Annotated in this window: 103 protein-coding genes (1 of these 103 only partly in view); 57 read left to right on the top strand and 46 right to left on the bottom strand. The window is 69.9% G+C overall.

The window, feature by feature from the left end; genetic code table 11:
* Window positions 1–575: the start of a prolyl aminopeptidase gene (gene pip / locus ACFWIW_RS04815; RefSeq protein ID WP_378367156.1), read on the bottom strand. The gene continues 835 nt to the left of window position 1, outside the view; 575 of the gene's 1,410 nt are visible here — the first part of the coding sequence; it begins with the start codon at window positions 573–575; its stop codon lies beyond the left edge, outside the window.
* A 38-nt stretch (window positions 576–613) separates the two neighbouring features.
* On the opposite strand from pip, the gene ACFWIW_RS04810 reads away from it, so the two are divergent.
* The 5 genes from ACFWIW_RS04810 (at window position 614) to ACFWIW_RS04790 (ending at window position 6,013) form a co-directional block, all read left to right on the top strand.
* On the top strand, window positions 614–1,654 hold the full coding sequence (locus ACFWIW_RS04810; protein WP_378367155.1) for a LacI family DNA-binding transcriptional regulator: 1,041 nt from the start codon (window positions 614–616) through the stop codon (window positions 1,652–1,654).
* 78 nt (window positions 1,655–1,732) lie between these two features.
* The gene (locus tag ACFWIW_RS04805; protein WP_378367154.1) at window positions 1,733–2,884 is read left to right on the top strand and encodes a dihydrodipicolinate synthase family protein; all 1,152 of its coding nucleotides are present in this window, start codon (window positions 1,733–1,735) and stop codon (window positions 2,882–2,884) included.
* A complete protein-coding gene (locus ACFWIW_RS04800; RefSeq protein ID WP_378367153.1) occupies window positions 2,884–3,690 on the top strand; it encodes a sugar phosphate isomerase/epimerase family protein in 807 nt (268 codons plus the stop codon). Before ACFWIW_RS04805 ends, ACFWIW_RS04800 begins: the two co-directional genes overlap by 1 nt.
* A gap of 69 nt (window positions 3,691–3,759) precedes the next feature.
* On the top strand, window positions 3,760–5,232 hold the full coding sequence (locus tag ACFWIW_RS04795; protein ID WP_378367152.1) for an apolipoprotein N-acyltransferase: 1,473 nt from the start codon (window positions 3,760–3,762) through the stop codon (window positions 5,230–5,232).
* A gap of 76 nt (window positions 5,233–5,308) precedes the next feature.
* Window positions 5,309–6,013 carry a response regulator transcription factor gene (locus ACFWIW_RS04790; RefSeq protein WP_240594751.1) on the top strand — a complete coding sequence of 235 codons (705 nt, stop codon included), beginning with the start codon at window positions 5,309–5,311 and terminating at the stop codon, window positions 6,011–6,013.
* On the opposite strand, the gene ACFWIW_RS04785 is transcribed toward ACFWIW_RS04790, so the two are convergent.
* Genes ACFWIW_RS04785 through ACFWIW_RS04775 form a run of 3 tightly spaced genes read right to left on the bottom strand, consistent with a single transcriptional unit; the run spans window position 6,007 to window position 8,290 of the window.
* Entirely contained in the window at window positions 6,007–7,110 is a 1,104-nt protein-coding gene (locus ACFWIW_RS04785) for an FtsX-like permease family protein (RefSeq protein WP_378367151.1), read from the bottom strand. The two genes, ACFWIW_RS04790 and ACFWIW_RS04785, sit on opposite strands and share 7 nt — an antisense overlap.
* An 8-nt stretch (window positions 7,111–7,118) precedes the next feature.
* Window positions 7,119–7,778, bottom strand: coding sequence for an ATP-binding cassette domain-containing protein (locus ACFWIW_RS04780; protein WP_378367150.1), 660 nt, complete (start codon window positions 7,776–7,778; stop codon window positions 7,119–7,121).
* Window positions 7,775–8,290 carry a lipoprotein ABC transporter ATP-binding protein gene (locus ACFWIW_RS04775; protein ID WP_378367149.1) on the bottom strand — a complete coding sequence of 172 codons (516 nt, stop codon included), beginning with the start codon at window positions 8,288–8,290 and terminating at the stop codon, window positions 7,775–7,777. The genes ACFWIW_RS04780 and ACFWIW_RS04775 overlap by 4 nt, the downstream gene beginning before the upstream one ends.
* Window positions 8,291–8,367: 77 nt before the next feature.
* On the opposite strand from ACFWIW_RS04775, the gene ACFWIW_RS04770 reads away from it, so the two are divergent.
* Both ACFWIW_RS04770 and ACFWIW_RS04765 read left to right on the top strand, forming a co-directional pair.
* Window positions 8,368–9,732 carry a sensor histidine kinase gene (locus tag ACFWIW_RS04770; RefSeq protein ID WP_378367148.1) on the top strand — a complete coding sequence of 455 codons (1,365 nt, stop codon included), beginning with the start codon at window positions 8,368–8,370 and terminating at the stop codon, window positions 9,730–9,732.
* A 201-nt stretch (window positions 9,733–9,933) separates the two neighbouring features.
* Window positions 9,934–10,554 (top strand): TetR/AcrR family transcriptional regulator, encoded by a 621-nt coding sequence (locus ACFWIW_RS04765; protein ID WP_378367147.1) that lies wholly within the window; start codon window positions 9,934–9,936, stop codon window positions 10,552–10,554.
* A gap of 100 nt (window positions 10,555–10,654) precedes the next feature.
* Here the strand turns inward: ACFWIW_RS04765 and ACFWIW_RS04760 are convergent, their stop codons facing one another.
* Window positions 10,655–11,392: a TetR/AcrR family transcriptional regulator gene (locus ACFWIW_RS04760; RefSeq protein WP_378367146.1), complete on the bottom strand. Its 738-nt coding sequence runs from the start codon at window positions 11,390–11,392 to the stop codon at window positions 10,655–10,657.
* A 61-nt stretch (window positions 11,393–11,453) separates the two neighbouring features.
* Between ACFWIW_RS04760 and ACFWIW_RS04755 the strand changes: the two genes are divergently transcribed.
* Together ACFWIW_RS04755 and ACFWIW_RS04750 are read left to right on the top strand one after the other, a co-directional pair.
* Entirely contained in the window at window positions 11,454–12,323 is an 870-nt protein-coding gene (locus tag ACFWIW_RS04755; protein ID WP_378367200.1) for an alpha/beta fold hydrolase, read from the top strand.
* 91 nt (window positions 12,324–12,414) lie between these two features.
* Entirely contained in the window at window positions 12,415–12,888 is a 474-nt protein-coding gene (locus ACFWIW_RS04750; protein WP_378367145.1) for a hypothetical protein, read from the top strand.
* On the opposite strand, the gene ACFWIW_RS04745 is transcribed toward ACFWIW_RS04750, so the two are convergent.
* A complete protein-coding gene (locus tag ACFWIW_RS04745) occupies window positions 12,837–14,312 on the bottom strand; it encodes a carotenoid oxygenase family protein (RefSeq protein WP_378367144.1) in 1,476 nt (491 codons plus the stop codon). The two genes, ACFWIW_RS04750 and ACFWIW_RS04745, sit on opposite strands and share 52 nt — an antisense overlap.
* 129 nt (window positions 14,313–14,441) lie before the next feature.
* Here ACFWIW_RS04745 and ACFWIW_RS04740 point away from each other — a divergent pair, with 129 nt between their 5' ends.
* Complete coding sequence (locus ACFWIW_RS04740) at window positions 14,442–15,407, top strand: winged helix-turn-helix transcriptional regulator (RefSeq protein WP_378367143.1); 966 nt, start codon at window positions 14,442–14,444, stop codon at window positions 15,405–15,407.
* A gap of 74 nt (window positions 15,408–15,481) precedes the next feature.
* Window positions 15,482–15,670: a DUF5302 domain-containing protein gene (locus tag ACFWIW_RS04735; protein WP_016332157.1), complete on the top strand. Its 189-nt coding sequence runs from the start codon at window positions 15,482–15,484 to the stop codon at window positions 15,668–15,670.
* 238 nt (window positions 15,671–15,908) lie between these two features.
* Here ACFWIW_RS04735 and ACFWIW_RS04730 read toward each other — a convergent pair whose 3' ends face one another.
* From ACFWIW_RS04730 to ACFWIW_RS04715, 4 genes are all read right to left on the bottom strand, one after another.
* Window positions 15,909–16,979 (bottom strand): Glu/Leu/Phe/Val dehydrogenase, encoded by a 1,071-nt coding sequence (locus ACFWIW_RS04730; protein ID WP_378367142.1) that lies wholly within the window; start codon window positions 16,977–16,979, stop codon window positions 15,909–15,911.
* Between the two features lie 159 nt (window positions 16,980–17,138).
* Window positions 17,139–18,332, bottom strand: a complete 1,194-nt coding sequence (locus ACFWIW_RS04725; protein ID WP_378367141.1) for a kynureninase — start codon at window positions 18,330–18,332, stop codon at window positions 17,139–17,141.
* Entirely contained in the window at window positions 18,329–19,111 is a 783-nt protein-coding gene (locus tag ACFWIW_RS04720; RefSeq protein ID WP_240594763.1) for a tryptophan 2,3-dioxygenase, read from the bottom strand. Before ACFWIW_RS04720 ends, ACFWIW_RS04725 begins: the two co-directional genes overlap by 4 nt.
* A gap of 169 nt (window positions 19,112–19,280) precedes the next feature.
* Entirely contained in the window at window positions 19,281–20,102 is an 822-nt protein-coding gene (locus tag ACFWIW_RS04715) for a PaaX family transcriptional regulator C-terminal domain-containing protein (protein WP_378367140.1), read from the bottom strand.
* 48 nt (window positions 20,103–20,150) lie between these two features.
* On the opposite strand from ACFWIW_RS04715, the gene ACFWIW_RS04710 reads away from it, so the two are divergent.
* The 4 genes from ACFWIW_RS04710 to ACFWIW_RS04695 are packed head-to-tail and all read left to right on the top strand — an operon-like array spanning window position 20,151 to window position 23,888.
* On the top strand, window positions 20,151–20,876 hold the full coding sequence (locus ACFWIW_RS04710) for a creatininase family protein (protein WP_378367139.1): 726 nt from the start codon (window positions 20,151–20,153) through the stop codon (window positions 20,874–20,876).
* Window positions 20,873–22,375, top strand: a complete 1,503-nt coding sequence (locus ACFWIW_RS04705; protein WP_378367138.1) for a benzoate-CoA ligase family protein — start codon at window positions 20,873–20,875, stop codon at window positions 22,373–22,375. The genes ACFWIW_RS04710 and ACFWIW_RS04705 overlap by 4 nt, the downstream gene beginning before the upstream one ends.
* Complete coding sequence (locus ACFWIW_RS04700; protein WP_378367137.1) at window positions 22,372–23,064, top strand: SDR family NAD(P)-dependent oxidoreductase; 693 nt, start codon at window positions 22,372–22,374, stop codon at window positions 23,062–23,064. The genes ACFWIW_RS04705 and ACFWIW_RS04700 overlap by 4 nt, the downstream gene beginning before the upstream one ends.
* Complete coding sequence (locus ACFWIW_RS04695; protein WP_378367136.1) at window positions 23,061–23,888, top strand: enoyl-CoA hydratase family protein; 828 nt, start codon at window positions 23,061–23,063, stop codon at window positions 23,886–23,888. The genes ACFWIW_RS04700 and ACFWIW_RS04695 overlap by 4 nt, the downstream gene beginning before the upstream one ends.
* A 48-nt stretch (window positions 23,889–23,936) precedes the next feature.
* Here ACFWIW_RS04695 and ACFWIW_RS04690 read toward each other — a convergent pair whose 3' ends face one another.
* Window positions 23,937–24,881 (bottom strand): helix-turn-helix transcriptional regulator, encoded by a 945-nt coding sequence (locus tag ACFWIW_RS04690; RefSeq protein ID WP_378367135.1) that lies wholly within the window; start codon window positions 24,879–24,881, stop codon window positions 23,937–23,939.
* Window positions 24,882–24,943: 62 nt separating this feature from the next.
* Here ACFWIW_RS04690 and ACFWIW_RS04685 point away from each other — a divergent pair, with 62 nt between their 5' ends.
* Window positions 24,944–25,414 (top strand): VOC family protein, encoded by a 471-nt coding sequence (locus ACFWIW_RS04685; RefSeq protein WP_378367134.1) that lies wholly within the window; start codon window positions 24,944–24,946, stop codon window positions 25,412–25,414.
* Here ACFWIW_RS04685 and ACFWIW_RS04680 read toward each other — a convergent pair.
* The 5 genes from ACFWIW_RS04680 to ACFWIW_RS04660 all read right to left on the bottom strand — a co-directional run bounded on the left by ACFWIW_RS04680 (window position 25,406) and on the right by ACFWIW_RS04660 (window position 30,156).
* Entirely contained in the window at window positions 25,406–26,323 is a 918-nt protein-coding gene (locus ACFWIW_RS04680; protein ID WP_378367133.1) for an SMP-30/gluconolactonase/LRE family protein, read from the bottom strand. The genes ACFWIW_RS04685 and ACFWIW_RS04680 overlap by 9 nt on opposite strands.
* 10 nt (window positions 26,324–26,333) lie before the next feature.
* Complete coding sequence (locus tag ACFWIW_RS04675) at window positions 26,334–26,990, bottom strand: histidine phosphatase family protein (protein WP_378367132.1); 657 nt, start codon at window positions 26,988–26,990, stop codon at window positions 26,334–26,336.
* Window positions 26,991–28,055, bottom strand: a complete 1,065-nt coding sequence (locus tag ACFWIW_RS04670; protein ID WP_378367131.1) for a phosphotransferase family protein — start codon at window positions 28,053–28,055, stop codon at window positions 26,991–26,993.
* Complete coding sequence (locus ACFWIW_RS04665; protein ID WP_378367130.1) at window positions 28,052–28,804, bottom strand: SDR family oxidoreductase; 753 nt, start codon at window positions 28,802–28,804, stop codon at window positions 28,052–28,054. The genes ACFWIW_RS04670 and ACFWIW_RS04665 overlap by 4 nt, the downstream gene beginning before the upstream one ends.
* A 101-nt stretch (window positions 28,805–28,905) precedes the next feature.
* On the bottom strand, window positions 28,906–30,156 hold the full coding sequence (locus ACFWIW_RS04660; protein ID WP_125690034.1) for a S8 family peptidase: 1,251 nt from the start codon (window positions 30,154–30,156) through the stop codon (window positions 28,906–28,908).
* 261 nt (window positions 30,157–30,417) lie between these two features.
* Between ACFWIW_RS04660 and ACFWIW_RS04655 the strand changes: the two genes are divergently transcribed.
* A complete protein-coding gene (locus tag ACFWIW_RS04655) occupies window positions 30,418–31,368 on the top strand; it encodes a hypothetical protein (RefSeq protein ID WP_240594775.1) in 951 nt (316 codons plus the stop codon).
* Here ACFWIW_RS04655 and ACFWIW_RS04650 read toward each other — a convergent pair.
* Window positions 31,365–32,999, bottom strand: a complete 1,635-nt coding sequence (locus tag ACFWIW_RS04650; RefSeq protein ID WP_378367129.1) for an acyl-CoA synthetase — start codon at window positions 32,997–32,999, stop codon at window positions 31,365–31,367. The two genes, ACFWIW_RS04655 and ACFWIW_RS04650, sit on opposite strands and share 4 nt — an antisense overlap.
* Window positions 33,000–33,149: 150 nt before the next feature.
* On the opposite strand from ACFWIW_RS04650, the gene ACFWIW_RS04645 reads away from it, so the two are divergent.
* Window positions 33,150–34,856, top strand: a complete 1,707-nt coding sequence (locus ACFWIW_RS04645; protein WP_378367128.1) for a bifunctional 3'-5' exonuclease/DNA polymerase — start codon at window positions 33,150–33,152, stop codon at window positions 34,854–34,856.
* Between the two features lie 221 nt (window positions 34,857–35,077).
* Here the strand turns inward: ACFWIW_RS04645 and hrpA are convergent, their stop codons facing one another.
* From hrpA to ACFWIW_RS04620, 5 genes are all read right to left on the bottom strand, one after another.
* Window positions 35,078–38,905, bottom strand: a complete 3,828-nt coding sequence (hrpA, locus tag ACFWIW_RS04640) for an ATP-dependent RNA helicase HrpA (RefSeq protein WP_378367199.1) — start codon at window positions 38,903–38,905, stop codon at window positions 35,078–35,080.
* 123 nt (window positions 38,906–39,028) lie between these two features.
* Complete coding sequence (locus tag ACFWIW_RS04635; protein ID WP_378367127.1) at window positions 39,029–40,192, bottom strand: lactate 2-monooxygenase; 1,164 nt, start codon at window positions 40,190–40,192, stop codon at window positions 39,029–39,031.
* A 13-nt stretch (window positions 40,193–40,205) separates the two neighbouring features.
* Window positions 40,206–41,417 carry a cation:proton antiporter gene (locus tag ACFWIW_RS04630; protein ID WP_240594778.1) on the bottom strand — a complete coding sequence of 404 codons (1,212 nt, stop codon included), beginning with the start codon at window positions 41,415–41,417 and terminating at the stop codon, window positions 40,206–40,208.
* A gap of 42 nt (window positions 41,418–41,459) precedes the next feature.
* Window positions 41,460–41,771: a hypothetical protein gene (locus tag ACFWIW_RS04625; protein WP_378367126.1), complete on the bottom strand. Its 312-nt coding sequence runs from the start codon at window positions 41,769–41,771 to the stop codon at window positions 41,460–41,462.
* A gap of 92 nt (window positions 41,772–41,863) precedes the next feature.
* Window positions 41,864–43,336 (bottom strand): APC family permease, encoded by a 1,473-nt coding sequence (locus tag ACFWIW_RS04620; RefSeq protein WP_378367125.1) that lies wholly within the window; start codon window positions 43,334–43,336, stop codon window positions 41,864–41,866.
* 187 nt (window positions 43,337–43,523) lie between these two features.
* Between ACFWIW_RS04620 and ACFWIW_RS04615 the strand changes: the two genes are divergently transcribed.
* Both ACFWIW_RS04615 and ACFWIW_RS04610 read left to right on the top strand, forming a co-directional pair.
* Window positions 43,524–44,165, top strand: coding sequence for a GPP34 family phosphoprotein (locus ACFWIW_RS04615; protein ID WP_378367124.1), 642 nt, complete (start codon window positions 43,524–43,526; stop codon window positions 44,163–44,165).
* A gap of 19 nt (window positions 44,166–44,184) precedes the next feature.
* On the top strand, window positions 44,185–45,366 hold the full coding sequence (locus ACFWIW_RS04610) for a saccharopine dehydrogenase family protein (protein WP_378367123.1): 1,182 nt from the start codon (window positions 44,185–44,187) through the stop codon (window positions 45,364–45,366).
* Between the two features lie 3 nt (window positions 45,367–45,369).
* Here ACFWIW_RS04610 and ACFWIW_RS04605 read toward each other — a convergent pair whose 3' ends face one another.
* Window positions 45,370–45,750, bottom strand: coding sequence for a hypothetical protein (locus ACFWIW_RS04605; RefSeq protein WP_378367122.1), 381 nt, complete (start codon window positions 45,748–45,750; stop codon window positions 45,370–45,372).
* Between the two features lie 144 nt (window positions 45,751–45,894).
* Here ACFWIW_RS04605 and ACFWIW_RS04600 point away from each other — a divergent pair, with 144 nt between their 5' ends.
* Entirely contained in the window at window positions 45,895–46,851 is a 957-nt protein-coding gene (locus ACFWIW_RS04600) for an ArsR/SmtB family transcription factor (RefSeq protein ID WP_378367121.1), read from the top strand.
* A 107-nt stretch (window positions 46,852–46,958) separates the two neighbouring features.
* Window positions 46,959–47,810, top strand: coding sequence for a chitosanase (locus ACFWIW_RS04595; RefSeq protein WP_378367120.1), 852 nt, complete (start codon window positions 46,959–46,961; stop codon window positions 47,808–47,810).
* Between the two features lie 58 nt (window positions 47,811–47,868).
* Here ACFWIW_RS04595 and ACFWIW_RS04590 read toward each other — a convergent pair whose 3' ends face one another.
* Genes ACFWIW_RS04590 through ACFWIW_RS04580 form a run of 3 tightly spaced genes read right to left on the bottom strand, consistent with a single transcriptional unit; the run spans window position 47,869 to window position 50,042 of the window.
* Window positions 47,869–48,861 carry a PHP domain-containing protein gene (locus ACFWIW_RS04590; RefSeq protein WP_378367119.1) on the bottom strand — a complete coding sequence of 331 codons (993 nt, stop codon included), beginning with the start codon at window positions 48,859–48,861 and terminating at the stop codon, window positions 47,869–47,871.
* Window positions 48,862–48,879: 18 nt separating this feature from the next.
* Complete coding sequence (locus ACFWIW_RS04585; RefSeq protein ID WP_378367118.1) at window positions 48,880–49,383, bottom strand: metallophosphoesterase family protein; 504 nt, start codon at window positions 49,381–49,383, stop codon at window positions 48,880–48,882.
* Window positions 49,383–50,042 (bottom strand): GntR family transcriptional regulator, encoded by a 660-nt coding sequence (locus ACFWIW_RS04580; protein ID WP_378367117.1) that lies wholly within the window; start codon window positions 50,040–50,042, stop codon window positions 49,383–49,385. Before ACFWIW_RS04580 ends, ACFWIW_RS04585 begins: the two co-directional genes overlap by 1 nt.
* 35 nt (window positions 50,043–50,077) lie before the next feature.
* Here ACFWIW_RS04580 and araD point away from each other — a divergent pair, with 35 nt between their 5' ends.
* The 4 genes from araD (at window position 50,078) to ACFWIW_RS04560 (ending at window position 56,451) form a co-directional block, all read left to right on the top strand.
* Window positions 50,078–51,796, top strand: coding sequence for an L-arabinonate dehydratase (gene araD / locus ACFWIW_RS04575; RefSeq protein WP_378367116.1), 1,719 nt, complete (start codon window positions 50,078–50,080; stop codon window positions 51,794–51,796).
* A gap of 150 nt (window positions 51,797–51,946) precedes the next feature.
* Complete coding sequence (locus ACFWIW_RS04570) at window positions 51,947–53,749, top strand: VanW family protein (protein WP_378367115.1); 1,803 nt, start codon at window positions 51,947–51,949, stop codon at window positions 53,747–53,749.
* Between the two features lie 135 nt (window positions 53,750–53,884).
* Entirely contained in the window at window positions 53,885–55,096 is a 1,212-nt protein-coding gene (locus tag ACFWIW_RS04565) for an MFS transporter (RefSeq protein ID WP_378367114.1), read from the top strand.
* A gap of 140 nt (window positions 55,097–55,236) precedes the next feature.
* Window positions 55,237–56,451, top strand: a complete 1,215-nt coding sequence (locus ACFWIW_RS04560) for a GGDEF domain-containing protein (RefSeq protein ID WP_378367113.1) — start codon at window positions 55,237–55,239, stop codon at window positions 56,449–56,451.
* A 69-nt stretch (window positions 56,452–56,520) separates the two neighbouring features.
* Here the strand turns inward: ACFWIW_RS04560 and ACFWIW_RS04555 are convergent, their stop codons facing one another.
* The gene (locus tag ACFWIW_RS04555) at window positions 56,521–57,873 is read right to left on the bottom strand and encodes a TrpB-like pyridoxal phosphate-dependent enzyme (RefSeq protein ID WP_378367112.1); all 1,353 of its coding nucleotides are present in this window, start codon (window positions 57,871–57,873) and stop codon (window positions 56,521–56,523) included.
* Window positions 57,874–57,949: 76 nt separating this feature from the next.
* Here ACFWIW_RS04555 and ACFWIW_RS04550 point away from each other — a divergent pair, with 76 nt between their 5' ends.
* The 3 genes from ACFWIW_RS04550 to ACFWIW_RS04540 are packed head-to-tail and all read left to right on the top strand — an operon-like array spanning window position 57,950 to window position 60,364.
* Window positions 57,950–58,834, top strand: coding sequence for an arginase family protein (locus ACFWIW_RS04550; RefSeq protein ID WP_378367111.1), 885 nt, complete (start codon window positions 57,950–57,952; stop codon window positions 58,832–58,834).
* Window positions 58,831–59,520 carry a dienelactone hydrolase family protein gene (locus ACFWIW_RS04545; RefSeq protein ID WP_378367110.1) on the top strand — a complete coding sequence of 230 codons (690 nt, stop codon included), beginning with the start codon at window positions 58,831–58,833 and terminating at the stop codon, window positions 59,518–59,520. Before ACFWIW_RS04550 ends, ACFWIW_RS04545 begins: the two co-directional genes overlap by 4 nt.
* Before the next feature lie 49 nt (window positions 59,521–59,569).
* Window positions 59,570–60,364 carry a PIG-L family deacetylase gene (locus ACFWIW_RS04540; RefSeq protein ID WP_378367109.1) on the top strand — a complete coding sequence of 265 codons (795 nt, stop codon included), beginning with the start codon at window positions 59,570–59,572 and terminating at the stop codon, window positions 60,362–60,364.
* A 79-nt stretch (window positions 60,365–60,443) separates the two neighbouring features.
* Here the strand turns inward: ACFWIW_RS04540 and ACFWIW_RS04535 are convergent, their stop codons facing one another.
* Window positions 60,444–60,851 carry a RidA family protein gene (locus tag ACFWIW_RS04535; protein WP_378367108.1) on the bottom strand — a complete coding sequence of 136 codons (408 nt, stop codon included), beginning with the start codon at window positions 60,849–60,851 and terminating at the stop codon, window positions 60,444–60,446.
* 48 nt (window positions 60,852–60,899) lie between these two features.
* Between ACFWIW_RS04535 and mtnA the strand changes: the two genes are divergently transcribed.
* Entirely contained in the window at window positions 60,900–61,865 is a 966-nt protein-coding gene (gene mtnA / locus ACFWIW_RS04530) for an S-methyl-5-thioribose-1-phosphate isomerase (protein WP_378367107.1), read from the top strand.
* Here mtnA and ACFWIW_RS04525 read toward each other — a convergent pair.
* The 3 genes from ACFWIW_RS04525 to ACFWIW_RS04515 are packed head-to-tail and all read right to left on the bottom strand — an operon-like array spanning window position 61,862 to window position 64,545.
* Window positions 61,862–63,082: a GNAT family N-acetyltransferase gene (locus ACFWIW_RS04525; RefSeq protein WP_378367106.1), complete on the bottom strand. Its 1,221-nt coding sequence runs from the start codon at window positions 63,080–63,082 to the stop codon at window positions 61,862–61,864. The two genes, mtnA and ACFWIW_RS04525, sit on opposite strands and share 4 nt — an antisense overlap.
* A gap of 54 nt (window positions 63,083–63,136) precedes the next feature.
* Window positions 63,137–63,352, bottom strand: coding sequence for a ferredoxin (locus tag ACFWIW_RS04520; protein WP_378367105.1), 216 nt, complete (start codon window positions 63,350–63,352; stop codon window positions 63,137–63,139).
* Between the two features lie 2 nt (window positions 63,353–63,354).
* Window positions 63,355–64,545 carry a cytochrome P450 gene (locus ACFWIW_RS04515; RefSeq protein ID WP_016332111.1) on the bottom strand — a complete coding sequence of 397 codons (1,191 nt, stop codon included), beginning with the start codon at window positions 64,543–64,545 and terminating at the stop codon, window positions 63,355–63,357.
* 112 nt (window positions 64,546–64,657) lie between these two features.
* Here ACFWIW_RS04515 and ACFWIW_RS04510 point away from each other — a divergent pair, with 112 nt between their 5' ends.
* Both ACFWIW_RS04510 and ACFWIW_RS04505 read left to right on the top strand, forming a co-directional pair.
* Window positions 64,658–65,224, top strand: a complete 567-nt coding sequence (locus tag ACFWIW_RS04510) for a TetR family transcriptional regulator (protein WP_378367104.1) — start codon at window positions 64,658–64,660, stop codon at window positions 65,222–65,224.
* A 40-nt stretch (window positions 65,225–65,264) separates the two neighbouring features.
* A complete protein-coding gene (locus tag ACFWIW_RS04505) occupies window positions 65,265–66,167 on the top strand; it encodes a phosphotransferase (RefSeq protein ID WP_378367103.1) in 903 nt (300 codons plus the stop codon).
* Here ACFWIW_RS04505 and ACFWIW_RS04500 read toward each other — a convergent pair.
* Together ACFWIW_RS04500 and ACFWIW_RS04495 are read right to left on the bottom strand one after the other, a co-directional pair.
* On the bottom strand, window positions 66,148–67,350 hold the full coding sequence (locus tag ACFWIW_RS04500) for a cytochrome P450 (RefSeq protein ID WP_378367102.1): 1,203 nt from the start codon (window positions 67,348–67,350) through the stop codon (window positions 66,148–66,150). The two genes, ACFWIW_RS04505 and ACFWIW_RS04500, sit on opposite strands and share 20 nt — an antisense overlap.
* Before the next feature lie 78 nt (window positions 67,351–67,428).
* On the bottom strand, window positions 67,429–67,983 hold the full coding sequence (locus ACFWIW_RS04495) for a TetR/AcrR family transcriptional regulator (protein WP_378367101.1): 555 nt from the start codon (window positions 67,981–67,983) through the stop codon (window positions 67,429–67,431).
* Between the two features lie 52 nt (window positions 67,984–68,035).
* On the opposite strand from ACFWIW_RS04495, the gene ACFWIW_RS04490 reads away from it, so the two are divergent.
* Complete coding sequence (locus ACFWIW_RS04490; RefSeq protein WP_378367100.1) at window positions 68,036–68,581, top strand: hypothetical protein; 546 nt, start codon at window positions 68,036–68,038, stop codon at window positions 68,579–68,581.
* 42 nt (window positions 68,582–68,623) lie between these two features.
* On the opposite strand, the gene ACFWIW_RS04485 is transcribed toward ACFWIW_RS04490, so the two are convergent.
* The gene (locus tag ACFWIW_RS04485) at window positions 68,624–71,398 is read right to left on the bottom strand and encodes an FAD-binding and (Fe-S)-binding domain-containing protein (protein ID WP_378367099.1); all 2,775 of its coding nucleotides are present in this window, start codon (window positions 71,396–71,398) and stop codon (window positions 68,624–68,626) included.
* Window positions 71,399–71,484: 86 nt separating this feature from the next.
* Here ACFWIW_RS04485 and ACFWIW_RS04480 point away from each other — a divergent pair, with 86 nt between their 5' ends.
* From ACFWIW_RS04480 to ACFWIW_RS04450, 7 genes are all read left to right on the top strand, one after another.
* Window positions 71,485–72,663 (top strand): GAF domain-containing protein, encoded by a 1,179-nt coding sequence (locus ACFWIW_RS04480; RefSeq protein WP_378367098.1) that lies wholly within the window; start codon window positions 71,485–71,487, stop codon window positions 72,661–72,663.
* A complete protein-coding gene (locus tag ACFWIW_RS04475; RefSeq protein ID WP_378367097.1) occupies window positions 72,648–73,274 on the top strand; it encodes a response regulator in 627 nt (208 codons plus the stop codon). Before ACFWIW_RS04480 ends, ACFWIW_RS04475 begins: the two co-directional genes overlap by 16 nt.
* A 179-nt stretch (window positions 73,275–73,453) precedes the next feature.
* On the top strand, window positions 73,454–74,263 hold the full coding sequence (locus ACFWIW_RS04470; protein ID WP_043848629.1) for an ABC transporter ATP-binding protein: 810 nt from the start codon (window positions 73,454–73,456) through the stop codon (window positions 74,261–74,263).
* Window positions 74,260–75,036 (top strand): ABC transporter ATP-binding protein, encoded by a 777-nt coding sequence (locus tag ACFWIW_RS04465; protein WP_378367096.1) that lies wholly within the window; start codon window positions 74,260–74,262, stop codon window positions 75,034–75,036. The genes ACFWIW_RS04470 and ACFWIW_RS04465 overlap by 4 nt, the downstream gene beginning before the upstream one ends.
* On the top strand, window positions 75,033–75,911 hold the full coding sequence (locus ACFWIW_RS04460) for a branched-chain amino acid ABC transporter permease (protein ID WP_240594813.1): 879 nt from the start codon (window positions 75,033–75,035) through the stop codon (window positions 75,909–75,911). The genes ACFWIW_RS04465 and ACFWIW_RS04460 overlap by 4 nt, the downstream gene beginning before the upstream one ends.
* A complete protein-coding gene (locus ACFWIW_RS04455; protein ID WP_378367095.1) occupies window positions 75,904–77,061 on the top strand; it encodes a branched-chain amino acid ABC transporter permease in 1,158 nt (385 codons plus the stop codon). Before ACFWIW_RS04460 ends, ACFWIW_RS04455 begins: the two co-directional genes overlap by 8 nt.
* Window positions 77,058–78,308 (top strand): ABC transporter substrate-binding protein, encoded by a 1,251-nt coding sequence (locus ACFWIW_RS04450; RefSeq protein ID WP_240594815.1) that lies wholly within the window; start codon window positions 77,058–77,060, stop codon window positions 78,306–78,308. Before ACFWIW_RS04455 ends, ACFWIW_RS04450 begins: the two co-directional genes overlap by 4 nt.
* Here ACFWIW_RS04450 and ACFWIW_RS04445 read toward each other — a convergent pair.
* On the bottom strand, window positions 78,250–79,308 hold the full coding sequence (locus ACFWIW_RS04445; protein ID WP_378367094.1) for a Glu/Leu/Phe/Val dehydrogenase dimerization domain-containing protein: 1,059 nt from the start codon (window positions 79,306–79,308) through the stop codon (window positions 78,250–78,252). The genes ACFWIW_RS04450 and ACFWIW_RS04445 overlap by 59 nt on opposite strands.
* Window positions 79,309–79,419: 111 nt before the next feature.
* On the opposite strand from ACFWIW_RS04445, the gene ACFWIW_RS04440 reads away from it, so the two are divergent.
* From ACFWIW_RS04440 to ACFWIW_RS04430, 3 genes are all read left to right on the top strand, one after another.
* Window positions 79,420–79,899 carry an Lrp/AsnC family transcriptional regulator gene (locus ACFWIW_RS04440; protein WP_016332097.1) on the top strand — a complete coding sequence of 160 codons (480 nt, stop codon included), beginning with the start codon at window positions 79,420–79,422 and terminating at the stop codon, window positions 79,897–79,899.
* Between the two features lie 132 nt (window positions 79,900–80,031).
* Window positions 80,032–80,301: a hypothetical protein gene (locus ACFWIW_RS04435; RefSeq protein ID WP_378367093.1), complete on the top strand. Its 270-nt coding sequence runs from the start codon at window positions 80,032–80,034 to the stop codon at window positions 80,299–80,301.
* A 40-nt stretch (window positions 80,302–80,341) separates the two neighbouring features.
* Entirely contained in the window at window positions 80,342–80,926 is a 585-nt protein-coding gene (locus ACFWIW_RS04430) for a GNAT family N-acetyltransferase (RefSeq protein WP_378367092.1), read from the top strand.
* Window positions 80,927–80,941: 15 nt separating this feature from the next.
* Here the strand turns inward: ACFWIW_RS04430 and ACFWIW_RS04425 are convergent, their stop codons facing one another.
* On the bottom strand, window positions 80,942–81,571 hold the full coding sequence (locus ACFWIW_RS04425) for a YigZ family protein (protein ID WP_378367091.1): 630 nt from the start codon (window positions 81,569–81,571) through the stop codon (window positions 80,942–80,944).
* 551 nt (window positions 81,572–82,122) lie between these two features.
* On the opposite strand from ACFWIW_RS04425, the gene gltB reads away from it, so the two are divergent.
* From gltB to ACFWIW_RS04405, 4 genes are all read left to right on the top strand, one after another.
* Complete coding sequence (gltB, locus tag ACFWIW_RS04420) at window positions 82,123–86,661, top strand: glutamate synthase large subunit (RefSeq protein ID WP_378367090.1); 4,539 nt, start codon at window positions 82,123–82,125, stop codon at window positions 86,659–86,661.
* On the top strand, window positions 86,654–88,105 hold the full coding sequence (locus ACFWIW_RS04415; protein WP_378367089.1) for a glutamate synthase subunit beta: 1,452 nt from the start codon (window positions 86,654–86,656) through the stop codon (window positions 88,103–88,105). Before gltB ends, ACFWIW_RS04415 begins: the two co-directional genes overlap by 8 nt.
* A 236-nt stretch (window positions 88,106–88,341) precedes the next feature.
* Complete coding sequence (locus tag ACFWIW_RS04410) at window positions 88,342–89,754, top strand: Dyp-type peroxidase (RefSeq protein ID WP_378367088.1); 1,413 nt, start codon at window positions 88,342–88,344, stop codon at window positions 89,752–89,754.
* A 262-nt stretch (window positions 89,755–90,016) separates the two neighbouring features.
* Window positions 90,017–90,802, top strand: coding sequence for a DeoR/GlpR family DNA-binding transcription regulator (locus tag ACFWIW_RS04405; RefSeq protein ID WP_240594826.1), 786 nt, complete (start codon window positions 90,017–90,019; stop codon window positions 90,800–90,802).
* 44 nt (window positions 90,803–90,846) lie between these two features.
* On the opposite strand, the gene ACFWIW_RS04400 is transcribed toward ACFWIW_RS04405, so the two are convergent.
* Window positions 90,847–91,740, bottom strand: a complete 894-nt coding sequence (locus ACFWIW_RS04400; protein WP_378367198.1) for an ROK family protein — start codon at window positions 91,738–91,740, stop codon at window positions 90,847–90,849.
* A gap of 245 nt (window positions 91,741–91,985) precedes the next feature.
* On the opposite strand from ACFWIW_RS04400, the gene ACFWIW_RS04395 reads away from it, so the two are divergent.
* Window positions 91,986–92,192, top strand: coding sequence for a CbtB-domain containing protein (locus tag ACFWIW_RS04395; RefSeq protein WP_034312940.1), 207 nt, complete (start codon window positions 91,986–91,988; stop codon window positions 92,190–92,192).
* A 14-nt stretch (window positions 92,193–92,206) separates the two neighbouring features.
* Window positions 92,207–92,962: a CbtA family protein gene (locus ACFWIW_RS04390; RefSeq protein WP_378367087.1), complete on the top strand. Its 756-nt coding sequence runs from the start codon at window positions 92,207–92,209 to the stop codon at window positions 92,960–92,962.
* A 32-nt stretch (window positions 92,963–92,994) separates the two neighbouring features.
* Here the strand turns inward: ACFWIW_RS04390 and ACFWIW_RS04385 are convergent, their stop codons facing one another.
* A complete protein-coding gene (locus ACFWIW_RS04385) occupies window positions 92,995–94,455 on the bottom strand; it encodes a cobyric acid synthase (protein WP_378367086.1) in 1,461 nt (486 codons plus the stop codon).
* Window positions 94,452–95,384 (bottom strand): cobalamin biosynthesis protein, encoded by a 933-nt coding sequence (locus ACFWIW_RS04380; RefSeq protein ID WP_378367085.1) that lies wholly within the window; start codon window positions 95,382–95,384, stop codon window positions 94,452–94,454. Before ACFWIW_RS04380 ends, ACFWIW_RS04385 begins: the two co-directional genes overlap by 4 nt.
* A gap of 36 nt (window positions 95,385–95,420) precedes the next feature.
* On the opposite strand from ACFWIW_RS04380, the gene ACFWIW_RS04375 reads away from it, so the two are divergent.
* Genes ACFWIW_RS04375 through ACFWIW_RS04365 form a run of 3 tightly spaced genes read left to right on the top strand, consistent with a single transcriptional unit; the run spans window position 95,421 to window position 97,800 of the window.
* Window positions 95,421–96,026, top strand: a complete 606-nt coding sequence (locus tag ACFWIW_RS04375; protein ID WP_378367084.1) for a bifunctional adenosylcobinamide kinase/adenosylcobinamide-phosphate guanylyltransferase — start codon at window positions 95,421–95,423, stop codon at window positions 96,024–96,026.
* Between the two features lie 11 nt (window positions 96,027–96,037).
* Window positions 96,038–97,057: a nicotinate-nucleotide--dimethylbenzimidazole phosphoribosyltransferase gene (gene cobT, locus ACFWIW_RS04370; RefSeq protein WP_378367083.1), complete on the top strand. Its 1,020-nt coding sequence runs from the start codon at window positions 96,038–96,040 to the stop codon at window positions 97,055–97,057.
* Window positions 97,054–97,800 (top strand): adenosylcobinamide-GDP ribazoletransferase, encoded by a 747-nt coding sequence (locus ACFWIW_RS04365; protein ID WP_378367082.1) that lies wholly within the window; start codon window positions 97,054–97,056, stop codon window positions 97,798–97,800. Before cobT ends, ACFWIW_RS04365 begins: the two co-directional genes overlap by 4 nt.
* Here the strand turns inward: ACFWIW_RS04365 and ACFWIW_RS04360 are convergent.
* The 6 genes from ACFWIW_RS04360 to ACFWIW_RS04335 all read right to left on the bottom strand — a co-directional run bounded on the left by ACFWIW_RS04360 (window position 97,713) and on the right by ACFWIW_RS04335 (window position 103,941).
* Window positions 97,713–98,408 carry a hypothetical protein gene (locus ACFWIW_RS04360; RefSeq protein WP_378367081.1) on the bottom strand — a complete coding sequence of 232 codons (696 nt, stop codon included), beginning with the start codon at window positions 98,406–98,408 and terminating at the stop codon, window positions 97,713–97,715. The genes ACFWIW_RS04365 and ACFWIW_RS04360 overlap by 88 nt on opposite strands.
* A gap of 116 nt (window positions 98,409–98,524) precedes the next feature.
* Entirely contained in the window at window positions 98,525–98,953 is a 429-nt protein-coding gene (locus ACFWIW_RS04355; RefSeq protein ID WP_378367080.1) for a hypothetical protein, read from the bottom strand.
* A gap of 42 nt (window positions 98,954–98,995) precedes the next feature.
* A complete protein-coding gene (gene cobC / locus ACFWIW_RS04350; RefSeq protein ID WP_378367079.1) occupies window positions 98,996–100,042 on the bottom strand; it encodes an Rv2231c family pyridoxal phosphate-dependent protein CobC in 1,047 nt (348 codons plus the stop codon).
* Window positions 100,035–101,369: a cobyrinate a,c-diamide synthase gene (locus ACFWIW_RS04345; RefSeq protein ID WP_378367078.1), complete on the bottom strand. Its 1,335-nt coding sequence runs from the start codon at window positions 101,367–101,369 to the stop codon at window positions 100,035–100,037. Before ACFWIW_RS04345 ends, cobC begins: the two co-directional genes overlap by 8 nt.
* Window positions 101,363–101,977 (bottom strand): cob(I)yrinic acid a,c-diamide adenosyltransferase, encoded by a 615-nt coding sequence (gene cobO / locus ACFWIW_RS04340; protein WP_378367077.1) that lies wholly within the window; start codon window positions 101,975–101,977, stop codon window positions 101,363–101,365. Before cobO ends, ACFWIW_RS04345 begins: the two co-directional genes overlap by 7 nt.
* Window positions 101,977–103,941, bottom strand: a complete 1,965-nt coding sequence (locus ACFWIW_RS04335) for a putative cobaltochelatase (protein ID WP_378367076.1) — start codon at window positions 103,939–103,941, stop codon at window positions 101,977–101,979. Before ACFWIW_RS04335 ends, cobO begins: the two co-directional genes overlap by 1 nt.
* Window positions 103,942–104,000: 59 nt before the next feature.
* Here ACFWIW_RS04335 and cbiE point away from each other — a divergent pair, with 59 nt between their 5' ends.
* Genes cbiE through ACFWIW_RS04310 form a run of 5 tightly spaced genes read left to right on the top strand, consistent with a single transcriptional unit; the run spans window position 104,001 to window position 110,768 of the window.
* Window positions 104,001–105,140: a precorrin-6y C5,15-methyltransferase (decarboxylating) subunit CbiE gene (gene cbiE, locus ACFWIW_RS04330; protein ID WP_378367075.1), complete on the top strand. Its 1,140-nt coding sequence runs from the start codon at window positions 104,001–104,003 to the stop codon at window positions 105,138–105,140.
* Window positions 105,137–105,898 (top strand): precorrin-4 C(11)-methyltransferase, encoded by a 762-nt coding sequence (gene cobM / locus ACFWIW_RS04325; RefSeq protein ID WP_378367074.1) that lies wholly within the window; start codon window positions 105,137–105,139, stop codon window positions 105,896–105,898. The genes cbiE and cobM overlap by 4 nt, the downstream gene beginning before the upstream one ends.
* Window positions 105,895–106,890: a Gfo/Idh/MocA family protein gene (locus ACFWIW_RS04320; protein ID WP_378367073.1), complete on the top strand. Its 996-nt coding sequence runs from the start codon at window positions 105,895–105,897 to the stop codon at window positions 106,888–106,890. The genes cobM and ACFWIW_RS04320 overlap by 4 nt, the downstream gene beginning before the upstream one ends.
* Complete coding sequence (locus tag ACFWIW_RS04315) at window positions 106,887–107,630, top strand: cobalt-precorrin-6A reductase (RefSeq protein ID WP_378367197.1); 744 nt, start codon at window positions 106,887–106,889, stop codon at window positions 107,628–107,630. Before ACFWIW_RS04320 ends, ACFWIW_RS04315 begins: the two co-directional genes overlap by 4 nt.
* 33 nt (window positions 107,631–107,663) lie before the next feature.
* A complete protein-coding gene (locus ACFWIW_RS04310; RefSeq protein ID WP_378367072.1) occupies window positions 107,664–110,768 on the top strand; it encodes an arabinosyltransferase domain-containing protein in 3,105 nt (1,034 codons plus the stop codon).
* 103 nt (window positions 110,769–110,871) lie between these two features.
* On the opposite strand, the gene helR is transcribed toward ACFWIW_RS04310, so the two are convergent.
* The gene (helR, locus tag ACFWIW_RS04305) at window positions 110,872–113,055 is read right to left on the bottom strand and encodes an RNA polymerase recycling motor ATPase HelR (protein WP_378367071.1); all 2,184 of its coding nucleotides are present in this window, start codon (window positions 113,053–113,055) and stop codon (window positions 110,872–110,874) included.
* Window positions 113,056–113,266: the final 211 nt, after the last annotated feature.

The raw sequence follows: 113,266 nt of genomic DNA, 5'->3' as shown, positions 1-113,266 counted from the left end.
TCCGGATGGCTCAGCAGTTCGTGATAGACCTCGATCAGGTTCTCCTGGCGGCGCGGAAACGGCACCGGGGCCAGGAACCGCGACCACGCCTCGGGGAAGAGGAAGGCCGCTCCCCCGCCGTAGAGCCATTGCAGTTCCTTCACCCGCAGGGTGGCCACGCCGCGGAGGACGAGTTCCGTGACCCGTTCCGGATGCGTTTCCGCGTAGGTCAGCCCGAGCACACTCCCCCACGAGCCGCCGAAGACCATCCAGTGTTCGATGTCCAGATGCTCGCGCAAGCGCTCGATGTCGGCGACCAGGTGCCACGTCGTGTTGACGGAAAGATCCGCCTCCGGGGTGGCGCAGTTCGGCGTGCTGCGCCCGCAGCCGCGCTGATCGAAAAGGACGATCCGGTACCGGTCCGGATCGAACAGTCTGCGATGTCTCGGACTCGACCCGCCCCCGGGGCCGCCGTGCAGGAAAATCACCGGCTTGCCCTCGGGATCGCCGCATTCCTCCCAATAGATCTCGTTGCCGTCACCGACGGGCAACATCCCTTGGACGTAAGGTTCGATTTCCGGATAAAGGCCGAGCATGTCCGCCACTATGCCCCAAACGCCAGCTTGGAGGATCGATGAAGGCCCGCCCCCACGTGACGCTGGAAGATGTGGCGCGCACCGCGGACGTGTCGCTCGCGACCGCGTCCCGCGTTCTCAACGGCACCGCCACCGTCCGGGGAGATCTCCGCGAACGAGTGATCGCCGCGGCGGCCGAGCTCTCGTATACCCCCAATGCTCACGCTCAGGCATTGGCCGGTGGCTCACAGCCGACCGTCGGGGTGATCTGCCACGACGTCGGCGACCCGTATTTCGCCGCGATCGCCGGCGGGATCATGCGCGCGGCGAGTGAAAACGATCTTCTGGTGATGCTCGCGAGCACGTTCCGCGATCCGGCCAAGGAGGTCGCCTACGTTTCGACGCTGCGTGCCCAGCGCGCCTCGGCCATTCTTCTGATCGGTTCCGCGTTCGAGGACAAGGCGTGGGAAAAGGCGATGGCCGCCGAACTCGAACCGTACCGGCGAGGCGGCGGGCATGTCGCCGCGGTCAGCAGGCATCGCGGGCTCAAAGTGGACACCGTCCAGCCCGACAACCGGGGTGGCGGCGCCGAACTGGCGAAGGCCTTGCTGGACTTGGGACACCGGCGTTTCGCCGTGCTCGCCGGGCCGAAGAGCCTGACCACCGTCGTCGACCGCCTCGACGGGTTCGCCGCGGAACTGCTGGAGCACGGTGTCGAGCTCGCCGAGGACGACGTCGTCGAGGCGGCGTTCACCCGCGACGGTGGTTACGAGGCGATGGAGAAAGTCCTCGCGCGGCCGCGGAAGCAGTGGCCGACGTGTGTGTTCGCGGTGACGGACGTGATGGCGATCGGCGCGATGTCCGCGCTCCGCGACGCCGGTGTCTCCGTGCCCGGCGAGATGTCGATCGCCGGTTTCGACGACATCCCGGTAGTGCGCGATCTCACGCCCGCCCTGACCACGGTCGCGCTGCCGCTGGAGAAGCTGGGCGAACGGGCCATGGACCTGGCGCTCAAGGCCTCGCCCGGCACCCGGCCGCGCGTGGTGAAGATGTCCGGCGAGGTCGTCCTGCGCCGCAGCACCGCCGCTCCCGCTCGCTGAACCCCTTGTGTGCGGCCCGCGGGTTGACTTAACGTGGTCCGAGAAAGCGCTTTCTCACACCCGCGCCACGGAGACCCGATGACCTTGATCGCCCTTCCCACCGCCGGCGGCGGCCTGGTGGAGTGGACGCCGCGAGGGGCGGCGACGCCCGCGAAACCGGCCTCGCCGCCGACCTCCCGGATCGCCTACGCGGCCGCGCACGTCGTCGCCGACCCGCTCGCCGCCGCCGACCCCGAGGAGGGCGCGGTGCTGGACTGGGACGCCACCCTCGCCTTCCGTGAGCACCTGTGGTCCTGCGGTCTCGGCGTCGCCGAAGCCATGGACACCGCGCAGCGCGGGATGGGCCTGGACTGGGCCACCACCAAGGACCTGATCCGCCGCACCGGCGCGCTCGCCGCCGGACGGCCGTGGGTGGCGGGTGTCGGCACCGATCAGCTCCCCGCCGGCGCGGCCACCGCCGAGTCCATTGTGGATGCTTGGCGCGAACAGCTGGACCTGGTCGGCGAGGCGGGCGCGATCCCGGTCGTGATGGCCAGCCGCGCGCTCGCCGCGTCGGCCTCCGGGCCCGCTGATTACCATGCCGCGTACGGAAAACTGCTCTCGGGCGCGGACCGTCCGGTCCTGCTGCACTGGCTGGGCGAGCAGTTCGACCCGGCGCTGGCGGGCTACTGGGGCCACGGCGACGTCCGTAAGGCGGCCGAGGAACTGGGCAGGCTCTGCGCCGAGCACGCCGGCGTGATCGCCGGGGTCAAGGTCTCCGTGCTCGACGCGTCGATCGAGACCGAATTCCGCCGCGCGCTGCCCGAAGGCGTCAAGTGCTACACCGGCGACGACTTCAACTACCCGGAACTCATCGCCGGGGACGACCAGGGCCACAGCGAAGCCCTTCTGGGCATTTTCGACGCCGTCGCGCAGGTCGCCGGTGCCGCGCTCGCCCGGCTCGACGAGGGCGACAAGGCCGGTTTCCACGGCCTGCTCGACCCGACGGTCGCGCTGAGCCGGGCCATTTTCCGGGCGCCGACCAGGAACTACAAGACCGGCGTCGTCTTCCTCGCCTATCTCAACGGGCATCAGGACCACTTCCGCATGGTCGCCGGCCGCGAATCGGCCCGGTCCATCACGCATCTGGCCGAACTGCTGCGCCTGGCCGACGCCGCGGGCGCGCTCGCCGACCCGGATCTCGCCGTCGCGCGGATGCGGCCGCTGCTGGCCGCGGCGGGGGTGGCCTGATGGACCGGTTGAGCCTCAACCAGATCACCACCAAGGCGTGGTCGCTACCGGAGGCCGTCGCGGGCTGCGCCGAGGCGGGCGTCCGCTGGATCGGGCTGTGGCGGGACAAGGTCGCCGAGACCGGCGTCGAGGAGACCGCGCGGCTGCTCAAGGAGTACGACGTCGGCGTGTCGTCGTTGTGCCGTGGCGGTTTCTTTACCGGGATCACCCCGGAAGGGTCCCCTGTGGACGGTGTCGCGCAGACAAGGGAGGCGATCGACGAAGCCGCCGCGCTCGGCGCGGACGTCCTCGTCCTGGTCGTCGGCGGGGTGAACGGCGACCTCGCCTCGTCGCGGCAGCGCGTCGCGGACGCGGTCGGCGAGCTGGCGCCCTATGCCGGTGAGCGCGGGGTCCGCCTCGGTCTGGAACCGTTGCACCCCATGCAGTGCGCCGAACGTTCGGTCCTGTCCACTGTGGACCAGGCGCTGGCGATCGCGCGGGACCATCCGGCCGATCAGGTCGGCGTGATCGTCGACGAGTTCCACGTGTGGTGGGACCCGAGGATCGAGGAGTCGATCGCCGCGGCGGCGGGCCGCGTCGCCGGATTCCACGTCTGCGACCAGAAAGTGCCCCTGACCGACACCCTGCTCGGCCGCGCGCTGCCCGGCGACGGCCCGATCGATCACCGGCGCCTGAAGGCCTGTGTCGAGGCCGCCGGGTACACCGGCCCGATCGAGGTCGAGGTGTTCGACGCCGATCTCTGGCGCCGCCCCGGCGGCGAGGTGCTCGCGGAAACCATCCAGGCCTACCGCGACCACGTTTCCTGACGAAAGTAAGGGTCGCCCGCTGCCCAAGGTCCGCTGTCCGGGTGGCCGTGGTTCCCTACCGTTCGCGGCATGAAACCACGGCTGCTCTGGTGGCTGGGCACAGCGTTGCTGCTGCTCGCCGTCCACACCGACTGGAACGTGCCGCTCGCGGCCTGGGTGTTCCCGGTCTTCCTGCTCCGCTACGCCCGGCTGGTACCCACGCGCCGCGCGATCCTGTTCGTGGGCCTGTCGCTGCTGATCGGGCAGCTGTTCTGGCTCGGTGTCACGAGCCTGCTGTTCGTGCTGTCCGCTCTGCTCGCCTTCACCTTGCTCGCGGTGCTGCAGACGACGGCCTTCCTGGCCGATCGCCTGTTCGCCGACCGCGCCGGCCCGTTGAGGACACTGGTGTTCCCGGTGACGCTCGTCGCCGGTGAATACCTCTTCACGGTGATCACCGGGTTCGGCGACTTCGGCGCGCTCGGCAGCACCCAGTCCACGAACCTGCCGCTGCTCCAAACGGCCTCCGTGACCGGCGTGTACGGCCTCACGTTCGTCCTGGCGTGGTTCGCCTCGGTGGCGAACACCGTTTGGGCGGAAGGGTGGCGGCCGGTCAGGCGCGCGGTCGTCGTGCACCTTTGCCTGCTCGGTGTGGTGTTCGCCGCCGGTGGCGCGCGGTTGCTGTTCGACGCTCCCACGACGAAGACGGTGCGGGTCGCGGGGATCAGCCCGTCGGCCGAGGCGGACCGGTCGAGTTCCGACGCGCTGGAGCGGATCGGCGTGAAGTACTGGCGCGCCGAAGAAGTCGTCACCGCCGACCCGGTCGCGGTCGGTGCGGCGTTCGCACCGGTCACCGACGATCTCGTGACGAGGACCCGGCAGCAGGCGTCGGCGGGGGCGAAGATCGTGCTCTGGCCGGAAACGCACGCCAGCGTGCTGGAACGCGACCAAGCGGCGCTGCTCGCCCGCGTCGGCGCCGAGGCGAAGCAGGCGGGGATCCATGTCGGACTCGCGTACGCGCTCTACACGTCGCACGCTCCCCATATCCGCAACGTGGTCGTGCTCGTCGGGCCGACCGGCGAGGTGCTGTGGACCTACGACAAGACGCATCCGACGCCGATGGAGCCGATGACGCCCGGCCCTGGCGTCGTCCCCACGACGGATTCGCCGTACGGCCGGATCGCGTCGGTCATCTGCTACGACGCGGATTTCCCCGGCCTGATGCGCCAGGCCGCGGACAAGGGGACCTCGCTGATGCTCGTCCCCGCCAACGACTGGCCGGGATTCGGCTCGCTGCACGCGGAAAAGGCCGTCTTCCGCGCGGTGGAGAACGGATACTCGCTCTTCCGGCACTCCACCCACGGGAATTCCACAGCTGTGGACGGTCAGGGCCGGGTGCTCGGGCACGCCGGCTACTACCGCACCGATCAGCAGACGCTCGTCGCCGATCTGCCGGTGCAGCCGAGAACACAGACCGTGTACGGCCGTGTCGGTGACGTGTTCGCCTGGCTGTGCCTCGCGGCGGCCGCGATCTGTCCTTTATGGACATACCGAAGGAAACGTTAGCGCCCCGTTACGTCAGGCGTGGTGTTCCTAACGTCTCAGCCGAAAAGAACAGTGTTCAACGGTTAAGCTGCCCCGCATGCCGAAACTGCTGGTGGTGGAAGACGACGACGCGATCGGCGGCGTCCTCGAATCGACCCTCCGTCTGCACGGCTACGAGGTTTCCTGGCAGCGCGACGGCCGCACCGCGCTCGCGGCCGCGGCGGACGGCGACATCGACTTCGTCCTGCTCGACCTCGGGCTGCCGGATCTGGACGGGGTCGAGGTCTGCCGACGGCTGCGGGCGGAGCTGCCCGGCGCCGTCCTGGTCATCCTCACCGCGCGGCAGGAGGAGATGGACGTCGTCGTGGGCCTGGAGGCCGGCGCCGACGACTACCTCACCAAACCCATCCGGCTCGGCGAACTGCTCGCCAGGGTGCGGGCGCATCTGCGGCGCGGGACGGCCCCGCCGGAGAGCAGGCCCGCGATCGCCATCGGCTATCTGCGGGTGGACACCGCCGGCCGCCGGGTCAGCGTCGGCGGCCGGGAGATCGCGTTGCGGGCCAAGGAGTTCGACCTGCTCGCCCGGCTGGCCGAGCAGCCGGGCGTCGCGGTCAGCCGGGACACGCTGATGTCCGAGGTGTGGGACGCGCACTGGTACGGCTCCACGAAGACGCTCGACGTCCACATCGCGGCGCTGCGCCGGAAGCTGACCGAATCGGCGCCCACCCCCGAGCAGGCGCCCAGGATCTCGACCCTGCGCGGCCACGGCTACCGCCTCGAACAGCCCTTCGAAAGTCAGTAGTCGCGCAGGTCGGAGACCTCGTCGCGGGCGGCGAGCTGCGCGATCCGGGCCGACGCCGCCACGCACGACACGATCACCACCACCGCCAGCAGCCCGATGTAGCCGTGCGGCGAAGGCACCTTTTCCACCTGCGAGACCAAGACGAACAGCACGCCGAGCAGATGCCCGGCGATCAGGCCGCCGCCGCCGACCACCAGCGCGTCGCCCGCGATGAACGCCGCCACCTGCCGCCGTTTCCCGCCGAGCGTGCTCACGATCAGCAGATCGCGGCGACGTTCGTTGAGCGCCGCCCCGAACGACGGCCCGGCCGCGGCGGCCGCGAGGATCAGGGAGGCGACCATGTCCACCTCGGCCTCGCCGCAGCCGTCCTTGGTGAGGGCGGTCGAAATGGCGAACGCCACCGCCAGCGCGACCAGCACCACCGACCGCGCCAGTAGCGCGCTCCGCCACGAAATGGACAGCGCGATCACGCCCGCGAGCCCGGAGACGAGCGGCCGGAGTATGCCGCCGATCACCCGCTTTCCCTTCCGCAGCCCCAGCTCCACCAGCCGCCACAGCAGCATCGTGCCGCCCGCCCAGCCGAACAGCGGCCAGACGAAGGCGAGCGCGAGCAGGATGAAGTCGAGGCCGTAGGGCGACCACCAGGGCGGCCCGCCGTCGGCCGGGACGAAGTACCACTCGCGCAGCACCGGGGGCAGGATGGCGAGTGCCGCGACGAGCAGTCCGGCGAGCAGCAAGAGAACGATTTCCCGGACGATCGCCAAACCCGTGCCGGTCGAGTAACCACAGGCCAGGGACAGGGTCACCCCGGCCACGCCGCCGGCGAGCCCGGCCGCCGCGGCCTCGGCGGCGGCCAGTCCGACCACCTGCCCGCCGGTGGCGCCGCGGGCGCGCAGCAGGTCCTGATCCGCCCGCAGCACCCTCGCCGAGGGGGTGGCCAGCAGCACCACGAGCACCATCGCGGGTATCCAGCGCGGTGCCGGGGCCCAGGTCCAGTCGTGCACCGCGAGCAGCGTGGTCACGATCGCGACCCCGGCCGCGGGCACGCCGAGCCGGGCGGGGCGCACCCGCGCGATCCCGCCGACCCACAGGGCCATCGCCGCGATCATCGGTCCAGCACCAGCTTCCCGTCGACCATGGACCACTGTTCGCCGAAGAGCCCGGCTGGGGCCGGTTCGGCCGTGGCCACCAGCAGTCCGGCGGCCAGCTGGTCCGCGGCACGCACGAGCCTGCCGAGGAGCCGCTCGCCTTCGCGCTGGTCGAGCCAGCCCGCCGGGTCGTCGGCGAGGATCAGTTTCGGCGCGGGTGCGAGCGCCCTGGCCAGGACGGCGAGCCGGATCTGCTCGCCGGTCAGGTCGCGGGGCGCCTTCTTGGCGAAACCGCCGAGGCCGACGAGCTCCAGAGCGCCGTCGACGGCGTCACGGACCGCCGTGCCGGTCCGCCCGGCGAGGACGAGCGGCAGCGCGACGTTGAGCCGGACGTCGAGGTCGCGCAGCAGCCCGCCGTCCTGCAGCACCAGCCCGATCAGGTCGGGGCCCGGCGGCGACGGCTCGAAGGCGGGCCAGTCGACGGTGCCCGCCGTCGGCTTCTTCATCCCGGCGAGCAGGTGCAGCAGCGTGGTCTTCCCGGCGCCCGCCCGTCCGGTGACCACCGCGCGGGTCTCCGCGGCGATCACGCAGGTGACGCCGTGCACGGCGACCACGGCGGTCAGCCCGGAACCGTAGGTGTGCGCCAGCTCGTCGGCGCGGACGAGCGGCGCCGTCACGCCACTCTCACGATCCGCTGCGCGGCAGCCGCGATCTCGGCGTCACGGGTCGCCACGACGACGGCCGTCCCGCGGGCCGCGACGGCGCACAGCAGATCCATGAGTTCGAGCGCGGCGAGCCCGTCGAGTTCACCGGTCGGTTCGTCGGCGAGGACCACCTCGGGCGCCCCGGCCAGCGCGACGGCGACTCCGGCCCGCGCGCCTTCCAGCGCCGACAGCGTGTCCGGATAGTCGCCGCCCCGTCCGGCCAGCCCGACCAGTTCGAGCAGGTCGTCGGCGGAGCGGAGGGAACGGCGACCGGCGAGTCTGCCGGCCAGCACGACGTTCCGGGCGACGGTGAGGTGATCGAAGAGGTTCCCGCGCCGGAGCAGCACGGCTGCCCCGGGAGCGCCGATGGGGGCCTCGCCACCTCCGGCGGGCAGCACGGCCACACACTCGCCCGGGACGGCGAACCGGACGAGGGGGACGGATCCGGGCCCCGGGCCTGCCATGACGGCGGCACGTCGGCGCATGGCCCCAAGGTAAGGCGAAAGGGGTCAACATCGCCTTGATCTCAGGTCAACGGACGGCAAAATATCGCGTCGAGTGGGTGATCCTTCCGCACTTCGGCCACACTCTGAGCGTGCGCCGCCGGATCGTCACCCTCACCGTGCTGGCCGCGGTGCTGGCGATCACCCTGTTCGGGGCGCCGCTGGCCGTCGCGGTCGCCCGGTTCCACGAGGGCAATTCGACCCACGACCTCGAACGGGTCGCCGACACCGTCGTCCTCGGCGTGACCGGCGACCTGGCCAACGGCCGGATCCCGGAACTGAGACCGGTCAAACCGGAGGAAGGCCGGATCCGCGGGATCAGGGTCGCCGTCTACACCCCGACCGGCAGGCTCCTGGCAGGCAACGGCCCGGCCAGCGAAGACCGGTTCGTCCGCGAAGCGCACCACACCGACATGGCGACCGGCACCCGCGAAGACGAGGTCGTCCTCGCCGTTCCCGTGCTCTCTGGACCATCGCTGGTCGGCGTGGTCCGCGCCGCCCATCCCCGCGCGGAACTGGACGCCAAGATCCGCCTGACCTGGCTGAAGATGATCGCGCTCGCCGGGGTCGCGATCGGTGCGAGCTGGCTGATCGGGCGCCGGATCGCCACCCGGCTCGCGCGGCCGCTGGAGGATCTGGCCGCCACCGCCGAACGGCTCGGCGAGGGCGATTTCACCGTCCGCGCCCGCCGGACCGGGGTCCGCGAGATCGATCAGGTCGCCGAAGCGCTCGACGTCACGTCCGAGCGGATCGGCGAGACGCTGGACCGCGAGCGGACCTTCTCCGCCGACGCTTCACACCAGCTGCGGACGCCCCTGACCGGGCTGCGCCTGCAACTGGAGGCGGCGCTGGAAAGCCCCGACCGCGATCCCTACGCGACGATCCGGGACGGCATCGCCTCGGCCGACCGGCTGGAACGCACCATCGACGATCTGCTGGCACTGGCCAAGCAGACGAGGGCCCCGCGCGCCCTGCTCGACCTGGGCAAACTGTTCGAAGAGATCCGCCAGACCTGGCACGGCCTGCTCGCCGGACGCGGCCGTGCGCTGCGGATCAGCGGCCGTGACGCGCTGCCGGCGCGGGCGGCGGACGCGGCCGTGCGGCAGGTGCTCGCCGTGCTGCTGGACAACGCGGCGACCCACGGACGCGGCACGGTGTCCGTCCTGGCGCGCGACGCCGGGGACGCGCTGGCCATCGACGTGAGCGACGAGGGAGCCATCGAGGACGGGCACGATCCGTTCGTCACCGGGGAGCGGTCCGAGGAGCACGCAGGCAACGGGATCGGGCTGCGGCTGGCGCGGAGCCTGGCCGAGGCGGAAGGCGGACGGCTGCGTCTGACCAGCCCGGCGCCGACGACATTCACGCTGCTGCTGCCCGCCGAACGGCCCTCGCCGAAAGAAGAAGGCCCGGGCCTGGCGAGCTAGGGGGGGTTACTCGCCAGGCCGGGCCGGTAGGAGGCAAACGCGCCCCGACAGCGCGCACGGCATGCCACCTGATTGAAGACGGTAAAGACCAGCGGGCCAACAGACGGTACACGCCGGATTAACTGACACTTTGCTTTTGAATGTCACGCGGATCCGGCCGCTGCCCGGCCGGGCTGAATCGATCGTGGGAAGATTGACCGCATGACCACCGAGCCGGCGCCGAGATGGCGGAGACTGGAACCGGACGAACGCAAGGAGCAGATCTTCGCCTGCGCGGCCCGCCTTTTCGCCGACCGCCCGTACTCGGAAGTGTCCACTTCGGACATCGCGGCGGAGGCCGGGGTCGCCAGGGGTCTGATCAACCATTACTTCGGCACCAAACGCGAGCTCTATCTGGAGATCATCCGGCGGGCGCTGACCGTGCCGCGGCTCGCCGTCGAAATCCTGCCGGAAGGACCGCTCGAACTGCGTGCCGACGTCGCCATCGACTGGTTCCTGGACATGGTCACCAGCCAGGAGAAGATGTGGCTGGCCGCGATCGCGCCGGAGGGCATCGGCCGGGACCTCGAGGTCGAACGGATCCTCGAAGAGGCCGATCGCGAATCGGCGGACCGGGTGCTCGAAGCCGTCGGCCTTTCCCGCGAAAGCGAGCACGGGCAGGAGCTGAACGCGCTGGTCCGCGCGTTCGGCGGGATGGTCAAGGCGGCGGGCCGGGAATGGCTCGTACGCGGTTCGCTCGATCGCGCGCAGGTGCACACGTTGCTCAGCAAATCGCTGGTCACACTGGTCGGCGACGTCTTCCCCGCGATTCAGCGAGGCTGAACGGGGAGAAGCCCCCGGCACCTCGAGGGGGAGGTTGGTGCCAGGGGCTTCGGGACCGGTGACGAGCACCGGTATTCCTCCACACTACGCCGATTCGCTGTCACGGCTCTGTCAAACGTCCGATTGCGTTCAGCTGGGTGAGCCGGAGTTCGAGTCCGTCGAGGCAGCGCTGCACGGCGTAATGGTAAAGCCGCTCGTAGTAACCGGCCGCGAGGTCGGGGTCCGCGACCAGCTCGGCGATCGACTCGCCCAGCGCCGCCATCCCGGGCAGGTCGTCGCGCGTGCGGTACGCCGCGTATCCCTCGCATCGGTCGAGCTGGAGCGCCATCGCGGTCTCGCGGTCGTCCTCCATCGCGACGAACTGACAGGCGGTGGCGAGCAGCAGGTTGTAGGCGAACGGCGCCTCGCCGCCGAAACCGGCCGCGAGCAGACGGCCGATGCCGGTGTTCATGGTCGGCACGGCGGCGGCGACCGACGGCCCGAACAGGGCCAGGCGGCGCGCCGAACCGGGATAGCGGCGCAGCACGGTCCGCACGGTGGGCAGGAAATCGTCGAACCAGTCCCGCCACGACAAGGACTCGTCGGGCAGCGTGAGTTCGCCGACCACCCGGTCCAGCACCGCGACGACGACGGTGTCCCGGTCGCCGACGTGGTGGTAGACCACCGCGGGGTAGGCGTCGACCGCGGCCGCGAGCTGCCGCAACGTCCAGTTCTCCAGACCCGACTCCGCCGACAGCTCGAGCGCGGCGTCGACGATCCGGTCCCTGGTGACGGCCGGCCGTCCGGAAGCCGCGCGGGACCTCGGCCGGGAACCCGCGTCTTCGGAGAAAGTCGGCATGCGGGCTACCGTATCCGCCTTCGGCTGGTCGGACGGCGGGGGCGTCCGGCAGGATCAGGCCATGCCCCGCGCGCGTGTGAACGGTCTCGAACTCGAGTACGACACCTTCGGCTCCCCCGCGGATCCGCCACTGGTGCTGGTGATGGGACTCGGTGCCCAGATGGTGACGTGGGAGGCGGGCTTCTGCGAACTGCTCGCCGATGGCGGATTCCACGTCGTCCGCTTCGACAACCGCGACATCGGCCTCTCGTCCTATCTGGACGATCTCCCCACGCCGGATCTGGCCGCGCTCGCCGCGGGCGACCTGACCACGGCGCCGTATCTGCTGTCCGATCTCGCCGCCGACATCACCGGGCTGTTCGACGCGCTCGGCTTCGGCCGCGCGCACGTCGTCGGCGCGTCGATGGGCGGGATGATCGCGCAGCAGCTCGCGATCGACTCGCCCGAGCGGCTGCTCAGCCTCACGTCGATCATGTCGACCACCGGGGATCCCTCGGTCGGGCAGCCGGAGCCGGCCGCGCTCGCCGGATTGACCCGCCCGCCAGCCGCCACCAGGGAGCAGGCGATCGAAGACGGAATCGAATGGTTCAGGCTCGTGGGTTCACCCGGTCACCCGTCCGACGAAGAGTTCCTGCGGATGAAGGCCACTCGCAATTACGACCGCGCGAATCACCCCGAGGGCGCGCTGCGGCAGGCCGCCGCGGTCGTCGCTTCGGGTGACCGCACGGCGAAGCTGCGCGAGGTCCGTGTCCCCACGCTCGTCATCCACGGCGAAAGCGACCCGCTGATCAACGTCAGCGGCGGGAAGGCGACCGCGGAAGCGATCCCGGACGCGGAACTGCTGCTGTTCCCCGGGATGGGGCACGAACTGCCGCGGCAGCTGTGGCCCGCGATCGCCGACGCGATCATCGCGCACGCCCGTAAGGCCTGAATGGTCAGGATTCCGTCAAAGTTCCCGGAGGAGACGTAGGGAACGCGTTCACGCGCGCGGCACGACCCGTGACGCGGAGTTGACTGGGCGGATGAGGAAAACCGAGTGTTTCGGCTTCCCGTTCGGTTGTGCCGCCGTCGTCGCCGCGGCGTCGGTGGCCGGTCTGCTCGGCTCGGCGCGACATCACGTCTTTTCCTTACTGGCCTTGGGTTTCGTAGTACTCGTCACCGGCATCGTGACGAGGTTGACCGCGACCGCCGGGACGGCGCTGATCGCCTGGAGTGTCCATTCGGGATTCACCGCCGGGACGCTGGGCGCGCTCCAGTTCACTGCCGAAACGGGCGTCGCCGCCCTCGTGTTCACCGCCGCGACCGCGTTCGGCGCGCTCGCCCGGCGGTTCGTCCGCGACGCCGGGTCCGAGTCGCCCCACCCCCTGGAAGGGGCGACTCGGACGCGGCTTTCCGGCCCTGACACATCTGCCCACACCCCTCCGGTGGGCGAATGCGACGGGGATCATCGATCACGGGAAGGTTCCAGCTGGTCCGCCCGGACCCAGGTCGCGTGAAAACCGAGCGGGACACGCTGGGGCAACAGGACCCTGGCCACGGGTCCGGCAGCGAGATCGGCGGCGTCGAAGACGTCCAGCTCCGAGCGCCCCTCACGCTCGTCCTGGACGAAGGTCACCAGATAGCCGTCGGCGGAACCGGCGGCCGCGCCGTCGCGGGGTGCGAACGGCGCCTCACTGCCCCACCGGCCCGGACCGAACCGGTGTTCGGTCTTGACGCCGGCAAGATTGTCGTAGCACACCAGGCCGTCGAATTTGAGCGTCGACTCCGGCGAGATGTGCACCGCGTAGGAGAAGCGATTCCGGCCGCCGACCACCCTCGAATCGACGGACGGAAATTCGGTGTTGTCGTCGTCGAGCTGGTTCTCCAGGCACTGCCCGGTCCGGAGGTTGAACCGGTACCGGTGCAGTGAGGCGTCCAGCCGCAGATACGACAGCATCTTGGCGAGCGGGGTGCGCGCGTCGGAACGTGGTTCCGGACGTTGGACGCGGCAGACGTCGAGGACGATTTCCTCGCCCTGCTCCCAGGAATTGACGACGTGGTAGATGTAGCACGGGCTGGCTCCGAACCAGCGGATCTGGCTACCGTTACCGTAGCGGGGAAGAACCCCGAAACGGCTCGGCAGCGACCGGTCGAACAACAGCCTGTGACGGCCGTTGCGCGCCGCCTCCATGTCCTGGACCAGCGGTAAGTCCATCAAGACGGCGTAGTTCTCGGTGATCGCCATGTCGTGCGGCAGGCGCGGGCCGGGCAGCTCGATGTCGGTCGTGCTCGCGACCCTGCCGTCCGCGCTGATCACGCCGTAGCGCAGGTACGGCGGCCGCGGCCCGTAGTCGAACCAGAACATCTCGCCGGTGCGCTCGTCGACCTTCGGATGGGCCATCATGTCGCCGACCAGTGTGCCGAGGAAGTCCTCGGCGCCCAGCGTCTCCAGGGAAAGCGGGTCGACCGCGTACGGCGTGCCGCACAGGTACCAGGTGGAGAGCACCTTGCCGCGATGGAAGATCAGGTCGGTGTTGGCGCTGTCCTTGATGTTCAGTCCGTGCGTGTTGCCGGACGGGTTGCCCTTGGGCGACTCCATGACGCCCTTCCAGAGCGCCTTGCCCGCTTCGGATTCGGCCTCGAACGCCTTGGTGCGGACCCAGCGGTTGCGGTAGCGGGCCTTGCCGTTCTCCAGGTGGACGGCGTGGATCATGCCGTCGCCGTCGAACCAGTGGTAACGCCCCTCCGGCTCGAACCGGGGGTTCGGCCCGTTGCGCAGGTACACACCGTTGAGGTCCGCGGGGATCTTGCCGACGACTTCGAGGTCGCTCGCGTCGATCTCTTCGCCGACCGGGGCGTAGACGCCCATCAGATACGGGTTGACCTCGGGTTCACCGGTGGCGGCCGCCACCAGGACCGGCTGCTCGGAGGTGCTCGTCATCGGTACTCCCCGGCTGGTTCGTGTTGACCGATGGCCGAGACACTACGATTGCTGTAGTCAGGTGTCAAGAGGCTTCTGCTGCTGTAGTCAGTAGTACGCTGACAGCGACCCCACCGCGGAAGGAACCACGTGACAGAGGCGACGGCGCACCGCGTCCGGCCGGCGGGCGATCCGCTGCGCCGCGCGCTCGAACTGCTCGGCGATCAGTGGACCTTGCTGATCCTGCAGAGCCTTTTCCTGCGCTTCCGCCGTTACGAGGAGCTCCGGCTGCGGCTCGGCATCTCCCCCACCGCGTTGTCCGGGCGGCTGCGCGACATGGTCGACGCGGGCGTCCTCGTCCGCACGCCGTACCGGGACGCGCGCCGCACCCGGCACGAGTACCGGCTCACCGAACGCGGCCTCGATCTGTGGCCGCTGCTGATCTCGATCTGGGCGTGGGAACGGGAATGGGTCGAGGGACGGCGTGCCGTACTGCCGACACTGATCCACCTCGACTGCGAACTGGCCACCTCGGCGCCGCTCGGCTGCGCGTCCTGCGAACGCCGGGTCGACGCCCGCGACGTCCGCGCGCGGCGGCTCGACGACACCGGCGTCGTCGAAGCGACGGCGTCGAAACGCTTCCGCCGCAAGGACGCCGAGTCCCTCGCGGGCGATCCGCTGATGTTCTTCCCGGACACCATGGAACTCCTCGGCGACCGGTGGTCGACCGGGGTCGTGGTGAGCGCGCTGCTCGGGGCACGGCATTTCTCGGAGTTCGAACGCGAACTGGGCATCGGGCCGAGCGTGCTCTCGGGGCGGCTGTCGAGACTCGTGGACGCCGGCGTGCTGCGGACCGGGGCCGCGAAGACCCGCACCGACGCGCACGACTACCGGCTGACGGCGAAAGGGCTCGCGTTCTTCCCCGCGCTGGCCTTCATCGCCGAATGGTCGCGGGGTTTCGAGGTACCCGGCCAGGAGCCGGACATCACGCTGGAGCACGTGGACTGCGGCAACCGGCTGAAGCCGATCCTGCTGTGCGATCACTGCTGGCGCCCGCTTCTGCGGGACCGGGTCCGGTTCGGCGGCCCGGTCCGGCTGCCGTCCCCGCCCAGGTGACGTAAATCGACTCGCCAAGCCGGTCGGTTCCTGACAGGGTGAGAACGTCACATGTCGTCACCTCGGAGGTAAGAATGACTGAACCCGCACCGTCCCCGGCGGATGGCGAAGAGGACGACACGAAGCGCAAGTTCCGCGAGGCCCTGGAGCGCAAGCAGGCTCAGGCCCGCTCCGGCTCGTCGCACGAGAACGGCGGCGGGAAGAACCTGCACGCGCACGGTCCGGCGGCGAACAAGCGCACCTTCCGTCGCAAGAGCGGCTGAGTCCCCGGCACTGCCCGCTTGTCCGTCCCGCTGGACGAACATGACGCGAAAGCCACTTTCGAGACATCTGGTGTCCCGGAAGTGGCTTTCGCGTCATGTGGGGCCCCGCGGTGCCGCTGCCCGCAGGGGAAGTGGTTTCTCAAGTCAGCGGTGTGCAGCCGGTGTTGCGAAAGCCACTTTCGCAACGTTCAAGGTTGCGAAAGCGGCTTTCGCAACCTTCGGCTTCGCGGGGCGTGAGCTACACCGTCAGGATCGACCGCAGCCCGCCGACCTCCGCCATCCGCCGCTCGGCCAGCCGGTCCGCCGCCGTCGCCGGCGGGACACCGTCGGCCTTCGCCAGCGCGAACACCGCCTTCGTGGTGTCGAAGATGGCCGTCGTCTTGCGCTTGGCGCGCGCGAAGTCGAAGCCGTGCCGCTCGTCGTCGACCTGGATCACGCCACCGGCGTTGACCAGGTAGTCCGGCGCGAAGAGGATGCCGCGGTCGTCGAGCTGCTTGCCGACGCCCGGATGCGCGAGCTGGTTGTTGGCCGCGCCGCAGACGATCTTGGACCGGAGCCGCCCGACGGTCTCGTCGGTGAGCACCCCGCCCAGCGCGCACGGCGCGAAGACGTCGAGTTCGGTGCCGATCAGCGCGTCGATGTCGTCGACGACCTCGACGCCGGGGTACGCCGCGCGGGTGCGTTCGATCGCCGCGGGCGAGACGTCGGTGACGACCACCTGCGCGCCCGCCTCGATCAGATGCCCGACCAGGATGTGCCCGACCTTGCCGACCCCGGCGACGCCGACCTTGCGGCCCGCGAGTTCCGGGACACCCCAGACGGCGTCCGCGGAGGCGCGCATGCCCTGGTAGGTGCCGAAAGCGGTGAGCACCGAGGAGTCGCCGGCGCCGCCGTTCTCCGGCGAGCGGCCCGTGACGTACTCCGATTCGCGGGCGACGATGTCCATGTCCTGCACGTAGGTGCCCACGTCGCAGGCGGTGATGTAGCGGCCGCCCAGCGTCTGGACGAACCGGCCGAAGGCGCGAAGCAGCGCTTCGGTCTTGTGCTTCTGGGGGTCGCCGATGATGACGGCCTTGCCGCCGCCGAGGTCGAGCCCGGCGAGCGCGTTCTTGTACGCCATCCCCTTCGACAGCGCGAGGACGTCCGCGAGCGCGGCGTCTTCGGATTCGTAGGGGTAGAACCGGGTCCCGCCCAGTGACGGCCCGAGCGCCGTCGAGTAGATCCCGATGATGGCCTTCAGGCCGGTGGCCTGGTCTTGACAGAAGACGACCTGTTCATGGCCGGTACCTTGGCCGAACACTTCGGTCACTGTGGTGACTCCTTGTCCTGGAGTGCACGCTGCTTGTGGCTCACGTGCGAAGTTCCTGCAACAAGGCACAGTCCCCGACGAAGGTCGTCCGGCGGCGACGGTGCCACATCGCAAACCTAGATCGCCCCGGTCCGTTCGCCAAGCCGGGGGCGAGGTGTCTCAGCCGTTGACGACCTCTTGAAGGACGCGGAGCGCGGAATCGAGCTGACGGTCGGACAGATACGGCGCCGGCCCGAATCTCAGGTACGCGCCGCGGCTGTCGGTCCGGACGCCGCGTTCGGCGAGGGCGGCCTGCAGCGCGCCGGCGTCGGCGCATTTCAGCGACAGGAAGCCGCCGACGCGGTCAAGCGGGGTCTCCCGGTCACGGGTGACGACGTCCTCGGGCAGCCCGAGCTTGTCGAAGCCCTCGGCGAGGAAGCCCACCTGGTGCCGCGACACCTCCCGCAGGAACTCGGGCGTGAGCCCGTGCTCGGCGAAGAACCGGAAGACGCGAGCGCCCCGGTAGTGGCTCGTCGGGTCGTAGGTCGCTCCGGCGAACCTGTCCGATCCGGCGGCGTAGGCGGTCTGGCCGGGACGGCGCTCGTCCGCGAGCGCGCCGAACTCGGCGTACCAGCCGGTGACGACCGGCCGCAGTTCCTGCGCGTGCGCGGGCATCCGCAGGAAGCAGTTGCCCTCGCCGAGCTGGAGGTACTTGTACCCGCCGCCGAGCACCCAGGCGTTGGTGAGCCCGAGGTCGTGCAGCGAGAACGGGACGACGCCGAGCGCGTGGTAGGCGTCGACGACGAGGTTCACCGACTTCGAAAGGCAGACGTCGGCGAGATGCGCGAGGCCCGGCACGAGCCGCGAGGTCTCGAACAGCACGGCCGAGACGAGCACGGCGGCGGTGTCTTCGGTGACCTCGGCCGCGACGCGTTCGGCCAGCGTGGCGACCGGCGCCGCGGGGACGCGGACCACCTCGACGCCTTCCTCCGCCAGCCTGCCCAGCTGACGGCGCAGCGTGTGGAACTCGCCGTCGGTGGTGACCAGGCGCGGACGGCGAGGCAGGTCCATCGCCGAAAGGAACCGGATCACCAGATCGTGGGTGCTGGCGCCGAGCGCGATGGCGCCGTGCGGATCACCGAGCAGGGCCCGGAACCCGGCCCGCATCTCGTCGGCCTTCGCGAAGGCACGGTCCCACTTCGTGTCGACCTCTTCGGCCGCGTCGGCGAAGGCTTCGAGAAGGCCTTCCCGCGCGACGTCCGGCCAGGCCTGATGCGAGTGGCCGGTCAGCAGGATCCGGTCCGCCACACCGAACGCCTGGTAGTGCTCCGCGAGCGCGTTGGGATCGCGGCGGAGTTCGCCGAGGTTCGTCAAAGCCTGCTCCGCACCGCCCAGAGATCCGGGAACATCGGGGAGAAAAGCGTCGTACGCAGATAGTGCGCGCCCGACGAACCCCCCGTCCCGGTCTTGTCTCCGATGGTGCGCTCGACCATCTTCACGTGCCGATACCGCCACTCCTGCATCCCTTCGTCCAGATCGACCAGGTGCTCCGCCACGACGGACGGCCCGGTGTCGTCGCGGTAGACCCGCAACAGAACCTCTTGGAGCGCCGGAGAGGGTTCGAGTGGCTTGGTGACATCGCGCCCGGTCGGGACGTCGTACTCCTTCACCGCGAGGTAGGTGACGAAGGAGTCGAAGAGCGACGGCCGTGACATCGCGTCCGCGATTTGGGCACGTTGTTCACCGCCTTCGGGGTAATGCGCGAACACCCGCTCGTCCCGGCGGCCGAGGACGGCCTCCAGGACACGGAACTGAGCAGACTGGAACCCGCTCGACGCGTCGAGTCGCGCACGGAAACTGGTGAACTGGCTCGGAGTCATCGTCTCGAGCACATCGATCTGCGCGACCACCACCTTGAAGATAGTCAGGATTCGCCGCAAAGTGCGGATGGCGTGAGCGGTGTTACCCGCCTCGAGTTGCTCCTGCAGGTAAAGCGCCTCGTGGAGAACTTGTTTGAACCAAAGTTCATACACTTGGTGGATCACGATGAAGAGCAATTCGTCGTGCTCGTCGGACCGCGGATGCTGCGCGTCCAGCAATTCGTCCAGCGAAAGGTAGGACGTGTAACTCAATGCGGCCTGAGTGTCGTTCATTTTTCTGTCACTCCATCGATATCGCGCCGACCGTGATCGCGCTGCCAGGGCGCACCCTTCCCGATCAGCGCACGTTGCCCGCGACGGCGCCCTGCCATCGCGATCACGGGGCCTGCCGGCCGAAAACGGCGCGACCCCGAAAAGATCAAGAGCCCCTCCCGGTCGCCAGTCATTTTTCTGTCACCTCGTCGAAATGGCGTTGCGCCGCCGGGGCCAGCGCCTGATAGAGATCGTGGAACAACTCGACCGCGGCCGCCCGGCTCGGCGGAGCGGGCACCAGCCCGACCGGGAGCTCCGGATCGAGTGACGGGAAGGCGCGGAACGTATGCGTCAGCCAGGTCCGGACCCGGAACGCCTCGGCGTCGGGCAGGTCGCCCGGGTATCCGCCGAAATCCCGGACGAAGGCGTCGTAACGCGCGGCGAGACCGTCGAGGTTCCAGGCCCGCGCGGCGAAGCGCCGGACGTCGAGGCCGGCCGAGGGTTTCCCGAGCATCAGCCCCGCGTGTTCGGCGACGTCCAGCTCGGCCAGCAGGGCGAGCACTTCGGCCTCGCGGTCGTGCGGGGCGATCCAGGTGCCGTCCTGGACCGGGCCGAAACCGAGGAAGCGCAGCCGCCGCACCAAGCGCTCCCTTGCCTGGCGACGGCTCTCCGGGATGCTCTGCCACAGCACGGTCCACTCCCCCACTTCGCGTTCGCGTCTGCCGAGGGAGAAGATCCGGCGGTCGCCGTCCTCCAGCAGCGCGATCGTGCGGCGGGTCAGCGAGTAGTGGACGAGCCTGCCCGCCTTGTGCCTCGCGAGCAGGTCGCGGCGGGCGAGCCTGGCCAGCGCGATCCGCGCGGCGCCGTCGGAGAAGCCGAGCCCGGCGAGCACGCCGACCAGGCCACCGGACCAGACACGGCGGGTCTCGCGCGGCGACACGTAGGTGCCGAGCAGGGTCATCACCAGCTCCTGGGGACCTGGGTCGCCGTGGGGCGTGGCCGATTCGGGCATGCGCGCAACTCTATACACCTCAGGCCGCTGCGGTGTAGCTTGATTCGAGTGACGTACTTCGCGGAGTTGAGCTCGCGTCAGGTGGCCGCGCTCGCGTCCGACGCGCGCGTTCCCGTGCTGCTGCTCCCGGTGGGCGCCGTCGAGCCGCACGGACCGCACGCGCCGCTGGGCACCGATCCCCTGATCTCCCGGGGGATGTGCGAGCGGGCCGCCGCACGGCTGGCAGGCGATCCCGGCTTGCGCGTGCTGATCCTGCCCGAGGTGCCGTACGGGGTGACGCGGTTCGCCGCCGGGTTCGCGGGCGGCGTCTCGATCGGCGAGGAGACCCTGTACGCGCTCCTGACCGAGATCTGCGGCGCGCTCGCCGAGCAGGGGCTCACCAGGATCCTGCTGGTCAACAACCATTTCGAACCGGCGCATCTGGCCGTGCTGCGGCGGGTGGCGGAGACGGCGGGCGTCGGCTTCGTCGACCTCGTCCGCCGCCGGTACGCCGCGCGCCTCACCGACGAGTTCCGCTCGGGCGAGTGCCATGCCGGGCAGTACGAGACGTCGCTGGTGCTCGCCGACCGGCCGGATCTCGTCGACGCCGCCGTCCAGCGCGGGCTACCCGCGGTCCACGTCGACCTGGCACGCGGCGGGGTCACGGACTTCGCCTCGGCCGGAATGACCGAGGCCTACTGCGGAACCCCCGCCCTAGCGACCGCCGAGGAAGGCGAGAAGACCTTCTCGGTGCTCACCGACATCCTGGTCGAAGCGATCCGGGAGCTCGTATGACCTTCAATCTGGCGACCCATTTCGTGGACCGTCTCCCCGGCGAGCGGACGGCGTTGCTGTGCGGCGACGAGGAAGTCACGTACGCGGAGCTCGCGGCGCTGGTGAACCGGGCCGGGAACGTGCTGCGCGAACTCGGTGTCCGAAGTGGACAGCGGGTCCTGCTGGCACTGAACGACGGCGTCGAGTTCGTGGCCGTGTGGTACGCGGCGCAGAAGATCGGCGCGGTCACCGCCGAGGTCTATTCCTTCCTGCAGCCCAAGGATTACGCGTACTACCTCGGCTACACCGAGGCCGCCGTCGTCATCGCGGACGCCTCGACGTTGCCGGCGCTGCGCGAAGCCGGCGCGCGGAACCTTCTGGTCGTCGGCGATGTGGAGTTGCTGCCCGGCGAGCACTCGTTCTCCACGCTGATCGCCTCGGCGTCGGCCGAGCTGGAGGCCGCGCCGACCACGCTGGACGACGTCGCGATCTGGAAGTTCACCACCGGCAGCACCGGTGCGCCCAAGGCGTGCGTACACCCGGCGCGCAGTGCCTTGGAGAGCTTCGACCGGTACGCGCTCGGCGTACTCGGACTCCGCGAGGACGACCGCGTACTGGCCGTGCCGAAGCTGTTCTTCGGCTACGCGCGCGATCTGACGGCGTTGTTCCCGTTCGGCGTGGGCGCGTCCGGGATCGTGTTCCCGCAGCGGAGCACCGCCGACCTGCTGTTCTCGCTGATCGAGCGCTACCGGCCGACGATCCTGGTCAACGTGCCGACCATGATGAGCGCGATGATCGCCCATCCGGCGGCGTCTACTGTGGACATGAGCTCGCTGCGGCTCGCGACGTCGGCCGGTGAGGCGTTGCCGTCGGAGCTGCATCGCAAGTGGGACAACCTGTTCGGGGTCCCGGTGATCGACGGGATCGGCTCGTCGGAGGCGTACCACATCTATCTGTCCAACGTGCCCGGCGCGCAGCGGGTCGGCAGCCTCGGCCGCGAGGTCCCCGGCTACACCGCTCGCGTGCTGGACGAGAGCGGGGATCCGTTGCCCGATGGGGAGATCGGCACCCTGGAGGTGACCGGACCGACCATCGCGCGCGAGTATCACGGCGACGCGGAGAAGACCGCGCGGACGTTCCACGGCGACACCCTGCGCACCGGCGACCTGTTCAGCCGCGACGCCGACGGGTACTTCCATCACCACGGCCGCGCCGACGACCTGTTGAAGGTGTCCGGCGTGTTCGTCGCGCCGAGCGAGATCGAAGACTGTCTCATCGGTCATCCCGCCGTCGTCGACTGCGCGGTGCTGGGGGTGACCGTCGACGGCCTGGTCGTCCCGCGGGCGTGCGTCGTACTGGCGGATGGCGCTTCCGTCACGGCCGAGGAGCTCAAGGACCACGCGCGGACCCAGCTGGCGAAGCACAAATACCCGCGCGAGGTGGTGTTCGTGACCGAACTCCCCCGCACCGCCAACGGAAAACTCGATCGGCGCGCGTTGCGCCGGGTGGAGGCAGAGTGAGCAGGATCGTCGTCGTCACCGGCGGGACGCGCGGGATCGGCGCGGCCATCGCCGCCCGGTTCCAGGCCGCCGGAGACAAGGTGCACGCCCCAGGCCGGGCCGACTGCGACGTCACCGACGAGGACGCCGTCGCCCGGTACTTCGAGGATCTCGGGCCGGTGGACGTGCTGGTGAACAACGCCGGGATCTCGGCGAGCGCCCCGCTGGCGAAGACGTCACTGGAGCAATGGCGGACCCAGATCGAGGTCAACGCGACCGGCGCTTTTCTTTGCACAAGGGCGGTTCTGCCCGGGATGCGGTCGCGAGACACCGGCCGGATCGTCACCGTCGCCTCGACGGCGTCGCATATCGGCTACCGCTACACGGCCGGCTATACCGCGTCGAAGCACGCCGCCGTCGGGCTGATGCGGGCGACCGCCGCGGAACTGGCGGGTACCGGCGTCACCGCGAACGCCGTTTGCCCGGCCTTCGTCCGCACGGACATGACGGCCGCGTCGGTGGCCCGGATCCAGGAGCGGACCGGCCGAGACGAAGCCGACGCGGAAGCCGCCCTCGCCGCCGCGTCGCCGCTGGGCCGCCTGCTCGAACCCGACGAGGTCGCCCACGCGGTGGCCTTCTTCGCGGCGCCCGAAGCCGCCGCGATCAACGGACAGACACTCGTTCTCGATGGAGGTGGGATCCAGTCATGAGCCCGTTCCGCGCCACGCCGCCGATCACGACGGACTGGGAGCACTTCGAGTTCACCGTGGACGACGGCGTCGCCACGGTCACCCTGAACCGCCCCGACAAACTGAACGCGCTCACCTTCGACAGCTACGCCGACCTGCGCGACCTGCTCGCCGAGCTGCCGCACCGCGGCGACGTCCGGGTGCTGGTCATCACCGGCGAGGGGCGGGGTTTCTGCTCCGGCGGCGACGTCGAAGAGATCATCGGCGAACTCCAGAAGATGGAGTCCGCGGAACTGCTGGAGTTCACGCGCATGACCGGCGCGGTGGTGAAGGCGCTGCGGGAATGCCCCATCCCGGTGATCGCCGCGGTGAACGGTGTCGCCGCGGGCGCGGGCTCGGTGATCGCGCTGGCGAGCGACTTCCGGCTGCTGGCGTCGTCGGCGAAGTTCGCCTTCCTGTTCACGAAGGTCGGCCTGGCCGGTGCGGACATGGGTTCGGCGTACCTGCTGCCGCGGCTGGTCGGACTCGGCCGGGCGACGGAACTGCTGATGCTGGGCGACAAGATCGACGCGACTCGCGCGGAGGCGATCGGCCTGGCTTCCCAGGTCGTTCCCGACTCCGACTTGCCTGCTGCCGCCTCTGCTTTGGCGCGACGTTTGGCCGATGGGCCGGCTTTGGCGTACAGCACGACGAAGGTGCTGCTGACGCGTGAGCTCGACATGGATTTGGGAAGTTCCATCGAGCTGGAGGCGATCACGCAGGCCCTGCTGATGACGGCGAAGGACCATGGGGAGTTCTATGCGGCTTGGACGGCTGGGCGTTCGCCTCAGTGGACTGGCCGGTGAGCCTCACGTCTCGTGAGTGGTAAGGACGGTTCTAACCGTCCTTACCACTCACGAGACGTGACCGGCCGCGCCAAGCAACCGCTCGGCCAGAACCCGGCACCGCTCCCCCAATTCCGCCGGCTCGATCACCTCGAACGCATGCCCCAGCACCACCACATGCATCAGCAGGAAGTCGAGATCCCCGGCCCCGCTCAGCACCTCACACCGCGAACGCCCGAGATCCCGCACCACCGCCGCCGAAGCCGGAATTTGCGCCCGCACAACGGAAGCGGGCGCGTGGACCAGGAAACGCGCCTGATGCCGGTAGACCCGGCTGGCGATGTTCTCCTGCACGTAAGCCGCCGCGTCGGGCGCCGGGCGCGGGCGGAACCGCCACGATCGCGCGGAAACCGCCGTCATCTTGTCGACGCGGAAGGTGCGCCAATCGTCGCGGTCGAGGTCGTAGGCGAGCAGGTACCAGCGCCGCCCCGAGGCCACTAAGCGATACGGCTCGACCCGCCGCGGCGCGGAGCCCGAAGACGGATACTCGAAGCCCGCCTCGACCTCATCGCGGCAGGCGCGGGCGAGGGTCATGAGCACGTCGGGGTCGATCGGCGCGCGGCTTCCGTCGAAGGCGACCACCGAGCCGGACAGCGCGCTCACCTCGTGCCGCAGCCTGGTCGGCAGCACCCGGTCGAGTTTCGTCAGTGCCCGGAGCGTGGCCTCACCGCTGCCCGCGCCGGCGAGCAGCGAGACCGCGGTGGCGATCGCCTCCTCGTCGTCCAGCAGCAGCGGCGGCATGTCGTGGCCGGGCCCGAGCTGGTAGCCGCCGCCGACACCATTGCTCGCCTGCACCGGATACCCGAGCGCGCGCAGGCGCTCGACGTCGCGCCGGATCGTGCGAGGAGTGACGCCGAGCCGTTCACCCAGCTCCGGGCCGGTCCACACCGCGCGCTGCTGCAACAGCCCGAGCAGGGTGAGCACCCGCTCGGTCGTCCCGCGCTCGTCCTCCATGTCACCCACTCTGCCAGAGATAGCGGACCGATCCTGTCCGCTAGGCATGTCAGAGTGATCCCATGAACCGCAAGAGCCGCGAATTCCAGGTCAGCTTCGACGCCCTCGACCCGAAGGCCCTGTCCACCTTCTGGCGTGACGCCCTGGGCTACGTCCACCCCGGCCCTCCCGGGGTCGAGGTGCCCGAAGGCACCGACCCGCTGGACGCGTGGGACGAGTTCCTCGAACGGGTCGGCGTGCCCGTGGATCAGCGCAACACCCGCTCGGCCCTCGAAGACCCGGACGGCGAAGGGCCCAGGATCTTCTTCCAGCAGGTCCCGGAGGACAAGATCGCGAAGAACCGCGTCCACCTCGACCTCCGCGCCGCTCCCGGGCTGCGGGGAGACGAGCGCATGGCGGCGCTCGAAGCCGAATGCGATCGGCTCGTCGCCCTGGGCGCGACGCGAGTGAAGCGCTTCGAGCCCGAGGAGCCGCTGAGCCTCGGCTTCATCGTGATGAACGACCCGGAGGGCAACGAATTCTGCCTAGACTGAGGTGACGGCGATCGCGTTGTCCTCCAGGGACCCGAAGTAGAGGGTCCCGGCCCGTTCCCGGACGCCGACGAGCACGTGGAACCCGTCGATCTCCCCGCGCAGTTCGTGGACCTGTTTCCCGTCCGGAGTCACGCCGCGCACCCCGCATTCCCGCGCGGGAGCGGGCTGCAGGGCGGTCGGCAGCGCCCGGACCCCGGCCCGCAGCGGCGCGGGGAGCTTCTGCACCAAGGAAAGCGCGGGCACCTTCGGGCTCGCCACGGTGATCCAGATCAGCCCGTCGCTGCCGGTCGAGATGTTGTCGGGATAGCCCCACAGATCGTCGACGAGATAGTCCCGCTCGCCCGCCTTGTCGCCGGTGAGCCAGACGCGCGCGACCCGGCAGGCACCGGTCTCGGCGACGGCCACAAAGGACTCGTCGGGCGGGAGCGCGACGCCGTTGGCGAACTGGAAACCGTCCGCGAGCTGCTCGATCTTCCCGTCCGGCGTGCGCCGCAGGAGCCGTCCGCCGCCGGTCTGCTCGATCAGGTCGTCACGCCATTTCTCGATGCCGAAGCGGCGCGAGGAGTCGGTGAAGTACACCGTGCCGTCGGAGGCGACGGCGGCGTTGTTGCAGAACACGAAGTCGAGCCCCACCGCCGAAGTCGCCAGCGTGGTCACGGGACCGCCCGCGAGGGGCATGGTGAGCAGACCGGCCTTGGCGTCGCAGATCAGGAGGTCTTCGCCGTAGAACTCCAGACCCAGCGGGCGGCCGCCGGTGTCGCCGAGGACGTCGATCCGCTTGCCGTCGGGCGTGACGCGCAGGATCCGCCCGTCGTCGACGCCGGTGTAGATCCGCCCCTGGTCGTCGACCACGACGTCCTCGGGACCATGCCCGTTGACCGGGATGACCGTGACCTCGCCGAACGCCATCGCGTAACTCCTAGCGGTAGGTGAGCAGTTCCGCGGCTTCCGCCTCGAAATGCGGATGTTCGTTGAACGACAACAAGGTCACCCCGCCGCGGCCGGACACCAGTTTGGTGATGCCCGCGTTCACGGTGACCCGGTTCAGTTTCAGCAGCCCCGCCTCCGGCGTGCCCATGAGCGCGCCGCAGACCGTCGCGATCACGCCGCCGGAGCTGAAGACGACGGCGTGCTCGCCCTTGCCCAGCGACGCGACGACATCGGCCAGCGCACCCTTGACCCGGTCCAGGAACTGGGGCCAGGTTTCGGCGCACGGACCCGACGCACCCGCCGAGACCCACGCGTTCAGGGCACCGTCCAAAGCGGCCTGATACGCCCGTGAATCGGTCTGCTGGACACCGGCGGCGTGGTACTTCGCGATGTCGACGTGGTCGTACTCGTTCCAGCGCTCGTCCTCGACGACGGCGATCCCGGAGCCGAGCACCTTCAACGCCGTCGCGGCCGTGTCCCGTTGGCGGGCAAGGGAACCCGCCCGCGCCTGGGTGAACTCGACGCCGCGCCGGAGCAGTTCCTCACCGACCACAGTGGACTGTTCGAAACCGCGCGGCGAGAGCTGGTCGTAGTTCTCCGCGCCGAACGAAGCCTGCCCGTGCCGGACCAGATAGATCGCGCCCATCTACGCGTTTCCTCCTCCGATGATCCGGCGGCAGCGGCCGTCGAGGTACCCGACGAACTGCCAGAGGTCCTTCAGCGCCGGATTGGTCGTCTGCCCCGCGTGGTAGCGGTAGTAGATCTGCTGGATCACCACCGCGAGCCGGAACAGGCCGTACACCTCGTAAAACGTCCAATCCCCGATTTCGAGACCGGACCGCTCCGCGTACCGCCGCACGAATTCCTCGCGCGTGTACATCCCCGGCAGGTGCGTCGGCTGACGGCGGCTGAGCTTCATGAGGTCGTCATCGTCGTCCTGCACCCAGTACGCCAGGGTGCTGCCCAGTTCCATCAGCGGATCGCCGAGGGTGGCCATCTCCCAATCGAGGACTCCGACGATCCGCAGCTCCTCGTCGAGCACCAGGTTGTCGAGCCGGTAGTCGTTGTGGATCAGGCAGATCTTGACCTCGGACGGCCGATTGTCCTTCAGCCACGCCATCACCTCGGCGCAGTCCGGGACGTTCTCCGTACGTGCCTTGAGGAATCGCTCCGACCAGCCGCGCACCTGGCGCTCGACGTAGCCGGCGCCCTTGCCGAGATCGGCCAGCCCGGCGGCCTCGACGTCGACGGCGTGCAGCTCGACCAGCCGGTCGACGACCTTGCCGCACAGTTCGCGCGCGCCCGCCGGTGACAGGTCGAAACCGGCGGGCAGATCTCCGCGCAGGATCAGGCCTTCGAGCCGCTCCATCACGTAGAAGTCGCCGCCGAGCACGGTTTCGTCGTCGCAGAAGGCGAGCACCTCGGGCACGTAAGGGAAGACCGGCCGCAACCCTTGCTGCACCCGGAACTCACGGCGCATGTCGTGCGCGGACGCGGCCTTGTGCCCCAGCGGCGGGCGCCGCAGGATCAGCTCGCGATCCGGATAGGTCAGCAGATACGTGAGATTCGAGGCGCCGCCGGGGAACTGACGGACTCCGGGTGGCGAGTCGCCGAGCCCGGGCACCCGCGCGGTCAGCCAGGCGTGCACCGCGGCGGGGTCGAACGAGTCCTCACCGCGTACCTCGACGGTCTTGTCCGCGGCGACCGTCATCCGAACTTCTTCAGCAACGGCGCCGGGACGAACGGGAAGAGCTTCGAAAGCACGCTCCACGGCCACGTCGGCACGAACGCCTTCGCCGTCTCGGATTCGATCGCCTTCACCAGCGCCTGCGCGCCGGGCTCCGCCCTGACCGCGCCCGGGAGCTTCGAGATGTCTTCGTTCATCTCCGATTCGATGAACCCGGGGTGCAGCGTGGTGACCTTGATCGGGGTCTTCAGCAGTTCGATCCGGGTGCCCTCGGCGAACGACGAGATACCCGCCTTCGAGGCGGCGTACGCGGTGGCGTTGCCGGGCACACCGCGAAGCGCGAGGAACGAGGACACGACCACGAGATGGCCGTCCTTCTGCTTGCGGAAGATGCCGACGGCGGCCTCGATCTGGGCGGCCGCGGCGAGGAAGTTCGTCTGGAGGGTCTCGCGGTTGGCGTCGAAGCGGCCGGTGCCGATCCGCTGGCCTTTGCCGAGCCCCGCGTTCACGATCACACGATCGAGGGAGCCGAGCTCTTCGCGGAACTCCTCGAAGACGGCGAAGACCTGGTCGTGGTCGTTCACGTCGAGCTTCCGGGTGACCACGGTGATGCCGGGGTACGCCTTCTTGAGCTCGGCGGCGAGGGCTTCGAGCCGGTCGACACGGCGGGCGGCCAACGCCAGGTTGCGGCCTCTCGCGGCGTACTGCCTGGCCATTCCTTCGCCGAGTCCGGAGCTCGCCCCGGTGATCAGGATGTTCTTCCGCAGGACCATGAGCAGGAGCTTACCCGTTGGTAACAAGTCTGGGATCCCCTTGGACACGGGGCTGCCCCCGGCGCCTGGAGTTCGCCGGGGGCAGCTTGTCCGCGAGGGTCTTACTTGACCTGGAGCAGCTTGTTCGCCGTTCCACCGGTCGGGTTGCTGATCTTGCCGTCCGCGGCGGCACCGACCAGGCCTTCGGCGACCTGGGCCGGGGTGGCGTCAGGGTGCGCCGAGAGGTACAGCGCGGCGGCACCGGCGACGTGCGGCGCGGCCATCGAGGTACCGCTGATGGTGTTGGTGGCGTCGTCACCGGTCGCCCACGACGAGGTGATGTCGACACCCGGCGCGTACAGGTCGACGACCGAACCGTAGTTCGAGAAGCTGGCCTGCTTGTCGGTCTTGTCGCTGGCGGCCACCGTGATGGCCTCCTTCACGCGGGCCGGGGAGGTGGTGCCGGCGTCGGAGGACTCGTTGCCCGCCGCGAGCGCGAAGGTCACGCCCTTGTCGATGGCGCCCTTGACCGCCGCGTCCAGCGCGTCGTCCGCGCCGCCGCCCAGGCTCATGTTGGCGACCGACGGGCCCTTGGCGTTCGCCGCGACCCAGTCGACACCGGCGACGACACCCTCGGTGGTGCCGCTGCCGTTGGCGTCCAGCACGCGGACGCCGACGATCTTCACGCCCTTGGCCAGGCCGTGGTCCGTGCCGCCGATGGTGCCGGCGACGTGCGTGCCGTGGCCGTGCTCGTCGTTGGGGGTGTCGTCGTTGTCGACGAAGTCCTTGCCGCCGGTCGCGCGGTCACCGAAGTCCTTGTGCGAGCCGCGGACACCGGTGTCGATGACGTAGGCGGTGACGTTGTCGGCCTTCGTCGGGTAGGTGTACTTGTTGTCGAGCGGAAGGTCCGCCTGGTCGACCCGGTCCAGGCCCCACGACGGCGGGTTGTCCTGGGTCTCGCTGATCTTGAACGTCTTGTTCTGGACGACGTACGCGACCTGCGGGTCGGCGGCGAGACGCTTCGCGGCGGCCTCGTCGGCCTTGATCGAGAAGCCGTTCAGCGCCGAGCCGAAGGTGCGGGACAGCGTGGTGCCGTACTGACCGGTGAGGCCCTGCGCCTTCGCGGCCACGTTCGCGGTGATCTCGCTCGCCGCGGCCACGCCCTGGCCGACCGCGGTGGGCTTGAGGACGACGATGTAGCTGCCGCCGACCGCGTTGGCCGCACCGGCGCCGCGGATCTCGCCCTGCTGCTCGGCGTTGGCCGCACCCGCGCCGAACGTGGCGACCGCCGCGGTCACCCCGGCGAGGGCGACACCCGCCACGAGGCCGCTACGGGTCTTTCGGGACTTCAGGTTCTTCCGGGACTTGCTCACTGGTTCCCTTCCTGCCGCGCCGTGCGGATCACCCGGGAGGATGATCGTTGTTAAGGGCCATGCAAGCCGGTGCGCAGGTGGGCGGGCAATGATTCACAGTTACCAGTACTAGGCCATCCGGCGTAACGACGCTCGTCCGGAAAGTCGTTTTCGCCTGGCAGAAGGCGCCCCTGAAGCGTTACCTCAGACTGTTAAAGTTATTCGTGTTGTTATCAACCGGGCGGTGTCAGGGAACGGCAGACGGGGGCGGTCGGGCAGCATATGGTGGCGGGGAGCGCGGCGGACCGAGTGACCACGGACGATGAAGATCAACCGCGTACCGCGTTCGCCACCGCGTTGCGATCGGCCATCGCCACGAGCGGCCTGAGTCTCGACCGTATCCAAGCCCGGCTGCTCGCGCGCGGCGCGTCGGTGAGCGTGACCGCGCTGAGTTACTGGCAATCGGGCAAACGTCAGCCGGAACGGCAGAGTTCGCTGTCCGCCGTCCGCGTCCTCGAAGAGGTACTGGCGATCCCCGCCGGTTCCCTGCTCGGCCTGCTGCCGCCGCCACGGCCGCGCGGGGCGTCGTCACGCCGCAGCCGGGCGACCACCGAGCAGCCGCTGACCTTCCCGCTCGAAGCGCTCCAGGCGCTGCTGGAGAAGGTCGGCGCGCCCAACGCGCTCGAACAACACCATCAGCTGAAGCTCGTCGGCCTGCACGACCTGTGCGAGATCGCCGAGGACGGCGGGCAACGCGCGGTGACCGCGCGGGCGGTGTTCCAGGCCGGCGCGGACGGGCAGGACCGGTGGCTGCTCGTCTACGCCCAGGGCGACCCGGAAGCTGGGCCGCCGGTGCTGAACACGCTGCGCAACTGCCACGTCGGGCGCGCCGAGGTCGACGACGAGCACGGGCTCACCGTGGCGGAACTGCTCTTCGACCGGCCCATCGACCGCGGCGAGACTCACCTGATCGAGTACTCGCTGACCAACCCCGGGCCGCCGTACCCGGAATGCCGGAACACGCATTACCGCGAGTTCCGGCGTCCCGTGCGCGAGTACCTGCTGGAGGTCCGGTTCGACCCGGAGTCCAGCCCGGCGAAGTGCTGGCAATATTCGCGCCAAGGCACCTCGCCGATGGACCGGAAGGAACTCAAACCGGACCAGGGCAACGGCGTCCACGCCGTCGCGCTCGACTTCGGCCCCGGCGTCTTCGGCATCGACTGGGAGTACTAGTGCAACTTGTTGCGCAGCACCTTCCCGGTCGCGTTGCGCGGTAGCTCGTCGAGGAACTCCACATCGCGCGGCACCTTGTACCGGGCGAGGTTCGCCTTGACGTACTCGCGCACGCCGTCGACGTCCAGGTCCGACTTCTCGGCCCGCACCACGAACGCCTTCAGCCGCTGCCCGAACTCGGGATCCTCGACGCCGACGACCGCGGCTTCGATCACGTCCTCGCGTTCGACCAGGAGGTTCTCCACCTCGATCGGGAAGACGTTCTCGCCGCCGGAGACGATCATCTCGTCGTCGCGGCCGTCGATGAACAGCAGACCGTCCTCGTCGAAATGGCCGACGTCGCCGCTGGAGAGCAGCCCGTCGATGATCTCCTTGTTGCGCCCGTCGGTGTAGCCCTGGAAGCTCAGCCCGCTGCCGACGAACACCCGGCCGGTGACATGCGGCTCGGTGATCTTGCCGCCCTTTTCGTCGTACAGCGCCACCTTGCAGCCCACCGGCGCGCGGCCGACGGTGCCCGGCGCCTTGCGCCAGTCCTCGGGCGTCGCGACTGTCGCGACCGCGACCTCGGTGGAGCCGTAGAGGTTGTGCACGACGTCGCCGAACGCGGCGGTCGCCCGGTTCCCCAGATCCGGTGACAGCGCGGAGCCGGCGACGAAGATGATCCGCAGGGACGAGGTGTCGTACTTGGCGCGGACCTCCTCGGGCAGGTCGACGATCCGCTGCAGCATCGTCGGCACGAGGACCAGCGTGGTGCAGCGGTTCTCGGCGACCCCGCGCAACGTCTCCTCCGGCACGAACTTGCGCCGCATGACGACCTTCGAACCGAGCGCGAAGGACAGGATGAACTGCGACAACCCGGTGCCGTGGAACAGCGGCGCGCCCATGTAGGTCGCCTCGCCGGTGCGCAGCGGGATCCGGTCGAGGAACTGCGCGGAGGCGAGCGCGGAGGTGTGCGGCCGCGGCGCGCCCTTCGGCGTCCCTGTGGTGCCGCTGGTCAGCAGGATGAACCCGCCGGGTTTGGCAGGCGCGGGCCACGGACGGTCGTCGGTGCTGGCGACCAGTTCGGCGACGACCGGGACGCCGTCCGGGCGAGCGGTGTCCGAATCGACCCACGCGAGATAGTGCTCGACGTCGCCTTCGACGGCATCCAGCAGCTCGGTGAACTCCTGGTCGTACACGAGCGCCGTGACGCCTTCACGTTTCGCGACGTCCGCGAGCTGGGGTTTGGCGAACCCGGTGTTCATCAGCAGCAGCTTGGCGCCGAGTTTGCCCGAGGCGAGCATCGTCAGCACGAGACCCCGGTGGTCGCGGCAGAGCGCGGCGATCACCGAACCCGGGCCGAGGCCGCGTTCGGACCACGCCCTGGCCAGCGCGTTCGACTGGGTGTCGAGCTGTTTGAAGGTCAGCGGCCCCAGCTCGTCGATGATGCCGGTCGCGGTCGGGTCCCGGCGGGCGGCGATCATGTTCGCGCCGGCGAACGGGCCCCACTTGCGCACCATGACCAGCGAACGCAGGCCCTCGTCCACCCGCGGGATGGGGAGCAGGCCCGCTTGGCGCATCACGTCGATGCTGCGCACGGTCTCGGTCACCTTGCCCGCCACCAGGGTGGCGAGGCCGGTGGGGTTTCTCATCCGGGCACCTCCGTTGCTGCTGCGGCGAGACACCATGCCACCGGCGATTCGCGTACCGGCGGTATGGGGTTGCTACTCGACAGTAGCCGACCGATAGCGCAGGCGCACTAGCCGTCTGGTGACAGAATTGTCAGGGGGAACCACCACAATGTGAGTGTGCAGGCGATCGCAGGTCAAGAGGAAGATGGCGACTTCGCGATCGCTCTTTCCGGACAGCCCCCGCTGCGGGGTCTCAAGCTCCCGGAGTTCGTCGGCGAAGTACGGCGCATGGAGGCGGAGCACTCACCCCGTTGGGTGTTCCCGTCGGTCGAAGGGACGTATCCGGCGCTGATCAAGGCGGGCGTCCGGGTGCGGCGCTGCCACGACCTGACACTGACCGAGGGATTGCTCCTCGCCCACGAAGGCCGCCCACAGGAGTCGCGGAGTCTGCGCGCGGCGTTGGCCAGGGCGAACGGCCAGGAGGCTCCCGCCGACGAGCCGCCGCTCTGGGCCGAGGACGACCAGCCGACGCTGTTCGAGACGCGTGGCCCTCGGCTGCCCGCCGGCGTCACGGTGATCGACGCGGCCCGCCGGGTGCTGGCCGAGCAGGAGAAACGGGTCGCGCTGACCGACCATCCGGAACGGCTGCGGCTGCTCTTCGCGGCGGAGTCGGCGAGCGCGCTGGCGGCCGCGGAGATGTCGGCCGACGGCCTGCCGTGGCGGGCGGACCTGCACCTCGAACTGCTGGCCGAACAGCTCGGGCCGCGTGTACCGGCCGGGCAGCGGCCGAAACGCCTGGTCGAGCTGGCGGCGAAGATCAGCGACGCGTTCGGCGGACGCCCGGTCAACCCGGACGCCCCGGCCAGCGTCGTCCGGGCGCTCGGCCGGGAGGGCATCGAGGTCTCGTCGGCCAGGAAGTACCTGCTGCGCGACATCGACCATCCCGCCGTCCCGCCGCTGCTGGAGTACAAGGAGCTCGCGCGGCTGCATTCGGCCAACGGCTGGACGTGGCTCGACGAATGGGTGCGCGACGGCCGGTTCCGCCCCCATTACGTCGTCGGCGGGGTCGTCTCGGGCCGGTGGGCGAGCCGGGGCGGGGGCGCGTTGCAGATCCCGAAGGTCCTGCGGACCTGCGTCCGGGCCGATCCGGGCTGGAAGCTGGTGGTCGCCGACGCCGCGCAGCTGGAGCCGCGGGTGCTGACGGCGTTGTCCGGGGACCGCAAGCTGGCCGACGTCGCCGCGGCCACGGATCTGTACGCGAGCCTCGCCGAGGCGATGTTCTCCGGAGTGCGCCGCGTGCCGGTGCCCGCGTGGGACGACAGGGACGACCGGGACCGCGCGAAGATCGCGATGCTGTCGGCGATGTACGGCGGCACGTCCGGCGAGGCGGGACCGCTGCTGGCGTTGCTGCGCACCAGGTTCCCGGACGCGGTGTCCTATGTGGAGCGCGCCGCGCAGGCCGGGGAACGCGGCGAGCGCGTCCGCTCCCGGCTGGGCCGGACGTCGCCCGCGCCGTCGGAGGCCTGGCGCGCGCTGACCGGCGGGGTCGCGGCGGACGAGGCCGGCGAGCTGAAGGCGCGGCAGGCGTCCCGCAACTGGGGCCGGTTCACCCGCAACTTCGTCGTGCAGGCGAGCGCGGCGGATATGACCGCGGTCCTGCTGGCGACCCTGCGCGGCAGGCTCCCCTCCCCCGCGCACCTGGTGTTCTTCCAGCACGACGAGGTCCTGGTGCACACCCCGGCCGAGTTCGCCGACGAGGTCTCGCAGTCCATTGTGGACAGCATGGCCGAGGCGGCACGCCTGCTGTTCGGGGCGGCTTGCCCGGTCCGGTTCCCGCTGCACATCGCCGCCGTGGACACCTACGCCGACGCGAAGTGAGCCCCGCCCCCAATCACGCGTGTCGTCCATCTGATCACGCGAGTTCGCCCTCCAATCACGCGAGTCACGTCTCCAATCACGCGAGTTCCGCGTTCCATCCCGCGGCTCACGCGTGCTCAGGCGGCGAACTCGCGTGACTGGACGGACGACACTCGTGATCAGGTGGACGACACACGTGATTGGGGGCGGGACTCGTGTGATTGGGGGCGGGACTCGCGTGATCAGGCGGAGGCGTCGTCCAGGGCCTTGATGACTCGCTTGAGCGAGACGGGGTGGGCGGTACCGAGGGTCTGGGCGAAGAAGCTCACCCGCAGCTCCTCGATCATCCACCGGATCTCCCGCAGCGCGGGGGACGAAGTGCCCGGCGGAAGCGCGTCCAGCGCGGCCTGGTACTCGTTGCGGAGCCAGGCGATGTCGCCGGTGCGCTGGATGTCGCGCGTCGGCTCGGTCGGGAGCTTCTCCAGCCGCCGTTCGATCCCCCGCAGGTACCGGACGACGTGCTTCAGCCGATCCTGCCCGGTTTCGGTGACGAAACCCTTGTGCACTAACCCGTCCAGCTGAGCACGGATGTCGGCGAGCGAGTCCTTCGGGCCGCGCGTGTCGGCCAGCCGGGTTTCGACGTCGTTGGCCGCGCGCAGGATCTTCTCGACGTTGGTCAGCACGTCGAGCACTCCCGCGTTCAGGCCCGCGCGCACCTTTTCCAGCAGGACGGCGAAGCCTGCCTCGTCCCAGCGCGGTCCGCCGTTGTCGGCCACGAGCTTGTCGACCGCGCAATCCACGCAGTCTTCGAGCAGCGCCGCCACCGAGCCGTGCGGATTCCGGTTCAGCACGAGTTTCGACGAGTTGCCGAGGCTGCGGGTGATGAACTTCATCGGCGACGGGATGTTCAGCCGCAGCATCCGCCGCGTGCCCGCCCACATCGACTGTTCCTGCTGGCCCGGCGTGTCCAGCAGCCGCACCGCCACGGAACCGCCTTCGTCGACCAGCGCCGGATACGCCTTGACGTCGTGCCCGCGTTGCTTGCTCGCGAACACCTTCGGCAGTTCGCCGAACGCGGGCGTCGTCAGGCCCTCGCGCTCGATGCTGTCGGCGGCCTTGGAGATCGTCGCGCGCACCTGGCCGCTCAGGTCCCGTTTGAGCGCCTCGATGTCCTTGCCTTCGGACACCTTCTTGCCGCGGACGTCGACCACGCGGAAGGTCATCTTCAGATGCTCGGGGACCGCCGACAGCTGCCAGGCGTCGTCGGGGATCACCACCCCGCGCAACGCTTCCAGCTCGTCGGCGACGGCGTGCAGCAGCGCCCCGTCGGCCGGGCCGACCCGCGAGAGCACCAGCTTCGCGTGATCGGGCGCCGGCACGAAGTTCCGCCGAAGAGCCTTCGGCAGCGACTTGATCAGCTGTGTCACCAGTTCTTCGCGCAGGCCGGGGACCTGCCAGTCGAAGCCGTCCGCGGTCACCTGGTTCAGCACGGGCAGCGGGATGTGCACGGTGACGCCGTCCGCGTCGGCGCCCGGCTCGAACTGGTACGTGAGCTTGAAGGTCTGCGTGCCCTGCGCCCAGAAGTCGGGGTAGTCGGCCTCGCGCACGCCGCCCGCGGTCTCGTTGATGAGCATCGTCTTCTCGAAGCTCAGCAGATCGGGCTGGGTGTGCCGCGCCTTCTTCCACCAGCTGTCGAAATGCCGAGCGGAGACGACGTCGGCCGGGACACGCTGGTCGTAGAACTCGAACAGGGTCTCGTCGTCGACCAGGATGTCGCGGCGGCGGGCCCGGTTCTCCAGGTCCTCGACCTCGTCGAGCAGCGCGCGGTTCTCGCGGAAGAAGTGGTGCCGGGTCTCCCAGTCACCCTCGACCAGCGCGTGCCGGATGAACAGCTCCCGGCTCACCTCCGGATCGATGCGGCCGTAGTTGACGCGGCGGTCGGCGACGAGCGGGACGCCGTACAGCGTCACCTTCTCCTTCGCCATCACCGCGCCCTGCTTGCGTTCCCAGTGCGGCTCGGAGTAGTTCCGCTTCACGACGTGCCCGGCGAGCGGCTCGACCCATTCCGGCTCGATCCGCGCGTTGACCCGGCCCCACAGGCGCGAGGTCTCGACGAGTTCGGCCGACATGACGAACCGCGGCTGCTTCTTGAACAACGCCGAACCCGGGAACACCGAGAACCGCGCCCCGCGCGCGCCGAGATAGTCGCCCTTGGCCGGATCCTTGAGGCCGACATGCGACAACAGCCCGGCGATCAGCGACGTGTGCACACGTTGCGGATCGGCCGGGCCGTCCGTGTTGAGGGTGATGCCGAGCGGTTTGGCCAGCTGACGCAACTGGCTGAAGATGTCCTGCCATTCGCGGATGCGCAGGTAGTTCAGGTACTCGTTGCGGCACATCCGGCGGAACTGGTTGCTGGACAACGCCTTCTGCTGCTCGGTGACGTACTCCCAGAGGTTCAGGTACGCCAGGAAGTCCGATGTCTTGTCCGCGAACCGCGCGTGCTGCTCGTCCGCCGCCTGCTGCTTCTCGGCCGGCCGCTCGCGCGGGTCCTGAATGGACAGTGCGGCGGCGATGATCATCACTTCGCGGACGCAGCCGTTACGGGAGGCTTCCAGCACCATCCGCGCCATCCGCGGGTCGACCGGGAGCTGCGCGAGTTTGCGGCCGGTCTCGGTGAGCTTCTTGCCGTCCGACATCTCGAACGCGCCGAGTTCCTGCAGCAGCTGGACACCGTCGGTGACCTGGCGGCGGTCCGGCGGCTCGACGAAGGGGAACGCCGCGATGTCGCCGAGGCCGAGCGAGGTCATCTGCAGGATGACCGAAGCGAGGTTGGTCCGCAGGATCTCCGGATCGGTGAACTCGGGCCGGGCGTCGAAGTCGTCCTCGGAGTACAGGCGGATGCAGATACCGTCCGACGTCCGGCCGCAGCGGCCCTTGCGCTGGTTCGCCGACGCCTGCGAGACCGGTTCGATCGGCAGCCGCTGCACCTTGGTGCGGTGGCTGTACCGCGAGATCCGCGCGGTGCCGGGATCGACGACGTACTTGATACCCGGCACGGTCAGCGACGTCTCGGCGACGTTGGTGGCGAGCACCACGCGGCGCCCGGTGTGGCGCTGGAACACCCGGTGCTGGTCCGACGACGAGAGCCGCGCGTACAGCGGCAGGATCTCGGTGTTCCTCAGGTCCTGTTTGGACAGCGCGTCGGCGGCGTCGCGGATCTCCCGCTCACCGGAGAGGAACACCAGGATGTCGCCGGGGCCCTCGTGCTGCAGTTCGTCGACGGCGTCGCAGATGGCCTGCGTCTGGTCACGATCCTGATCGGCGTCGGGATCGTCCGGGTCGATGATCGGCCGGTAGCGGACCTCCACCGGATAGGTGCGGCCCGAGACCTCGACGATCGGCGCGTCGTCGAAATGCTTGGAGAACCGCTCCGGGTCGATCGTCGCCGAGGTGATGATCACCTTGAGATCGGGGCGGCGCGGCAGCAGCTGCTTGACGTAGCCGAGGATGAAGTCGATGTTGAGGCTGCGCTCGTGTGCCTCGTCGATGATCAGCGTGTCGTACTGCCGCAGCATCCGGTCGGTCTGGATCTCGGCGAGCAGGATGCCGTCCGTCATCAGCTTGACCAGCGTGTCCTGCCCGGACTGGTCGGTGAACCGGACCTTGTAGCCGACGGTCTCGCCGAGTTCGGTGTTCAGCTCGGAGGCGATGCGATCGGCGACCGTGCGCGCGGCAAGCCGCCGCGGCTGCGTGTGCCCGATCTGACCGCGGATACCGCGGCCGAGTTCGAGGCAGATCTTCGGCAGCTGGGTCGTCTTCCCCGACCCGGTCTCCCCCGCGACGATCACCACCTGGTGGTCGCGGATGGCCTCGGCGATCTCGTCCTTGCGCTGGCTGACGGGCAGCTCTTCCGGGAACGAGATCTTCGGGACGCTGTCCCGCCTGCGGGTGACCCGCAGCTCGGCGGCCTCGATATCGGCCTCGATCTGGGCGGCGATCGACTCGGCGTTACGCGCTTTCCGGGCACCGTCGAGCCGGCGCCGGAGGCGGTGCTCGTCGCGCGACATCAACTCGGGCAGGCGAGCGCGCAGGGCGCCGAGCGGGGAAGGTTGAGAAGCCATGACCGGCACCAGGATAGCCGGGCGTGACGTTCCGGGCCTCCGAATATGCCGGAGGCGACACCGCGCTGGTCAGGAGCGGGTGAGCGACCCCGGCGTGAGGTCGGCGAGGGTGCGGTGCCCGGACAGGCCCATGGTCAGATCGAGGTCGGCGAGCAGGCTCCGCAGCACGTGCCGCACGCCCTCCTCCCCCGCGTGCGCCAGCCCGTACACCCACGGCCGCCCCACCAGCACGGCCTTCGCCCCGAGCGCGAGCGCCTTGGCGATGTCGGCGCCGGTACGGATGCCGGAGTCGAACAGGATCTCGAGCCGGTCGCCGACCGCGGCCACGATCTCCGGGAGCGCGTCGAGCGAGGCGATCGCGCCGTCGACCTGGCGGCCGCCGTGGTTGGACACGACGATCCCGTCCATCCCGGCCTCGACGGCACGGCGCGCGTCGTCCGGGTGCTGGATGCCCTTGAGCACGATCGGCCCGTCCCAATGCTCACGCAGGAACGGCAGCCGGTCCCAGGTGCTGTCGGTGCCGGTGATCATCGAGATCCAGCGCAGGATCGCCGTCGGCGCGTCCTCTTCGGGCGTCTTCTCCAGCAGGCCGCGGAACACCGGGTCGCTCAGCGGGACGCCGAGGCCCACGCCCTTGATGAACGGCAGATACGCGTGGTCGAGGTCGTTCGGGCGCCACGCGAGGGTCCAGGTGTCGAGCGTGACCACGAGCGTCGTGAAACCCGCGGCCTTCGCCCGCGCCAGGATGCTCGCGCTGACGTCGTTGTCGGTCGGCCAGTACAGCTGGAACCAGCGCGGCCCGTCACCGCTGGCCTCGGCGACGTCCTCGATGCTCGTGGACGACGCCGTCGACATGACGTAGGGCAGGCCGACCGACGCCGCGGCGCGCGCGGCCGCCGGTTCGGCGCCCTCGTGCACGATCGACTGGACGCCGACCGGCGCCAGCAACACCGGCGCCGGGACGGGCGTGCCGAGGACGGTCGTGGACAGGTCGCGCTCGGTGGCGCCGGTGAGCATCCGGGGCACCAGGCGCCAGCGGTCGAACGCCTCGCGGTTCGCCCGGGCGGTGGCACCGGAACCGGCCGAGCCGGCGACGTACCAGAACGGTCCGGGCTCCAGGATCTCCCGCGCCGACTCCTCCAGCTTCGTGGCGTCGGTGGAGCACGGCGGGAAGACACCGCCGAGTCCTTGCAGGTAGATCTCGTTCTGGTAGCCGCCGAACCGCTCCGTCACCCGGGCCTCCTAGTCACGTCGCCCTGGCCGGCTCGTCGCGGCGGGTCGAAGTCCCCCGGACAATACTCGCCGGTAGCAACCAGGTGAGTTTCTCGGAACGGATGACCGCGACTGGACCGATCACGGCCAGCAGGAGGACGTAGCCCGCGACGAAGGGCGCGACCCGCGAATCGAGCCCGGCCGCGGTCGCCATCGCCGCGAGCACCAGTGAGAACTCGCCCCTGGTGAGCACGGTCAGCCCGATGTTCACCCCGGCCTGGCGATCGAAGCCGTTCACCCGGGCGGCCAGCGCGCCCGCGCCGAGGTTCAGCACGATCGTCAGTGCCACCGCGATCAGCACCGGCACGACCACGGAACCGACCGCGTTCGGGTCGATGCTGAGCCCGAAGATGAAGAAGAACAGCGCGCCGAACGCGTCCCGCAGCGGGAGCACCAGCTTGTGGATCCGCGGCGCGACCTTCGAGCCGCCGAGCATCATGCCGACCATGAACGCGCCGATGGCGTCGGACACCCCGACCTCTTCGGCGACGGCGGCACCCATGACCGCGACACCGACGAAGCAGACGGTCAGCAGTTCGTCGTCGGCCGAGCCGAACAGCTTCGACACGACCCGGCCACCCCAGCGGGCGAGCGCGGCCATGACGATCAGGAACGCGAAGGCCTTGCCGAAATCGGCGAGCGCCGAGCCGAAGCTCCCGGCGCCGGACAGCACCGGCTGCAGCAACGCCAGGTACAGCGCGAGGAAGATGTCCTCGATCACGATGATGCCCATGATCAGCCGGGATTCGGGGTTGTCCATCCGGCGGGATTCGAGCAGGAGTTTGGTGACGATCGCCGACGACGAGATACCGATGGCACCGGCGATGACCAGCGCTTCCCTGGTCCCCCAGCCGAGCAGGAAGCCGAAGGCCAGCCCGCCGCCGATGTTCAGGATCAGGTAGATCAGGCCGGACCAGACGAGTTTGCGCCCGCCCTTGGCCAGGTCGTCGAGGGAGAATTCGAGGCCGAGATAGAACAGCAGGAAGACGAGGCCGAGCCCGGCGAGCACACCGAGTTCGGCGGGATCGTCCACAAGGGACAGTCCGGGCGTGTTGGGGCCGAAGACGAAACCGGCCAGCATGAACAGGGGGATGGTGGGCAGCCCGATACGGGCGCCGGCTCTGGCGATGACACCGGCGGCGAGGAACGCCCCGCCGACGGCCAGCAGGGCATGACCGGAACTCATGGAGACCTCCATGGATGGCTGATGCGGGGATGAAGACGCCGATCAGCGCGGAGGTGCCCGTGCGGGCGCCTGGGGCACCGCTCGGGTGATGACGACGGGTTCGCCCTGCTCAGGAACGTTTCCGGCGTCGGGGAGGTCGACGGTCTCCGTTTCGGCGGGAGCGTCGGCGAGTGGAACGGCCTGCCCGCCGTGGAAGGCGGGCAGCGGATGGGTCGCGAAGACGGCGACGGGATCTTCCTCCGCGGCCCGGCCGTGCCCGTGCGGGACGGTCGGCGTGACGAAGGCGAAGACGAGCAAGATCAGCAGGAAGAAGACGGAACGGTGCCGTGTGGCGGGGGCACGGGTAGTCGTCATCTGCCCGCCACTTTACCAGTCCTTTATAGAGTCACGGCTCGCGCCGCCGAAGTGGCATCCGGATCACACTGTCCTCTTCGGACGGATGGTGATCATCGTCCCGCCCGCAGCTTGACCGGTTCGTCGTCCTCTTCGAGCGGGCCGCCGATGGCGGCATACGTCTCGAGATCCTTCGTCCGCAACACTTCCGCGCGCAGAAAACCGGCAAGGGCGGCGACGAGCACGAGACCGGGCAGCCCCCAGCGCAACAGGAACGTCCCGGCCGGGCCGAGCAGCAGATCGAAGTTGAGCAGGATCAGCGCGAGCACGGCCGACAGCGCGAGGATCGCCAGCGAGGGCGCGATCCAGCGGCGCCAGGCGTTTTCGGCTTGGCGGCGCCGTTTGAAGAAGCCGATCACCGAAAGCGAGACCGCGATCATGATCACCACGACGCCGGTGGACGCCGTCGTGCCGAGCCAGGTGAACAGTTCGGTCACCGGGTCGCGGCCCGCGATCGCGAACAGCGACACGACCACCAGCGCGAGCGCGGTCTGCGTAAGCGAACCGGCCACCGGCGCGCCGGTGCGTTTGCTGGTCTTGGCCAGCGAGCGCGGCAGCAGTCCTTCCCTGCCGAGGGCGAAGAAATACCGCGCGACGGCGTTGTGGAAGCTCAGCAGCGCCGCGCATTGCCCGGTCACGAACAGCGTGTACGCCACGTTGGAGAACGTGTCGCCGAGATGTTCGCCCGCCAGGTTGAACAGCAGGTCCGGACCCTGGGCGGCCGCGGTCGTCACGATGACGTCCGGCCCGGCGCCCACGGCCAGCGCGAGCGACGAGACGACGTAGAGCACCGCGGTGAGCGCGATCGCGGCGAACGTCGCCCGGCCGACCGTGCGGCTGGGTTCCCTGGTCTCCTCGCCGTAGGTCGCCGCGCCCTCGAAACCGATGAACGCGGCCGCGGAGAACGCGAACACCGCGCCCACACCCGTGGTGAACAGGCTCGACGGCTCCAGCGGCACCCAGGAAACGTCGCCACCGGCCGGATTCGAGAACAACGCGATGTCGACGATCGCGACGACGGCCACTTCGAGGCACAACGCCACCCCGAGCACCTTGGCGTTGAGATCGACCCGCAGGACGCCGAGCGCGCCGACGACGAGCACCATCACCAGCGCGCACAACCACCACGGCGGCGGGGAGCCGGTGAGCGTGCCCAGCCAGGTCGACACCGACCAGCCGAACAGGCCATAGATGCTGATCTGGATGGCGTTGTAGGAGATCAGCGTGACGAACGCGATCCCGGCGCCGGTGGATTTGCCGACCCCGTTGGCGACGTACGGGTAGAAGGCGCCCGCGTTGGTGATGTAGCGGCTCATCGCCGCGTACCCGACCGCGAACAGGCCCAGTACCGGGGCGAGCAGGAGGAACGACAGCGGCACCCCGACACTGCCGGTGACCGCGTAGTTCGTCGGGACCCCGCCAGCGATGGCGAAGAGCGGGCCCGCCGCGGCCACCACGAAGAACACGATCTGGGCGGCCCCGAGCCGCCGATGACCGAGACCGCGCCGCGGTCTTTGCGTACCCATGAACCCGTCCCCCCGGACGTCGGTTTGACGCTGGACGTTCTTGATCTTGCGAAGCCATCCCACCCTAGGGCCGGGCACCCCGGGCAGGTACGTCCGTTCAGGCTAAAAACGGACCTCGGGTCGCAGTGGTCCGCGCACTACCGCTACTTTGGCGTCCCGCACTACAACGCCGGAGGGCGTGCCATTCATGCGTCGGCTGACCTTGGTCGATTCCCTGTTCTTTCTCGCCCACGACGAGTTCACCGGAAAACCCGCGATGCGCCGCACGGGACTCGGCATCGGAATGGCCGGTTCCGCACTCTGCGATCTCCTCCTCGCCGAGCGGATCACCGTGGAACGCAAGCGAATCCGCCCGCTGTCACGGCGGGACCTCGCCCATCCCCCGCTCGACGGGGTGTTCTCGGAAATCCTCCGCGAACGCGAGCGGCACACCGTCCGGGAATGGGTCACCCATCTGCGGCACGACCTCGGGGAAACGGTCGCGGGCAATCTGCTCGCCGCCGGGGTGATCGACCGCGAGACCGACCGGATGCTCATGCGGAAGAATCACCGGTACCCGCCGCGGGATCTGCTGATGTCGACGGCCGCGCGCAGCAAGGTGCGGGCGGCCGTACTCGGCACCGAACAGCCGGATCCGCATTCGGTCTGCCTCGCCCTGCTGGCCTGGACCATCGGGCTCGACGACTTCTGCGAACCGGAACTCGACCGGGCGGGCCTGCGAGCCTGGGCCGAATCCACCCATCGGGAACTTCCGAAGGCGCTCGCCGAGCTGATCTCGGGGGTCGACGCGGTATGCGCCGCCGTCGTCTACACCGGCGACAGGCGATGACCGGCGGTAGCCTGGCCCCATGCCCACCGACCGTGACCACGACGTCGTACTCTTCGGCGCCACCGGCTTCACCGGTGGCCTGACGGCGGAATATCTCGCCCGCACCGCGCCGCCCGGTCTGCGTCTCGCGCTGGCCGGACGGAACACGGGCAAGCTGGAAGCGTTGCGGGAAAAGCTTTCCTCGATCAACCCGGCGCTCTCCGGACTTCCGCTGTTGCGCGCGGACGTCTCCGATGTGGACTCACTGCGGAAGGTCGCGGAGTCCACGAAGGTCGTCGCCACCACGGTCGGTCCGTATGTCCATTACGGAGAACCGCTGGTCGCGGCGTGCGCCGAGGCCGGGACCGACTACGCCGACCTGTGCGGCGAACCCGAGTTCGTCGACAGGATGTACGTCGCCCACCACGCCCGCGCCGCCGAGACCGGCGCCCGCCTGGTGCACGCGTGCGGTTTCGATTCGATCCCGCACGACCTCGGCGCGCTCTTCACGGTTTCCCAGCTGCCCCAAGGAAAACCGATCACGATCGACGGCTACGTCCGGGTGGGCGCGGCCCCGTCGGGTGGCACTTTCCTTTCGGCGCTGACCGCGTTTTCCCGGCTGTCGTCCGGTTTCCGCGCCGCGCGGGACCGCGCCGCCGCCGAACCGCGCCCGGAGGGCCGTCGCGCGCGCGTTCGGCTCGGCACGCCGCATCGAAGCCCCGACGGCTTTTGGGCGGTGCCGCTGCCCACCATCGACCCGATGATCGTCGGACGTTCGGCCGCCGCTCTCCCCGCGTACGGCCCCGACTTCACGTACCGGCATTTCGCCGCCGTCAAACGGCTTCCGATGGTGGCCGCCGGCGCGGCCGGGATGGGTCTCGTCTTCGCCGCCGCCCAGCTCCCTCCCGCGCGCCGGGCACTGTCGAAAATGCTGAAACCCGGCGCCGGACCGGACGAGCGGCGACGGGCGCGGTCGTGGTTCTCCGTGCGCTTTCACGCCGAGAGCGGCGGCGAACGCGTGGTGACCGAGGTGTCCGGCGGCGACCCGGGTTACGGCGAGACGGCGAAGATGCTCGGCGAGTCCGCCCTGTGCCTGGCGCTGGACGACCTGCCCGCGACGGCCGGGCAGGTCACCACGGCGACCGCGATGGGGCAGGCGCTGATCGGCAGGCTGAGCGACGCCGGCCTGCGTTTCGCGACGCTGCCCCACCGTGGCGGCTGAGGACTAACCCGCCGGCACCGAGGACAGGTGCGCCCACGGGTTCGCGGCCTTGAGCCCGGTGAAGGTGAAACTCTGATTCGTGTTCTTGGGGCAGGCCTTGCGGCTGGTGTCCCAGCGCTTCTCGCTCGGCCAGTAGATCTTGAGCACGATGCAGCGGTTGTCGGCCGCGCTGTCGTAGACCTTGCCCTTGATCGTGACGGTGTTACCACTGCAGGACGCCCAGAACTCGGTCCACCCGCCTGAGACGATCTCGTTGAACTGGTACGGCCTGCACTTCACTTCCCAGCTGTTGGTCGTCGCCGCCTGGGCGGGTGCGGCCGCGAACAGCGTCCCGAACGCCATCGCCGCACCTGCGGCGGCGATACCGAGCTTCCTGATGTTCATCTTCATCCCCTCAGTAGTGGATCTGACCCCACGAACCGTGTCAGGCGCCTGTGGCCACCCGACGCCGTTTTAGTTCTGGCTGAAACATCGCCAAGACGGGCGTTTCGTGCGTTAATTCCTGCGGGGACCTGGGGAGGGGGAGCTGTGCTGCGCGTGCATTTTTCCGGGGAGGACCTTGGCCGCGTCAGGGTCGCGACGAGGCCGGATCCGTTGTGGGAGACGACGCTGAGCCTGCACCGGCTGCAGCGTGGGGACGGTGGCCTGCCGGTGCGGAAGTGGCGCGGCACTGTCCGTAGCCGCCTGCCGAAGGCGGCCGGGCCGTTGCTGACACTCGTCCCGCCCAGCGGGTACTTCCCGGACTTCCTCACCCCGTCCGGCGAAGACCTCGAAGAACAACTGGACCTGTTGTGCGGCACCAAGCGCTGCGCCCTGCGCCGGGATCTGGCGATACTGGCGCGCTCCCGGCGGCCGACGCCGTGGGCACGGGATCTGGGTGAAGCCAACCCGGCGGCGCTCGGCGCGCTGACACGAGCGGTCCGGTCCTACCACCGTGCGGCGATCGAGCCCGTCTGGAGCGACATCCTCGCGTGCTTCGACCGCCAGCGCGCGAGACACGCGCGGATTCTGCTCGCGGACGGTGCCGAAGGGCTGCTGCGCGGGCTTTCCCCCGCGATGCGGTGGACGGCGCCGGTGCTCGAGGTCGACTACCCGGTGCATCACGACCTCCACCTCGGCGGCCGGGGGCTGCTGCTCATCCCGTCGTACTTCTGCTGGCGGACCGGGGTGACGCTGGTCGAGAACGACCGGGTGCCGGTGCTCGTCTACCCCATCGAAGAGCTCGTTCCCGATACCGTGCGCCCCGACCACGCCACCGCCTTGTCCGCGTTGCTGGGACACACCCGTGCCGCCGTACTGGAGACGATCGAAGGCGGCGGCCGGACCAGCGATGTCGCTCGCCGCGCGGGGATCTCCATCTCGTCGGCGAGCCAGCACGCCACGGTGCTGCGTGAAGCGGGTCTCGTGCTCAGCACCCGTGAGGGCAACACCGTGCGACATCACCTCACGCAACTGGGGTCGGCCCTGCTGCGCAAGAATCTTTAACCGGCTCTCCCCCTTGCCGGAAACTGTCACCCGTGGTTATCGTATGCGCACGCCGCAGCAACACCCTGACAGAAAATGACAATTTCCTGTGGAAAGGGACACCTTTCATGAGTGACACCCTGCGGCCCGCGATGCGTCGTGCTCTCGGCGCGGTCTCCGTTCTCGCTCTCGCCGTTTCCGGCCCCGTCGCGATCTCCTCACTCGCGTCCGCGGCACCCGTCCCGGCGTCGGCGTCGATCTTCGCTTCCGGCGGCGATCTCGCCTCGCCGGAGAAGAAGGAGATCGCGATGCAGATCGTCTCCAGCGCGGAAAACTCTTCCCTGGACTGGAAAGCGCAGTACTCCTACATCGAGGACATCGGCGACGGGCGCGGGTACACCGCCGGCATCATCGGGTTCTGCTCCGGCACCGGGGACATGCTGGAACTCGTCGAGCGCTACACGAACTCGGTCCCGGACAACCCGCTCGCGAAATACCTTCCGGCGCTGCGCAAGGTCGACGGCACCGATTCGCACGAAGGCCTCGGCAGCGGTTTCGAAAACGCGTGGCGGGAGGCCGCCGGCCGTGAGGACTTCCAGGCCGCGCAGAACAGCGAACGCGATCGCGTCTATTTCGACCCGGCGGTGAATCAGGCGAAATCGGACGGTTTGGGCGCACTGGGACAATTCATCTATTACGACGCCATCGTGATGCACGGCCCGGGCACCAGCCAGGACAGCTTCGGCGGTATCCGGTCGGCCGCGCTCCAGCAGGCGAAGCCGCCCGCCCAGGGTGGTGACGAGACGGCGTACCTCAAGGCGTTCCTCGACGCGCGGCGTGTGGTCATGAAGCAGGAAGAGGCGCACGCGGACACCTCGCGGATCGACACCGCCCAGCTGGTGTGGCTCAACGACGGCAACCTCGACCTCCACACCCCGCTGAAGTGGGCGGTCTACGGGGACCCGTACGAGATCAACTAGCGCACCACCCGCTTCCGGCCTCGTGAGTGGCAAGGACGGTTAGAACCGTCCTTGCCACTCACGAGGCCAGCAGGTCCTCGGCGGTCCGCGTGTTGATCACCCGGTCCGGCCCGATCCCCAGCTCGTTGGCCCGCGCGCAGCCGAAGACCAGCCAGTCCAGCTGGCCGGGGGCGTGCGCGTCGCTGTCGATCGCGAAGTCGCAGCCCAGGTCCATGGCCAGGTTCAACAGGCGCGTCGGCGGATCCCGGCGCTCGGGGCGCGAGTTGATCTCGACGGCGACGCCGTTGTCCCGGCACGCGGTGAACACCGCTTCCGCGTCGAACTCCGACTCGGGCCGCTTCCCTCGGCCGCCCATCACCAGCCGTCCGGTGCAATGCCCCAGCACGCGGACCAGCGGATGCTGCACCGCCGCGATCATCCGCGGCGTCATCTCCTTCGCGGGCATCCGCAGTTTCGAGTGGACACTCGCGACGACGAAGTCCAGCCGCTCCAGCAGTTCTTCCTCTTGGTCGAGGGTGCCGTCCAGGTGGATGTCGACCTCGATGCCGTGCAGAATCCGGAACGGCGCCATGGTCTCGTTCAGTTCCGCGACGACGTCCATCTGACGGCGCAGCCGCTCGGGCGAGAGTCCGTTCGCGACGGTCAGCCGCGGCGAGTGGTCGGTCAGCACCATCCATTCGTGGCCGAGCGCGCGGGCGGCCTCGGCCATCTCCTCGATCGGGCTCCCGCCGTCGGACCAGTCCGAATGAGTGTGACAGTCGCCGCGCAGCGCCGCCCGCATCGCGCCGCCGTCGGGCAGCTTCGGTTCGCCGATCTTCTCGAAATACGCGGGGCGACGGCCGGCGAGGACGTCTTCGACGACGGCCGCGGTCGCCTTGCCGATATTCGGCAACTTGGTCAAGGTGCCCGCCGCGGCGCGTTTACGCAGGTCGTCCGGCTCGATCTTGGCGATCACCGAGGCCGCCTGCCGGAACGCCCGCACCCGGTAGGTCGGCTCGCCCGCGCGTTCCAGCCGGAACGCGATCTCCCTCAACGCCTGCGCCGGTTCCATGCCTACCTGTCTACCCCGTCAGCGGCGAAGAGGCAGCTCATGCAGCGTGACGTCGCGCAATTCGCCGTCGCGGATCTCGGCGGTCTGGTAGGTGCAGAACGGCTGCCGCCGCCGGTCGGTCGGCGAGCCGGGGTTCAGCAGCCGCAGCCCGTTCGGCGTGACGGTGTCCCAGGGGATGTGGCTGTGCCCGAACACGAGGACGTCGGTGTCCGGGAAGAGCTCGTCGCAGCGCCGTTCGCGGCCCTGTTTGCCGCCGGTTTCGTGGATGACCGCCAGGCGGACGCCACCGAGGTCCGCCCGCGCGATCTCGGGGAGCCGCGACCGCAGGTCCGCGCCGTCGTTGTTGCCGTACACGCCGATGAGCCGCTCGCTCCGGGCCTCGAGTTCGTCCAGCAGGGCCACCTCGACCCAGTCGCCGGCGTGGACGACGACGTCCGCCGCGTCGACCTCGCGCCAGACCTGATCCGGCAGCGCCTTCGCGCGCAGCGGCAGGTGTGTGTCGGCGATGAGCAGGAGCCGCATCAAGCGTCTCCGATGGTCTCGAGCGTCCGCTCCAGGAAATCGCCGATATGGGCGCGCAGCAACCCTGCCGCCCCCTCGGCGTCGCCCTTCTTCGCCGCCGCCAGCACCGCTTTGTGCTCGTTCCATTCCTTGCGCCAGCTGGGATTCGTCTCCCAGCCGACCACGCTGATCAGCGCGGCGCGGTCCCTGAGGTCGTCCAGTATCGACACCATCAGCGGATTGCCGCAGCCGCTGTACAGCGCGCGGTGGAACCGGCGGTTGAGCAGGCTGAGCGCGGCGTGATCCTTGTCCGAGAGCGCCGCCGACGCCTCCTTCAGCGCTTCCGCGGCGTCTTCGAGCAGGTCCGGGGAGCGGCGTTCGACCGACCGGCGCACGGCCTCCGGCTCCAGCACCATACGGACGTCGTACACGGACTTCGCCAGCTCCGCGTCCACCACGCACACCGAGGCACCCTTGTACGGGCTGAACGTCACGAGCCCCGTGTTCGACAGCACTTTGAGCGCCTCGCGGACCGGCGTCTTCGAGACGCCGAGCCTGGCCGCGAGTTCGGCTTCGACCAGCGGCTGGCCGGGCTTCAACTCCCGCGTGAGGATGCCGCGGCGGATCTCGTCGAGCACCACTTCGGTCCGTGAAGCGGGCAGGCTGAAGGTCGAAGACATGAGCCGATCATATATGAGATGCCATACTCACGGTCATGAGGAACCCCGAGGAACTCCGGAGCCACCGCTGGTTCGGCGGCGATGAACTGCGCGGCTTCAGCCACCGGGCCAGGAGCAGGCAACTCGGCTACAACCCGGAGGAGCACCTCGGGAAACCCGTCATCGCGATCCTCAACACCTGGAGCGACATCAACCCCTGTCACATGCATCTGCGCGAGCGGGCCGAACAGGTCAAACGCGGAGTGTGGCAGGCGGGCGGATTCCCGCTGGAGTTCCCGGTCGCGACGCTGTCCGAGACGTTCCAGAAGCCGACACCGATGCTCTACCGGAACCTGCTTTCGATGGAGGCCGAAGAGATCCTGCGGTCCTATCCGATCGACGGCGCGGTGCTCATGGGCGGCTGCGACAAGACGACACCGGCGTTGCTGATGGGCGCGGCGAGCGCGGGGCTGCCCGCCATCTTCGTGCCCGCCGGGCCGATGCTGCGCGGGCACTGGCGGAACGAGGTGCTCGGCAGTGGCACCGACATGTGGAAGTACTGGGACGACAAGCGGGCCGGGCTGATCGGCGACGAGGAACTGTCCGAATTGGAGCGTGGGCTGGCCCGTTCTCCCGGAACCTGTATGACGATGGGCACCGCGTCCACGATGATGTCGGTCGCCGAAGTGCTCGGGCTGACCTTGCCAGGCGCCGCGTCGATCCCCGCCGTCGACTCGGCGCACCACCGGATGGCCGCGGCGAGCGGCGCGCGGGCCGTCGAGATGGTGTGGGAGGACCTCACGATCACGAAGATCCTCGACGAGCGCGCGTACGCCGACGCGATCACCACCGTGCTGGCGCTTGGCGGCTCCACCAACGCCGTCATCCACCTGATCGCGATGGCCGGACGCGGACGGATCCCGTTGTCCGTCGACGATTTCGACGCGATCGCGCGCCGGGTCCCCGTACTGGCGAACATCCGGCCCGGCGGCGACTGGCTGATGGAGGACTTCTACTACGCCGGCGGGCTTCCCGGCCTGCTCTCGCGGCTGACGGACCTGCTGCACACCGATCGCGTCACGGTCACCGGCCGGACCCTCGGCGAGAACCTGGCTTCGGCGCGGGTGCACGACGACGACGTCATCCGCACGCGGGACAACCCGGTCGCCGCGGAAGGAGGAGTCGCGGTGCTGCGCGGCAATCTCGCGCCGTCGGGCGCGGTGATCAAGCACATCGCCGCCGAACCCCGGCTGCTCGTCCACACTGGACCCGCGGTGGTCTTCGACGACTACCAGGACCTGAAGAAACGCATCAACGACCCCGCGCTCGGCATCACCGAGGACTCCGTCCTGGTACTGCGCGGATCGGGCCCGCTCGGCGGCCCCGGCATGCCCGAGTACGGGATGCTGCCGCTGCCGGATCACCTGCTGGCCAAGGGCGTCCGCGACATGGTCCGCGTTTCCGACGCCCGGATGAGCGGCACCAGTTACGGCGCCTGCGTGCTGCACGTCGCGCCGGAGTCCCATGTGGGCGGTCCGCTCGCGCTCGTCCGCGACGGCGACCCGATCACCTTGGACGTCCCATCGCGACGGCTGAGCCTCGACGTCGATGATGCGGAATTGCAACGTCGCCGGGCACGCTGGATCCCGCCCGCGCCGCGGTACGAACGAGGTTACGGCGCGTTGTACACCGAACACATCACGCAAGCCGATGAAGGCTGTGACTTCGATTTTCTCGCGCGAGTGGGCGAAAACCCGGAACCTGACGCCCAGTGACCACCCGACGGAGTGACCCGCTCACCCAACCGGGCGAGTTGCAGGCCCACAAAACGCGCCCCGTATCTTGAACCTACGTCCGGAACGTGTGGAAGGCCCGGATGTTCGATCACGAAGCCCGGCTCTCGCCGGACCGTGGAGGGTGGAGAGTTGCCGCAGGAACCGCGCTGGCCCGAGTCCCACGCTGAGCAGACGGACATTCTCCCGGTCGTCACGCCCGGGTTCGCGGAGTCTGCCACGCCGCAGGAGCCCACGCCACCGAAGCGCCGTCGCAGCTACCGCAAGGCGGCCTTCATCGGCGGCGGTGTGTTCGGCCTCCTGGTCGTCGCGTACGCCCTCGACGTGCTGGTCTCCCAGGGCAGCGTCCCCCGCGGCGTCACCGTCGCCGGGGTCGACGTCGGCGGGATGGACCGCACCGCGGCCGAGAAGGAGCTCCGGGGCGGCATCGAACCGCGGCTGACCCGGCCGGTGAAGATCGTCGCGGGCGACGCCGAGGAGTCGCTGGCGCCGAACAACGCCGGCCTGCGCCTCGACTGGCCCGCCACCCTCGACCAGGCGGGCGACCAGCCGCTGAACCCGTTCACGCGGATCGCGTCGTTCTTCTCGACCACCGAGGTCGGCGTCGTCACCCAGACCGACGACGCCAAGCTCACCAGCGCGCTGGAGAACCTTCGCGACAAGGTCGACCGCGACCCCGTCGAAGGCACCGTGCGCTTCGAGGAGGCCAAGCCGGTCGCCGTCGAGCCGAAGACCGGGCAGAAGCTCGACCTCGAAGCCGCCAAGAAGACCATCCTGGAGCGCTGGGCCAGCGGCGAGCCGCTGACGCTCGCGGTCACCCAGACCCCGGTCAAGGTGTCGCCGGAGGCCGTCCACGCCGCTCTCGAGCAGATCGCGAAGCCCGCCGTCGCGGCGCCGATGGTCATCAAGGGCGAGGGCAAGGACGCCGTCGTCAAACCCGAGCAGATCGCGGCCGCGCTGACCTTCGAGCCCGTCGACGGCGGCGTGCTGAACCCGAAGGTGGACAACAACAAGATCATCGAGGCCGCCGGTCCGCAGCTGAAGTCCACCGAGAAGGAGGGCAAGGACGCGCAGATCGTCTTCGAAGGCGGCAAGCCGACCGTCCAGCCTTCCGAGGACGCCAACGTCGTCGACTGGGAGCCGAGCCTGAAGCCGGTGCTCGACGTGCTCAAACGTGCCGCGCCGCGCGAGCTGCCGGTGACCTACAAGAAGACCCCGGCCAAGGTGACCACCGAGCAGGCGAACCAGCTCGGTATCAAGGAGGTCGTCAGCGAGTTCAAGACCGGCGGGTTCGCCCCGGACTCGGGGACGAACATCCGGGTCGTGGCGCAGAAGGTCAACGGCGCCATCGTGAAGCCGAACGAGACGTTCAGCCTCAACGGGTTCACCGGGCCGCGCGGTACCGCGCAGGGTTACGTCGAGGCCGGTGTCATCAAGGACGGCGCTCCCGGCCGCGAGGTCGGCGGCGGGATCTCGCAGTTCGCGACCACGCTGTACAACGCCTCGTACTTCGCCGGTATGAAGGACACCGAGCACAAGGAACACAGCTACTACATCAGCCGCTACCCCGCCGCGCGCGAGGCGACCGTGTTCCAGAACCACAACGGCGGCAGCGTGATCGACCTGAAGTTCACCAACGACACGGACACCGGTGTCGCGATCCAGACCATCTGGACGCCGTCGGACATCACGATCCGGCTGTGGGGGACCAAGAAGTACACCGTCGAGTCGATCCCGGGCGGCCGCACCAACCCGTCCGACCCGCCGACGAAACCCGGTCCCGCCGAGAACTGCAAGCCCAGCAACGGCGCGCCCGGTTTCACCACGTCGGACACGCGGGTCATCAAGGACGCCGCGACCGGCCGCGAGATCCGGCGCCACACGCGGAACGTGCACTACAACCCGCAGCCGAAGATCACCTGCGGCACGGAGTAATTCCTAGCGCGTGAAGGCCCCCTTCCCTCGGCTGAGCCGCGGGAAGGGGGCCTTCACGCGCTTCGCCGTTTCACCACCCGCGCCCGGAGCGGTACGCTGAGTGACTCACTCGACTGGGCGGGGGGTGGTCACCTCGTGGAATCCAAGGCGACCTTCCGGCAGATCCTCGCGGTCGGTGAACTCCGGGCGATCTGGTTCGCGGAACTCCAGTCCATCCTCGGCGACCAGGTGGCCAGGGTCGCCCTGTCGGTGCTGGTGTTCCAGCGCACCGGCTCGGCGACGTGGCCCGCGCTGACGTACGCGCTCACCTACCTCCCCGATCTGATCGGCGGGCCGTTGCTCGGCGGTCTGGCCGACCGGTACCCGCGCCGCACGGTGATGGTCTGCTCGGACGTCGTCCGCGCGCTCCTGGTCGCGGTGCTCGCCGTGCCCGGTATCCCGTTGCCCGTGCTCGCCGCCGTACTGGTGGTGGTGCAGCTGGCCAACGCGCCGTTCACCGCCGCGCAGGCCGCGGTCCTCCCGTCCGTGCTCAGCGGGGATCGATACGTGCTCGGCCAGTCCCTGCTGAAGATCACCAACCAGATCGGCCAGCTCGCCGGGTTCGCGCTGGGCGGCGCGGTGATCGCCGCGATCGGGCCGGGCCGCGGGCTGGCGCTGGACGCGGTGACGTTCGCCGTCTCGGCGATCGTCCTGCGGCTGGGTGTCCGCGCGAGGCCCGCGACGGGGGCGGAAGGCCCCGCGACGTCGACCCTGCGGCGGCTTTCGGCCGGCGCCAGGACGATCTGGCGTGACCGCCGGCTCCGCGCGCTCGTCGGCCTGGCGTGGCTGGCGGGTTTCGTGATCGTGCCGGAAGGGCTCGCCGTGCCGTACGCCGCGGAGATCGGCGGCGGGCCGGTGACCGCGGGGCTGCTGCTCGCGGCGCATCCCGCGGGGATCGTGCTCGGGGTGTTCGCGCTGGGCCGCCTGGTGCGGCCCGAAGTCCGGTTGCGCCTGGTCGGCGCGCTGGCGCTCGGCGCGATCGTGCCGCTCGCGGCGTTCTGGTTCCGGCCATCGCTCCCCTACGCCGCCGGACTGCTCGTGCTGTCCGGGATGTGCGCGGCCTACCAGGTCACCGCGAGCACCACGTTCATGCGGCTGGTCCCCGACACCGAACGAGGCCAGGCCTTCGGCCTCGCCGGGTCGGGACTCATCGCCGTGCAGGGAATCGGGCTGATCGCCGGCGGCCTGCTCGTCGGCGTGCTCGGTTCACCGGCGACGACGGTCTCGGTCATCGCACTCGCCGGTCTCGTAGTGGCTGTTCCGGCCACCCGGGCTTGGCGCCACGTGGCCCCACCGCACCCCCTTTAGACCGGAACCCGGTACTCACCAGTTCTGCCCGCGCATAGGGCTCACCCCCTCCGCTTCCCGATCCCGGTCACGCGTGGTGCACCCACGCCTACCCATACAGGGTAGTGACACCTAGTATCCAACCGATTACGTTCGTCTCCGTGGCGCTAACGAATTGGGCGCTGTGGCGGCTACCCAACCGTGGTTTGATCGGCTTCGTCCTTCTGGTGGACGTCGCGGCGATCGCCGGATCCGCCTGGTCATTTCTCCGGGTCCCGTTCACCGGGGACGACGCCCTCCCCTTCGCGATCCTGATCCTCAGCTCCGTGTTGTACACGGAATTGTCGCGTCCGGTGGAGCGAGTCCGGGAACGGTTCGCCGGTACGCCGCACATCTCGCTCGACAGCGTGTGGACCTTCGCCGCCGTGCTGCTGGTGCATCCGGCGCTCGCCGCGCTGGTCATCGCCGTGTCGTTCTTCTACCGCTGGTTCCGCGGGCAGCCGAACCCGTTGTTCCGGCGGATGTTCTCCACCTCGGCGACCGTGCTCTCGGGGTTCGCGGCGGCCGCCTGCCTTTCCCATTACGCGGTCCCGTTCGACGTGCTTCCCCGCGACGTGTCGTCGTTCGGTTCGGTGGTCGCGGCGGGCGGGGTGTTCCTGCTGGTCAACACCGCGCTGATGACCGTCGCGGTGTACTACGGCACCCCGCACGAACGCCTGCGGGACGCGCTGGCGAAGCCGTTCGAGTACGCGCTCGAAGCGGCGACGATCGCGCTCGGCGTCATCGTCGCGTGGGCGCTGCGGGACTGGCCGGTGGTACTGCTGCTGGTCGTCGGGATCACGCTGGTGCTGCATCGCGGTGTCCTGCTGCGGCAGCTGAAACGGCAGGCGCGCAGCGACGCCAAGACCGGGCTGCTCAACGCCAAGGCGTGGCGTGAGGCCGCGGCCGACGAACTCGACCGGGCGCGGCGCGCGGGACGGCACACGAGCCTGCTGATGGTCGACGTCGACCGGTTCAAACTGATCAACGACCGGCACGGGCATCTGGTCGGCGACCGGTACCTGGCGGCGATCGCGGAAACGCTGCGCACCGAGGTGCGCGGCACGGATCTGGTCGGGCGCTTCGGCGGCGAGGAGTTCGTCGTCCTGCTGCCCGGCACGTCGGCCGTGCACGCGCACGCGATCGCGGAACGGATCCGGTCGAGTGTGGCTTCGCGCGCCGGTGACCTGCCCGAGCACGTCACCGTGTCGATCGGCCTCGCCGACCGGCCGGGCGTCGCCGATCTGGACGCGGTGCTCGCCGTCGCGGACCGGGCGCTCTACGAGGCCAAGAACACCGGGCGGAACCGGACTTCGGGCTACCAGGTGACCGGCTGACCCCCGCGTTTCGTCCTCTGAATGCGGTCCTTGCGCGTGCAACTACCGCATTCAGAGGACGAAATGCGCTCAGGGGAGGCCGGCGAGGGATTTCTCGAGGGCTTCGTCCGGCAGCGCGTGATCGGAGATGTCGCCCGCCAGGTACGCCCCGTACGCCGGGAGGTCGAGGTGCGCATGCCCGCACAGCGCGGTCAGGATCACCTTCTCCTCCCCGGTTTCCTTGCACCGCAACGCTTCCTGGATGCACGCGGCGAGGGCGTGGGTCGGCTCGGGCGCGGGGATGATGCCCTCCGCCCTGGCGAACCGCACGCCCGCGGCGAAGCAGTCCTCCTGCCCGATGGCGACCGCGTCGATCAGCCCGAGTTCGTAGATATGCGAGATCAGCGGTGACATCCCGTGATAGCGCAGGCCACCGGCGTGGATGGGGTCGGGGATGAAGTCGTGACCGAGCGTGTGCATCTTCAGCAGCGGTGTCAGCCCGGCGGTGTCCCCGAAGTCGTACGCGTACTTCCCCCGGGTGAGGGTGGGGCAGGCGGCCGGTTCGACCGCGCGGATCACCGGGTCCATCCTTCCGGCGAGTTTCTCGCGCAGGAACGGGAAGGCGAGCCCGCCGAAGTTGGACCCGCCGCCGGTGCAGCCGACGAGGAGGTCCGGGGTGTCCCCGGCCAGCTCGAACTGCTTGAGCGCCTCTTCGCCGATGATCGTCTGGTGCAGCAGCACATGGTTGAGCACGCTGCCGAGCGCGTAACGGGTGTTCTCCGCCTGCGCCGCCTGCTCGACCGCCTCGCTGATCGCGATGCCGAGGCTGCCGGTCGATCCCGGGTCGGCGGCCAGGATCGCGCGGCCGGATTCGGTCAGCTCGGACGGGCTCGGGTGCACCGTCGCGCCGAAGGTCTCCATCATCAGCTTGCGATACGGCTTCTGGTCGTAGGAAGCGCGGACCTGCCACACCTCGCATTCGAGGCCGAAGGTGGCGGAGGCGAACGCGAGCGCGCTCCCCCACTGCCCGGCGCCGGTCTCGGTGGTCAGCCTGGTGACGCCCTCGGCCGCGTTGTAGTACGCCTGCGGTACGGCGGTGTTGGGTTTGTGCGAGCCGACCGGGCTGACGCCCTCGTACTTGTAGTAGATACGGGCGGGGGTGCCGAGCGCCTTCTCCAGCCGCCTCGCCCGGAACAGCGGCGACGGACGCCAGAGCCGGTAGACGTCCAGTACCTCTTCCGGGATGTCGATGTACCGCTCGGTGCTGACCTCTTGGGCGATGAGCGCCTGCGGGAACAGCGGCGCGAGATCGTCCGGGCCGACCGGCTCGCGGGTGCCGGGATGCAACGGCGGTGGCGGCGGCTCCGGCAGATCCGGGACGACGTTGTACCACCTGGTCGGCATATCCGCTTCGTCGAGGATGTACTTGGTCCGCTCCGCCATTGAGCCTCCTCTGTCCGTCCCTTCAACCTAAAGGGACGGACGGCGTCGCACCAGGCGTCACTACTACGGTGAGGGCATGGGGAATTTCGTACTGCTCGACGCGCCGTCCAATCTCGGACTGCGCCCGCCGGCCGAAGGTGTGGTCCCCGGCTGCTACAAGGCACCGGGCGCGCTGCGTGACCACGGCCTGCTCACCCGGTTGGGGGCCACCGACGGCGGCGTCGTCACCCCGCCGCGGTATCTGCCCGCCTGGTCACCCGGGAGCGGCGTGCGGAACGCGGCCGGGATCGCGGCCTACACCGCGGCCCTCGCCGGACGACTCGCGAAGATCCGCGCGGACGGCGGCTTCCCGGTGGTACTCGGCGGCGACTGCTCGATCGCGCTCGCCGCGATGCTGACGCTGCGTCGCGAAGGCCGCTACGGCATCGTCTACTTCGACGGGCACGACGACTTCCGTCATCTCGGCAATTCCGAACACGTCGCCAACGTGGGCGGCGAGGCCCTCGCCGTCGTCACCGGCCGCGGCCAGCCGGAACTGGCCGATGTGGACGGTCTGCGTCCTTACGTCCGCGACGAAGACGTCCTCGTGCTCGGCGTTCGCGCGGAGGAATCCGCCGAGGCGCGGGAAGCCGGGCTTCGGGTCGTGACCAGCCAGGAGATCATGGCGTCCGGCACGGGCGGCGCGCTCGCCGCCGCCCGGGAGATTTTCGCGCCACTGGACGGTTTCTGGATCCACGTCGACATCGACACCCTCGACCCGGAATTCGTGTCCGCTGTGGACAGTCCCGATCCCGGCGGGCTCAGCCCGGACAAGCTCGTCGAACTGCTCCGAGGCCTGCTCGCGATCCCCGGCGCCGCGGGGCTGGAGCTGACCATCTTCGATCCCGACCTCGACCCCGACGGCACGCAGGCCGCCCTCGTGACGGACTGCCTCGTGCGCGCACTGGAAGGAACCCGATGACCAAGGTGACCGTCGCCGACGGCTCGTTCGACGCCCCGCTGTGGCTGCCCGAATCCGGCTCCGGCCCGGGTCTGGTGCTGATCCAGGAGATCTTCGGTCTCGACGACTACCTCAAGTCGGTCGCCGCCGACCTGGCCGCTCTCGGCTACGTCGTCGCGGTGCCCGAACTGTTCTGGCGGATCTCCCCTGGCTGGTCGGCCACGCACGACGAAGCAGGCGTCTCGGCTTCGATGGCCGTCGCCGGCCGGCTGGATCCGGCGAGCGCGGTCACCGACGTGCTCGCGACCCTGGCGGCATTGCGCGCGCTGCCCGAAACCGGCGGCCGCGCGGGCGTCTTCGGCTTCTGCCTCGGCGGCTCGATGGCCTACGCGGCCGCCGCCGAGGGCGACCCGGACGTCGCGGTTTCGTACTACGGCTCGCGCGTTCCCGAACAACTTTCGTTGCTGGACAAGATCACCTGCCCGATCCAGTTCCAGTTCGGCGGCGCGGATCCCTACATCCCGGTCGAGGGGGTGCGTCGCCTCGCCGACGCGGTCGCCTCCCACGAAGGAGCGGAGATCCACATCCACGAGGGCGCGGGGCACGCCTTCCACAACCACGTGGCGCCGATGTTCCACCAGCCGGAGCCCGCCGCGGCGGCCTGGGCGCTGACGCTGGAGTTCCTGGGGCGGACCTTCCCGGCTTGAGGTGGCCGAACGCCGGAATATGTCGGTGCCCCCCGGTAGTTTCCCCACCATGGCCACATTGGTGAGTTTTCACGCCCACCCCGACGACGAGTGCATCGTCGCGGGTGGGGTCATGCGCAAGGCCTTCGAGGAAGGTCACCGTGTCGTGCTCGTCGTCGCGACCAGGGGGGAGGTCGGCGAGGTGCCGGACGGTTTCCTCGACGACGGAGAGGAGTTGTGGCAGCGCCGCGTGCAGGAGACGCACGCATCCGCCGAGGTCCTGGGGGCCAAGCGCGTGGAGTTCCTGGGGTACACCGATTCCGGCATGATGGGCGAGCCGCGCAACGACGTGCCCGGCACGTTCTGGCAGGCCGACGTCGAGGAGGCCGCGCAGCGGCTGGCCGCGATCCTGCGCGAGGAGGAGGCCGACGTCCTCACCGTCTACGACGACAACGGCGGCTACGGGCATCCGGACCACATCCAGGTGCACCGCGTCGGGATGCGCGCGGCCGAGCTGGCGGGCACGCCGCGGGTCTACGAGGCGACGAGCAACAGCGACGAGATGCGCCGCGGCATGGAGGAGGCGGTGCGGACCGGGCAGATGAAGGCCGAGGACCTTCCCGATTTCGAAGACGGGTCCGAGTTCGGCAAGCCGGAAGCGATCCTGACGGCGAGGGTGGATGTCACCGCGTACCTGCCGTACAAGCGGGCCGCGATGCGTGCGCACGCCAGTCAGATCAGCGAGGACTCGTTCTTCCTGGCGATGCCCGACGAGGCCTTCGCGCAGGCGTTCGGCGTCGAGTGGTTCATCCGTGCCGGGCAGGGTCCGGGTATCACGGAGACCGACCTCATGGCGGGTCTCTGACCGAGTCGCGGTTCCTCGTGAGTGGCTAGGACGGTTCTAACCGTCCTAGCCACTCACGAGGCATAAGGCGGCCGCGGGGTCAGGCCGTGGCGGCGGTGACGTCGAGTTCGACGAGCTGCCCGGGGTAGCCGAGCTGCGCGACGCCGAGCAGGGTGCTCGCGGTGGTGAAGGCCTCCCCGATCGCCGACTCGACGAACCGGTCCCACACCGCCGAAAGCACGTCCGCGTCCGGCGTCACCACGTAGATCACCGTGCGCACCACGTCGGCCGGGGTCGCCTTGGCGAAGGCGAGCGCGGCGGCGGTGTTCGCGACGACCTGATCGACCTGGGCGAGCACGCCGCCTTCGACGACCTTGCCGTCCTCGGTGAGCGGGCACTGGCCGGCGAGGTGGACGTCCCTCCGGCCTTCGACGATGGTCACGTGGTGGTAGGTGGGCGTGGGGTGCAGACCGGGCGGATGGTGGCGTTCAATGGTCACGGGCCGCATCCTCACCGAGGCGGTCGCGACGGGACAACCGGATTTCACGGGGGAGCCATGCGCAGGACGATCGACTGGACCGGGGACGCGGTCACGATCATCGACCAGACCGTCCTTCCCGCCGAGTACCGCGTGCTCGAACTGCGCACGGTCGGCGAACTCGTCGCCGCCATCCAGCGGCTCGCGGTACGCGGGGCACCGGCGCTCGGCGCGGCGGGGGCGCTCGGCGTCGTGCTCGCCACCCGCGCGCAAGGCGATGTCGAGGCCGAGGCGCGCCGCGTCGCCCAGGCCCGGCCGACGGCGGTCAACCTGAGCTGGGGCGTCTCCCGTGCCCTCGCGAAGCTCCCGGAGGGGCCGGAAGCCGTCCTCGCCGAAGCCCTCGCGATCCTCGACGAGGACGAACGGATCAACCACGAGGCCTCCCGGCTGGCGGCCGAAGTGGTGATCGAGCACTGCGGGCGGCGGCCGTTGCGGCTGCTGAGCCACTGCAACGCCGGCCATCTCGCGACGGTCGCGTGGGGCAGCGCGCTCGGGGTCGTCTGGCATCTGCAGGCCCGCGGCCTGGTGGAGTCCGTGCTGGTCGACGAGACCCGGCCGCTGCTGCAGGGTGCCCGCCTGACCGCTTGGGAACTGGCCGAAGCCGGTGTCCCGTACCGCATCCAGCCCGACGGCGCGGCCGCCGCGGCGATGAGCCGCGGCCTGGTCGACTGCGTGCTCGTCGGTGCCGACCGGATCGCCGCCAACGGCGACGTCGCCAACAAGATCGGCACCTACGGCCTGGCGATCGCCGCGAAACATCACTCAATCCCGTTCGTGGTCGTCGCCCCTTCGTCCACTGTGGACACCGCGATGCCGGACGGCGCCGGGATCGAAATCGAGGAACGCGATCCCGGCGAGGTCCTGGCCTTCGGCGGCACGAAGGTCGCGCCCGAAGGCGCGGAGGTGTTCAACCCGGCCTTCGACGTGACGCCGCACGAGCTGATCACCGCGGTGGTGACCGAGCACGGAATCCTGCGTTCCTAGAAGGATTCCAGGCAGGACGGCTCGCGATCGCCGGCGAACGCCGCCGTCGCCCGCGAAACCGCGCCGGCGGTCCGCTCCTTGATCCGGCCCGCCGCGGCCAGGGTGCTCGGCCTTGTCCCGCCGAGGAAGATCGCGCCGAGGTCGGTGACGTCCAGTTCGAGATCCGGCGCGTCCTCCACCCGCGTCACCTCCGCGTGGCCGTCCGCGCCGGCGACGAGCCGCCAGTTCCCGGTGTTCCACGGGCAGAAGGCGTCGCGGACGCCGAACACCAGATCCACCGGAGCGTTGTAGTGCCGGGTGACCAGGGCTCGATCGACGTCGACCAGCCGGACCCACAGGGAGTCGCCACCGGACCGGGTCATGGCGCGCGGGTCGGCGAGCAGATGGACGAGCGGCTCGTCGAGGGCGGCGGACACCTCCACCGTGACGACGAGGTCGTAGTCGAGCAGGAAGCGGTACAGCGTCGCGTACGCCTTCGGCGTGGTCGCGACGAGCTCCTGCACGCTCAGGATCCCCCGCGGTCCTTCCTCGTTCCAGTCGTTCTTCACCCGGTAGATCACGTAACCGTCGGGCAGGACGGCGAATCTCAGCGCGGTCGCGCCGTTCCTCCGCCGCTCCGGGTCGTCGAGGTTGAACTCCCACGTCGCCCCGGGCCGGTCCAGCGCGCCGACCCGTTGGGGCGCTTCCTTTTCGTAGATCGCCTTGATCAGCGGGATCGCCTGCTCGCGGCCGATTTCGCGTACTCGCTCGGCTTCGAGTTCGACACCGGGCCGGAACGCGGACTTCGCACGGATCTTCGCGCGGTAGAACTGCGCCGCGAGCCCGTAGCCGAAGCGGGGGTAGATCACGGCTTCCGACGCCCACAACGCGGCGATCGGTTCGGCGCCGTCGTCGTGCAGGCCGTGCAGCTGCGCCCGCATGACGCGGGTGAGCGCGCCCCGCCGCCGATGTCCCGGGGCGACGCCGACCGACGTGATCCCCGCGAACGGTGTCGGCCCCGCACCGGGAACGGTGATCTTCCTGGTGAGGATCTCCCCCATCCCGATCAGCTCGTCGCCGTCGAAGACGCCGTGTGAACGCTCGGGTTCGAACACCAGCCCTTCGCGGTATCGGAACCCTTCCGAGGGATCGGCGAGGAAAGCACGCGCCAGCATGTCCGAAAGTGCGGGCAGGTCGTCGGTGGTCAGGGTGCGGAGGGTCAAGCCGTCGTCGCTCACCCTGTTCGTCCTACGCCCCTTCACCGGCGACCGCCACGCATTAAAGAGCGGTCATCAGGGCCGCGGCCCGATCACCTCACCCTGTTCGGTCACCTCGATGGCCATCGCGGGACAGGAATCCGCCGCGTCGAGCACTGTCTCGTCCGGATCCACCTCTCCCTTGACCACCGTCGCCACGGCACCTTCGAGTTCGAAGACCTCCGGCATCAGCGCCGCACACATCCCCGAGCCGATGCACGTGTTGCCATCGACCTCGACTTTCCAGCTCATGCTCACCATCCGATCGGCATGGAGCGGGGGCCCCGCACCAGCATCTGGGTCTTCCACACGATATCGCCGTCGAGGTGCAGCCCGGGGAGATCTCGCAGCAGCGCCTTCAGTGCTTCCTGCAGTTCGAGCCTGGCCAGCGGGGCGCCGAGGCAGTGGTGCACGCCGTGCCCGAAACCGAGATGGGGATTGGCCTCCCGGCCGAATTCGAGGGTTTCCGCCGAGGTGAACTGGAGCCCGTCCCGGTTGGCGGCGCCGATCGCGACCATCACCGGCTCGCCCTCCTTCACCAGCACGTCACCCACTTGGATGTCCTCGGTGGCGTAGCGGGCGAACCCGGCTCCCGCACCCAGGGGGACGAACCGCAGCAGTTCCTCCACCGCGGCCGGGATCAGGTCCAGGTCCGCGCGCAGGCGGGCGAGCTGCTCCGGCTGTTCGAGCAGGGCGTAGACGAAGTTGGGGATCTGGCTGGCGGTGGTCTCGTGCCCGGCGATCAGGATGCCGATGCACATGTCGACCAGTTCCAGCTCGCTCAGCCGGTCGCGGACGTCGCGCGCCTCGATCAGCGCGGTCATCAGGTCGTCCTGCGGCTCGGCTCGGTGCTGCTCGACGAGCACGTGCATGTACGCCCGCAGCTCGTCCTGGTTGGCCATCATCTCTTCGGTGGTCAGCGGGCTGGTCGACAGCGCGGCGTCGCTCCACACGCGGAATTTCGGCCGGTCCTCGACGGGGACGCCGAGCAGTTCGCAGATCACCGCGACCGGGATCGGCAGCGCGTAGTCCTCGACCAGGTCCGCGGGCTGCCCCTTGGCCTTCATGTCCTCGATCAGTCCCGCCGCCAGCTCGGCGACACGCGGGCGCAGCAGTTCGACGCGGCGCATGGTGAACGCCTTCGCGACCAGCGTGCGCAGCCGGGTGTGATCCGGCGGGTCCATGCTCAGGATCCCGCCGGGCCGCCTGCCGGGTGCCATCCGCGGCTCGTCCTTCTCCGCGGCCATCGCACGGGAGAACCGCCGGTCGCCCAGGACGAAGCGCGCGTCGGCGTACCGGGTGGCGAGCCACGCCGGCTCACCGTGCGGGAGCCGGACGCGGAGCATGCCCTTGGTGGCGCGGGCAGCGGCGTACGCCTCGTTGAGTTCGAGGCCGGCGTCCTCGTTGAAGGGATAGGCGACGAATTCGGTGTCTGTGGTGGTCATTTGTCCGGAAACCCCCCGGCTCGGCGGTTTGTAAGCAACTGCTTACAACGCTAACCATGATCACGGTGAGCGTCAATGCGCCTACCGTGCGACGCCCGGCTAGCCTTTGCCGATGACGGAAGAACCGCAGGTCCGCAAGCGCGACGCGGCCGGGACCAGGGCTGCCCTGCTCGACGCGGCGGCGGCTCTCTTCGCCGAACGCGGCTTCGACCGGACGACCGTGCGCGACATCGCGAAACTCGCGGGAGCCAACCAGGCCTTGCTGTTCCGCTACTTCGGGTCGAAGGATGCGCTGTTCGAGGAGGTACTGGCGCGCGGTGGACGCGAGCAGATCGCCACCACCCCACCGGACGAACTGCTCGGCACGGCCTTGCGCAGCATGCTGGAATCCGACACCGGCCGCGACCGCACCCTCGACGCGTATCTGCGCTCGACGGGCCACGACAGCGCCGCGGCCGCGGTCCGGCGGCAGCTCGGCGAGGAGTACGCCAAGGTGCTCGCCACGCTGACCGACGCCGAAGACGCGGACCTGCGGGCCGACCTGATCCTCGCCTGGCTGCTCGGGATCGGCCTGGTCCGCGACATCACCGGCAAGGAACCGCTGGCCAGCGCGGATCCCGACGACGTCTGCCGCCTGGTGCTCGGCGCGGCGCGGACGCTGCTGGAGCGCAGCGGGTAATCGCGTCGCCCGCCACGACGCGCTGTTCTACTGTCGTGCCGTGATCTCGTTCCCGCCCGCCGGCACCGAAGCCGAATTCGCCGCGCTGACCAGGCAAGACCTGCTCCCGGCCGTGATGTCGCTCGGCTTCGGCGAAGCCGTCCCGTTCACCGAGGGCTCCTTGCCGGTCTACGCCGTCGGCGACGATCTGGTCCTCAAGCTCTTCCCGCCGGTGCATCTCGACGAACTCCCCACCGAGCGGACGATGCTCGAGGCCCTGCACGGGAAGCTGCCGATTCCGACCCCCGCCGTGCGCGACGTCGGCGAGCGGGACGGCTGGGGTTACCTGCTCATGGAACGCCTGCGCGGCGAAACACTGAAAGACGCCTGGCCGAAACTGTCCACAGAGGACAAACACCGGCTCGCGCCCGAACTCGGCGAGGCGCTCGCCGCCCTGCATTCGCTGCACGACCCCCGGCTCGACGCCCTCGATCCGCCGGACTGGGCCGCGTTCGTCGCCGAGCAGCGCGCGAACGTCGTCGAGCATCACCGGCGGACCGGGCTCGGTGAAAGCTGGATCGCCCAGCTGCCCGCCTTCCTCGATTCCGTCGAGCTGGGCAGCCCGCCGGTCGTCCCGCTGCACACCGAATTCATGCGCGACCACCTCATGGTCACCGTCGACGACGGCCGTCCGCGATTGACCGGGCTCTTCGATTTCGAACCCGCCATGCGGGGCGCGGCAGAGTACGACTTCGTCGCCGTGGGGCTGTTCGTTTCCGGCGGGGACAAGGATTTCCTGCGACGGTTGCTGGCCGGATACGGCGTCGAGCCGGACGAGGAATTCTCCCGGCGTTGCCTCGCGTACGCGCTCTTGCACGTCTACAGCAACTTCACCTGGTACCTCCGGGTCCTCCCCGCGCCGGAGGAACCGACGCTGGAGAGCCTCAGCCGCGCTTGGTGGTAGCCCAGGTCACGGGCACCGCTTCCGGGCCGCGGATCGAAAGCGGCGGACGCCAGGCGATGGCCGAGGCGGGAACCGCGAGATCCAGTCCCGGAAGCCCGTCGAGCAGGGTCCGGAACGCGATCTCCCCTTCGAGCCGGGCGAGTGCCGCGCCGAGGCAGAAATGCAGTCCGTGCCCGAAACCGAGTTGTGGCGCGTTGCGGCGCCGGATGTCGAACCGTGACGCGCCAGGGAAGGCGGCTTCGTCGCGGTTCGCCGCGCCGGTGTGCGCCAGCACCGCCTCACCGCGCCGGACCCGGCCGGCGCTCAGCTCGACGTCGTCCAGCGCGACCCGGAGCAGCGACGCGTCGGCCGGTCCGTCGAACCGCATGATCTCCTCGACGGCCCCCTCGGTCAGGCTCGGATCCGAGCGCAGCGCGGCGAGCTGATCCGGATGTCCCGCCAGCAGCACGATCCCGGTCGCGATCAGGCTGACCGTGGTCTCGTGCCCGGCGAGCAGGAGCTGGGTGGCGAGATCGATCAGCTCAGCCTCGGTGAGCCGGTCGCCGTCCTCGTCGCGAGCGTGCACGAGGACGCTCAGCAGGTCCTCGCCCGGCGCCGCCCGCTTGATCGCGACGAGCGCCGCCATGTCGTCCGCCCCGTCACGCCGGGCCTGCGCCACTTCCGCCGGGCCGTACGCCATCGGCGTGACGATCACGCGCGACCATTGGCGGAACCGTTCCCTGCCCTCGTAAGGGACGCCGAGGATCTCGCACATGACCGCGGTGGGCAGCGGGAAGGCGAACGTCTCCACGAGATCCACCGGCGGACCGTGTCCGGCCATCGCCCGCAGCAGGGTGTCGGCGATCTCCTGGATCCGCGGCCGGAGCCCGGCGATCCGGCGGACGGTGAAAGCCTGCGCCGTCAGCTTCCGCAGGCGAGTGTGATCCGGCGGGTCCATGTTCAGGATGCTGTGCTCCCCGGTGGAGAAGTCGCCCGGTTCGATGAGGCACGGCGCGCCAGGGGCGAGCAGGTTCCGGGAGAACCGCGTGTCCGAGAAGATCAGGCGGACGTCTTCGTACCGGGTCACCAGCCAGCCTTCGCAGCCGCTGGGGAAGACGACCCGGGACATCGGCGGATATTCGGCGTAGATCGCGCCCATCGGGGTCGCGGGGTCGTCCTTCGCCGCGGGATAGGTGGCTGTCATGGAGCATGATGATGAGCGGCGCGGCGCGCGGCCGGAAGGCTCCGGCCACTCACCCGCCCGAAGAGCCGAAGATCCTTCTCACGGGGTGATAATCCCGCGCAGGAACTCCAGGTAGCCCGGTCGTTCCGTGGCGGACAGGAGGGTCCCGCCGCTCGCCCGCCGCGCCTGGATCAACCCGATGAAGGCCGTGTAGGCCAGCAGACCCCGATGCCGGGCTTCGGTTTCCGGGCGGCCCATTTCCCGGAAGCACCGGACGATGAAGTCGACGCGCCGCGCGGTGACGTCCGCGAGCAGCGGGCCGATCACCGGATCGCCGGCATGGGCGAGCAGCGCCAGCTCGGCCCGCTCGTCGTCCTTGCCGCCGAAGACGAGTTCGAACAGCTCGCGCAGCCTTCGTTCCGGATCCGAGATCCCGTCCAACAGGGTGATCAGCGCCTCGGTGTCGTTTTCGGCCCACCTGCGCACGGCGGCCTCGACCAGCGCGTCCCGGTTCGCGAAATGCCAGTAGAAACTGCCTTTCGTCGTCCCGAGTTTCGCCGCGATGGGCTCGACCGCGATCGCGCCGACGCCGCCTTCGCACAACGCTTCGAGCGCCGCGTCCGCCCAATCCTCCCGCGCGAGCTTCCGTTTCACGTGGCATACGCTACCGTATGGGAAACCATACGGCACCGTACGGGAGGCGGACATGCCCTTCGGATCCCCCGCGAACTGGGGCGCGACCACGGAAGAACGCCGCCGCGCACAGCCGGCGGACACACTGCTCGACGGCCCGGTCGCACGCTTCGACCGCGCGGTCACCGTGCACGCGCCCGCCGCGCTCGCGTACCGCTGGCTCTGCCAGATCTCGGTCGCGCCCTACAGCTACGACCTGCTCGACAACTGGGGACGCCGCAGCCCGCGCACGCTCACTCCCGGCGCCGACGAACTCGCTCCCGGCGACACGCTGATCGTGTTCGAACTGACCGAGGTCGACCGAGGGCACAGCCTCACCGGCCGCACCTTCGCCAAATCCGAGAACCTGTTCGGCCCGGTGGCCGCCACGTACTCGGTCGAGCCGATCGACGAGCGGTCGTGCCGCATGCTGTGCCGCATCGTCGTGACCTCCGCGGGGTTCGGCGGGCGCCTCAAGGAGTTCCTGCTCGGCTGGGGCGATCTGATCATGATGCGGAAACAGCTGCTGACGTTGAAGAAGTACGCCGAACGGGACGCGCGCCTCGGTCACGTCTCGTGAGTGGCAAGGACGGTTCTAACCGTCCTTGCCACTCACGAGCGGTTAGGGCAGCGCGCGCCTCAACAGCTCCGCCAGGTGCAGCGCCCGCCGCCCGTCGAGCTGCTCGATCTGCGTCCGGCAGCTGAAGCCGTCCGCGACCACTTCGGTGCCCTCGGCGGCGGCACGGATCGCGGGCAGCATGCGGTCTTCGGCGCAGGCGACGGAAACGTCGTAGTGCCCGCGTTCGAAGCCGAAGTTGCCCGCCAGTCCACAGCATCCGGAGTCCATTGTGGAATTGTGGACACCCGCGGCGCGCATGGCGGCCTCGTCGGCGTCGAAGCCGAGCACGGCGTGCTGGTGGCAATGCACCTGGCTGAGCGTCTCGACGTCCAGCGAACGGAATTCGAGCGGCGAGTCCTCGACGAGTTCGGCGAAGGTCCTGGTCCGTTCGGCCAGCAGTTCCGCGACCGGATCGCCGGGCAGGAGCGCGGGGAGGTCGCCGCGGAACAGAGCCGTGCAGCTCGGCTCCAGCCCGGCCACCAGGTACCCCGAGCGCAGATACGGTTCGAGCACGGAAAGCGTGCGGCGCAACACCTTCTTCGCCACGTCGAGCTGTCCGGTCGAAACCCAGGTGAGCCCGCAGCAGACACCGCGATCGGGCAGGACGACGTCGTAGCCCGCGGCGGTGAGCACCTCGGCGGCGGCGTCGAGGACGTCGGGCGTGAGGTAGTTGTTGAAGGAGTCGGGCCACAGCACCACCGGCCGGGAGCCGGTCGCCCAGCGTTTGAGATCCGTACGGCGCCGCGTGAACGGCGCCTTCGCGAAGGTCGGCAGGTCCCGTTCCGGCGCGATCCCGCCGAACTTCTTCAGCAGCCCGGAGAACCGGCGCGACATCGTGTTCGCCAGCCGCGGCGCGAGCGACGCCGCGCGCAGCCACACCGGCAGCCAGCCCATCGAATAGTGCGACGCCGGGCGGATCCGTCCCTTGTGGTGCTGGTGCAGGAACTCCGCCTTGTACGTCGCCATGTCGACATCGACCGGGCAATCGGACAGACAGCCCTTGCACGACAGGCACAGATCCAGCGCCTCGGCGACCTCCTCCGAACGCCAGCCGTCGGTGATCAGTTCGCCGTTCACCATTTCGGCGAGCAGATGCGCGCGGCCCCGCGTCGAGTGCTTCTCCTCGCGCGTGGCGCGGTAGCTCGGGCACATCACGCCCGCCCCGGTGGTGTTGCGGCATTTCCCGACGCCGACGCAACGCCGCATCGCCTGCCCGAAGCTTCCCTGGTCTTCCGGGTACGCGAGCGCGGTGACGTCTTCGAGCTCCAGCGGCGCGCGGCGGACGCGGAGATCGGCGTCGACCGGCCTGGGATTCACCAGGATGCCGGGGTTCATCATGCCCGCCGGATCGAAGATCCCCTTGAACCGCGCGAAAAGCGCGAGGATCTCGGGACTGTACATCCGGGACAGCAGCTCCGAACGCGCCTGGCCGTCACCGTGCTCCCCGGACAGCGAGCCGCCGTGCGCGGCGACCAGGTCCGCCGCCTCTTCCAGGAACGACCGGAATCCGGCGATCCCTTGTGGCGAAAGCAGATCGAAGTCCAGCCGCAGATGCAGGCAGCCTTCGCCGTAGTGTCCGTAGACGACGCTCTTGCGCCCGTGCGCGCGCATGAGCTGCTTGAATTCCCGCAAGTAGGCACCCAGCCGCTCGGGCGGTACGGCGGCGTCTTCCCAGCCCGGCCAGGCCTCCTCGCCACCGGCGAGCCGGGTCGCGAGACCGGCGCCCTCCTCCCGGATCCGCCACAGCCGCTTCTGCGCCGCCGCGTCGTCGAGCAGCGCGGATCCGGTCAAGACGCCGCGGAGTCCGTCGATCAGCGCGCGTGCCTTGTCCGGATCCGCCATCTCGACGAACAACCAGGCACCACCGGGCGGCAGACCGTCGGCCCGGCCCGGCTCCAGCAGGGCGACGAGATCCGCGTCGACACCCTCGACGGTCAGCGGTGACCACGGCAGGATCGCCGGGACGGCGTCGGCCGCGGCGATGTCGGACTCGAAGCCGAGTACCGCGAGGACCTTGCGTTTCGGCACCTCGGCGAGCGAGACGGTCGCCTCCAGCACGGTGACGCAGGTGCCCTCGCTGCCGACCAGTGCCTTGGCGACGTCGAAACCGTTCTCCGGCAACAGGTGTTCCAAACCGTACCCGGACACCCGCCTGCTGAACGAGGACAGTTCGGTGCGCAGCAACGCCAGGTTGTCCCGGGCGAGTGCGCGCAACTCGGAGAAGACCCGGCCCTCGGTGCCGGGCCTGGCCGCCCTGGCGTCCACTTCGGACGGTGAGGTCGGCCCGACGGTCAGCCGCGTGCCGTCGTAGAGCAGCACGTCCAGCTCCCGGACGACGTCGACCGTGCGTCCCCAGGCCACCGAATGCGAGCCGCAGGCGTTGTTGCCGATCATCCCGCCGATCGTGCAACGCGAATGCGTCGACGGGTCGGGGCCGAACCGGAGGCCGTGCGGCGCGGCCAGGCGCTGGAGGTCGTCGAGGACGGTTCCCGGGGCGACCCTCGCCGTGCGCGCCGCCGGATCGAGGGCGAGGACCCCGCCGAGGTGACGCGAGGTGTCGAGCACGACGCCCGGCCCGCACGAGTTGCCCGCGACGCTGGTGCCGCCGCCGCGGGCGATCACCGGCAGCCCGGCCCGGCGGCAGGCGGCGACGGCCTCGATCACCTCGTCGACGCTCCGCGGCAGCGCCACCCCCTTCGGCACGTGCCGGTAGTTGGAGGCGTCGGTCGTGTACAGCGCCAGTGTCGCGGCGTCGGCCAGGATCTCCACGGAGTCCATTCAAGACAACCGCGGCCGGAAACGCATCGGTGAACCTCTCCGGACGGGTGTGTCGGAAACCACGTCCGGTATGCGATCGTGAGCGCGTGACGGCGAGACGGCACGCCGCGGAAGACCTCGCCGCCGAGCACAGCGCGGTGCTCGGCGGGCTTCTTCGCGAGCGCGAAGAGCTGCTCGCGACCCTCGACCGGGTCGCGGCCCTCAACGGCACCGCGCGGCTGATCCGCGAGTCGATCGGCACGCATTCCGGCTTCGTCGCCGAGCTGGCCGGGCCCGAACAGGCGGTGATCCGCTGGATGTCGGGCACCCGCACGGACGCCCTGCAGGATCTCGCCGTGCCCATCGGCCAGGGCATCGGCGGGCGGGTGCTCGCGCTGGGCAAGCCGGTGCGGGTCAACGACTACGTCAACTCGCCGAGTATCACCCACCAGTTCGACGCGCAGGTCCGCGGTGAGGGCCTCGCCGCGATGATCGCCGTCCCGATCTTCAGCGGGACCGAGACCGTCGCCATCGCGTACGCCGCCATGCGCGAGCGGCGCGACTTCGGCGACGACGCGGTCCAGTCCCTCGAAGACATCGCCACCGAGGCCGGCCGGGCGCTGAAACTGGCGTCGGTCGCCGAGGCCGACCGCGAGACCGCACTGTCCGCCGAGCGGCTCCGCATGCAGAGCGCGCTGCACGATTCGGTCGGCGCGCTGCTGTTCTCCATCGGCGTCCAGGTGCGGAACCTGCACGAGGACATCAGCGACAACCCGGCGCTGGAATCGCGGCTGCGGCGGCTGGAGGGCGACGTGTCGGCCGCGTCGAGGGCGCTGCGCGAGTCGCTGCTGGCGTTGTCCGAGTCGAGCCCGGAACGCGCGCTGCCGGTGGAGCTGGCCGAGCACTGCCGTTCGTTCCAGGCGCGCTGCGGCGTCCCGGCGCGGTTCGTGCAGCTCGCCCCGGTGCCCCGGCTGGACGCCGAACGCACCGGCCTGCTCGTGGCAGCCGTCCGGGAGGGCCTGCTCAACGTGGAGAAACACGCCGAAGCGCTGTCCGTCGTGGTCAGCCTGCTGCCCAGTGACGACGGTGTGCAGGTCGTCGTCGCCGACGACGGGACCGGTCATCGCGGCGAGGACGCCGAGGAGCCCGAACCCGGCACCGGAATGGGGCTGCGCGCGCTGGCCGAACGCGCCGCGCGGCTCGGCGGCCGGGTCAGCCTGGTCCGCGACGACGACGATGGCTGCACGCTGCGCGCCTGGGTGCCGGAACCGTGCCGTCGCCGGTGACGGTCCTCGTCGTGGACGACCATCCGGTGGTCCGCGACGGGGTGAGCCTGCTGCTGCGTTACGACCCGGCGATGACCGTGGTCGGCTCGGCCGAGACCGGCCGGTCCGCGATCCGGCGGGCCGCCGAGCTGAAACCGGTGCTGATCCTGCTGGACCTGCGGTTGCCGGACATGCTCGCGCCCGAGGTCATCGCCGAGCTCCGCCGCGTGCATCCGGCCGGGCGGATCGTGGTGTTCACCGCGCACGGCGACCATCAGGGCGTGCGGGCCGCGCTGGACTCCGGGGCGCACGGCTGCCTGCTCAAGGACGTCGCCGGGACGGATCTGGTGGCGGCGTTGCGGCAGGTGCTCAAGGGTGAGCGCGTCGTCGATCCGCGGATCTTCCCCGACGACGGCCAGCGGTCCGACGCGCTGGCCCGCAGCGGGCTGACGCGGCGCGAGTACGAGGTCCTGCGGCTCGCCGCGCAGGGCCAGACGAATCCGGAGATCGCGGAATCCACCGGGCTGGCGCGGAACACGGTGAAGACGTACCTGCAGTCCGCGCTGCACAAACTCGGCGCCCGGAACCGCGTCGAGGCCATCGGCAAGGCCTCCGAAGCCGGCCTCCTCTGACGCGTTTCGTCCTCTGAATGCGGTAGTTGCACGCGCAAGTACCGCATTCAGAGGACGAATTGCGCCGTGTCCGTTTTGTGTCCGGGTGGGTCTCCAAGTGGGGGTAACGCGGCGGAGGGTGCCAACGCAGGATGACCGCCACCGATCGTGACTCGCGTCACACGAACGGAGGAGGCGGCTTGCTGAGTGTTCGTGATCTCCAGGTGCGGTACGGCCGATCGGTGGCCGCACTGCACGGGGTCGACCTCGACGTTTCACCTGATGGGGTGCTGGCCGTCCTCGGCAGCAACGGGGCCGGGAAATCGACCCTGCTGCGTACGGTTTCCGGCACGCTGCGTATGCACCGCGGCTCGGTTTCCGCCGGCGAGGTGCGCTACGACGGCAAACCACTGACCAAATTGGACCCCGCCCGCATCGTCGGGCTCGGCGTGGTCGGCGTCCCCGAAGGCCGCCAGGTCTTCGCGCGGATGACGGTCGAGGAGAACCTGCGCGCGGGCGGGATCGGCGCCCGCTCCCCCGAACAGCGCGCCGCCGCCCGCAAACGCGTCGACGAGCTCTTCCCGGTCCTGTCCGAACGGGCCAAACAGCGCGCGGGCCTGCTCTCCGGCGGAGAGCAGCAGATGCTCGCGATCGGCCGCGCGCTGATGTCCGGCCCGCGGCTCCTGCTGCTCGACGAACCTTCGCTCGGTCTCGCGCCGAAGATCGTCGAGCGGATCGGTGACATCATCCGCGAGATCCACGAACAGGGCACCGCCGTGGTGCTGGTCGAGCAGAACGCCGTGATGGCGTTGCGCGTCGCCGATCACGCGATCGTCCTGGAAGTCGGCAGGGTCGCGCTGGCCGGGACGACGGCCGAACTCGCGGCGAGCGAAGAGGTCCAGCGGCTCTACCTCGGCGGCCACGCCGAATCGCAGGCCACCGCCGAGGCCGAAGCCGCCGACGCCCGCAAGCACCTCGCGGGCCGGAGCCTGTCGAGGTGGGCCGGATGACGCCGCCCGAGCTGAACGTCGAGAACGTGACCCTGCGCTTCGGCGGGATCCGGGCGCTGGACGACGTCTCGTTCACCGTCGCTTCCGGTTCGCTGCACGCGCTCATCGGCCCGAACGGCGCCGGGAAGTCCAGCTGCTTCAACGTGATCAGCGGCCTCTACCGGGCGAACACCGGCCGCGTCCGGCTCGGCGACACCGTCCTTTCCGGACTCCCGCCGCATCGGCTGGCGCGGCTCGGGGTCGGCCGGTCGTTCCAGAACGCCGCGCTCTCCCCCGGCTCGACCGTGCTCGACAACGTCATGCTCGGCCGCCACGCGCTGACCAAGGGCGGCTTCCTCGCCTGCGGGCTCCGTCTGCCGTGGACGGTCCGCGCCGAACGACGGCATTCCGCGCGGGTGCGGGAGATCTGCGACTTCCTCGGCATCGGCGCGCTGGTGGACCTCCCGGTCGGCGCGCTGCCCTACGGCGCGGTGAAACGCGTCGACCTCGCCCGCGCGCTCGCCGTCGAACCGGTCCTGCTGCTGCTCGACGAACCCGCGGCCGGCATGAACGCGACCGAGACCGCCGAACTGGCCGGCACGATCCGCGACGTCCGTGACGAGCTCGGCATCTCGATCCTGCTGGTGGAACACGACATGGGGCTGGTGATGGGCATCGCGGACCGGGTCACCGTCCTGGACTTCGGCAAACGCATCGCCGACGGCACCCCGGCCGAGGTCCAGTCGGATCCGGACGTGATCAAGGCATATCTCGGCACGGAGGCCACGGCGTGAACACATTCCTGCAACTCGTGGTGAACGGACTCGGCAAGGGCGCGGTGTTCGCGTTGCTGGCGCTGGGTTTCGTGATCATCTTCAAGGCCACCGAAGTGGTCAACTTCGCGCACGGCTCGCTCGTGCTCTTCGGCGGCTACCTGGTCGTCGTGACCCGCGACGCGCTCGGCTGGGCGGGCGCCTCGCTGGTCGGCATCGTCTCGGCGGGCCTGCTCGCCCTCCTGCTGGAAAGGTTCCTGCTGTCCCGCTCGCGGCACGCGGACGCGAACAGCCTGGCGTTGCTGACCATCGGCGTCGACGTGATCGTCACCGAGGAGATCGTGCGGCGGCTCGGCGTCACCCTGCCGTTCCTCGGCGACGCCTGGGACGCGCAGCCCTTCCAGCTCGGCGGGATCACGCTGTTCCGCACGCATCTGGTGGCGCTGGTCGTCGCCGCCGTGCTGATCACCGCGTTCACGCTGGCGTTCAAGTACTCGAACTGGGGTGTCGCGATGCGGGCCCAGGCCGAGAACCGCGAAGCCGCCGCGCTGATGGGCATCCGAAGTTCCCGGGTGACGGCGACCGCCTGGGTGGTGGCGGGTGTACTCGCCGGGGTCGCGGTGCTCTTCATCGCCACACAGGACTTCTCCGGCGCGGGGCTGTCCCGCGGCACGCACTCCATCGCGCTCGCGGCGTTCCCCGCGGCCATCCTCGGCGGGCTGGACTCGACGGCGGGCGCGGTGGTGGGCGGCCTGGTCGTCGGGCTGGTCGAGGCGCTTTCCGCGCAGTACGTGTCGTTCGACTTCTCCAAGAGCGCGGTCTTCCTGGTGATGCTCGTGGTCCTGGTGGTGCGGCCGTCGGGATTGTTCGGGACGAGGGAGAGCACACGTGTCTGACACCGCCGTGAAAACCCCACCCGCCGCCCCGACGGCACCGCCTCCGGAACGCGATCGGGGACGGCTGCTCAAGGCGCTGGCCTGGGTCGCGCTGCTGGTCATCCTGCTCGCGATCCCGCTCTATCTCGACGCCGCCTGGCTGAAAGCCGGGCAGTACATGATGATCGGCGGGGTCGGCGCGATCGGGCTGACCCTGCTGGTCGGGCAGGCCGGGCAATTGTCGCTGGCGCACGCGTTCTTCCTGCTCGCGGGCGCGACCGGGTACACCGTCCTTTCCGGACCCGCCGACGACGAGCGGGTGTTCGGGCTCGGGCTCGATCCCGGTCTGTCACTGGTCGGCGCGGTCGTCATCGCCGCGCTGCTGGGGCTGGCGTTCGCGCCGGTCTCCGGACGGCTGCGCGGGATCTACCTCGGTGTCGCGTCGCTGTCGCTGGTGTTCCTCGGGCTCTACTTCGGACAGTCGGCCGAGACGCTGACCGGCGGGACGTCCACCGGGCGCACCCCGGAACCGTTCTCGTTGTTCGGCTTCCCGTTCACCAACGGCGGCCCCGAGATCGAACTGATGGGCGTGCCGATCCGGCAGGCGGAACGGCTCTGGTACCTGTTCCTGTTCTTGACCGTGCTCGCGTTCGTGGTCGCCAACGCCGCGGTGCGCAGCCGGGTCGGCCGGTCGTGGCGGGCGGTGCGGGACAACGAGGCCGCCGCGTCCGTGATGGGCGTCAGCGTCACGCGGGCCAAGGCGGGCGCTTTCGCGGTCTCCTCGGCCTACGCGGGGCTCGCGGGCGCGATGACCGTGCTGTGGTTCGACATCCTCAAACCCGACGAGAGCGAATTCGGCACGTACGGCATCAACATCTCCATCGCCTTCCTGGCCATGGTGATCATCGGGGGACTCGGCTCGGTGCCCGGCGCGCTGGTGGGCGCGCTGATCGTCAACGGGCTGCCGCAGGTGCTTTCGCTGTACTCCGCCGATCTCGGCTGGTTCTCCGGAACCGGGGACGGCGCCTTGACCCCGATCCTGGTCAGTTCGTTCGTCTACGGCGCCGCGATCATCCTCGTGGTGCTCTTCGAACCGGGCGGACTCGCCGCGATCGGTCGACGGATCACACCCGCCAGGAAACCTCATCTCCCGGAGGAGCAAGACAAATGAAGCGCATATATCCGGCCGTCGCGCTGGCGGCGGTACTCGCCCTTTCGGCGTGCAGCACGAAGGCGGGCGACTCGGGGTCCTCGGGGGCGGACGGTTCGGGCGTCAAAACCGACAAAGGGGCGACGGCCTCCGAGATCACCCTCGGCGTGATGACCGACAAGACCGGGGTGTTCAAGAACCTCGGGCTCGGCATCACGCAGGGGAACGAGTTGTGGGCCAAGGACTTCAACGCCGCGGGCGGGGTGTGCGGCCGTCAGGTCAAACTCGAGACCGTCGACCACGGCTACAAGGCGGACACGGCGAAGACGCTGTATCCGCAGATCGAGCCGAAGGTCCTCGGTTTCGTGCAGTTGCTCGGCTCGCCGGTAGTGGCCGCGCTGAAACAGAACATCGCCTCGGACAAGACCGTCGCCGCGCCCGCGTCGTGGTCTTCGGAACTGCTCGACAACCAGTACGTGATGATCGTCGGAACCACTTACGACCTGGAGATCATCGACGGGTTGTCGTACTTCCAGGAAAAGGGCCTGGTGAAGGACGGCGACACGATCGGGCACGTCTACATCGACGGCGAGTACGGCAAGAACGGCCTGCGCGGCTCGCAGTACTACGCGAAGAAGCACAACCTGACGGTGAAGGAGGTCAAGATCACCTCCACCGACAACGACCTCACCAATATCGTCACCGGGCTCAAGGGCGACGGCGTCAAGGCCATCGTCCTGACCACTTCCCCGGCGCAGACCGGTTCCGCGCTCGCGGCGAACAAGGCGCTCGGGCTCGACGTGCCCGTGCTCGGCAACAACCCGGTGTTCGACCCCGTGCTGCTGAAGAGCCCGGCGGCGAACGCGCTGGACAAACTGACGATCGTCGCCAGCAGTGTCCCGTTCTCCGCCGACATCCCCAAGGCCAAGGAAGTCGCCACGAAGTACAAGGCGGCGTACAAGGAGACCCCGAACGGCGGGATCCCCTACGGCTACGCGGTCGGCGAGGTGTGGGGCGCGGTGCTCAAGAAGGCCTGCGAGAACAAGGACCTCACCCGCGACGGCATCGCGGCGGCGCTGAAGCAGACGACGTCGGCGAGCACGGGTGACCTCGTGGCGGCGCTTGACTTCTCGAAGCCGGGCACCCCGGCGACACGTCAGGTGTACGCGGCGACACCGGACGCGTCGGCCGAGGGCGGGGTCCGCTACGTCAAGCCGCTGTTCGAGGCTCCCGAGGCGAAGGAGTACGTGGCTCCGCACCAGAAGTGAGTCTCGCTTCGGCGAGCGCGTCCGCTTCGGCCAACGGCGTGGTGCCGTTGGCCGAAGCGGCGTCGAGGATCTCTCGCGTGGTCTTCTCCAGTGCCTCGACGCGGGTGAGCGCCTCGGCGTGTGTGAGGTTCTCCTTTTCGCGGCCGAGGGTGTAGACGACTCCCCCGGCGCTCGCGACGAAGTCCGGGATCCACAGGACTCCCCTGGCGGCGAGGGCCTCTGCAACGGTGTCGTCGGTGAGCTGGTTGTTGGCCGGGCCGACGACGAGCGGCGCGGCGACCTCGGTCCCTGGTCCGAAGACCCCGCCCACGGCCGCGGGGATCAGGACGTCGGCCTCGATACCGAGCACCTTCTCCGGCGGGGCCGGGGTCAGGCCTTGTCCGCGGGCGGCGGCGAGGCGTCGTTCGTCCACATCGGACACGACGACCTCGGCGCCTTGTGTGGCCAGCGCGCCGGCCAGGTGGGCGCCGACCGAGCCGTAACCGCTGATGACCACCTTGCGGCCGTTCATCCCGTCGTCGCCGAAGACGGCCCGCGCGCCCGCTCGCAGCGCGGCGAGCACGCCGACGGCGGTCGGCCCGCTCGAAGAACCGGTGCCGCCGTGCTCCTCGGGCAGGCAGAACACGTGCGGGGTCCGCTCGCGCAGCACGAGCATGTCCGCCGGACCGGTTCCGACGTCGGGCCCGGCGAGATACGCACCATCGAGTGACGCGATGAGGTCGGCGTGGTCGAGCAGGATCTCGCGCCGCAGCTCGGCGGACGGCACGCCGTCGAGCGCGACGACACTTTTGCCACCGCCGAAGTCCAGACCCGCGACCGCGCATTTGCGGGTCATCGCCGCGGACAACCGCAGGACGTCGTCGATCGCGTCGTGCACGCGCGGATAGATCTTGAACCGGCAGCCGCCGACGGCCGGGCCGAGCGTGCTCGAATGCACGGCCACCATCGTCGTCACCCCGGACCGGCGGCCCCGCCGGACGACCAGCTCCTGTACGGACATCTGGCTCCCTTCCACGCAATCAGTCGACTTAATGCGCCGAAGTTAGGCTGATTCTCAGAGCTATCGAGGTTTCGCCGAACGATATTCGGCAGACCGGACGAAGGGACGGGCGTGGACGAACTTGATTCGGCGATCATCCGGGAACTCCAGGCGGATGCGCGGCAGTCGAACCGCGACATCGCCCGCAAGGTCGGCGTCGCGCCGTCGACCTGCCTGGAACGGACCCGGCTGCTGCGGGAGCGCGGCGTCATCCGCGGCTATCACGCCGACATCGACCTGCGCAGCCTCAACCGCGGCGTGCAGGCGATGGTCTCGGCGCAGGTGCGGCCGCTGAGCCGGGAGGTGATCGATTCCTTCCAGCGTTCGGTCGCGGAACTGCCGGAGGTCCTTTCGGTCTTCGTCACCGCCGGCAGCGACGATTTCCTGATCCACGTCGCCGCGCAGGACGTCGATCAGCTCCACGCATTCCTGGTGGATCGATTGGCGAAGCGAAAAGAGATCATCGGCTTCCGGAGTTCGATCATTTTCCGGCACCTTCGCAAGACCGAGCTGGAACCCCTTCCGCGCCGAATACCGGGTGACACCCCCTAGGTCCCTACCCCGGAATACCCGACACACCACCCCTAAGTACGCCCGAAATCCGGGATTTCGCATCGTAGGAGACGGAAACTGTCGGGGGTATGGGTTTCACTGTGCACAGCGGAAACGGAAAGGAGGCGCGCCATGGACGTTCGGACAGGCCTGAACCATCGTGAGCGGGCCACCCTGAGAGCCGTGGCCGAGGGCCACGCCGAGATCAGCTGCAGCTGCGAGCCGGACCTGTTCGTCGACGGTCTCGCCTGCTGCGACCAGCACACCGCGCATCGCCTCGCCCACCTCGGCCTGGTGATGCCCGCCAGGGGCGGCCGATGGGGCGAGCGTGTCCCCGCGCTGCTCACCAGGGCCGGAGCGGAGGCGCTGGAAGGCGCGTTCCCGCCGCTGGCCGCGGCCTAAAACGTTTGCGGGCACGCGCGGAGAGCGCCACGATCGCGTGATGCGTGTCTTTCTGGAGACCGAGCGGCTCGTGCTGCGGCAGTTCACCGGCGCCGACGTCGACGACCTGTTCGCGCTCTACGACGATCCCGAAGTCATGCGGTACCTCAATGGGGGCGAACCCGCCGACCGGGCGGAGATCGAAAACGTCGACCTTCCCGCCTTTCTCGGTTACTACGAGCGTTCCCCCGGTTACGGGTTCTGGGCGGCGATCGAGAAAGCGAGCGGGGATTTCCTGGGGTGGTTCCATTTCCGCCCGCTGCGCGGGCATCACACGGACGACCCCGAGCTGGGTTACCGGCTGAACCGGTCGTCCTGGGGCAAGGGGTACGCGACCGAAGGTTCGCTCGCGCTCCTGGAGAAGGGGTTCACCGAATTCGGGGCCAAGCGGATCTGGGCGGCGACCATGGCGGTGAACCTGGGGTCCCGCCGGGTCATGGAGAAGATCGGGATGCGGCACGTCCGGACCTTTCACGAGCACTTCGACCACCCGATCCCCGGCACCGAGGAGGGCGAGGTCGAGTACGCCATCACCCTTGAGGAGTGGCGGTCCCGCGTCGGGCTCGTGAGTGGCAAGGACGGTTAGAACCGTCCTTGCCACTCACGAGGTGGGCAGCCAGGTTTCGCCGATCTCCTCGGCCAGGGCCTCCCCGCCGGTGAGGTCGGCGAGCCAGGCGTGGAACGCGGGGCCCTGGTCCGGCGCGAGCCCGACGTCGAAGTGCGCGACGTCCTCGAAGCGCGTCGCGTGCAGCAGGTACGGCGACGCGCGGATGTCGTTCTCCAGGCGGCCTGCCCGGTCGTAGTCGACGACGACCTCCACCAGCCGCAGCCGCCGGTACTCGCGCACGCCGACGACGTCGACGGCCTCCGAAACGGCCTGCCCGTACGCGCGGATCAGCCCGCCTGCCCCGAGCAGCACCCCGCCGAAGTAGCGGGTCACCACGGCGACGGTGTCGGTCAGCTCGCGGCGGCGGAGCACTTCGAGCATGGGGGTGCCCGCCGTGCCCGCGGGCTCGCCGTCGTCACTCGAACGCTGGGTGCGCCCGTCGGCGCCCAACACGAACGCGTGACAGTGGTGCCGGGCCGCCGGATCGGCCTTCTTCCGGGCGGCGATCACCTCACGGGCTGCCTCTTCCGAGGTGACCGGCGCGAGCGCGCAGAGGAACCGCGACCGCCGGATTTCGATCTCGTGGACCCCGGTACCCGCCACGGTGAGATAACGATCCGCCATCGGCCAAGCCTCTCAAACCAGGCAGGCGACTCTGCCGTTCGGGCGATTCGGCGGTCACCCGGGGTCATCGCAACACCGGCGAAACCCACTCGACCGCGCGACCCAGGTCACACTTTCAGCCGAGCTGGACAGTGATAACCGCAGGTCAGCGCGCTGATGCTCCACTCAGTGGACACGTCGTTCCAGCCAGTGGGCAGATGATGTTTGAAGTCAACGCCCGCGTGGCATTTCCCACCCCGACCAACCGACGTATGTCGATAACAGCGATTTCACACTATCGTCATAAGACCGGCGAACCCGGGAGTAACACGTGTACCCGCCAGCCACCCACCACAGCGGCCAGGCGGCACCCACGTGCACAGCAGTACCGATATGCGCATCGGCCGCCCAGTGCAGTGCGGCTCTACGAGGCCTGCCCCCGTTTCCGCGGGCGGGATCGTTCCCTCTCGACTGACCATCGCGGTCCCGGACCACTCCGTTAACTGGTTCACGTCCGAACCACCCGAACGGAGTGTTACCGGTCGCGCCGACGCCTTGGGAGGCGGCCAGCCGTGACCCACCATGCCAGCTACAAGGGCAGCAAGGCCCCCGAAGGCCTGTACGACCCGGAGTTCGAACACGACGCCTGCGGTGTCGCGTTCGTCGCCGATCTCTCCGGTAAACGCGATCACGGCATCGTCGCCAAAGCGCTGATCGCGCTGCGGAACCTGGAACATCGCGGGGCCCGCGGCGCCGACCCGGAGACCGGCGACGGCGCCGGGATCCTCATCCAGGTCCCCGACGAGTTCTATCGCGAGGTCGTCGGCTTCGAGCTTCCCGCGCCCGGCGCGTACGCCGTCGGCACGGCTTTCCTGCCGCAGGACGCGAACGCCCGCGGCCGCGCGATGACGACCATCCAGCGCGTCGCCGCCGAAGAGGGCATGCGCGTGCTCGGCTGGCGTGACCTCCCGGTCCACACCGAACACGTCGGCACCGGCGCGGCCGAGACCATGCCGTATTTCAGCCAGTTGTTCCTGGCGGGGAACGACGCACTGGAGGGCCTGGCGCTGGAACGCGCCGCCTTCGTGGTGCGCAAACGCGCCGAGCACGAGCTGGTCGAGGACGACGTCTATTTCCCGAGCCTGTCTTCGCGCACGATCGTCTACAAAGGAATGCTCACCGAGCCGCAGGTCGAGAAGTTCTTCGCCGACCTCACCGACGAGCGCGTCACCAGCGCCATCGGCCTGGTGCACTCCCGCTTCTCCACCAACACCTTCCCGTCGTGGCCGCTGGCGCACCCGTACCGGTACGTCGCCCACAACGGCGAGATCAACACGTTGCGCGGCAACCGGAACTGGATGGACGCGCGTGAAGCGCTCCTCGAATCCGACCTGATCCCCGGTGACCTCAAGCGGATCTACCCGATCATCACCCGCGGCGCGAGCGACTCGGCCTCCTTCGACGAGGTGCTGGAGCTGCTCCACCTCGGTGGCCGCTCGCTGCCCCACGCGGTGCTGATGATGATCCCGGAGGCCTGGGAGAACCATCAGGAGATGGACCCCGCGCGCCGCGCGTTCTACGAGTTCCACTCGACGCTGATGGAGCCGTGGGACGGCCCCGCGCTGGTCTCCTTCACCGACGGCACGCAGATCGGCGCGGTCCTCGACCGCAACGGCCTGCGCCCCGCCCGGTACTGGGTCACCGAAGACGGCCTCGTCGTCCTCGCCAGCGAGGTCGGCGTGCTGGAGCTGGAGCAGTCCACGATCGTCCGCAAAGGACGGTTGGAGCCGGGCCGCATGTTCCTCGTGGACACGGCCGCCGGCCGGATCGTCGAGGACGAGGAGATCAAGAACGAGCTCGCCACCGAGCACCCGTACGACGAGTGGGTCGAAGATGGCCTGCTCCCGCTCGACGGGCTTCCCGAGCGTGAGCGCGAGATCCCGCCGCACGCGGCGCTCGTGCGGCGTCAGCAGGCCTTCGGCTACACCGAGGAGGAGCTCGACGTCCTGCTCGAACCGATGGCCCGCACCGGCGCGGAGCCGATCGGCTCGATGGGCAACGACTCCCCCATCGCCTCGCTGTCCAGCCGCCCGCGGCTGCTCTTCGACTACTTCATCCAGCTTTTCGCCCAGGTGACCAACCCGCCACTGGACGCGATCCGCGAGGAACTGGTCACCTCGCTGGGCACCCAGCTGGGCGCGGAGCCGAACCTCCTGCGGGCCGACGCCAAATCGTGCCGCCGGATCGTGCTGCCGTTCCCGGTGCTGGACAACGACGAGTTCGCGAAGCTGGTGCACGTCAACGACGACGGCGACCTGCCGGAATTCCAGGCGGTCACCGTGCAGGGCACCTACGACGTCCACGGCGGCGGCGAGGCGCTCGTGCGGCGGCTCGACGAGATCCGCGCCGAGGTGTCCGCGGCCATCGCCGAGGGCGCGCGGCTGATCGTGCTGTCCGACCGCGGGATCGACGAAGACCACGCGGCCATTCCGTCGCTCCTGCTCACCGGCGCGGTGCATCACCACCTGGTGCGTGAGAAGACCCGTACGCAGGTCGGCCTCATCGTCGAGGCGGGCGACGCGCGCGAGGTGCACCACATCGCGCTGCTGATCGGCTACGGCGTCGCGGCGGTGAACCCGTACCTGGCGATGGCGACCGTCGAGGAGATGGCCGATCAGGGCCTGATCGCCGGTGCCACCGCCAAGCAGGCGACCGCGAACCTGATCAAGGCGCTGGGCAAGGGCGTCCGCAAGACGATGTCGAAGATGGGAGTGTCCACAGTGGCCTCCTACACCGGCGCGCAGATCTTCGAAGCGGTCGGGCTCGGCGACGAGGTCATCCAGAACTGCTTCACCGGCACCACTTCCCGGCTCGGCGGCGTCGGCTTCGACACGCTCGCGCTGGAGGTCGCCGAACGGCACCGCCGCGCGTTCCCGCGTGACGGGTTCCGCGCGAACCACCGCGAGCTGGAAACGGGTTCGGACTACCAGTGGCGCCGCGAGGGCGAGCCGCATCTGTTCAACCCGCAGACGGTGTTCAAGCTGCAGCACTCCACGCGTGCCGGGAAGTACGAGGTCTTCAAGGAGTACACGAAGGCCGTCGACGACCAGGCGCAGAAGCTGTACACGCTGCGCGGGCTGTTCGACTTCAAGATCGGCCAGCGGCCCGCGGTGCCGATCGAAGAGGTCGAGCCGGTCTCCGAGATCGTCAAGCGGTTCGCCACCGGCGCGATCTCCTACGGGTCGATCTCGGCGGAGATGCACGAAACCCTGGCCATCGCGATGAACCGCCTCGGCGGCAAGTCGAACACCGGTGAGGGCGGCGAGGATCCGGAACGGCTCTACGACCCCGAGCGCCGCAGCGCGGTCAAGCAGGTCGCGAGCGGCCGGTTCGGTGTCACGAGCGAGTACCTGGTCAACGCCGACGACATCCAGATCAAGATGGCGCAGGGCGCGAAGCCCGGCGAGGGCGGCCAGCTGCCCGGCGCGAAGGTGTACCCGTGGATCGCGAAGACGCGGCACTCCACGGCGGGTGTCGGGCTGATCTCCCCGCCGCCGCACCACGACATCTACTCGATCGAGGATCTGGCGCAGCTGATCCACGACCTCAAGAACGCCAACCCGGCCGCGCGTATCCACGTGAAGCTCGTGTCCGAGGTCGGCGTCGGCACGGTCGCGGCCGGTGTTTCCAAGGCGCACGCGGACGTCGTGCTCATCTCCGGGCACGACGGCGGCACGGGTGCTTCGCCGCTGTCGTCGATCAAGCACGCGGGCGGCCCGTGGGAACTCGGGCTCGCCGAGACGCAGCAGACGTTGCTGGCCAACCGGTTGCGCGACCGGATCGTCGTGCAGACCGACGGTCAGCTCAAGACCGGCCGTGACGTCGTCATCGCCGCGCTGCTCGGGGCTGAGGAGTTCGGCTTCGCGACCGCGCCGCTGGTGGTCTCCGGCTGCATCATGATGCGCGTGTGTCACCTCGACACCTGCCCGGTCGGCGTCGCGACGCAGAACCCGAAGCTGCGTGAGAAGTTCAGCGGCAAGGCGGAGTACGTGGTGAACTTCTTCGAGTTCATCGCGCAGGAGGTCCGGGAGTACCTGGCGGAGCTGGGTTTCCGGTCCATCGCCGAGGCCGTCGGCCACGCGGAGATGCTCGACAAGCGCAAGGCGATCGACCACTGGAAGGCCGCCGGGCTCGACCTGTCGCCGATCTTCCACGTGCCCGACTCGGCTCCGGCCGGGCTGCGGCACCAGCAGACCGTGCAGGACCACGGGCTGGAGAAGGCGCTCGACAACACGCTGATCCAGCTCGCCGAGGGCGCGCTGTCGTCCGGGGACAAGGTGCGGCTGGAACTGCCGGTCCGCAACGTGAACCGGACCGTCGGCACCATGCTCGGCCACGAGCTCACCAAGCGGTGGGGCGGCGAAGGCCTGCCGGACAACACGATCGACGTGACCTTCACCGGTACCGCCGGTCAGTCGTTCGGCGCGTTCGTGCCGAAGGGCATCACGCTGCGGCTCTACGGCGACGGCAACGACTACGTCGGCAAGGGCCTGTCCGGCGGGCGGCTCATCGTGCGGCCGCCGAAGGTGGCGCGGTACAACGCCGAAGAGCACATCATCGCGGGCAACGTGATCGGCTACGGCGCGACCAGCGGCGAGATCTTCATCCGCGGCAAGGTCGGCGAGCGGTTCTGCGTGCGCAACTCGGGCGCGCTGGCCGTCGTCGAAGGCGTCGGCGACCACGGCTGCGAGTACATGACCGGTGGCCGGGTCGTGGTGCTCGGCGGCGTGGGCCGCAACTTCGCGGCCGGGATGTCGGGCGGCGTCGCCTACGTGCTGGACCTGCCCGCGCACCGGATCAACCCGGAGATGGTCGACATCGACCCGCTGGATTCGTCCGATGTGGACTTCCTGCGTGAGGCGCTCGAAAAGCATTACGACGAAACGGAGTCCGCGGTCGCGCGTGCGCTGCTCGCCGACTGGGACGCCGCCGTCGACCGGTTCGGCAAGGTCATGCCGAAGGACTACAAGCGCGTGCTCGCGGCGCAGGCGAAGGCCGAGCGCGACGGGCGTGACGTGAACGAGGCGATCATGGAGGCCGCACATGGCTGACCCCAAGGGCTTTCTGACCACCACTCGCGAGACGCCCAAGAGCCGTCCCGTCGACCTGCGCCTGATGGACTGGCGCGAGGTGTACGAGGACTTCGCGACGTCGAAACTGCAGAAGCAGGCCGGGCGCTGCATGGACTGCGGTATCCCGTTCTGTCACCAGGGCTGCCCGCTCGGGAACCTCATTCCCGAGTGGAACACGCTGACCTGGCGCGACGATTGGCATGACGCGGCCGAGCGGCTGCACGCGACCAACAATTTCCCGGAGTTCACCGGGACCCTCTGCCCGGCGCCGTGCGAGACGGCGTGTGTGCTCGGGATCAACGACGATCCCGTCACCATCAAGCGGGTCGAGATCTCGATCATCGACCGGGCCTTCGAAGAAGGCTGGGTCACGCCGCAGAAGCCGGTGGCGCTCACCGGCAAGAAGGTGGCGGTGGTCGGATCCGGTCCGTCGGGACTCGCCGCGGCGCAGCAGCTCACGCGCGCGGGCCACAGTGTCGTGGTCTTCGAGCGGGCCGACAAGATCGGCGGGCTGCTGCGCTACGGCATCCCCGAATTCAAGATGGAGAAGCACCGGCTCGACCGCCGTCTCGACCAGATGCGTGCCGAGGGCACGGAATTCCGGACCTCGGTGAACGTCGGCGTCGACCTCACCGTCGAGGAACTCAAGTCGTCCTACGACGCCGTGGTCCTCGCCGGCGGTGCGACCGCGTGGCGCGACCTGCCGATCCCCGGCCGTGAGCACGACGGCATCCACCAGGCGATGGAGTTCCTGCCGCACGCCAACCGCGTCGCGGCCGGCGAGCTGGACGTGTCGCCGATCAGCGCCGAAGGCCTCGACGTCGTGGTCATCGGCGGCGGTGACACCGGCGCGGACTGCGTCGGGACCTCGCACCGTCAGGGCGCGAAATCGGTGACGCAGCTGGAGATCATGCCGAAGCCGCCGCTTTCGCGGTCCGACGCGCACCCGTGGCCGACGTACCCGATGATCTACCGCGTCTCCTCCGCGCACGAGGAGGGCGGCGAGCGGCTGTACTCGGTCAACACCCAGGAGTTCCTCGCGGACGCCGACGGCCGGGTGCGCGCGCTGAAGCTGGTCGAGGTGCGCAACGAGGGCGGCAAGTTCGTCCCCGTGGAAGGCACCGAACGCGAACTGCCCGCGCAGCTGGTGCTGCTCGCGATGGGCTTCGTCGGCCCGGAGCGGGAGGGCCTGCTGGAATCGCTCGACGTCGAGCTGGACCAGCGCGGCAACGTCGCCCGCGACAAGGCGTTCAAGACCAGCGTCGACAACGTGTTCGTGGCGGGCGACATGGGCCGCGGCCAGTCGCTCATCGTGTGGGCGATCGCCGAGGGCCGCTCCGCCGCGGCCGGGGTGGACGCGTTCCTCACCGGACGGGACGTGCTGCCCGCCCCGATCGCGCCGACCGACCGGCCGCTCACCTAGACCGCTTTAGCGCGTGAAGGCCCCCTTCCCTCGGCTCAGTCGAGGGAAGGGGGCCTTCACGCGTGACCGGCGCATTGGTTCTTTTGAGTGAAAGAACCACCGAAAGGGTGTACTTGCGGGTGACGACAGCGAGGTTTCGGTATCGGTTGTATCAAGGGGTAAGTCCCGTGCGGCGGCGGGGACCGGCAAGACCTGCCGGGGCCGCCGGACGGGTTACAAGGAGGGGGTTCCTTGACATGTCCGTCGATCTGACCGTGCCCTTGGAATGGAAGACCGCCACCGGCGATGCCGCCAAGATGCTCGAAGAACTACAGCCGAACATCCTGAAAGCGCACGCCCGCGACCATTTCTCCGCACTTTTCCTCCGTTTTTCCGAGCCCGCGAGCGCGATGAAGTTCCTCGCGTCGCTCGTCCCGCTGATGAAGTCCGCGAAGACCCATCTGACCGAGGTCGAGCGCTTCAAAACCGAAGGGGTGCAGGGGACGCCCTACGTCGGCACGGGGCTGACCTCGGCGGGCTACCGGTTCCTGGAAATCGAGGCACCGCAAGATGAATCCTTCCGTCTCGGCATGCGCGCGCAGGAGACCCGCGAGAAGCTGAACGACCCGCCTCGATCCACGTTCGACAGCGGATACCACGACGAGATCCACGCCGTCGTGGTCGTCGGCGACGCCGCCGACGCTCCGATGACCGCACGCCGGAACGCGGTTCTCGCGCTGATTCCGGCGACCGTTTCCGTCGTCGCCGAGGAAACCGGATTCGGCCGCGTCAACGCCGACGGTGAGGGTATCGAGCATTTCGGCTACGTCGACGGCCGGAGCCAGCCGCTCTTCCTGGTCGAGGACATCCACGCGGAAAAGACGGGAACGGACGGGATCAGCGTCTGGGATCCGGCCGCCCCGCTGGACCAGGTGCTCGTTCCGGATCACGCCGCCCCCGATCCCGGAGTCCATTTCGGCAGCTACTTCGTTTTCCGCAAATTGGAACAGAATGTACGGCGGTTCAAGCAGTCCGAAGAGGCTCTGGCGGACCGATTGGGTCTGGTCGGCGAAGATCGGGAACGGGCGGGCGCGATGATCGTCGGCCGGTTCGAGGACGGCACGCCGTTGACCGCGCAGCGGGAAGCGGGCGCGGAAAGCCCGGTACCGAACAACTTCGACTACGGAAACGACATCGCCGGCGCCAAATGCCCCTTCCAGGCGCATATCCGGAAAACGAATCCGCGCGGCAGCGGCGGCGCGGAACCACCGCCGCGGGAACGGTCGCACCTGATGGCGCGGCGGGGCGTGCCCTACGGCGAACGGGCCGACGATCCGAACGCCGATCTGCCGCCGTCCGCCCGGCCAAGCGGCGGGGTCGGCCTGCTGTTCATGGCGTTCAATTCGGTGCTGGGCAACCAGTTCGAGTTCACGCAGGCGACCTGGTCGAACAACGCGGGCTTCCCGATCCCTGCCGACGGGGTCAAACCGCCGGGCCTCGATCCGGTCATCGGCCAGGGCCCGCGCCCGGAGTCGGTCTACACCACGGAATGGGCGGGCACGCGGACGGTGACCGCGGATCCGATCCCGCAGGCGGTGACGCTGAAGGGTGGCGACTACTTCTTCATGCCGTCACTCGCCTTCCTGCGCGGACTCGGCGGCAAGGGCTGATCGCGTTATCCGCTGAACGTCACCGGAATGAGCGTAAAGCGGATATCAGTCCGGAGCCGGCGGAGATAGCCTGCGAAACGGGCCGGTCCTGGGCGTACCGGCCGCCGGGCGGGCGCCGGTCACACTGGGGGTGGCCGGCGCCCGTTCCCTTCGCCATTCTCCCCGGCGCCCCGAACCCACCGCTTCTCTCCGGCCGTATCGCGACGCGTAGTACTTTGTCCGGTGCGGTAAGCGACATCGCGCTTCGGGGAGGGAGCTGGTGATGAATCGGCATGAACGGCTGACGGCTTTATTGGACATGGTGGGAGAGCGGGAAAAAGTCGACGTCGAGGTTTCGGCGGGCGAACTCGGTGTCTCCCCCGCGACGATCCGCCGGGACCTCGACCATCTGGCCGGCCGCAATCTCGTGGTCCGCACCCGCGGCGGCGCCGTCGCGAGCAACGTCGCCTACGACCTTCCGTTGCGGCACAAGGCCGCGCGCAACGCGCCGGAACAGCAACGGATTTCCGCCGCCGCGGCCAGAATGGTCGATCCCGGCATGGTGGTCGGTCTCAACGGCGGCACCACGAGCACCGAGGTCGGCCGCGCGCTCGCGACCCGGCCGGATATGGGCGAGCCGACCGGCGGGCCGTCGCTCACCGTGGTGACGAACGCGCTCAACATCGCCCACGAACTCGCCGTACGGCCCAATATCAAGATCGTGGTGACCGGCGGGGTCGCGCGGCAGCAGTCGTTCGACCTGTCCGGGCCGCTGTCACAGCTGTTCCTCGACCAGATCTCGCTGGATCTGGTGTTCCTCGGCGTGGACGCCTTCGATCCGGTGCACGGCGCGCAGGCGCACCACGAAGGCGACGCGAGCACGAACCGGCTCATGGCGGCCCGCGCCCGGCAGGTCGTCGTCCTCGCCGACAGCGGGAAACTCGGCGGCCACGCCTTCGCGAAGATCTGCGCGACCGCCGACGTCGACGTGCTCGTCACCGACGGCCGCGCCGATCCCGAGCGGGTGCACGCCTTCGAGGAGGAAGGCGTGCGGGTGGTCAAGGCTTGAGCCGAGGCCCCCTGCCGACGTCGATCACGGACGCGGGTTCACCATCAGGCACCGAGCCGGTCCAGCGCCAGCAGCGCCGCGCCGAGCCTGCCCGCCTCGTCGCCGAGCCGCGCGATCCGCAGTTCGGGCATCCGCTGGAACTGCAGGTTCGCCGCCAGCCAGGCCCGCACCGGCTCGAGGACGTAGTCGCCCGCGGTGAACAGGCCGCCGCCGAGGACGACGACCTCGGGCGCGAGCAGGGTGACCAGGGTCTTGATGCCGTGGCCGAGCCCCTCCAGCGCGTCGTTGACCACGGAGATCGCGGCCTCGTCACCGTGGCGGGCGGCGTCGACCACCTGCTCGGCGCCTTCGGCCGGCCTGCCGGTGTGCTCGCTGTAGCGGCGGGCGATGGCCGACGCGGAGGAGATCGCTTCGAGGCATCCGGTCGCGCCGCAGCCGCACGGCAGCCGGTGGCCGACGTCGATATGCCCGATTTCGCCGCCTTGCCCACCCGCGGTGTACAGCTTCCCGTCGAGCTGGAGCGCGGCGGCGATCCCGGTGCCGACCGGGATGAAGGCGGCGTCGGTGCAGCCCTTGCCCGCGCCGACGCGGAACTCCGCGAGCCCGCCGGCGCGGACGTCGTGCCCGAACGCGAACGGCAGCCCGAGCCTGCTGTCGAGCATCTCGCCGAACGGCACGTCCCGGAAGTCGAGGTTCGCCGAGAACCTGGCCACCCGCTCGACGTCGTCGACGATGCCGGGGATGACCACGCCGACGGCGTCCGGCGTACCGGTCCCCGCCTGCTTGCCAAGGGTCTCCACGATCCGGGCGACCTGGTCCGCGAGCGCCTCGCCGTCCGCTCCGCGAGCCGTGGGCTCGCGCAAGCTGGCCAGGTCTTTCAGATCCGCGTCGTACAGGGCCGCCTTGATGGACGTTCCGCCGACATCGAGTGCCGCCACCGCAGGTGTCATGGCTGGATTTTGACATGCGCCCCGGCGTAACGAGCCTGCGCCGATCGGGTTCCGTCACATTGACCGGACGCTTCACCGCGACCTACGCTCGACCGGCCAGACGACGGCACCCGGAACGCGGTGAGAATCCGCGCGGTCGCGCCACTGTGACCCCGAGCGATCGGGGAAGCCAGACCCGGAGCCGTCGTGACACCCCTGAAGAGGCCGCGCTAGCCCGAGGAGGTCCCACCGCCATGTCCGAAGCGGTAGCCGCAGTACCCGTCCCCGTCCGGATCCCCGTCCGCGAGATCCTGCCCTGGGCGGTGCTCGTCATCCTCCTTTCGTTGATCACGCTGTACTTCGTCAGCGCCGAACAGGGCGCGGTGTCGGTGTTCGCGAATTCGTACGTCCACGAGTTCGTCCACGACGGCCGGCATCTGCTGGCCTTCCCCTGTCACTAGGCGGCACGCGCCCCATGATGAGGACCTTGCTGGTCCGCGGCATGCTCGCGGGCCTGGTCGCCGGTGTCCTGGCGACCCTTTTCGCGTATTTCTTCGGTGAGCCCTCGGTCGACACCGCAATCGGTCTCGAAGGCACCGCCGCGCATTCGCACAGCGCGCCGGGTGCCCACGAGCACGCTCCCGCGGAGGCCGAGGAGGAAGAGCTCGTCACCCGTGGTGTGCAGAGCACCGTCGGCCTGTTGACGGGCGTCGGTCTGTACGGTGTCGCGGTCGGCGGGCTGTTCTCGCTCGCGTTCGCCTTCACCTACGGCCGCCTCGGCACACTGCGGCCACGGGTGACCGCGGCGCTGCTCGCGGGTGGCTCGTTCGTGGTCGTGTTCCTGGTGCCGTTCCTGAAGTACCCGGGGAACCCGCCCGCGGTGGGTCAGGCCGGCACGATCGGGAGCCGGACTTCGCTGTACTTCGGGTTCGTCGCGCTTTCGCTGCTGATCGGCATCCTCGCGGCGGCGTTCGGCCGGAAGCTGGCCGACAAGCTCGGCGCCTGGCGCGGCGGCCTGATCGCCGCGGGCGGGTACGTCGTGCTGATCGCGGTGGCGGCGGCGCTGCTGCCGTCGATCGACGAGGTTCCCGACGGGTTCCCCGGTTCCACCCTGTGGACCTTCCGGCTCGCGTCGGTCGGCACGCAGGTGGTGCTTTGGACGGCGCTGGGCCTGACCTTCGGGGCGTTGGCCGAGAAGGCGCTGAAGCACAAGGCCGCATTGGGCTCGTGAGTGGCGAGGACGGTTCTAACCGTCCTCGCCACTCACGAGACCCCAGGCGGTACGAAAGGCAGAGAGCCGTCGGGACCGTCCTCGATCAGGCGCAGGAGCCGGGCGGTGTCGACGTGCTCCTCGACGGCGTCGGCGAGCCGATCCAGCATGCTCTCCCGCAGCGCGCCGAAGCCCGGTGCCCCGGCGGCGGGCGACCAGTCCGCCACCTCGCCGAGCCAGGCGCGCCGGAAGCCGTCGTTCTCGAAGGCCCCGTGCCACATCGTGCCCCACACCGCGCCCCGCCGGTATCCGTCCAAAAAGGACTCGGCGGGGCCGGTGGCGGTCACGGTGCCATGGTGGATCTCGTACGCCTCCACGGCTTGGCCGCGCCACGAACCGGTCGGCCGGGCCAGCACCTTGTCGGCGTTGAACGAGACGCGCGTCGGCAGCAGGCCGAGCCCGGGTACCGTTCCGGCGCCGGATTCGACGTCGTCCTCGATCTCGGCGGCCAGCATCTGATAGCCGCCGCAGATCCCCAGCACCGGGCGCCCCGCCTCGGCCCGCGTGCGCACGGCGTCCGCCAGGCCACGCGCCCGCAGCCACGCCAGATCGTCCACGGTCGCGCGGGAACCCGGCAGGATCACCACATCGGCGGAACGGACCGTGTCCGGGTCCGCGGTCAACGCGACCGAGACCCCGGGCTCGGCGGCGAGCGCGTCGACGTCGGTCGCGTTGGAGGCCCGCGGGAAACGCACGACGGCGACTCGCAGAGACCCGCCGGAAGCGCCCCAGCCCGCGGCGGCCAGCGCGTCCTCCGAGTCGATCCACACCTGGTCGAGCCAGGGCAGCACGCCGAAGACCTCGCGGCCGGTGAGCTTCTCCAGCGTCTCCAGTCCCGGCCGCAGCAGGCCCACGTCACCGCGGAACTTGTTGACCAGCCAGCCCGAGACCAGCGCCTGGTCTTCGGCGGACAGCAGGGCGAGGGTGCCGAACATCGCGGCCATGACGCCGCCGCGGTCGATGTCGCCCACGACGACCACGGGCAGGCCGAAGCGTCGCGCCAGCCCCATGTTGACGTAGTCGCCTTCGCGCAGATTGATCTCGGCGGGGCTGCCCGCGCCTTCGCACAGCACGACGTCGAAGCGCTTCCGCAGCGAAGAGAACGTGTCGAAGGCGATCTCCGCGAGCCCGGCCCGTCCCGTCGCGTACTCCCCCGCTTCCAGCGTGCCGAACGGTTTCCCGAGCGCGACGACATGGCTGCGCCGATCGCTCCCCGGTTTCAGCAGCACCGGGTTCATCGCGGCTTCGGGTTCGACACGGGCCGCCCGCGCCTGAAGCCATTGCGCGCGGCCGATCTCGGCGCCGTCGGAGCACACCATCGAGTTGTTCGACATGTTCTGGGACTTGAACGGCGCGACCCGCACGCCCCGGCGCGCGAGCCAGCGGCACAACGCGGCGGTGACCAGGCTCTTGCCCGCGTCCGACGTCGTCCCCGCGACGAGCAGGCCGCTCACCGCGCGACCGCCACCGCGACGGCGAGCGCGGCCAGCCCGACCGCCCTCGACAGCCGGACCGCGCGGCGCACGTCCACCGGCTCCGGTTCGCGGCCGTCGCCGAGGACGCCGCGGCGTTCGGTGCGGCCGCCGTAGCTGTTCGTCCCGCCCAGCCTGATCCCGAGCGCGCCGGCGAAGGCGGCCTCGACCTGGCCCGCGTTGGGACTCGGATGGTGCTTCCCGTCGCGGCGCCAGATCCGGAACGCGGGCCTGGCGAAGCCGCCCGCCAGCGGCGCCGACGCCACGGTGAGCACCGCGCCGACCCGGGACGGAACCAGATTCGCCAGGTCGTCCGTCCGCGCCGACGCCCAGCCGAAGTCGGCGTATTTCGGCGATCGGTAGCCGACCATCGCGTCGAGCGTGTTGAGCGCGCGGTAACCCAGCAGGCCGGGGATCCCGGCGACCGCGCCCCACAGCAGCGGCGCGACGACCGCGTCGGAGGTGTTCTCGGCGATGGACTCGGTGGTCGCGCGCGCGAGCTGCTCGCTGTCGAGGCCGGTGGCGTCGCGGGCGCACAGATGCGAAAGCCGCCGCCGGGCGCCGGGCAGGTCGCCATCGTCGAGCAGATGAGCCATGCGGGTGCCCTCGGCCGCGAGCCCCTTGCCGCCCAGGACCACCCAGGTGGACGCCGCGGTGAGCGCGAACCGCGCGAACGGGCGCTTCCTGGTGACGAACCGGGCCGCGACCCCCAATCCGGTGACGGTGCCCGCGCAGATCGCGGTGTACGCCGCTCCCCGCACCTTCGAATCGGCGTAAATCCGCTGTTCGAGGGCTTGCGCGGCGCGCCCGAAGCCCGCGACCGGATGCCACTTCCGTGGATCTCCGAACACGGCGTCGGCGACGTAACCGGTCACGAGTCCGGCTGCGGTGGCGGCTTGTCGGAGTGGCACGTGGCGAACGGTAGCGCGTGCACGAGAATGCGGGGTATGACCAAGCTGACGCATCGCCTCGCGAAGGTCCTGGAGACCCTCGCGCGGGCACTTCGCCGCTATTCGCGCGACGACGGCAAGGTGCTGATACTGGGCGGCGTCCGCTCTGGGAAGTCACACCACGCCGAGCGGCTCGCGTCCCGCCACCCGCACCTGACCTACGTCGCGCCCGGGCTGCCGCCGAGCGCCGAAGATCCCGAGTGGGCCGCCAGGGTGGCCGCGCACCGCGCGCGGCGGCCGGGCCACTGGAAGACCGTCGAGACCACCGACCTGGCCACGGTGCTGCGCACGGCGACGCATCCGCTGCTCATCGACTGCCTCGGCACGTGGATCAGCCGGGTGCTCGACGAGGTCGGCGCCTGGGAGCAGCGCAACGGCTGGGAGCGGCGGCTCGACGACCGGCTGGAGGATTTCCTGGCGGCGTGGGCGCAGGCCGACGTGCCGGTGATCGCGGTCAGCAACGAGGTCGGCAGCGGTGTGGTGCCCGCGACGGTGTCCGGACGCCTGTTCCGTGATGTGCTGGGCGCGCTGAACAACCGGGTGTCCGCGGTGTCCGACCGGACCGTGCTGGTCGTCGCCGGACGGATGCTCGACCTGCCTTAGGGAGCCTGCCCATGCCTTTCGCCATCCCCGCCCCGGACGCCGCCGCCGAAGCCGCCGCGCGCGCCAGACTGGACGGACTGGTCAAGCCGCTCGGTTCGCTCGGACGGCTCGAAGACCTGGCCGCCTGGCTGAGCGCGGCGCACGGTGTCGTCCCGCCGCGGCCGCTCGACGACGTCCGGGTGGTCGTCTTCGCCGGGGACCACGGGGTTTCCGGGATGTCGGCGTATCCGCGTGAGGTCACCGCGGCGATGGTCCGGGTGTTCCTCGCCGGGAAGAGCGGTGTCAGCGTGCTGGCCGGGCTGGCCGGGGCGAAGGTGCGGGTGCTGGATATAGCGGTGGACTGGGACGGCGCGGACGTGCCCGCCGAGGTCACCGCGCACAAGGTACGACGGGGTTCCGGCGCGATCGACGTCGAGGACGCGCTCGCCGAGGGCGAGGCGCGGACGGCGTTCGAGCACGGGCTGGCGATCGCGGACGAGGAGATCGACGGCGGCGCGGATCTGCTCATCCCCGGTGACATGGGGATCGGCAACACGACGGTCTGCGCGGCCGTGGTCGCCTCGTTGCTCGGCCTTTTCCCGGAAGACGTCGTCGGTACGGGCACCGGGATCGACGAGGCCGGGCGCGCGCGGAAGCTCGCGGTCGTCGAGGCCGCGTTGATCAGGGCCGGTGCGGTGAAGGACCCCTTCACGTTGCTGACGGCGCTCGGCAGCGCTTGTCTCGCCGCGACGGCGGGTTTTCTCGTGCAGGCGGCGGTTCGCGGGGTGCCGGTGCTGCTCGACGGCGTGTTCTCCGGGGCCGCGGCGGTCGTCGCCCGCGAGATCGCGCCGGGCGCCGAGCGGTGGTGGCTGGCCGGGCACCGGTCGACCGAGCCGTCGCAGGCGTACGCGTTGAAGGCGCTCGACCTGGAGCCGATCCTCGACCTCGGGCTGCGGCTCGGCGAAGGCAGTGGCGCCGTGCAGGCGGTGCCGACGCTGAGGGCGGCGCGGGCGATCCTCGCGGACATGGGCCTGCTGGCGGATCTGGCTTGATCGCCGACGCGCTGAGGATGGCCGTCGGCACCCTGACCACCGTCCGGGTGCCGGCACCGGGAGTGATCGACCGGCGGGTGGCGGGCGGCGCGATGGTGCTCGGCCCGCTGGCCGCCGTGCCGCTCGCGGCCGTCGCCGCGGTGATCGTCTTCCTGGGTGAGCTGGTCGGCCTGCCCGCGTTCGCGTCGGCGGCGCTCGCGTTGGGCGCGGTGGCACTGGGCAGCCGCGGGCTCCATCTGGACGGGCTCGCCGACACGGCCGACGGGCTCGGCGCCTCGTACGACCGCGCTCGGGCGCTGGAAGTCATGCGGCGCGGGGATTCCGGGCCGACCGGGATCGCGACCCTGGTGCTGGGGCTGCTCGTCCAGGCCGGCGCGCTGGCCGGGGCGATCTCGGCCGGGCACGGGATCGCGGCGGCCGCGGTCGCGGTCGTCGCCGGACGCGGCGTGCTCTCGCTGTGCTGTGCGCGCGGTGTCCCGTCGGCCCGGCCGGAAGGGCTGGGCGCGACCGTCGCCGGTTCGGTGCCGAGGTGGGCGGCGGCCGTGGTCTTCGCCGTGCTGGCCGGCGCGGCGGCACTGGTACTCCCGTGGTGGCAAGGGCTGATCGCGGTGGCACTGGGCTATCTGGCCGCGTCGGCGCTGCTGGCGCGATGTGTTCAGCGGCTGGGCGGGGTCACCGGGGACGTGCTCGGGGGTTGCGTCGAGGTCGCCGTCGCGGCGGTCTTGCTGGCCTCGTCGTTCTGAGGAACCGCGAGTTTCTCGTCGATCTCCGGCAGCCAGAAGCACAGCTCGAAGGTCTTCATCCCGGCCCAGAGGCCGAGCTTCCGCCCCTGCGACACCAACGTGAGCGACGAGAACAGCAGCAGCGCCGCGACGACGGCGGCGACGAACGGGTGCTTGCCCGCGAAGATGTCGACGATCGCGGCGATCGCGCCGAACAGCAACGGCGGCGCGCAGTTGCGCACCATGAGCCCGGACGCGCGCAGCCGCGTGACGTCGGCCGCGACCTCCTTGTCGTGCAGTTGCAGCGCGCACAGCAGGAGATGCGGGTTCTCCTTCAGGAACGGGCGGTCCTTCGCGGCGGGCATCCGGCGGACGAAATCCCGGGCCGCGTCCCGGTTCCGCCTGCGCGGCACGATCCGCTCCATCGCCTCGCCGAGCGGATACGCCAAATAGCCCAGCAGGAAACTGAGCACCACGATCACGACGACCAGCACCACGGTCGGCACGCCGCCGACGCTCGCCGCCGTCAGGATGTGGAGTTTCGCCCCGAGGTAGCCGAAAAACGCGACGTACAGCGCGCCGGGGATGGTGTAGGCGAAGAGATCGAAGACGCCGATCACGAAGTTCACTCGCCCATCCAACCATCCGGAGAGGGCGCGGCCGGACACTTTGTGTCGCGAAAGCCACTTTCAGGACGTCTAGCGTCTCGAAAGTGGCTTTCGCGACCTGAGCGGAAGGCTCCGGGCTACTCCTGGAACGAGTACTTCGGGGTGCAGCCGATCTCCTGACTGTTGTCCCAGCCGCACGCCCGCCAGTAGACCTTCTCGTTGTTCGGGACGTTCCCGATGTCGATCTTCTTGGTCTCGCCGCCGTAGGCGTGGGCCTTGTAGGTCTTGCCCTTCCAGTAGACGCGCAGTTCGATCGACAGTCCGTCGCCCCAGTTGTCCTGGACGTAGAAGTTGTCGATGTCGTCGCCGTGGTCGCTGTCGCGGTAGTCGTTCCATTCGACCCAGCCGTAGGTGGCCACCGGGCTCGAGATCTTCGTCCGGTATCCGTCGGGTGTGTCCCCGGCGCGTTCGTCCGCGACGGCGTTGCCCGGAACGGCGAGCCCCACCGCGGCGATGACGCCCGCTCCGGTGACGACGCGTTTCATCATCTTCCCCATGGCACGCATAGGTTTCCCCTCCTGCTTCGAATCGGGATGCAGTGCCTGGGACTATTCGCGCTCGCCGCCCTCCTGGCCACGCCTTTGCGCTGGAGCGAAAACAGCCAGCGCGGCCAGGAACGCGTCCACCGTCTCCCTGTCCCGCACCGCGATCCGCAGATACCGCGCGTCCAGCCCCGGGAAGGTGTCCCCACGCCGGACGGCGAACCCGCGCTCCCGCAACCGTTCCCGGACACCGTCGGCGCCCGGGAGCCGCACGAGCACGAAAGGCCCACGAGGCTCCCCCAGCACCTCGACACCCAGCGCGGCCAGGCCCGAAACCAGGTACTCCCGGTCCGCTTCCGCCGCCACGGCCAGCTTCTCGGCTTCCTCCAGCGCCGCCGGACGGCAACACGCCTCCACCGCGACGGCGGCCAGCGACGACACCGACCACGGGGGCTGCACCGCGCGCAGACTGTCCACAACGGACTCGTCGGCCAGCACGTATCCCGCGCGCAGCCCGGCGATCCCCCACGTTTTCGTCAGGCTGCGGAGAACGACGAAACCCGGTCGCCCCGCGACGCTTTCGGTCTCGCCGGGGACGGCGTCGAGGAAGGCCTCGTCGACGACGACCAGCCGATCCGGGCGGCCCAGCGCGAGCAGGTCCGCGGCCGGATGCAGCACGGAGGTCGGATTCGTGGGGTTCCCGACGAAGACCAGATCGGCTTCTTCCGGAACGTCGCGCAGCCGGAAACCGTCGTCCGGCGACAGCACCACCCGGTGCACGGCATGGCCGGCCGCGCGCAGGGCGGCTTCGGGTTCGGTGAACTGCGGGTGCACGACCGCCGCGTACGCCGGGCGCAACGCCGTGGCCAGCAACGTGAAGGCCTCGGCGGCGCCGGAGGTCACCAAGACCCGGGACTCGGGCAGCGAGTGCCGGGCGGCGACCGCGGCCGTGGCGGCGGTGACGTCCGGGTAGGCGGCGAGGTCGTCGAGGGCCGCCGCCAGTTCGGCGCGCAGCCAAGCGGGCGGCGCCGGGAGGCGGACGTTGACCGCCAGATCGACGAGACCTTCGCCGACCTCGCGATCGCCGTGATGCCAAAGGTCGTAATCAGCCATGAGCGTGCACCGCGGCGGCGAACCGCTCGGCGAGTTCGGGGTACCCGGCCCAGTGGACGTGCAGGTACGACGCGTGCAGCGACGCCGACGCGAAGCCGTCGGGAGTGCGGTCCCAGCCCCAGGCCGGGGTCGGGCCGCTGCCGGGTTCGACGATCGTGCGGTGGAATTCGTGCCCGGTGACCCGTTGCCCGGCGACCGCGAGCACATTGTCGGCGGGCGAGAAAGCCTTGCGGTACCCGAGTTTTCCGCGTTTCGTCATGGTGGCCGACGCGTCGAGGACGCCGGTCATCGGCAGCCCGTCGATGTCCTGGCACAGGTACAGCAGCCCCGCGCATTCGGCCACGACGGGCATCCCGCCGCCGACCGCCCCGGCGATCGCCGTCCGCAGCGGGAGATTCGCCGACAGCTCTTCGGCGTGCACCTCGGGGAACCCGCCGCCGAAGTACAGCCCGGCGCAGCCTTCGGGAAGTTCCTTGTCCTGCAAGGGATCCACGTCGACGACGTCGACACCGGCGGCGGCGAGCAGTTCGACGGCCTCGGTGTAGCGGAAGGTGAACGCCGGACCGGCCGCGGCGGCGACGACCGACCGCCGCCCCTCATACGAGAACGGAGGCCGCCAGGGCTCCCCCGAAAGCCGCGAAGCCGACCGCGCGACCTGCACGATCGCGCCGAGGTCCACCCCTTCGCTGATCCACGCGGCCAACTCAGGCAGCAGGCGTTCGGACTCGCTCGCCCGTTCCGCCGCCGGGACCAGGCCGAGGTGACGGCTGGGTGCGTGGATCTCTTCGTTGCGGTACAACGTTCCCAGCAGCGGGACGCCGGTCGCTTCCAGCGCGGTGACGATCTCGTCCGCGTGCCGTTGCGAGCCCAGCTTGTTGAGGATGACCCCGGCGAGCCGCACGCGGGTGTCGTATTGCGCGAACCCGAGGACGGTCGCGGCGACACTGCGGGACGCGGCCGAGGCGTCCACGACGAGCACCACCGGCGCGTCCAGCAACCGGGCGACGTGCGCGGTCGACGCGTAGCCCTCGGTGCCGAGCGCCCCGTCGAACAGGCCCATCACGCCCTCGATCACCGCGATGTCGGCGCCGGCGGAACCGTGCCGCAGCAACGGGATCAGCCGGTCCTCGCCTTGGAGGAACGGGTCGAGGTTGCGCGGGGGACGCCCGGTGGCGAGCGCGTGGTAGCTCGGGTCGATGAAGTCGGGGCCGACCTTGTGCCCGGAGACCTTCAGCCCCCGCGCGCGCAACGCCGCCATCAGGCCCGCGGCGATCGTGGTCTTGCCGTGCCCGGAGCCGGGCGCGGCGACGACCACGCGATTCACCATTCGATACCTCGCTGGCCCTTTTGCCCGGCGTCCATCGGATGCTTGATCTTCGTCATCTCGGTGACCAGGTCCGCCGCCTCGATCAGCTCCGGCGGCGCGTACCGGCCGGTGATCACCACGTGCTGATGGCCGGGGCGCGCGGTCAGCGTCGAGACGACGTCGTCCACTTCGAGCCAGCCCCATTTGAGCAGGTAGCTGAACTCGTCGAGGACGTAGAAGTCGTGGGTTTCGGCGGCGAGACGGCGTTTGATCTCGGCCCAGCCCTCACGCGCGTTCTCGGCGTGGTCCTCCTCGGAACCGGATTTACGCGCCCAACTCCAGCCTTCGCCCATCTTGTGCCACTCGACCGCGCCGCCTTGCCCGGTGTCGTCGTGCAGCTTGCCCAGCGCGCGGAAGGCGGCTTCCTCGCCGACGCGCCATTTCGCCGATTTGACGAACTGGAACACGCCGATCGACCAGCCCTGGTTCCACGCGCGCAGCGCCATCCCGAACGCGGCCGTGGACTTGCCTTTCATCTCGCCGGTGTGCACGGCGAGCAGCGGCCGGTTGCGGCGCTGGCGGGTGGTGAGACCGTCGTTCGGCACGGTTTCCGGTTTGCCCTGTGGCATTACGCCGCCTTTCCGGAGATACGGGTGCGGACGGCGCCCGCGAGGGTGTCGGCGGCGACCTCGGCGACCGGGACGTGTTCCGCGCCAAGGTGTTCCGCCAGTTCGGCGGCGAGCCCGAGCCGCATTTTCCCGCTCTCGCAGTCCATCACGATCGAGGTGACGTTCCCGGCCAGCAACCCGGCCGCCTGCCGGGCACGCTGGACGGCGTCGGCGCCGCTGGTCGCGCGGCCGTCGGTGACGACGACGAGCAGCGGACGCCGCAATGGATCACGGACCGCTTCGATCCGCAGCACCCTTGCCGCTTCGAGAAGTCCTTCGGCCAGTGGTGTGCGGCCGCCGGTCGCGAGACCGTCCAAACGGGACGCCGCGGCGTCGACACTGATCGTGGGCGGGAGCGCGAGTTCGGCGCCGGAAGCGCGGAAGGTCACCAAGCCCACCTTGTCGCGGCGCTGGTACGCGTCGAGCAGCAGCGACAGCACGGCGGTCTTGACCTCGCGCATCCGCTGCCGCGCGCCCATCGAACCGGACGCGTCGACGCAGAACAGCACCAGATTGCCCTCACGCCCTTCCCGCCGCGCGAACCGGAGATCCTGGGGCCGCACCACGAGCCCGGCACCGCTGCGGCCGCGCGAACGCTGATGCGGCGCGGCCGCGCGCACGGTCGCGAGCAGATGAGGATGCCCGTCCTTGGTCCCGGCGGGCTGGACGCCGATGGTCCGGCCGTTGTCGGTGATCGCCCTCGACCGCCGTCCCGCGGCGCCTTCGCCGGTGCCCTTCACTTCGAAACGCCTGGCGCGGAAGGCTTCCCCGGCGCCGACCGGCTTCTGGTCGCCGCCGCTCTTGCCGCCTCCCGACGGCTCCTGGCCGCCCTCAGACGGCGGCGGGCCTGAGGTTTCGCCGCCCTCCGGCGGAGTTCCCGAGCCGGGACCGTCGTCGTCGGGACCGGGGCCTTCGGGTTCGGCGTCCCGCAACGCCTGCTCCAGCTGTTCCTCGGAGATCCCGGGCGCGTCGAAGGGGTTGCGGCGACGGCGGTGCGGCAGCGCGAGCCGGGCCGCGACCCGGACGTCGTCGGTGGTCACCTCGGTGCGGCCGGCCCAGGCGGCGTGCGCGACCGCGGTCCGCGCGGTCACGATATCCGCGCGCATCCCGTCGACCTCGAAGGACGCGCAGACCTCGGCGATCTGCCGCAGCGCGTCGTCGGGGAGTTTGACCGAAGGCAGAAGTCGTTGTGCCGCCTCGATGTCCGCGGCGAGTTCGGCGTCGGCCGCCGCGTACTGTCCGGCGAAACCGTCGGGGTCCGCCTCGTAGGCGAGCCGCCGCCGGACGACCTCGACGCGCAGTTCGGGATCCCGGCTGGACGCGACCTCGACGGTGAGCCCGAAGCGGTCCAGCAGCTGCGGCCGCAGCTCGCCTTCCTCGGGGTTCATCGTGCCGATCAGGACGAACCGGGCCGCGTGCGACACCGAGACACCCTCGCGCTCGACGGTCGCGCGCCCCATCGCGGCGGCGTCGAGCAGCGTGTCGACCAGGTGGTCGTGCAGCAGGTTGACCTCGTCCACGTACAGCAGCCCGCGATGCGCGGCCGCGAGCAGGCCGGGCTGGAAATCGGTCACGCCGTCCGCGAGCGCGCGCTCCAGGTTCAGCGAACCGATCACGCGGTCTTCGGCCGCGCCGACCGGCAGTTCCACGAGCCGCGCGGGACGGCGGTGCGCGGGCGAGCCTTCGGCGTGCGGGCCGTCGGGGCAGGCCGGATCGGGCTCGACGGGGTCACAGGAGAACCGGCACGCGTCCACGACGTCGACACCGGGCAGGAGACCGGCCAGCGCGCGCACCATCGTCGACTTCGCCGTGCCCTTCTCCCCGCGCACCAGCACCCCGCCGACGGCGGGCGAGATGGAGGAAAGCACCAGCGCCAAGCGCAGATCCGGCATCCCCACAACGGCGGTGAACGGGTACGGCTTCACAGCTCTCCTGTCGTCGACGACCTCTGGCCGATCATCGCATAGGAATTCCGTCATCTAACGTGACCGAGGTGCGCGAAAAATCACCCCTGACGGTCGTCGGGATCGGGGCCGACGGCTGGCCCGGCCTGTCCGAGCGGGCCAAGGAGGCACTGCTCGGCGCCGACGTGGTCGTGGGCTCGCCGCGGCAGCTCGCGTATCTGCCTGCCGGGATGAAATCCGAGCCCTGGCCGAGCCCGCTTCTGCCCGCACTGGACGGCTTCCTCGCCGAGCGGGAAGGCCGCGTCTGTGTGCTGGCCAGCGGCGATCCGCTGCTGTCCGGTATCGGCACGACACTGATCCAGCGCGGCTACGACGTCGAGGTCCTGCCCGCGCTGTCCTCGGTCACGCTCGCCCGCGCGAAGCTCGGCTGGCCGGCGGAGGAGACCGAGGTGGTCACCGTCGTCGGCCGTGCGATCGGCCGCGTGAGCCGCGTGCTGGCGCCCGGAAGGAAGATCCTCGTCCTCGGCGCGAACGCCGAAGACCTGCTCGACCTGCTCAGAACCCGCGGTTACGGCAAGAGCCGCGTCACCGCGCTGTCCGACCTCGGCGGCCCCGACGAACGGGTGGGCCCCGGCTCGCTGACCGTGTTCGCCATCGAGGCCGACGGTCCCGCGCTGCCGCTGACCGGGCTGCCGGACGACGCCTTCGAGCACGACGGCCAGCTCACCAAACGCGACCTCCGCGCGTCCGCGCTGGCCAGGCTCGCGCCGACGCCCGGCGAGCTGCTGTGGGACGTCGGCGCGGGCGCGGGCAGCGTCGGGATCGAATGGTCCCGCGCGCATCCGCTGAACCGGGCGATCGCGATCGAGCGGTCGCCGGAACGGGCCGCCCGGATCACCCGGAACGCGTACACGCTCGGCGTCCCGGAACTCGATGTGGTGATCGGTTCCGCGCCGGAAGCACTCGAAGGGCTGACCAAGCCGCACGCCATCTTCATCGGCGGCGGGCTGACCGTGCCGGGTGTCCTGGACGCCTGCCTGGCGACCGGCGCGCGGATCGTCGCGCACGGCGTGACCCTCGAATCCGAACAGGCACTGGCCCGCGCGTACGGCGAACACGGCGGGGAGCTGATCCGCGTCGCCGTCGAACAGGCCGCGCCGCTCGGCGGATTCACCGGCTGGACCCCGGCGCGAGCCGTGACCCAATGGAGCAAGTCGTGATTGTCCACTTCATCGGCGCCGGTCCCGGCGCGGCCGACCTCATCACCGTCCGGGGCCGTGACCTGCTCGGCCGCTGCCAGACCTGCCTGTACCCCGGCAGCATGACGCCGACAGCGCTCTTGGAGTACTGCCCGGACGACGCCGCGCTCGTCGACACCGCGAACCTCGACCTGCCCGCGATCGTCGAGCGCATGGTGGAGGCCCACGGCAAGGGCCACGAGATCGCGCGGCTCTGCTCCGGCGATCCGTCGATCTACAGCGCGGTCGCCGAGCAGATGCGCCGCCTCGACGCGGCAGGCGTTCCCTACGACGTCACCCCTGGTGTGCCCGCGTTCGCCGCCGCGGCCGCGCTGCTCAACCGCGAACTCACCGTGCCCGAGGTCGGGCAAAGCCTGGTCATCACCCGCGCTCAAGCCCGGTCCACGGCCATGCCACCGGGTGAGACGCTGGCGAACTTCGCGCGCACCGGCACCACCCTCGCGCTGCATCTCGCGATCAACCGCATCGAGCAAGTAGTCGACGAACTGCGGCCCTTTTATCGAGAAGACTGCCCGGCGGCGGTGGTGGCGCTGGCGAGCCAGCCCGGTGAGCGGGTGCTGCGCGGCACCCTCGGCACCATCGCGGCGCAGGCCCGCGAAGCAGGGATCAGCCGCGCGGCGATGATCTTCGTCGGGGAAGTCCTTGCCGCGGAAGGGTTTCCCGACAGCTTCCTGTATTCGGCCACCCGTGATCGCGCGAGCCAACCGGAGTCGCTTTGAAGAACCTACGCTGGGGTCTGCTGGCCGCCGGGACCATCGCCGCCGAGTTCGCGGCGGGCGTCGAAGAGAGCAAGCACGGAGTGCTCGAAGCCGTCGCCGCGCGGTCCGGTGACCGGGCGGCCGAGTTCGCGAGCCGGTTCGAGATCCCGAAATGCTACGGCGCCTACGAAGACCTGCTCGCCGATCCGGACGTCGACGCGATCTACATCTCGACGCCGCATCCGCTGCACGGCGAATGGGCGATCCGCGCGGCCGAAGCGGGAAAGCACATCCTGTGCGAGAAACCGCTGACGATGTCCGTCGCCGAAGCCGAGAAGGTCGTCGACGCCGCCCGCGCGAACGACGTCTTCATCATGGAGGCGTTCATGTACCGGCTGCATCCGCAGATCCGGCGGCTGGCCGAGCTGATCTCCTGCGGCGCCATCGGCGAGGTCCGCGCCGTGGACGTCGCCTTCAGCTACAACTTCGCCGTCCCCCGGCTCACCGATCCCGCGCTGGGCGGCGGCGGGATCTTCGACGTCGGCTGCTACTGCACGTCGCTCGCGCGGCTGGTCTCGCAGGCGGCGACCGGGCAGGACGTCGTCGAGCCCGAAGAGGTGCTCGGGATGGCGAGGCTCGACGAGAACGGCGTCGACGAGGTCGCGTTCGGGCTGCTGCGGCTGCCGGGCGGGATCCTCGCGCAGCTGGCCTGCGGTTTCCAGCTGACGCAGGACGATCACATCCGCGTGTACGGCTCGGAAGGGCAGCTGTACGTGCCGAAACCGGCGTGGATCCACGAGATGCGCAAGCCGAAGACATCGCAGATCGTGCTCACGCCGGAAGGCGGCGAGCCCGAGGTGATCGAAGTCGAAGCGACACAAGGCCTTTTCGCCCGCGAAGCCGACCACGTCGCCACGCATCTCGACGATCGGCAGGCACCCGAACTCACCTGGGCGGAGACGCTCGCCAACCTGCGCACGCTGGAGCGGTGGCGCGCGGCCGTGGCGCGATGACGCTGCTGATCCTGGGCGGCACCGGCGAAGCACGCGAGCTCGCGAAGGAACTGGTGACGCGCGGTGAACACGTCGTGTCGTCGCTCGCGGGCCGCGTCGCACGACCCAAGCTGCCTGAGGGCGAAGTCCGCGTCGGTGGCTTCGGCGGCCCGGAAGGGCTCGCTCGGTGGCTGACCGAGAACGACGTCGACGCGGTGATCGACGCCACGCATCCCTTCGCCGAACGCATCGGCGCCAACGCGGCCTTCGCGGCGCGGGAAACGGGAACGCCGCTGCTCAGGCTCGCCAGGCCCGGCTGGACCGCGCAGCCCGGCGACAGCTGGCACTGGGCCGACGACCTCGGCCACGCCGCGCGGCTGCTCCCGGCGCTCGGCCAACGCGTGTTCCTCACCAGCGGACGGCAAGGGCTCGCCGCCTTCGCCGGGCTGGATCTCTGGTTCCTGATCCGCTGCGTCGACCCGCCGGAGGCGCCGCTCCCCCGCCGTCACCAAATCCTGCTGGACCGGGGGCCGTACACGGTGGGGAACGAACGCGCGCTCATGGAGCGGCACGGTGTCGAGGTCCTCGTCACCAAGGACAGCGGTGGCGCGATGACCGCCGCGAAGCTCACCGCGGCACGGGAGCTGAAGCTTCCGGTGGTCGTCGTCCGGCGGCCGCCACGGCCGGAAACGGCCAGCGTAACGACAGTTCAGGACGCCATAACCTGGTTGAGCGGCACGGCGAAGGGCAGCCCTGCGTAAGCCGTTCGGACCAGACCCGTTAGCGTTGCGCCGATGCGTTTGATCGCTGTCACGCTGGGGTTGCTGTCCGCCTTGTGCGCATTGGCTTTCCCCTTCCTGCCGGTGGTGCAGGACACAGCGGAGGTCGTCTGGCCAACGGGCGGCGACACCCGCTCCGTCAACGCGCCCTTGACCGGGTACTGGGCGCAGGACCTGCGCGTCGATCTTCCGTGCACGACGGTCCGCTCGCTCGACGCGCGCTCGCAGGGCCAGGCACTGCTGTTCTCCACCGTGCCCGACGGCCGCACCGACCCGCGCGCGGGCAAGGGCGTCGGCCTGCAGCTGCGCATCGACAACGGCGTGCTGCTCGCTTCCAGCCAGGGTCAGCAGATCGTGCAGCAGCCGCTGCCGGAGAACCGCTGCGACGTCAAGCTCCGCGCGGACGCGAACCAGATGACGGTGACCGTCGCCGAGACCGTGGTCTTCCACGCCGACGGCGACGTCCGGCCGCGGCTGGTCGGGATCTACTCGTCGATCAACGCGGGCAAGGACCCCATCGCCGGCCTGCACGTCTCGGTCGTCCCGGACACCCGCTACCAGACCTCGCCGACCGTGTGGAAGTGGATCATCGGCGTCATCGCGGCGCTGTCGTTCATCGGCTGCCTGATCGCGGTGTGGCGGATGGACTCCGGCTTCGCCCGCCGCGCGCCACGCTGGGCGCCGGTCGGCTGGTGGCGGCTGACCGCCCGCGACGCGACGGTGATCGTCGCGCTCGGCGCGTGGGTGTTCATCGGCCCGGTCACCTCGGACGACGGCTACATCCTCACGATGTCGAGAGTGGCCGAGGAGACCGGCTATCTCACGAACTACCACCGCTGGTTCGGCGTCGCCGAAGCGCCGTTCGGCTGGTTCTACCACGTGTACCAGCTGATGGCGCACGTCAGCACGGTGCCGCCGTGGATCCGGCTCCCGTCGTTCCTGCTCGGCGTGCTGAGCTGGCTGCTGATCAGCCGCGAGGTCATGCCGCGCCTTGGCACCCAGGTCCGCACCAGCCGCGCCGCCGGCTGGGCCGCCGCCGCGGTGTTCCTGGTCTGGTGGATGCCGTTCAACAACGGGGTCCGGCCGGAACCGGTCGCCGCGCTGGGCTCGCTGCTGGCGATCTGCGCCGTCGAGCGCGCGCTGGTGACCCGCCGTCTGCTGCCGCTGTGCCTCGGGCTGACCGCGGCCGGGTTCACCCTGGCCGCGACGCCGACCGGGCTGATCGCGGTCGCGCCGTTCCTGGTCGCCGCGCGCCCGCTGTACAAACTGGTGCGCCAGCGCGCCGAGAACGGCTGGCTGCCGGTGCTCGCGCCGGTGCTGGCCGCCGGGCTCTTGGTGCTGGTCGTGGTGTTCGCCGACCAGACCTTCGCCACCGTGCAGGAGGCGACCCGGATCCGCACCCTGGTCGGCCCGAACCTGTCGTGGTTCCAGGAACTCGCGCGCTACCAGCTGCTCTTCGAGAGCCTGCCGGACGGCTCCGTGCCACGCCGGTTCCCCGTGCTGCTGGTGCTGCTGTGCACCGGGACCTGCCTGGTGGTGCTGCTCCGCCGCGGCCGGATCCCCGGCGCCGCGCTCGGCCCCAGCCGCCGCCTGATCGGCACGGTCGCGCTGTTCTTCCTGCTGCTGGCGCTGACGCCGACCAAGTGGACGCACCACTTCGGCGCGTTCGCCGCGGTCGGCGCGGCGATGGCGGCGCTGACCGCGCTGGCGACCAGTTCGACGGTGCTGAGGTCACGGCGCAACCGGGCGGCGTTCCTCGCCGGGCTGCTCGTGGTCGGCGCGCTGGCCGCGACCGGGCCCAACTCGTACTGGTTCGTCTCGAAACTCGGCGTGCAGTGGACGGCGGTGGCGCCGTCGATCGGCGGGATCCCGCTGTCGACCATCCTGCTGATCGCGGCCGCGATCTCCGGGGTGTACGCGTTCGTGGAGAACGTCCGCGCGCACCGGCCCGGTCTCCAGGCGGGACCGCAGGAAGGGCGGAGCCGGTCGCTGCGGCTCGGTTCGCTGTCGCTGGTGGTCGTCTGCGGCCTGATGGCCACGGGCGAGTTCGTCAGCATGGCGTGGGCGATCCACAACCAGTCGGGCTCCTACAGCCTCGGCGCCGCGAACTTCGGGCATCTGTTCGGCAAGAGCTGCAACCTCTCCGACCACGTGATGGTGGAACGCGACGCCGCGACCAGCATCCTGCGGGCCCAGCCCGAACAGCGGACGGTGCCGGTGAAGAAGGAGGAGCCGCCCGCCGGGCAGACCCCGCCGCCGCTGCCCGATCCCGAACAGGACAACGGCCGCGTGCAGACCGGGTTCCACACCCGCGCGATCGACGACAAGGACCCCCTCGCGGAACCGCCGCACGGCTTCAAACCCGACGAAGTCCCGATGTGGAGCAGCTTCCTCGACCCCGAAACGCGGGCCGGGCGGCTGCGCAGCGACTGGTACGCCCTCTCCGAAAAGCCGGCCGACGGCCAGATCGTGGTCGCCACCGCGGGCGCGGCCCGGCGGCCGACGTCGGTCAGCCTCGACTACGGCGTGAACACCAGCGAAGGCGTGAAGATCGTCCGCAGCCAGTTCGTGCTGCCGCCCGGCGCCGGGACCAACGGCTGGAACGACACCCGGATCAACCTGCGCGACCTCCCCGCCGAGACGACGTCCGTGCGGATCAACATCGTCGACAACGACCTCACCGAGGACGGCTGGATCGCCGCGTCCGCGCCCCGCGTGCCGACGTTCACCACGCTGACCGAGAAGATCGCGGGCAAACCGGTGTACGTCGACTGGCCGGCGTCGTTCGTGTATCCGTGCGTGCAGCCGGTGACCTCGCACGACGGCATCTCGAAGATGCCCGAGTACCGGATCACCGCCGGCGCCGTCGCCGACGAGGCGAACTGGGCGTCCAGCACCAACGGCGGCCCGATCGGCTGGCTCGAAGAGGTCGCGGCCGAACCCGAGGTGCCCAGCTACCTGATCGGCCAGCCGAGCCAGTCGTGGGGCCAGCTGCTGCAGGTCGAACCGTTCACCGAGGGGATCGCGCCGACGATCGTCCACGGCGAGAAGGTCGTCCCCGGCTGGTGGTCACCCGGTCCCGGACCGCGCCAACCGAACGGCAAGGACCCCACGCGCTGACAAGCGTGATCAGCCGGACGGCATGCGTGATGGAACGGACGACACCTGTGATCAGACGGACGGCAGAGAGTCGTCCGTCTGATCACGCGTGTCGTCCATCCAGTCACGCGTGTCGTCCGTTCAGGCCCGCCAGCGCGGGCGGGAGCGGGCCTTCGTGCAGGACGCCGAGGCGCTGCGTAGCGCGCGTGAGCGCGACGTAGAGCTCAGCGGCACCGCGCGGGCCATCGGCCAGGATGCGTTCCGGGTCCACGACGAGGACGGCGTCGTACTCGAGCCCCTTCGTCTCCGAAGCGGGCACTGTGCCCGGCACGCCGGGCGGGCCGATCACGACGCTGGTGCCTTCACGCCCGGCCTCGTCCTTGACGAACTCCTCGATGGCACCCGCGAGGGATTCCCCGGAGACCTGCCGCGCCCATGGCCGGATCCCGTTGGACCGCACCGATTCCGGTGCCCGGACCTCGGGCGCGAACTCGGCGAGCACCGACGCCGCGACGGCCATGATCTCCGCCGGGGTGCGGTAGTTCACCGTCAGCGAGCGGTAGACCCAGCGGCCCGGCACGTACGGCTTCAGCATCGCGTCCCACGAACGCGCCCCGGCCTCGGACCGGCGCTGCGCCAGATCGCCGACGACGGTGAACGACCGGTTGGGGCAGCGCCGCATCAGCACCCGCCAGTCCATTTCGGACAGTTCCTGCGCCTCGTCGACCACGACGTGCCGGTACGTCCAGTCCCGGTCCGCCGAGGCACGCTCGACGAGGCTGCGCGTGTCGTGCTCGACGAACCGGTCTGCCAGCTCGTCGGCGAAGAGCAGGTTCTCCGCCGACAGCATGATGTCCTCGTCCATCTCCTCGCGGTCGAGTTTCATCGTGTCGAGCACACCTTCGGCGTACTCGGCCTCGGCCTTCTTCGCCCGCGCGAGCGCCATCTCGGCGGCCTTGTCCTCCGCCTTGTCGCGGCCGAGCAGGTCGACCAGTTCGTCGAGCAACGGCATGTCCGACACCGTCCAGGCCTCGCCGTCGGCGCGCAGCAACGCCTGGTCCGCTCCCGCCGCGCGAAGCCGCTCGGAGGACGAGAGCAGCGACCCCAGCAGGCTTTCGGGCGTCAGGATCGGCCAGAGCGCGTCGAGCGCGGTGGTGAACGTCTCGCTCTCCGCCAGCTCCTTGAGCAGGTCCTTCCGCAGCCGCTCCCATTCGTCGCGGTCGTCCCGGCTGAGCCAGCCGCGCCCGATCCGCGCGATCGCCCGCTCGGTCAGGACGTAGGTGACGATGTCGGTGAACGTCCCGCGCGCCTCGTTGTGCGGCAGGCCACTCTTGCGCGCCTCGTCCCTGGCCCATTCCGCGGTCTCGGCGTCGATCCGCACGGTGACGTCGGCCAGGTCGATCAGCACCGGCTCCTCCGGCAGCCGCTGCCGGTCGGCGACGGCCGCCTTGAGGACGTCCAGCATCTTCAGCGAACCCTTGAGCCGCGTGGCCTCCGGGCCGTCCTCGGCGGTGATGTGCTTGCCGGGCACGAAATCGCCGGTGGTCATGAACACCACGTCCGTCTCGCCCAGCGACGGCAGGACGCGGCCGATATGGTGCAGGAACGCCGGATTCGGCCCGACCACGAGCACGCCGTGCCGCTCCATCCGCTCGCGCTGCGTGTAGAGCAGATACGCGACGCGGTGCAGCGCGACGACGGTCTTCCCGGTCCCCGGCCCGCCCTCGATCACGAGCACCCCGGGATGCTCGTGCCGGATGATCTCGTCCTGTTCGGACTGGATCGTCGCGACGATGTCCCGCATCCCCTCGCCACGCGGCGCGTTGACGGCCGCGAGCAGCGCCGCGTCACCCTCCGCGTCGCCGCCGGGGCGGCCGAACACCTCGTCGGTGAACCCGAGCAGCTCACGGCCGTGCGTGTGGAACTGGCGGCGACGGCGCATCTTCTCCGGGGTCGCCGCGGTCGCGGTGTAGAACGGGCGCGCCGCCGGCGCCCGCCAGTCGAGCAACACCGGTTCGTAGTCGTCGTCCTCGTCGAACAGGCCGATGCGGCCGATATACGAGGTCTCCCCCGCCAGGCTGTCCAGCCTGCCGAAGCACAGCCCGTTGTCGACGACGTCCAGCCGCCGCGACTCCCTCGCCAGCGCGCGCACCTCGACGTCACGTTCCATGGCCGTCCCGCCGGTCCCGCCCAGTGCGGCCTGGTACTCCCCCTTCACACGCGCGCGTTCGGCGTCCAAGCGCGTGTAGAGCCCGGCGACGTATTCGCGTTCGGACCGGAGCTCTTCTTCATGACCCTGAGTTGACACAGACTCCCATTTCGCCAGGTTTCGGCTACGGCGAGTGAGTCTGAGGCATCACCGGGGTCTTGTGGCAAGTCCCCCCATGCGCTATATGTTTATTACGGAGGGAGTTACTCCGTCTCTTTCTTCGGCCCCGTCGGGCCATCGTCCACTCGCATCGGCGACGTTGCGAAAGCCACTTTCGCAACGTTGAAGGTTGCGGAAGTGGCTTTCGCAA

This window comes from Amycolatopsis sp. NPDC058340 (assembly GCF_042723975.1).
In the GTDB taxonomy this organism is placed as follows: Bacteria; Actinomycetota; Actinomycetes; order Mycobacteriales; family Pseudonocardiaceae; genus Amycolatopsis.
Note: the sequence above shows the minus strand (reverse complement) of the source record. Positions and strands in the feature narration are given on the sequence as shown.

Excerpts from the sequence above, each read along its gene's own strand:
- ACFWIW_RS04810 (WP_378367155.1), top strand. The coding sequence starts at position 614 with ATGAAGGCCCGCCCCCACGTGACGCTGGAAGATGTGGCGCGCACCGCG.
- ACFWIW_RS04805 (WP_378367154.1), top strand. The coding sequence starts at position 1,733 with ATGACCTTGATCGCCCTTCCCACCGCCGGCGGCGGCCTGGTGGAGTGG.
- ACFWIW_RS04800 (WP_378367153.1), top strand. The coding sequence starts at position 2,884 with ATGGACCGGTTGAGCCTCAACCAGATCACCACCAAGGCGTGGTCGCTA.
- ACFWIW_RS04795 (WP_378367152.1), top strand. The coding sequence starts at position 3,760 with ATGAAACCACGGCTGCTCTGGTGGCTGGGCACAGCGTTGCTGCTGCTC.
- ACFWIW_RS04790 (WP_240594751.1), top strand. The coding sequence starts at position 5,309 with ATGCCGAAACTGCTGGTGGTGGAAGACGACGACGCGATCGGCGGCGTC.
- ACFWIW_RS04785 (WP_378367151.1), bottom strand. The coding sequence starts at position 7,110 with ATGGCCCTGTGGGTCGGCGGGATCGCGCGGGTGCGCCCCGCCCGGCTC.
- ACFWIW_RS04775 (WP_378367149.1), bottom strand. The coding sequence starts at position 8,290 with ATGCGCCGACGTGCCGCCGTCATGGCAGGCCCGGGGCCCGGATCCGTC.
- ACFWIW_RS04765 (WP_378367147.1), top strand. The coding sequence starts at position 9,934 with ATGACCACCGAGCCGGCGCCGAGATGGCGGAGACTGGAACCGGACGAA.
- ACFWIW_RS04760 (WP_378367146.1), bottom strand. The coding sequence starts at position 11,392 with ATGCCGACTTTCTCCGAAGACGCGGGTTCCCGGCCGAGGTCCCGCGCG.
- ACFWIW_RS04755 (WP_378367200.1), top strand. The coding sequence starts at position 11,454 with ATGCCCCGCGCGCGTGTGAACGGTCTCGAACTCGAGTACGACACCTTC.
- ACFWIW_RS04750 (WP_378367145.1), top strand. The coding sequence starts at position 12,415 with ATGAGGAAAACCGAGTGTTTCGGCTTCCCGTTCGGTTGTGCCGCCGTC.
- ACFWIW_RS04745 (WP_378367144.1), bottom strand. The coding sequence starts at position 14,312 with ATGACGAGCACCTCCGAGCAGCCGGTCCTGGTGGCGGCCGCCACCGGT.
- ACFWIW_RS04735 (WP_016332157.1), top strand. The coding sequence starts at position 15,482 with ATGACTGAACCCGCACCGTCCCCGGCGGATGGCGAAGAGGACGACACG.
- ACFWIW_RS04720 (WP_240594763.1), bottom strand. The coding sequence starts at position 19,111 with ATGAACGACACTCAGGCCGCATTGAGTTACACGTCCTACCTTTCGCTG.
- ACFWIW_RS04715 (WP_378367140.1), bottom strand. The coding sequence starts at position 20,102 with ATGCCCGAATCGGCCACGCCCCACGGCGACCCAGGTCCCCAGGAGCTG.
- ACFWIW_RS04705 (WP_378367138.1), top strand. The coding sequence starts at position 20,873 with ATGACCTTCAATCTGGCGACCCATTTCGTGGACCGTCTCCCCGGCGAG.
- ACFWIW_RS04695 (WP_378367136.1), top strand. The coding sequence starts at position 23,061 with ATGAGCCCGTTCCGCGCCACGCCGCCGATCACGACGGACTGGGAGCAC.
- ACFWIW_RS04690 (WP_378367135.1), bottom strand. The coding sequence starts at position 24,881 with ATGGAGGACGAGCGCGGGACGACCGAGCGGGTGCTCACCCTGCTCGGG.
- ACFWIW_RS04685 (WP_378367134.1), top strand. The coding sequence starts at position 24,944 with ATGAACCGCAAGAGCCGCGAATTCCAGGTCAGCTTCGACGCCCTCGAC.
- ACFWIW_RS04680 (WP_378367133.1), bottom strand. The coding sequence starts at position 26,323 with ATGGCGTTCGGCGAGGTCACGGTCATCCCGGTCAACGGGCATGGTCCC.
- ACFWIW_RS04675 (WP_378367132.1), bottom strand. The coding sequence starts at position 26,990 with ATGGGCGCGATCTATCTGGTCCGGCACGGGCAGGCTTCGTTCGGCGCG.
- ACFWIW_RS04670 (WP_378367131.1), bottom strand. The coding sequence starts at position 28,055 with ATGACGGTCGCCGCGGACAAGACCGTCGAGGTACGCGGTGAGGACTCG.
- ACFWIW_RS04665 (WP_378367130.1), bottom strand. The coding sequence starts at position 28,804 with ATGGTCCTGCGGAAGAACATCCTGATCACCGGGGCGAGCTCCGGACTC.
- ACFWIW_RS04655 (WP_240594775.1), top strand. The coding sequence starts at position 30,418 with ATGGTGGCGGGGAGCGCGGCGGACCGAGTGACCACGGACGATGAAGAT.
- ACFWIW_RS04650 (WP_378367129.1), bottom strand. The coding sequence starts at position 32,999 with ATGAGAAACCCCACCGGCCTCGCCACCCTGGTGGCGGGCAAGGTGACC.
- hrpA (WP_378367199.1), bottom strand. The coding sequence starts at position 38,905 with ATGTCGCGCGACGAGCACCGCCTCCGGCGCCGGCTCGACGGTGCCCGG.
- ACFWIW_RS04630 (WP_240594778.1), bottom strand. The coding sequence starts at position 41,417 with ATGAGTTCCGGTCATGCCCTGCTGGCCGTCGGCGGGGCGTTCCTCGCC.
- ACFWIW_RS04625 (WP_378367126.1), bottom strand. The coding sequence starts at position 41,771 with ATGACGACTACCCGTGCCCCCGCCACACGGCACCGTTCCGTCTTCTTC.
- ACFWIW_RS04620 (WP_378367125.1), bottom strand. The coding sequence starts at position 43,336 with ATGGGTACGCAAAGACCGCGGCGCGGTCTCGGTCATCGGCGGCTCGGG.
- ACFWIW_RS04615 (WP_378367124.1), top strand. The coding sequence starts at position 43,524 with ATGCGTCGGCTGACCTTGGTCGATTCCCTGTTCTTTCTCGCCCACGAC.
- ACFWIW_RS04610 (WP_378367123.1), top strand. The coding sequence starts at position 44,185 with ATGCCCACCGACCGTGACCACGACGTCGTACTCTTCGGCGCCACCGGC.
- ACFWIW_RS04605 (WP_378367122.1), bottom strand. The coding sequence starts at position 45,750 with ATGAACATCAGGAAGCTCGGTATCGCCGCCGCAGGTGCGGCGATGGCG.
- ACFWIW_RS04595 (WP_378367120.1), top strand. The coding sequence starts at position 46,959 with ATGAGTGACACCCTGCGGCCCGCGATGCGTCGTGCTCTCGGCGCGGTC.
- ACFWIW_RS04590 (WP_378367119.1), bottom strand. The coding sequence starts at position 48,861 with ATGGAACCGGCGCAGGCGTTGAGGGAGATCGCGTTCCGGCTGGAACGC.
- ACFWIW_RS04585 (WP_378367118.1), bottom strand. The coding sequence starts at position 49,383 with ATGCGGCTCCTGCTCATCGCCGACACACACCTGCCGCTGCGCGCGAAG.
- ACFWIW_RS04580 (WP_378367117.1), bottom strand. The coding sequence starts at position 50,042 with ATGTCTTCGACCTTCAGCCTGCCCGCTTCACGGACCGAAGTGGTGCTC.
- araD (WP_378367116.1), top strand. The coding sequence starts at position 50,078 with ATGAGGAACCCCGAGGAACTCCGGAGCCACCGCTGGTTCGGCGGCGAT.
- ACFWIW_RS04555 (WP_378367112.1), bottom strand. The coding sequence starts at position 57,873 with ATGGCGGAGCGGACCAAGTACATCCTCGACGAAGCGGATATGCCGACC.
- ACFWIW_RS04550 (WP_378367111.1), top strand. The coding sequence starts at position 57,950 with ATGGGGAATTTCGTACTGCTCGACGCGCCGTCCAATCTCGGACTGCGC.
- ACFWIW_RS04545 (WP_378367110.1), top strand. The coding sequence starts at position 58,831 with ATGACCAAGGTGACCGTCGCCGACGGCTCGTTCGACGCCCCGCTGTGG.
- ACFWIW_RS04540 (WP_378367109.1), top strand. The coding sequence starts at position 59,570 with ATGGCCACATTGGTGAGTTTTCACGCCCACCCCGACGACGAGTGCATC.
- ACFWIW_RS04535 (WP_378367108.1), bottom strand. The coding sequence starts at position 60,851 with ATGCGGCCCGTGACCATTGAACGCCACCATCCGCCCGGTCTGCACCCC.
- mtnA (WP_378367107.1), top strand. The coding sequence starts at position 60,900 with ATGCGCAGGACGATCGACTGGACCGGGGACGCGGTCACGATCATCGAC.
- ACFWIW_RS04520 (WP_378367105.1), bottom strand. The coding sequence starts at position 63,352 with ATGAGCTGGAAAGTCGAGGTCGATGGCAACACGTGCATCGGCTCGGGG.
- ACFWIW_RS04515 (WP_016332111.1), bottom strand. The coding sequence starts at position 64,545 with ATGACCACCACAGACACCGAATTCGTCGCCTATCCCTTCAACGAGGAC.
- ACFWIW_RS04510 (WP_378367104.1), top strand. The coding sequence starts at position 64,658 with ATGACGGAAGAACCGCAGGTCCGCAAGCGCGACGCGGCCGGGACCAGG.
- ACFWIW_RS04500 (WP_378367102.1), bottom strand. The coding sequence starts at position 67,350 with ATGACAGCCACCTATCCCGCGGCGAAGGACGACCCCGCGACCCCGATG.
- ACFWIW_RS04490 (WP_378367100.1), top strand. The coding sequence starts at position 68,036 with ATGCCCTTCGGATCCCCCGCGAACTGGGGCGCGACCACGGAAGAACGC.
- ACFWIW_RS04485 (WP_378367099.1), bottom strand. The coding sequence starts at position 71,398 with ATGGACTCCGTGGAGATCCTGGCCGACGCCGCGACACTGGCGCTGTAC.
- ACFWIW_RS04465 (WP_378367096.1), top strand. The coding sequence starts at position 74,260 with ATGACGCCGCCCGAGCTGAACGTCGAGAACGTGACCCTGCGCTTCGGC.
- ACFWIW_RS04450 (WP_240594815.1), top strand. The coding sequence starts at position 77,058 with ATGAAGCGCATATATCCGGCCGTCGCGCTGGCGGCGGTACTCGCCCTT.
- ACFWIW_RS04445 (WP_378367094.1), bottom strand. The coding sequence starts at position 79,308 with ATGTCCGTACAGGAGCTGGTCGTCCGGCGGGGCCGCCGGTCCGGGGTG.
- ACFWIW_RS04435 (WP_378367093.1), top strand. The coding sequence starts at position 80,032 with ATGGACGTTCGGACAGGCCTGAACCATCGTGAGCGGGCCACCCTGAGA.
- ACFWIW_RS04430 (WP_378367092.1), top strand. The coding sequence starts at position 80,342 with ATGCGTGTCTTTCTGGAGACCGAGCGGCTCGTGCTGCGGCAGTTCACC.
- ACFWIW_RS04425 (WP_378367091.1), bottom strand. The coding sequence starts at position 81,571 with ATGGCGGATCGTTATCTCACCGTGGCGGGTACCGGGGTCCACGAGATC.
- ACFWIW_RS04415 (WP_378367089.1), top strand. The coding sequence starts at position 86,654 with ATGGCTGACCCCAAGGGCTTTCTGACCACCACTCGCGAGACGCCCAAG.
- ACFWIW_RS04410 (WP_378367088.1), top strand. The coding sequence starts at position 88,342 with ATGTCCGTCGATCTGACCGTGCCCTTGGAATGGAAGACCGCCACCGGC.
- ACFWIW_RS04405 (WP_240594826.1), top strand. The coding sequence starts at position 90,017 with ATGAATCGGCATGAACGGCTGACGGCTTTATTGGACATGGTGGGAGAG.
- ACFWIW_RS04395 (WP_034312940.1), top strand. The coding sequence starts at position 91,986 with ATGTCCGAAGCGGTAGCCGCAGTACCCGTCCCCGTCCGGATCCCCGTC.
- ACFWIW_RS04390 (WP_378367087.1), top strand. The coding sequence starts at position 92,207 with ATGATGAGGACCTTGCTGGTCCGCGGCATGCTCGCGGGCCTGGTCGCC.
- ACFWIW_RS04375 (WP_378367084.1), top strand. The coding sequence starts at position 95,421 with ATGACCAAGCTGACGCATCGCCTCGCGAAGGTCCTGGAGACCCTCGCG.
- cobT (WP_378367083.1), top strand. The coding sequence starts at position 96,038 with ATGCCTTTCGCCATCCCCGCCCCGGACGCCGCCGCCGAAGCCGCCGCG.
- ACFWIW_RS04355 (WP_378367080.1), bottom strand. The coding sequence starts at position 98,953 with ATGCGTGCCATGGGGAAGATGATGAAACGCGTCGTCACCGGAGCGGGC.
- cobC (WP_378367079.1), bottom strand. The coding sequence starts at position 100,042 with ATGGCTGATTACGACCTTTGGCATCACGGCGATCGCGAGGTCGGCGAA.
- ACFWIW_RS04345 (WP_378367078.1), bottom strand. The coding sequence starts at position 101,369 with ATGGTGAATCGCGTGGTCGTCGCCGCGCCCGGCTCCGGGCACGGCAAG.
- cobO (WP_378367077.1), bottom strand. The coding sequence starts at position 101,977 with ATGCCACAGGGCAAACCGGAAACCGTGCCGAACGACGGTCTCACCACC.
- ACFWIW_RS04315 (WP_378367197.1), top strand. The coding sequence starts at position 106,887 with ATGACGCTGCTGATCCTGGGCGGCACCGGCGAAGCACGCGAGCTCGCG.
- ACFWIW_RS04310 (WP_378367072.1), top strand. The coding sequence starts at position 107,664 with ATGCGTTTGATCGCTGTCACGCTGGGGTTGCTGTCCGCCTTGTGCGCA.